Source organism: Paenibacillus prosopidis, from assembly GCF_003337375.1.
Taxonomy (GTDB): domain Bacteria; phylum Bacillota; class Bacilli; order Paenibacillales; family Paenibacillaceae; genus Pristimantibacillus; species Pristimantibacillus prosopidis.
Genome location: NZ_QPJD01000003.1, coordinates 1 through 115,343 on the forward strand (window position 1 = coordinate 1; position 115,343 = coordinate 115,343).

The following is a 115,343-nucleotide window of genomic DNA, read 5'->3' on the forward strand; positions in this document are numbered from 1 at the left end:
GCCCTATCGTCACCATTTTTTGATTTGAAACATGATTTTCACTACAAGAGTGCTATCTAAGTAATAAGCTTACCTACTTTTGAGACAACCCCTTTTATTTTGACAAAAACGAAGCAAACGCTTAACATCGTTATAGATCACTAATGGACAGGAGGTGCAGGATGATTTTCATGGGAAGCCTGCAGCAGCTCGGTAGGGCTTTCATGCTGCCGATGATTGTATTGCCCGGGGCGGCTATCTTTTTGAGCTTAAGCAAGCTGCCGTGGAATTACATTGGACTGCCTGGTATGGAAGGCTATTTAGTAGCAGCTAGTCAAACAATTTTTGCTTTTTTACCTTACATATTTGCGCTTGGCATTTCGCTTGGCTTGACAGGAAATGCGCTTGCGGCAGGTATGGCGGCGCTTGTTGGAATGACCATATATAGCGGGATTATTGGCACATCTGCAATACAGATTGAGCCGACCGTTCTTATCGGTACCGTAATTGGAATTTTAGCAGGTGTGAGCCATGAGCGTTTCAAAAACCTCCGGCTGCCTGAATATATACAGTTTTTTGGCGGGCCAAGGTTTGTTCCTTTGTTCGTCAGCTTTGTCACCTTGTTACTTTCGATCGGGATGATAAAGATCGCTCCTTATTTGCAGCATTTGCTCGTTGAATTAGGAGAAATAGTTGCTTCGGGCGGCGGCTTTGGCGTATTTTTATACGGGTTCGTTCACCGGATTTTGGTTGTCTTTGGTTTGCATCACTTAGTCAGTCATGTATTCTGGTTTCAAATTGGCGGCTTTGAGACAGCAACGGGTGATATGGTTTACGGAGACCTGCCGCGCTTCTTCGCAGGCGATCCGACGGCAGGAGTCTTTATGGCCGGTCTCTATCCGACGATGATGTTTGCTTTGCCGGCAATTGCGTTCGCCATTATTCATGAGGCGCGCGAGGATTTAAAGCCGAAAATTCACAAAACGTTTCTTTATGCGGCGCTTGCGTCTTTCCTAACCGGTGTAACGGAGCCGGTGGAATTTGCATTTTTGTTTGTGGCGCCCTATCTATATGTTGTGCATGCTATTTTGTCAGGCATTATTATGTGGGTTACATACGAGCTTGACATCAAACACGGATTTTCATTTTCTGCAGGAGCGATCGACTTCATTATTAATGAGCATTTAGCGACTCGCGGGTGGCTCCTTATTCCAATCGGTATTGTAGTCGGGCTTATTTATTACTTTTTGTTCCGGTTTGCCATTCGCCGGTTTCGGATTCCGACGCCAGGACGCGAGGAAGGCTCGCAGCTCGACGAATGGGCAGGCGATATTCCTTACCGCGCTCCGCTTATTTTGCAAGCCATCGGCGGCAAACAAAATATTGAACGAATGGAATCGTGTATTACTAGACTTCGGCTTAAGGTTTCGAATGAAAAGCTTCTCGATATAAATGCGCTTCGCAATCTGGGTGCTGCGGGAGTTATCAAGCTGGGCGGAGGTCATGTTCAGGTTGTGTTCGGTACCTACTCGGAGTTAATACGTGAAGAAATGATCAAAACGATTCATAGGGATCAAGCTCAGGTGCTGTTTCATTCACCGATGCAGGGACGCATGATTCCGCTTAATGAAGTGCCGGATCCGATTTTTGCCGGAAAGCTTGTTGGACAAGGTGTCGCATTCATTCCCGACAAAGGGGAGCTTGTCTCGCCGGTCAAAGGTAAAATCATACATATTTACCCGACGATGCATGCGATCGGTATCCTCACACCTGAAGGGCTTGAAGTGCTGCTTCATATCGGCATCGATACCTCGCGTCTCGCAGGCAAGTCTTATTTTAAAGCAGTGGTCAAAGAGGGCGACGAGGTTACGCCAGGCATGCTGCTCATTCGGTTTGACTTGCAGCGGGTACGCAAAGAGAGCAAGTCTCTAGCTACGCCAATGGTCATCACAAATTCCGATCTCGTTCATTCTTGGCGGTTCGCCCCGTTCAAAGCTGTGAAAAAAGGACAGTCTTCGGTAATGTCGGTTGTACTTAAAGAGAGAAATGGTGGAGGGGAAAGACAATGATTCAAGGAATAGGAGCGTCAGCAGGCATAGCGATCGGGAGAGCGTTCGTCCTGCCGAATTGGGAGTGGGAGTTACCGGAGCAAAAAATTGATGTAGCCGATTTTGCCCGCGAGTTCGAACGTGTATACGAAGGCATTCGTACCTCTAAATCTGAAATCGAACAGATCAAGGATGAGCTGCGTGAGGTTGTAGGTTCGGAGGAAACACATATTTTCGACGCGCATCTCGCGATTTTGGACGATCCTGTCTTCATGAACGAAATACAAGGCATTATACAACGGCAGTACAAAGCAGCAGAAGTAGCGGTTAAGGAAGCGATTGACCATTTCGTTACGATGTTCGACCTGCTCGATGACGAATACATGAAAGAGCGGGCGCTTGATATTAAAGATGTTGGTAACCGCCTGTTGAAGCACTTGCTCGGTGCGCCTGAAATTACACTGCCCTCAGATACGCAACCGTTCATATTGATCGCCAAAGAGCTTTCTCCGTCCCAGCTTGCACATATAAATCCGCAGCATGTACTCGGAATTGTGACGCTTGCAGGCAGCACGACTTCGCATTCCGCAATAATGGCGCGTGCGCTGGGCGTTCCGCTTGTCGTCGGCGTCGAGTCTAATTTGGAGGAACCCATTCAGACGGGGCAGACGCTTATTATTGATGGAGGCGACGGCAGCGTTTACCTTAATCCAAATCAGCAAATAATCGATACTTATACGGAGCTGCACCGTCGTCAAGCGGAAGCTAAGAAGAAGCTGCATGGCATTGCCGGCTACCGTCCTGTAACGCCTGACGGAAAGACACTGGAGCTTGCGGCGAATATTAGCTCTTTCAAGGAGCTTGAAATTGCATTGTCGAGCGGGGCGCATGGTGTAGGCTTGTTCCGTACCGAATTTTTATATATGGATCGAAACCGGTTTCCGAAGGAAGAGGAGCAATTCGAAGTATACCGCAGCGTAGCTGAGAAGCTTGAAGGCGAGCCGCTCGTTATTCGTACGCTGGATGTCGGCGGCGATAAGCAGCTTGATTATTTTGAGCTGCCGGAGGAGGATAATCCGTTCCTCGGCTACAGAGCGATCCGCATTTCACTAGATCGTCAGGACTTGTTCAAGACGCAGCTTCGCGCGATACTGCGTGCGAGCCACTATGGGCAGGTAAAGCTGATGTATCCGCTTATTTCGTCGGTTGACGAGGTGCGCGCGGCTAATGCCATATTGAATGAAGCGAAGCGCGAGCTAGAGCAAGAAGGCCACCCATTCGATAAACGGATGAAAATAGGCATCATGATCGAAGTGCCCGCGGCTGTAATGATTGCCGATCTGCTCGCGGAGGAGGTTGATTTCTTTAGCATCGGCACTAATGATTTGGTACAGTTTACTTTAGCGGTAGACCGAATGAATGAAGAAATTTCACATCTGTATGAGCCTTATCATCCAGCCTTGCTGAGAATGCTGCGAATGACGGTCGAAGCTGCAAAACGAAGCGGCATATCCGTTGGTGTGTGCGGGGAGCTTGCGGGTGATTTAAGGGCGCTGCCGATCTGGCTTAGTCTGGATGTGGATGAGCTCAGCATGTCTTCGCACGCGATATTGCAGGTAAAGGAACGATTATTATGTACCTCGCAAGAAGAAAGCCGGATTGTCTTTCAACAATTGCATGAATGCCGCACGAGCAGCGAAATTTTGGAGCATCTAAGCGGGTTTATGCAGCGCATTGACGAAAAAACAGCGAATGGTTAACCCATTCGCTGTTCAAGTGCGTCTACGAACGCTTTTGCATATGGAGGAAGATCCGGCGGACGGCGCGCGGATATAAGATTTCCATCTGCAACTACCGCTTCATCAAACCATGTTGCACCTGCATTTTCCATATCATCGCGGATACCCGGCGTCGAAGTTACTTTACGGCCTTCTAATATTTTAGCTGATATGAGTACCCAACCTGCATGACAGATTTGCCCAATCGGCTTGTCAGCTGCATTAAGCTCTTGCACAAGCTGCAGTACTTTCGGGTAACGGCGCAGCTTGTCTGGCGCCCAACCGCCTGGTACAAGCAAGCCGATGATGTCTTCGCTGTTCACTTCATCAAACGACAAATCGGCAACAGCTGGTACACCGTATTTACCGATATGCGTTTTGCCTTTCACTGGACCTGCGTATAGGACCGTTGCTCCAGCTTCGCGTACCCGGTATACAGGATACCATAGCTCTAAATCTTCAAATTCATCGTCAAGCAAGCAGATGACGGTTTTGTTTTGCAACGACATGCTATTCCCCTCCATCTATTATTTGTCTCTATCATTGTAACGAAGGAGAAACGATGAAGCAAACGGAAACGACCTCAAATTCATTTCGATATCGTAGACTGCTCCGGTTTTTGCCGGCTGTTGCCTGGATGAGCGTTATTTTTGTGTTATCCTCAAGAACCGGCGATGAACTTAACACACTGCTTCCATGGTTTCAAAAGATGTTCCCTTTCATGGAGGACTTCAATTGGGGGCATTTCGTATCCTACTTTATTCTTGCACTTACTATTGATTATGGAATAGGCGCGAAGGCTGATCGCATCCGGATGAAGGCAGTTATTGTTCTTCTATGCGGATTGTATGGCATTACAGATGAATTTCATCAATCTTTTGTAGGAGGCAGGATGCTGGATCCGCTTGATTTGCGCAACGATCTTATCGGAGCAGCCTTGTGTACGGCATTGATTGCGGTACCTCCAATTCGCAGGTTATGGAGAAAAGCCGCACGATGAATGAACGTTTGGTTTAAACGATAATTATGGATTGTGTAGTAAAAATTACATAGCTTGTGTAAGCAGGAGTTTTTGCAAAAAAGGTCGAATCATTTATCACATGACTCTGCAATGGAATGTTTAGCGGCATTCATTGCTCTGAGAAGGAGTGAACCATTTTGCAAAAGCGGTGTCATTGCGGTGACATCATGAAGATGAAACTGCGCACAGTTATTTATTCCGGGAAGGTTGAGATCGATAACGTTCCCATATACTCCTGCTCAACCTGCAACAGGAGCGAAGTGTTTCCCGAGGTGAAGCCGGATTTAACCGGATTAATCGCTCAATTGGGAGCCCAGCCAAACAAACAAACATTCTTGTTTAATGAATGCAATGAATGGGCAGATTTGTTAGTAGAAGCGAAGGCCGACAAACAACAGACGGATCATACCGCTGTTGAAAGATTAATTGAAGACCGGATCAACAAGCTGCTTGACTTGTATTTGCTGGCTCAGACCCTTAACGACGAAGCTTGGATCACGGATTTGAATAAGCGGCTTGAGCAAATAAGCCGTCGCTCGCTTCATACATAGCTGATAGTGATTAGGATTTTACATGCACCGTGACAGAACCTAACAAGCGTGAACATTGCGAAAAGTAATATTTTGTCGTATGATTACGTTAATATACGGCGTACGTAATGTTAAAATCTGAGCTAATGGAGAGAAGCACTGTGACGGTAACCATTTATGATGTAGCAAGAGAAGCAGGAGTATCGATGGCTACGGTTTCACGGGTTGTTAATAATAATCCGAATGTGAAGCCTGCAACACGCAAGAAAGTATATGAAGCAATAGAACGGCTCGGATATCGTCCAAATGCTGTAGCACGCGGCTTGGCAAGTAAGAAAACGACTACGGTAGGCGTTGTCATTCCCGACATTTCAAACGCTATCTTTGCTGAGGTAGCCCGCGGAATTGAAGATATTGCGAATATGTATCATTATAATATTATCTTGTGTAATGCGGATAAGAAAAAAGATAAAGAAATCCGTGTTATTAACACCCTTCTTGAGAAGCAGGTGGACGGCTTGCTGTTCATGGGCGGCGCAGTAACGGAAGAGCATTTGCAAGCTTTCAAAACAGCAAATGTGCCAATCGTGCTCTGTGCGACATCCGATGAAAGCGGGCAAATCCCGTCGGTTGATATTAACCATGAGGATGCGGCTTTCGATGCCGTAAAGAGCTTGCTCGAGCAAGGACATACGCGTATTGCTATGATTAGCGGAACGCTGCAGGATCCTTCCAACGGCTACGCGAGATTCCAAGGATACAAGAGAGCACTCGAAGCTTCTGGAATTGCATATGACGAATCGCTTGTACGAATTGGCAACTACCGTTATGAGTCCGGCGCAGATGCGATGAAATATTTTATCGAGCTGGACAAGCGTCCTACCGCTGTATTTTCGGCAACGGACGAAATGGCGATTGGCGCTATTCATACTATTCAAGATTCCGGGTTGAAGGTTCCTGACGATATTTCGGTTATAAGCGTTGACAATAGCCGGATGGCATCGATGGTACGTCCGCAGCTCACTTCAGTAGCACAACCGATGTACGACATTGGCGCCGTTTCCATGCGTTTGTTGACGAAGCTGATGAAGAAAGAAAATGTTGATCAATCCAAAGTGGTGTTGCCGCATGAAATGGTCGTGCGTCAATCGGTTGGAGGAAGATAAAAGAAATGCCGTTTAACAAAATTGGAATTATAGGCGCTATGTCGGAAGAAATTGAATTGCTGCATAAGCATGTGGACGTAGCGTCACAAGTGACAAAAGCAGGCATTACCTATTTTGAAGGCACTCTTCACGATAAAGCCGTTATTTACTGCAAGTCAGGTGTCGGCAAAGTAAATGCTGCGGTATGCACTCAGCTATTGCTGGATTTAGGCGCAGATTGCGTGCTGTTTACCGGTGTAGCGGGAGCGGTTGATCCACAGCTGAATATTGGAGATATCGTTATTTCGACAAGCTGTATACAGCATGATATGGACTGCTCTCCGCTAGGTTTTGCCCGCGGAACGATACCTTTTCATGCAAGATCAGAGTTTCCTGCCGATGAACGTTTAGTTGAGCTTGCTGCAGCAGCAAGCGACCGGCTTTTCCCGGGACACAGCCTGAAAGGGAAGGTACTGTCAGGGGATCAATTTATCGCGAGCCGCGAGACAGTAAAGCTTCTGCACGAAACGATGCAAGGGGCATGCGCTGAGATGGAGGGGGCTTCTGTTGCCCAAGTATGCGACATGAATGAGATCCCTTTCGTCATTATTCGCTCGATGTCAGACAAAGCGGATGGATCGGCTCATGTGAACTTTTCGGAGTTTACCGTAACTGCTTCCAACAACTCCTACCAAATTATTGACGATATCGTCCAACATATTTGATCAGCTTGCTTGATTAAGAAGAAAAAAGCAACAGTTCTGGCGATGCCGGAATTGTTGCTTTTTTTACCACACTAGAATTTATATGTTTATCCTTGAGAGGCCTCGATAGAGGTTTTCTCATAAATCTTGAATAACGATGGCTTGAACAGCTCTGTTTTTATCGGTAATTTCTGAACGCCGGGGTATCGGTTCGATCCCGGTGACATCGTCCAGCCACTGCTGCGGAAGCTTAAATGGACTGGATGATGCCCATTTCTGCAGCCAATGTTCAGGAAGACTTTGTTGTTGGCCTGCAGCAACTGCTTCAGCAATCGGATGATCAATCATTGTAAGCCAGACGAGTGACCATGCCCTTGGTACAACGCGATAAATATCGTAGCCGCCGCCGCCAAGAGCAACCCAGCGTCCGTCTGTATACGCATGTGCCAGCTCATGAATAATGGCTGGTATTTCTGCGTAAATACGCATGCTGCAATGTATATGTGATAGCGGATCGTAAGCATGAGCATCACAGCCATGCTGGCTGATAATGACTTCCGGCTTGTACATAGCGATGACTTTACGCAAGGTGACATTAAAGCTTTCCAGCCAAGATTCATCCTCTGTGTAGGGCTCAAGCGGCACGTTATAGCAGGCGCCAAAGCCTTTGTCCACACCCTTCTCATGTACGAAGCCGCTCCCAGGGAACAAAAACTTGCCCGTTTCATGAATGGAATAGGTGCATACATCGGGATCATCGTAGAACACCCACTGAACTCCGTCGCCATGATGGACGTCGGTATCGATATATAATACTTTTGCGCCGTACGTTTGACGGATGTGCTTGATTGCGACAGCCGCATCATTATATACACAGAAGCCTGAGGCGCGATCAGGAAAGGCGTGATGAAGGCCGCCCGCGAGGTGATAAGCATGTAAGGCACTACCCGACATAACGGCATCTGCTGCAGCGACTGAGCCGCTGACGATGGCTGAAGCAGCCTTATGGATTCCGGGAAAAAACGTTGTATCCTCCGTGTCTAGTCCGTATTGCTGCGCGATACTGCTGCTTTCGTCATCCTCACTGATATTGCTTAATTGTTTGACCGCGTTTAAATAGTCTGTTCGATGAACGAGTGCAAGTAGATCGTCCACTGAATAAGCAGGAGGGGACTCTATTAGCTCATCCGGTAAAGCGCCGGCTGCTTTGAGCAAATCTATTGTTAACGTAAGTCGATGCGGATCGAAAGGATGATCCTCGCGAAATTTATATCCGTTTGAATCCGAATGATATATAAAAACAGCATTTGAAGCCATCCCTATCCTCCTAAAAGGTTTGCGCAGCAAACCTACTTCGTAAGCAATAGCTAAGGTTTGCGCAGCAAACCTACATCGTAAGCAATAGCTAAGGTTTGCGCAGCAAACCTACATCGTAAGCATCAGCTAAGGTTTGTTAATACATAAACCGTTGACGGAATCGCACGCGGTCGAAGTGCTCGACAGAGCTGAGAGGCACCTCTTTGCCAATCCGCACCATGAGACAATTCGCCGGATGCGAGCAAATTTCAGGGTCATCGGTAGCGAACCATATCATTCCCGCAGATTGCATCAATTTCTCCATCATTTTGCGATAATCCCATACGTTCAGCTTCGTGCCTTCAAGATCCCAGTGCCAATAATATTCAGTCGTAAATACGATCATATTCTCAAGCTGCTCATCAGCGAAAGCGAGCTGTATCATTCGTTTACCCAAGCCGTATCCGCGATAGTCATCTGCCACTTCGATAGCACCCAGCTCAATGAGGTCCAGCATTCCGCCTTCAGACCACCGTTCCAGCTCATCCGCATAATGAAACGTTACGTAGCCGACGATCTCGTCACCTTCACGGGCCACAATAATACGGCCTTCCGGGAGAACGGCAATCTCTACTAATGCATCGTGCTGTTCCTGCGGTCTTCGGAATGCGTCCAACGTTTTATGCATAGACATGCCAATTAATCTATCTGGTGGAACAGGACCTTCAATGATAAGTTCAAGGCTGCCCTGTATTGCGAGCTGCTCCCGCTGCAACCGCTTTCGATGCTCCAAGGCTGTACCCCCTTTGCTGTGTTAATGCAAGCTGATTTGTATCTTCTATTACTCTTTATAACAAACATTCGAGTAAATGAAAAGCGTAGTCGATTAGAAAAAGGATATGCTATAATAGGTGTGGCGGTTTAAAGCCAGTGGAAGCGCCTATGGCAGTCAGCTTGTTTGCCTCAAGTACTGTTCAAGTTTTGAAAGCGTATTCCTACGGTGATGAGAGACAGAATTGATGGGAGAGTGATAGCATGATCAACTTACATCAAGAACGAATTCCAGCAACTGCAGCAAATCCGAATTTAAAAGATTACGATGCAGCGGCAGCGACATTTGACTGGAATCAAATCGAAAGCCAGTTTAGCTGGCACAGCACAGGAAAAGTCAATATGGCATACGAAGCAATCGATCGTCACGTAGAGCTCGGAAAAGGAGGCAAGGTTGCACTTTACTACAGCGACAATGGACGGGAAGAATCCTATACATTCGAACAGCTGAGCAAGCAATCGAACCGATTCGCAAACGTCTTGCGCAAGTTAGGAATCACCAAAGGCGAGCGAGTATTTATTTTTATGCCAAGAACGCCGGAGCTTTATTTTAGCGCGCTTGGCGCATGGAAAATCGGGGCGGTTGTAGGACCATTGTTCGAAGCGTTCATGGAAACAGCAGTCAAGGACAGACTTCAGGATAGTGAAGCGATTGCTATCGTAACGACTCCGGCTTTATACAAACGAATTAAACGTGACGAGCTTCCCAATCTCAAGCATTTTATTATTTTTGGCAATGATGTGCCGAAGGAAGAGGGTATCATCGATTTCGCAGCAGAGATGTCAAACGCTTCGGAAGAGGCGGAGGTCGAATGGCTTGACCGCGAGGATGGTCTCATTTTGCATTATACATCAGGTTCAACCGGCAAACCGAAAGGCGTCTATCATGTTCAAAACGCGATGGTTCAGCATTTGTACACGGGACAAATCGTACTGGATTTGAAAGAAGACGATATATTTTGGTGTACCGCTGATCCAGGCTGGGTTACGGGAACATCATACGGTGTTTTCGCTCCGTGGTTAAACGGTGCTACAAACGTCATAAGAGGCGGCCGATTCAGTCCGAGCGATTGGTATAGCGTTATCCAAAAATACGGCGTAACGGTTTGGTACAGCGCGCCAACGGCTTTCCGCATGCTCATGGGAGCGGGGGACGACGTATCGCAGCAGTTCGACCTATCAAGCTTACGTCATGTGCTTAGTGTCGGAGAACCTCTTAATCCAGAGGTTGTCCGTTGGGGCATGAAGGTATATGGCCAAAGGATTCACGATACATGGTGGATGACGGAAACAGGCGGTCAGCTTATTTGCAACTATCCGAGTATGGATATTAAGCCTGGCTCTATGGGTAAGCCGCTTCCGGGCGTAAAGGCTGCCATCATTGATGACAATGGCATCGAGGTTCCGCCTTACCGTATGGGCAACTTGGCTGTTCAAACGCCTTGGCCTTCGATGATGAGGAAGATTTGGAACAATCCTTCCAAATACGAGGAATATTTCCGGCTTGAAGGCTGGTATGTATCTGGTGATTCCGCCTATATGGATGAGGATGGCTATTTCTGGTTCCAAGGGCGTATTGACGATGTCATTAACACAGCCGGAGAGCGGGTAGGTCCGTTCGAGGTGGAGAGTAAGCTGGTCGAGCATCCTGCGGTAGCAGAGGCGGGGGTAATCGGGAAACCTGATCCGATGCGCGGTGAGATCATTAAAGCGTTTATCGCTTTACGTGAAGGCTACACGCCAACCGATGAACTGAAGCAGGAGATTTCACAATTCGTCAAAATTGGCTTGTCTGCACATGCTGCGCCAAGAGAAATTGAGTTTAAGGATAAGCTTCCCAAAACACGCAGCGGCAAAATTATGCGCCGAGTGTTAAAAGCATGGGAGCTAAACCTGCCGACTGGCGATTTATCTACCATTGAGGATTAAAGTGGTTACAGTACAACAGTTTATAAGCAAATAAAGAGAGGGTGCCCCTGTTCAGGGGCACCCTCTCTTTATTTGCTTATTGTTCATTTGTTTACCGCTGAAACAGCTCGATCCATTCGCCATCCGGACCGCTTACAAAGAAATACCTGTAGCCATTCGGAAGCGTCGTAATTTCTTGGTCAATAAAAGATACGTTCAATTGCTTCAACCGGTCAAACTCGGCTTGTACATCCGGTACGGTAACAGCAAAATGATGGACCTTTCCTTCAATAGGAAGGCTATCATTATAGCCTTGAATTAATTCAACTTCCGTTTCATCAGAATTTCCGAAGCCGAGAAAAGCAAGTTGTATTACACCATTCGTATGTGTAATGCGTCCGTTTAGCTCAAATCCGATAATTTCAGTATAAAACTTTATCGATGCATCAATATCTTTGACCATAACGCCAACGTGATCGACTCGTTTCTTTGTCATAAGAATCGTTCCTCTCTTGGGTACAGCGCCCTCTGAAGAGGGCGCTGCTTTTTCTTTGGATCAGTTAACCGTTATTGTTGAGGAAGGCGCTGACTCGCCATTTCCGTTTTCGGATGTCACATAAAATGATCCGGAAACGAAAGGGGCGACATATTCAAAGCTCGTTTCCGATGTTGATCCGATCTTCGAATATTTCCCGTCCCTTTTAGGGCTATAGTAAACATTATATTGCGTCACTTGCTCAGATATGGTGTTAGCCGCCCAGCTTAGCTTTACGCTAAGCTCTGACTTGTCAGCTTGGAGACCGGTTGGCGAGGCAGGTACCGCGTTTCCATTCTCGTCGCCGTTTGGTCCACCGCTTCCGTCAGGCAGGATAGGTGTAGTGGAAACATTTCCATACTGTTGCAGCTGGCTTGGCGCAGATTCTTTGCCAACCACGTCTACGGATGTAACGTAATACGTCATGCTCTGAGAGTTCGAAGCGTAAAATTTCATTTTGTTATCGCCGCCTGCTATCAACGACTCTCCGAATTTCTCATAAGGACCTTGATTTACCGATTTATACACTCGGTAGCCAACAACATCCTTTGCCGAACTGTCATTAAACGTTAAGATGACAACTCCGCCATCAGCTGATGTCAGCTTAACGTTTGCCGGCGGCGGCGGCGCTGCTCCGTCATCGACACGTGGGTCAGGCTTCGACGGTGCGTCATTTTCCGCATCAGCAGGTAAATAAACTTGAAGCGACCGCCGGCTCTTAGCAGGTAATTTCGCTTGAGCTGCTTTTATTTCATCCATTAGCGCATCGAGTGGTTTTTTCCGCTTAACAACGATTTTCTCTTTAATCATATCGCTAGGAGTTGCTGGATTCGGAACGTAATTAACACCCTCGTACGTAATATAAGACATCTTCACCAAGGCATCATCGGTCTTCTTCGGAATATCCTTCTTATTAAACCAGTCTGTTACAAGCATGCCTGCTTCCTTTGTTAATTGGCTTGGGAGCATGCCGCTTGCGCTGGATACAGTCGCTTTGATGATGCCGGAAGGACGCTCGAATTTATCCGTAACAAACATTTCCGGCTTCGTTTCCGTTAATTCATTCATAATTAAGGCCCAGATCGAACGTGCTCTTGCTTTACCGTTTTCAGTTAAGGAGTTAACTTGCTCCTCGTAACCTGCCCATACACCAAGTGTTACATCAGGCGAGAAGCCCATGAACCATACGTCGCCATAGCTTTGGGTAGATCCTGTTTTACCGGCAATAGGGATTTCACCGTATTTATCGAATTGTGAGGTTAGCTTGTGACCGGATCCGCTTTTGCTGGATATAACGGTTGAGAGCATATCCGTCATCAAAAACGCGCTTTGCTCTGAGAATACCCGTTTTGGCTCCGACTTGTGCTCATATACGATTTTTCCGTTTGCATCGGTAATACGCTCGATCATGTACGCATCGTTGAAAACACCTTTGTTCGGAATAGACCCGTATGCATTCGTCAGCTCCTCCACCGATACACCAATGCTAAGTCCGCCGATTACGCCGGTTTGCGCGTAAGAATCTTCCGGCTGAAGCGTCGTAATGCCTAGTTTTTTCACGAATTCCCAAGCATTTTCGATTTTGACTTCCTCGTTGAAAATTTTCAGTGCCGGCAAGTTTAACGAGCGGTTTAATGCATCGCGGGCTGTCACGAGTCCGGCAAACTTTTTGTTGACGTTCATCGGAATATGGAAACCCTTTTCTCCGTCCTTCATGACGATCGGAGCATCGTCTATAATGCTGGCCGGCTGAATGATGCCTTGCTCGATTGCAGGTAAGTATGCGGCAATCGTCTTCATGGTAGAGCCCGGCTGACGAGTCATTTGAGTAGCGTAGTTGAGCTGCTCCTCATAGAAATCCCGGCCTTCAAGCATCCCGATAATTGCGCCTGTTTTGTGATCCAACATAACAGCTGCTATTTGCTCTAATCCTTTTTTTTCGCTGTATGGCGTGAAATTTTCTTCATTGGACCCAATCTCGCGCATCAGCTTATAAATTTCTTTGTCGATCGTCGTATAGACGTGATAACCGCCGCGAAGCAGATGCTCACGGGCCTCTTCAATCAGAGGTGCATTTTCCTTTTTCTGCAGATCGGCTTTCGTTAAATTAGCATCCTGCTGCATGAGCATGATTTCAGCTGCTTGCCGCTCAGCCTCAAGCATGAGGTAAGGATAAGTCGTATATGCTTTTTCACTCGGCGGCGCCAGCGTCTTGCGAATGTCGAAGCTGCTAGCCTCGTCGTATTGCTCTTGCGTTATCCGTCCCGTTTGAAGCATGCGCATCAATACGGTCTTCTGGCGTTGAAGGGCCAATTGAAAGCCTTCTTCGTTGAATTGACCTTTGCCGGTAAAGGCCGTATACGCCGATGGACGCTGCGGCAAGCCTGCAAGATAAGCAGATTGAGCAATATTTAGTTGATTGATATCCGTAATGTTAAATATTCCTTTGGCCGCAGCTTTGATGCCGAACACCTGATACCCGCTTGATCCGTTACCGAAAGGCATTTTATTTAAGTATGCTGTTAATATTTCTTCTTTCGTTAAGTACCTTTCCATGCGAAGGGACAAAAAGATTTCTTTGATTTTGCGGCTGTCGGTTTTGTCCAGGCTAAGAAACACGCGGCGGGCCAGCTGCTGAGTGAGCGTACTTCCACCCGTTTGCGTATCCTCGTTAAGCAGCTTTTGCTTCACAGCCCGTCCAATACCGTTAATGTCGACACCATAATGCTCGAAGAAATTGTTGTCTTCAATAGCGAGCAGGGAATCGATTACTTGTTTAGGCAAATCATCATAAGTAATGATAAGCCGGTCTTCATCCGTACGGAGCTGTCCGACTAAGGAATCATCATTAAAGTAAACATAACCTGTTAATGCGTTTTCGCCGACTTTCTCTTCAATAATCGTGCGTGGTCTTACCTCTTCATTTTTCACGAGCGCTGCAACGTAGCCGGTTACGGCACCTCCGGCAAGCAACCCTATGAATATTCCGAAATAAACCATCCATTTGATTGTTATAAAAGTTACAATTCCGAATGTTCGCCATTTGCTTTTTTTACCTGGCGCTGCTTGACGTTCTTCTTGCATCTTCCGACTCCTCCTCCAAATAGCAGACCTATTATAACATAAAACACCAAAGTAAGCAGGCATTAACCACACGTAGATAGCGAGCCGAAGTTGCATAGAGCCTGTCCCTTGGGGCTGGAATGATTTTTTATGTCTATATAGACGCATACGAGGCAGGAAAAGTTTTATAGTGAAATGTGAGCATTTAACAAAGGTGAAGCTGGGAAGATTTTCTTCAGGTAGACAATCATAAATTTGTAAAATAAAATTAGATGATTGCCTTAAAAACAGCTTGCTGAAATGGTAAATTTCAGTAAGCTTCATTTTTTCAGCAACAAATAACAAACTTCAACGTAATAAATAACGGAAGTATTAGGAGGTTCTGGATACATAGAAAGGAGGAGGAAGTTGGAGACGCTATTTATGGCATGTCTCATTGGCGGAATACTGTACGCGATCGTTAGTGTCGTATTCGGGGATTGGCTGAGTCAAGCACTTGACGGAATGCTCGATTTTTTATCGTTAGAAGGTCATCCTTGGCTGCAGCCTACTTCGATCGTGGGCGGGATTACCATGTTTGGCGGAGCTGGTCTCCTGCTCGAACGTTATACCGCGTTCGGTGCAGCAGCTGTCACATTCGTCGCATTGTTTATCGCTATTATAGCGGGGGCGGGAGTTTTCTTCCTGTATATTAGGCCGATGGAGGAAAGTGAAAACTCAATCGCCTTTTCACTTCAAGCATTGTCCGGTATGCTGGGTGAAGTGCTCGTTCCTATTCCGGCTTCCGGATACGGTGAAGTAATGGTTAAGGTTGGAGCAGGCTTTACGAATCAAATTGCTGCGAGCTTCGAGGGCGTAGATATTGCAGGTGGAAAGCGGGTCGTCATCGTCGAGGTGAAGGACAGTACGCTTTATGTTTCGGAAGTGAATTTAGATTAAATGAGCAGTTGAAAGGGGAAAGGTTATGCAGGATTATATTGTAATTCCTTTAATTGTTGTAGGTGTCATTGTTTTGCTTGGTCTGGCATTTTGGGCCCGTTATAAGACCGTCAGTCCGGATGAAGCGATGCTCGTAACCGGTTCATTTCTAGGAAGCCGACATGCAAGCACTGATGAATCAGGCCGTAAAGTAAAAATAATAAGAGGCGGCGGCGCGTTTATCCTCCCGATTTTCCAGAAAGCTGAGTTTCTTTCTTTACTGTCTCATAAGCTTGATGTATCTACTCCCGAGGTTTACACCGAACAAGGCGTTCCCGTCATGGCTGATGGGGTTGCGATAATAAAAATCGGCGGCGCGGTAGAAGACGTAGCAACGGCAGCAGAGCAATTTTTGGGAAAACCGACTGAGGCTTTAAAGGGCGAGGCACAAGAAGTGCTGGAAGGACATTTGCGGGCGATTCTCGGCTCGATGACGGTCGAAGAGGTGTATCGCAACCGCGATAAATTCGCTCAAGAGGTACAGGGCGTAGCAGCCAAGGACTTGAAGAAAATGGGCCTTCAAATCGTATCCTTCACCATTAAAGATTTGCGGGATAAGCATGGATATTTGGATGCGCTCGGTAAGCCGCGAATTGCAGCGGTGAAGAGGGATGCCGAGATCGCCGAAGCCGAGGCGGTTCGGGATGCAAGAATCCAGAAGGCGCATGCGGCGGAAGCCGGACAAAAGGCAGAGCTGTTGCGCGATACGAACATAGCTGAAGCTGAGAAGGATAAAGAAATGAAGGTCGCGTCGTTCAAACGCGATCAAGATACTGCGAAAGCTGAAGCGGATCAGGCTTATTCGATTCAAGAAGCCCGCGCGAAGCAAAGCGTCGTAGAGGAGCAAATGAAGGTTGAGCTTGTGCGTAAAGAACGTGAAATCGACCTCGAGGCCAAAGAGATTTTGCGGCGAGAGAAGCAGTATGATGCGGAAGTGAAGAAAAAAGCCGATGCAGACCGTTACGCCGTGGAGCAAGCGGCAGAAGCAAATAAAGCGAAGCAGCTTCGAGAAGCGGATGCCTTGCAGTATCGTATAGAAGCGGAAGCGAAGGCGCATGCCGCACAGAAACGTTTGGACGGCTTGGCCGTTGCCGAAGCGGAGAAAGCGAAAGGTACGGCGGAAGCGGAAGTTATTAGACTTCGCGGTTTAGCAGAAGCGGAAGCGAAAGAGAAGCTTGCTGAAGCATTCGAAAAATTCGGAGAGGCCGCGATACTCGATATTATCGTGAAAATGCTGCCAGAGCTTGCAGGAAAAATAGCAGAGCCAATCAGCAGTATTGATAAGTTGACTGTCGTAGATACTGGAAATGGCGAAGGGGCGGCACGTCTAAGCAATTATGTCACATCACTCATGGCGACAGCTCCGGAAATGCTCAAAAGCGTATCCGGTATTGATGTAAATGCACTTATCAAAGGGCTGACGTCCAAAACGATCGCGGCTCCGCCAGCTGTTAATAAACCGGTAGAAATTGCTGCAGCTTCAACATCTTCAACATCTTCAATATCTAAGCTGCCTGACTTATCCTAGTGACATTATAAGCAAAAAAAACCTTGAACCATATGGTTCAAGGTTTTTTTCATTATTAACGGCTGTAGAACTCGACGATTTGTTTCTCGTCGATATCTTGGGAAAGCTCTCCGCGGTCAGGCAGACGAAGGAATTTTCCTTCCATTGCTTGCTCGTTGAATTCCAAGTAGTTCGGAAGGTGGTGACGGCCTTCCATAGCTTCTTTGATTGTTCTCAAGCTGCGGCTGCGCTCACGCAAGCCGATTACATCGCCAAGAGAAACGCTGTACGAAGCAATGTCCACTTTCTTGCCGTTTACAGTTACGTGGCCATGGGATACCAACTGGCGTGCTCCTGCACGGGAGTTGGAAAGACCAAGACGGTAAACGAGGTTGTCAAGACGGCTTTCAAGGAGGCCCATGAAGTTTTCACCGGCTTTACCTTTCATTTTTGCCGCTTTGTCAAACAAGTTGCGGAATTGTTTTTCGTTCAAGCCGTACATGTGACGAAGCTTTTGTTTTTCTTGCAATTGAACGCCGTAACCACTCATTTTTTTGCGTTGGTTAGGGCCGTGTTGACCTGGAGGGAACGGACGTTTCAATTCTTTGCCAGTACCGCTCAAAGAAATTCCAAGGCGGCGGCTTAATTTAAATTTAGGACCTGTATAACGTGACATGCGTAATGTTAACTCCTTCATCAAATAAATTTGTGAATGGGGTTGTGTTTCGCCGAATACGTTCAATGTCCGAGCATGCTCGTCCCTGTAAGGCTAGTCAGCCGCTGGCCTACAGCGATCGTATTTCAATGAGGGTGACACAAAACCGTACGCCCATCTATTCATCAATAAATATTATATGAAATAGATAGCATTTGTCAAGGTTCGTGAGTGAAAATATAACATTGAAGAAGGCATCTAAAGACCTAGATTATATTAGACATAGTAGTGCATAATTCATAAATATGGAGTATGATATTCGTATTATTACGAGAATAACGGAAGCTCATCTCCTTGGTTGACGGATGGAAGGGTTGGGTGCTGCATGGTTGATCGAATGAATAGCGATAACGCACATCGTAAAACATCAACGAATGCTGATAATTCAGCAGGAACACAACCGATTTGGTTTACGATTGAAGATATCAGCGATGCGGACGAGCCAATGCTGCCGCCTTTGCTGGGTGACAGCTTTCGTCAGTGGGAAGCAGAGGCTGCTGGATTAGAGCTGTTTCTAAATGGGGAATTTGTGTTACTCAACAAAGAGTTGATTGAAGTTGCAACTGCAGGACATGTTAATGCGGAGCATCGCGGGGAACGCGATGCTGTACTTGCTGCTGCAGCCCGCAAAGTCCTAAATAGCGAGTGTACAAGTTCATTCGAAGCTCAACATTTATATGCATCGGCAGTGCCTATTCAAAGGCGCAAAGATGGAGTCGTCTTCGGCATTATCGTATATGTGTCTGCATACGGATCCGATGATTATTTATCTGAGCTCCAGGTATGCGCTCTTCATTTCCGCAGCTGCTTTTACCGGAGGTTCGAGCAGCTTTACGTCCAAGATCTGCTCCTGCAGCAGGAGCGGGCGGATAAGGAAGCTAAGAGAAGAGATGCTTTGTTTGCTGCTGCCAAGCGGCTGTACGATCAAATAGACGTTTCGTCGGTCTTATCGGAATTGCTCCATAGTTTAGAACTGCTTTATCCCAGCTCGGAGGTCCATCTTTATTTGTCGCAGGATCATTTGAACGGCGATCCTCGAGTGAAGCCGCTTGTCTTCAAAAATGCAGAGCATGATCTCGTTGCCAAAGCGTTCCTGAATGGAAAAGCGGTTACAGAGCATGGTCATGACGGTACGATTCGTCTTGCGGTTCCGATGAACGGCAAGCAGGCTGCCTATGGCGTACTCTGCATGTCCAATGGTCCAGGCAAATGGGACGAAGCGGATTTACCTGCCTTTTTGCAGCTCATTGACACATCAGGCTCAGCCTTTGAGAATGCTAAACTGTATGAGCAGTCCAATTTGCTTATCAATGAGCTTAGACTCATCAACGAGCTAACGAAACGGTTAAATCAGTCGCTGCGGCTGAAAGAAATTTTCCATTTCGCCACAAGCGAGCTGTTAACCATTTTTGATGCTGATTATTGCTGCGTGCTGCAGCTGAATAAAGAAAATAATCATTTTGTCGTCATGTCCAGCAACTATCCGGCTTTAACGAGCGAGCAGTTTTCACCTGAATATGGCTTCTGCGGCATGGTTTACCGGACGAGGGAGCCGCTAATCATCTCGGATTATTGGCATGCGCGTGTCGTTACTTCCAAGCTAATGGACAATACGGGCTCAAGATCGTTAATTGCCGCGCCAATTATGGTTGACGGAGAAGTTGTTGGCGTTATTTTAGTTACGCACAAAGCGCCGAATTTTTTTTCCTACGAAAATTATAAGCTCCTCCAAGTTATGAGCACACATATTGGACTAGCGGTCACGAATGCTTCCCTTCATGCTGAAGTGCGCCGTATGGTAATAACTGACAACCTAACCGGGCTGCACGCCCGACATTACTTGAATGAACAAATTCAAAACCGGCAACGCAAAGACCCGTTTGGCTCGCTTATACTCGTTGACATCGATCATTTCAAGCGAATAAACGATACATTTGGGCATCAGGTCGGCGACCGGATACTGATTCAAGTCAGCAGCATTATTAACGCATCGATCCGGCAAGGCGATATCGCGGCCCGTTGGGGCGGCGAGGAGCTTGCCGTTTACTTGCCGGGAATTCGTGTTGAGCAAGCGTATCGTATCGCCGAAAGAATTCGGATGCACGTTGAAGAGGAGACGAATCCGGTAGTTACCGTGTCCTGCGGAGTGTCCGAATGGACCTTCGAGAATGAGAAAATAAGTGTTGAATCATTGTTTTACCGAGCGGATATGGCACTTTATGAAGCAAAAAACAACGGTAGAAACTGCATTTTCATTGGTCAAAATTAAGTGCAGCCCTATAATTTTCAGCATATATGCAATGATGAGGACACCATATAAGGTGTCCTTTTTATTTTGGCCGACAATTTGGAATAAGGAACCGGGAAGATAGGGGACGATACAATAGGAGTAGCAAGCACGGGAGGAATCTATGTGAAACGAAAACAAGCAATAGCTTTTTGTCTTATTGTTGCCTCCATTGTATCCTTGTACGGCTGCAGCAGCGTTGTAAATCGGCGTTCGCCGGAGGAATGGTTGTCCTTGTCTTATTCAGGACTCGCAGCGATGGATCAATATGCGTTCACTGGGTCGATGAGCATGAAAACAGCTGACGGGATGGAATTTAAGCCGCAGACATTTGAGGGCAAAGTTGTTGATCACCAGCAACTAACGCTGCAGACTAGCAGCGAGGACCCGCTTCACTGGAATCCGGTGCAGGTGCTTGAAGCATTAAACAATACGAACAAACAGATTAGCATAATGAACGATACGAATGATCCCGAAACGGTAACGCTGCACATCATTGAGGATGAGGCTGTATCCAAGAAGAGATGGGAGCAGCGGCTGCGGGAGCAGCTCGACCAGCTGGCGGCTAAAGCGCCTTTAGAGGATAGTCCTTACAAGGAGGAGTGGCTGAATGAGCTTGCGCGATCACGTAAGCAGTTAGATGCTATGCTGGCTTCATTAAAAACGGTATCAGAATATGAGCTGGTTATTGATCGAAACCGGCTGCTGCCGCTCAAAATGGACGAGAAGACGGTTTTTAGCTATACACATACGGGAAAGCCCTATTCGGAGGCAAGGTATACGACGGTTCGCTTTCAATCGTTTGACGGTGCCTCAAGCGATACTGTTCAACAGTCACTCAGTCGTGTTACGATGGATTTGTTAACCAGTGATAGTAGGAGGAGATGATTTTACACATGCGTGATCCGCGATTGCAAAAGCTTGCGCAAAATTTAGTTGGATATTCCATCGATGTTCAGCCTGGAGAAAATGTGTTAATCGATATGATTGGCTCTGAACGCGAGCTGGCTAAATGTTTAATAGAAGAGGTTGCAAAGCGCGGCGGCAGGCCATTTGTAGAAACGAGCGACCGTTCCGTTCTGCGTACGCTTCTGCAGCATGCATCAAAGGAACAGTTGGAGCTTTGGTCGGCGCTCGATCTGGAGCGGATGAAGAACATGCAAGGCTATATTGCGGTTCGCTCAGGTGAAAATGTAAATGAACTAGCTGACGTTCCTGATGCAAAAATGCGCCTATACGAGCAAATTTACAGAAATCCCGTACATATGGAGCAGCGCGTCAAAAAAACGAAGTGGGTCGTTTTAAGGTATCCAAATGCGTCTATGGCACAGCTTGCTAATATGAGTACAGAGTCATTCGAAAATTTTTATTTTGACGTATGTAATTTGGATTATGCGAAAATGGACAAAGCGATGGATCCGCTTCAGGCGTTAATGGACAAAACGGACCGTGTTCGAATCGTATCTCCGGGCACGGATTTATCCTTTTCAATCAAAGGAATCGGTTCAAAAAAATGTTCCGGCCACCGTAATATTCCAGACGGTGAAGTCTTCACCGCACCGGTTCGCGATTCGGTTCAAGGTACAATTACGTACAATGCGCCTAGCGTATATTCCGGCGTAACGTTCCAAAATATTTCATTCACATTCGAGAACGGTAAAATCGTCCATGCCGAGAGCAATGATACGGCTCGTTTAAATGAAATTTTGGATATGGACGAAGGCGCGCGTTATATCGGTGAATTTGCGATTGGCTTTAATCCGCATATTTTACATCCGATGAATGATATTTTGTTTGATGAAAAAATTGCCGGAAGCTTGCATTTCACGCCGGGTCAAGCTTATGCAGGAGTGACGGATAACGGCAACCGCTCGTCTGTCCATTGGGATTTAGTGCTAATTCAGCGTCCGGAATATGGCGGCGGAGAAATTTATTTCGATGACGTGCTTATTCGGAAAGATGGCCAGTTTGTCCTTCAGGAGTTGGAAGGGTTAAATTCCGAAAATTTGAAATAAATGAAATTGAAGCGTTTTTCATTTTTCCTCTTGCTGGATGGTGCGATTCGGGTTATCATGGTTTCAAAGGTATGCTTTACTAAATTAACTGGAGGGATCTCCCATGTCCAACAATGCAGCTATTGTAGAAATTTCCCAAACGGCTAGCCAATTCACTTCTTCGATCGTTCTGCAAGCCGAGAGCAAATATATCGATGTTAAAAGCATTCTCGGACTTTTCACTACACTAGTGGGAGGACATGCGTACGAGTTGCATGTACACGGCCCGGATGCGGAAGCGGCGAAAACAGCAATGGCTGACGTATTCGCCAAACATAACTTGAATGTTACTGTAATTACGGATTAGTAGTCTTATAATTTAGAAGAAAAGCGCTCCTTCTTTTTAGAAGGAGCGCTTTTCTGTTTTGTCCTTGTGTAATCGCTCTTTTTCGTCTAATATAAAGGATATAGAAGACGGCGGATACGCGCACAGGGGGGAAAACGATGTCTTCACCGGAAATTACGGTACAATTGCATGAAAAAGCGCTTCGTCTCCTTCAGGAAGATGCGAGTAAAATAGAAAAACTAATCGAAGTGCAGATGGAAAATTTGACAACTCGTCAATGTCCACTGTACGAGGAAGTATTAGATACGCAAATGTATGGGTTCTCGCGGGAGGTTGACTTTGCTGTTCGCGCCGGTTTAATCGCCGAGATGGCAGGCAAAGAGATCGTGAGCAGATTAGAGCGGAATTTGGCTCTGCTATACGAAGCATTGGATAAAAAAGAGTAGTCTCCAATTGGAGGCTACTCTTTTTTATGCAAGTATGGATTAGATGCCTCGAGACATGGGCATGAAGAAGGTTTCCTTCTTAAACGAGGTAGAATGCAATGCCTAGTATAATGTAAACCATAAGAAGCAGCACACCCTCATACCAGTTCGTCTCACCGTCGCGCGACACGGATTTGGCGATAAATACCGAAACGCCTATTGCTGTTAATTCGATCGGTGTAAATACGATGTCCATCGTATTGCCGAACAGCGCACTGATGAGAATGAGCACCGGGGCGACGAACAATGCGATTTGCAAACTGCTGCCGATCGCGATTTCGACGGCTGCGCCGATTTTATTCTTCATCGCCAATAACACAGCTGCGCTATGCTCTGCGGCGTTACCGACGATCGCGATTACGAATGCTCCTATAAACAGCTCAGACAGGCCGAATTTTGCGCTAAAGGCATCAAGGGTATGTACGAGCCATTCGCTGACGAAAGCGACCATAACGGTAGCCAGCAGGAGATAAAGGACCGACTTCCCTTTGGACCAAGCCGGCTCTTCTCCATGATCGGGATTCATGACTTCGTCAGAGAGCATATCTTTGTGGGTAAACATTGAGAATATAAGCCACAAAATGTATGAAACGATGAGTATACCCGCAACCGCGAGACTTAGAAACTCATCCTTATCCCAAGTGAATTTCTCGGAAACAATAAATACGGCAGGGACAAAAAGCCCGATTACCGCCATGATCATCAGCGTTGAGTTATGCTCGGCCAAACGATTATTAAAGCGCTGTTGCTTGTATTTAAGCCCTCCTAACAAAATGCTGAGTCCTAGCACGAGCAATAGATTGCCAATGATAGCACCGGTCAAACTTGCTTTCACCATTTCGAATTGTTGTTCTCTAATCAAGAAGATAGCGATAATGAGCTCTGCCGCATTACCGAAGGTCGCATTTAGAAAGCCGCCAAGTCGTTGACCCGCATAGTGAGCTACGCTCTCCGTCGCTTTCCCGAGAAAGCCTGCCACAAAAATAATGGCGATCGCTGAAATGACGAATTGCAACGTAGTGTCCCAATGGGCGTAATGACCAATCCCGCTGAGCGCAAACATGGCAATTAATCCGGAAAAAAACAATTTTTGATTCAATCTTGCCACCTCTTTATCATTTGCTGAAAACCTGATAATACTATAACGAAAATAAAAGGACATGTAAACTTTACCAATAAAAAACAGACAGTTGCGACTTATTAAATTGGGTGTTCTTGCTTCAAGTCTAACCATCTATTACAATAAAGATATATGGCAAAATGAGGAGTGAGTCACATGACCGAAGAGCTTCAAACAGGTCTTATCCGAATTTCAGATGATGTAGTCGCAACGATAGCTGGACTCGCTGCACTTGAAACACCTGGCATAGCAGCTATGTCAGGCGGTATTTCCGAAGGGCTTGCCAAACGTCTGAGCGGTAAAAATGTGCAGAAGGGCGTATCTGTAGAGGTGGGGCAGTTGGAAGCAGCGATCGATCTTCGGATCATCGTCCACTACGGTATCCCCATTCAAGAGGTTTGCCGTCAGCTGCAGCTGAATGTGCGCGAATCCGTTGAGAATATGACAGGTCTTCACGTTGTAGAAGTAAACGTTAAGGTCGAGGGCGTTGCTTTTAAAGAGGAAGAAATAGAAGAGCAGCACCGATTGAAGTAATGAGACAAGCAAATCATTTATAAAAAAGGTACCTCTCACAATGTGGAGGTACCTTTTTTATGAGCAGGTTCAACGGTTAACGCTTTGGCTTCTCTAGTTTTTGCGATTCTCTAGAAATGCTCAGCAGCACACCCATACACATAAGACAAACGAGTAAGGACGAGCCGCCATAGCTGATAAACGGGAGTGTGACGCCTGTAATGGGTATTGTGCCGGTTACGCCGCCGATATTAATAAAGGCTTGAACGGCGATCAAGCCGACAATGCCGACTCCGACAACGGTCCCGTATTGATCGGGGCATCGGAGAGCGACGATAAGACCCCGCCACAAAAATAACAAATAAAATAGCAGAAAGATGGTGCTCCCGATAAAGCCGAACTCCTCGGCAATAACAGAAAAAATAAAATCGTTATAAGGATAACGCAAATAATGGAGCTTCTGCACGCTTTCTCCGAATCCGGCTCCAGTAATTCCGCCATGTCCGAGGGCCTGGAGCGAAGAGACCAGGTGAAAACCGGTGTCTTGCTGATCGGCAAGCGGATCGGTATATGAGGTCAACCGATCGATTCGGTATGCCCATTTCTCAGGCGCGGCTGCCATCCAAATGCCGAATACGACTGATACGAGTAGTATTACTGCCGTTCCTGCAAGAAACACATGCTTTAAGTTAGCGCCTCCCGCCAAAATCATAATGGAAGCACAAGCGGCAAGCACCATGCATGAGCCTAGATCGGGCTGCAGCATGATGAGAAAGCAGATGAATCCAACAATAATGATTACGGGAAGAAGTCCTTTTTTGAACTCGCGGAATTTTTCGTCCTTCTTAGAAATTAGCGCTCCGAGATATAAGATAATCGCTAGCTTCGCGGGTTCCGTCGGCTGGATGCCCATTGATCCGATACCGAACCAGCTGCGGGCGCCGTTAACGGATTCGCTTACAAAAGGAACAAGCATAAGCATGATCATTACCGGTAAAAAGAAAAGCATAAAAACTTTCTTATATACCTGATAGCGCAGGTTCATCATAATAAGCATAATAAATACACCGAGGCCAGCCCATGCGAGCTGGCGCTTCGTAAAGTAAAGTGCATCGTTTTGAAACTTTTGCGATACAACCGCGATGCTCGAGCTTGCGCTAAATACCATCACAAGCCCAAATCCAACGAGCAAAAGCGTTAAGATGAGGAGCAGAAAGTCCGGTCTTCCACGGCTAACGTTCTGCGTGGCTTTCATAATTCCCCCGTTACGCCAGCAGTTGTTTCAATTGTTGAAGTCTTTGTGTTGCCGTATTCATAATCTGTTGAGGCACCGGGGATTCATATTCGAGACCGTGCGGGAAAGTGGAGCGCCCGATGTAGACGGATTCGATGACGAGCACGGCATGAGGCGATTCAAGCTTGCCTTCAACAGCACGTGTAGCAATTCTCAAGTAGTAGTCTGAACCGCTAGCCCGGTCCTCAAGCTTCAAATCGTATGTAGCGCGGTAGTATTCCCATTGCCAACGGACAAAACCAACCTTTTCGGCGGAATCGTCTAAATGTTCTAGTTCGCTTTTAACACCGTTCAATCCGGTATTTTCAATTATCATGGTAGTTCCCTCCAAAGGTTTTGTGAAGCAAAACTGACGAAAGCAAGAGTTACTTCCAGTTCAAAAGACATAGTTATACATTCTTTTCTCATGATAGTATGTTTCCCCAGTCTGCGCAACCCTTACTCAGCCCTTTGGAAGCAATCAAAAGTGACATTTTGACGAATTGTTCCCGTTTAACTATAACATATCGTATAAGCTTCCTTAATACGGCTTCGATCTGGTAAACTATATGAAATGAACCAAGTTTAATCGGAAGAAGCTATTTTTGATGCGAGTTTCAGGAACTTAACCTATAGGAGGTTTGCGATATGCAGACAGAAGATATCGTAGATCAAGCGCTGCAGCATCTTTATCCGGACATGATCCGCTGGCGCAGACATCTTCATCAGTATCCGGAGCTGTCCTTCCATGAAAGAGTAACGTCAAGCTGGATAGAGAATCAATTAATAGAATTGGGTTGTACGGTTCGGTCGGGGGTTGGCGGTCACGGCTTAATTGCAGTGATTAAAGGAGACAAGCCGGGACCAGTTGTGGCACTGAGAGCGGACATTGATGCTTTGCCTATCCAAGATGAGAAAACATGCGATTACGCTTCGAAGGTACCAAATGTAATGCATGCTTGCGGTCACGATGCCCATACTGCAACGCTCCTTGCTGTAGCAGCCTATTATTCAGCTAATCGTGCCAATATTTCCGGTGAACGCAGGCTGCTGTTTCAGCCAGCCGAAGAGGTTACGCCGGGAGGCGCTTTGCCAATGATTAAGGACGGGGCGCTGGATGGTGTAGATGCTATTTACGGTGTGCATTTGTGGACCCCGTTGGCGCATGGACTCGTATCGTCGAAGGCAGGACCGTTTATGGCTGCCGCGGACGAATTCGTGATAGATATTTTAGGACGCGGCGGACATGGCGGCTTGCCGCATCAAGCGGTCGATGCGATTATGATCGGATCATCACTTGTTCAGTCGGTTCAATCGATTGTTAGCCGTAATGTCAACCCGCTCCATCCCGCTGTCGTAACAATCGGCTCGTTTCAAGCTGGCTCTACGAACAATATCATTGCGGAGCGGTGCAAAATGAAGGGAACGGTAAGGACGTTTGACGAGAAGACGAGAATGATGATTCACGAACGTCTGGAGACATTAATTAAACATACCTGTAATATGCATGAAGCGCAATTCGATTATCAAATGCGGATGGGTTATCCCCCTGTCGTGAATGATGATCTTGAAGCTGAACGTTTCTTTAAGGTTGGCGCGTCGTTGTTCGGCGAAGAATCGGTTGTTCATTCAGAAGCAATAACGGTTGCTGAAGACTTTTCTTATTATTTGCAGCAGGTTCCCGGCTGCTTTATGTTTGTCGGAGCTGGTAACGAAGAATGCGGAGCAACCTATTCACACCATCATCCGAAGTTTGATATTGATGAAAGAGCTATGCTGAGCGCTGCAAGACTGCTTATTGCGATGGCTGACGATTATGCGGCCGGCATTATTTCGCCAGAAATCATAAAAGGATGAATGAGCGGTGCCGCATTCGGATATCCTAAACCTCGGATTCTAATTCGAGGAGGGTGCGGTTATGCGAACAGTAAATGAAATAATGACTACGGATTGTGTTACTGCTACACTGCAGGATAACATTTATGAGATTGCTGTTAAAATGAAGCAACATGATATTGGATTCATTCCTGTTGTCGAAGGGAAGAAGCTGATTGGAGTTGTAACTGACCGGGATTTGGTTATTCGCGGGTATGCGGCAAAGCATTCCGGATCTACGGCAGTGGAAGAGGTCATAACGAAGGATGTCGATACCATTACATCTAATACATCTACCGATGATGCGGCGAATTTAATGGCATCCAAGCAAATCCGCAGACTGCCTGTGGTCGATAACGGAGAGCTGGTCGGTGTACTGGCCATCGGTGATTTAGCTGTACGAGAAATTTTTGTTAATGAAGCTGGCGAAGCGCTAAGCGCTATTTCTGAGCATGAGCATAGAGCCGTTCATTAAAAGAATATAAACAAATAAGGCTGTCCAAAAGCGTTTGTTAACGCCCTGGACAGCCTTATTTGTTAGCTAAACCGATTGCCGTTACTCATCTTCCCAAACAGATACCAGCTCATTGTACGCATTATATAGTTCGGCAGGATCTGACTCCTTGTTATTCCAAATGTTCTGTTCGCCCCATTCAAGTACGGACGAGTCGGATGGAGGCTCATCAGCTGAGGAGATAACGATTTTTTGCTGCGGATTTAATACAAATGGATCGAAAGGATACGTCTGATTGCCGCGCACGCTTACGAGTTTCCATCCATCCAAAGTGACCGGTTCATTGCTTGTGTTCTTTATCGTGACAAGCTCTGCACTTTTGTCTACTTCTATGAGGATACCGCTGCGGGCAGCTTTTTTGACAGGGAAATCAGTATTGCTGATGTCGGAAGCGTTGCTCCACAAGCCTTTCATTGCTTGCTTTGCTTGCTGCTCGAGCTGTTTGTATACGTTTTCCATTTTGACATTAGGTTCAACGATTAATACTTTTGCCAAGCCTTGCTCAAGCAGCAGCTCATTCAATATACGTCCGTCTTTCAGCTCGACTATCGCTAATGTGCGATTGTATTTGTCAGTGATCTCCTCATCAAACGTGAGTCGGACCTCTTTGGACTCTGATAACAGCTTTTCTGTATAAGCGGATGCTTCCGGACCGAACGGTTCAACTGGTGAATTGGGTTTCTTAATCTCAGGCGTATCCACATAAAGAAGTCTAATGGTAGCCTCATCGTCGCCTGTTTTAATTTTGAAGGTATCTCCGTCCACGATGTCTGAGACCGAATACCATTGATTTGTTTGTATATGGTTTAAGGAAAGATCAGCGATGGCCGAACAGCCGGCTAAAGGCAGACATATGAGCATCAGGAGAATAATGATATTTCTTTTCATGGATGTAATCCCTCCAGCCCATTAAGCAGTCATTATAAGATGTTCTTATTACTATACCACATTTTTGTCTCAGAAATCTCACAATGTATAGAGCAGTGTAAGCATAAAATTGTGTAAAACCATTCATACTGACATAAGGAATATTCTGTGTAAAACCTTTTAGGGGGAGAACGATGTACGATCATCATGATGGGCCGCTCATTGTACAGTCTGATTTAACCGTGCTGCTCGATGAGAGCAGATCTTCTGCCGGGCTGGCAAGAGAAAAGCTGGCGCTTTTCACGGATGCGGTAAAAAGAGCGGGTTCGATACATACCTATCGCATTTCGGCATTGTCTTTATGGAATGCAGCTGCAGCCGGAATAAGCGCGAATGATATCATTGAATGGCTAACCGTATATGGTCGGTACGAGCTGCCGTTTCAAACGGAAGCTGCGGTGAGAAAGCTTATCGGCAGATACGGCAGATTGCAGCTAACTGCCCAATCAGGGAAGCTGCTGTTTCAAGGCGATGCTTCATTAATGGAGGAGTTGGCAAGCCTACCGTCTATCTCAGGTTGGATCAAAGACCGTCTGCAGCCAAATGAATGGGAGCTGGAAGCGGACTGCAGAGGCTCATTTAAGCAAGAGCTAACCCGTTTAGGTTACCCGATTATTGATTTGGCTGGCTATCACACGGGTGAAGCTTTATCCGTTCATGTCAGGGAAATTACGGTGAGTAACCGAAAGTTTACATTGAGGGATTATCAACAGGATGCAGTTGAAATGTTTTATAAAGAAGGAACGGTGCAAGGGGGAAGCGGCGTCGTCGTACTGCCCTGCGGAGCGGGGAAAACGATTGTCGGAATCGCCGCGTTAGCCCGGCTCAGCAGGGCGACTCTCATACTGACCTCGAATGCCACTTCGGTGAACCAGTGGAGAGAGGAGCTGCTTGATAAAACGTCGTTAAAAGATTCGGAGGTCGGGATGTACTGCGGTACATTGAAACAGGTTCGCCCTGTTACGATTGCTACGTATAATATTTTGACGCACCGGAAATCGAATACGGCTCCATTCTCGCATATGAAGCTGTTTTCTGAGCGGGACTGGGGTCTTATTATATATGATGAGGTCCATTTGCTTCCGGCACCGGTGTTTCGAATGACAGCGGATATACAGGCAACCAGAAGGCTGGGCTTAACCGCAACGCTCGTTCGCGAGGATGGCTGTGCTGAGGATGTTTATTCGTTAATCGGACCGAAGCAATACGATATGCAATGGAAGACAGCTGAAGCCGGTTCACATATTGCTGCTGTATCATGTACGGAAATTAGAGTTCCGCTTCATAAAGAGAAAGAGGGGCTGTACCGGGATGCGGGCGCACGCTCCAAGCTAAGATTAGCGGCGGAAAATCCCGGTAAAATTCCCGTCGTACAGCAGCTCCTGCAAGAGCACAGGGGCAAGCCTACACTCATCATCGGACAATATTTGAATCAGCTGCATGAGGTTGCTGAAACCCTTAAGGTTCCTCTACTAACAGGCGAGGTTCCACAGCAGGAGCGCCAGCAGTTGTATGAGCGCTTTAAATCGGGTGCGATATCTGTGTTAATTGTTTCCAAGGTCGCTAATTTTGCAGTTGATTTACCTGATGCTTCTGTTGCTATCCAGCTTTCGGGAAGCTTTGGTTCAAGGCAGGAGGAAGCGCAGCGGATCGGCAGGCTGCTGCGGCCAAAGGAAGGAAACAATGAGGCTTGGTTTTACACAATAGTAACCGACCAAACGAAGGAAACGGAGTTTGCTCTGAAGCGGCAGCTTTTTATGCTTGAACAAGGATATCATTATGAGCGCTTGAATGTGCCCGTGATTGACTTTTCCGAAAAGGAGGCTCTAGCGCAATGAATGTTCAACAATTGGTCAATAAGTTGTCTGACAAACGAATGGAGCAATTGCTGAATGCCTCCGTATGGAGATCTGCCAAGCTGCGCGGAATGGCTTGGTCTGAAGCTGCTGTAGACAGCCGCTCCATTCATGAAGCAGCCGAGTTGTTATCGCCATATGCGTCTTGTTTCATAAAAGCAATGCTTCGGTTGTTTGCAGCTATGCCGGTTGATGGAGAACGGCTGCTAAGGGAAGTGCGGATGGATACGACACTTTCAGGCGCAGAATGTCTAATGGGTCTAACTGAACTGGAGGAAGCAGGTATTTTGTTCTCGGTCCGTAAAGTCTGGGGGGAGAGCCTCTACTTTATTCCGACCGACAGCTTTGCGATTTGGCAGCAAACATTATTTGCATGTAGTGCAGAGCCGCTGTCGCCTAGTGATAGACAAGGCTTGCTGGACGGTAAATTGAGAAAGGTATACAGGCCTCTCGGAAGGCAATTACTTTCCGCTTTCGCTATGTTGGCCAAAAACGGGATGGAGCTAACGGTCAAAGGGGCGCTACACAAGAAGACAGTTGCTAAGCTGCTGCAAGCTGTCGATTTTGATGAGCAGTGGCTGAGCCGGTTTGAATTGAAGTGGACGCTCCGTGAGCATTATCCATTGAAGGCTGCGTTTATTTTAGAAGCGGGCTTTGCATTCGGACTTCTTTATGCGGAAGAAGGTACATTAAAATGGAATGAGGCCGTACTGGGTAATTGGCTTAACCTAAAGGAGGAGAAAAGAGAAAGACAATTGCTGGAATGGTGTTTAAAATTGCTTCTCCCTGCCGCTGATGTCAGCGCGCATATAGCCGCAGCTTTAATCGGGATGCAGGCTGGGCAATGGTATTCCGTACAGCACATGGAGCAGTGGCTGATAAATTCTCAAATAAGAGCTCCGATCGCGGCAGATTTGAATAGCGGAGCTAAAATGCCGGATTGGTACAGCTTATTTCACAGTTTCGGCTGGCTTGAGCTTGTAGATTACGAAATTTCAGGCGGGACGGGCACGCTGTTTCGCTGGAAGCCGTCTTCGCCCTTGGGAGCATTAAGCCATAATACGATGCTTGAAGTGAGGCGCTTTATTATTGTACAACCTAATGGAGAAGTGATAGCCCAGCCGGATAGCCCGTTTTCCATACGCTGGGAGCTCGAGTTGATGGCAGAGCAAGTATCGGATGAGCAGGTATCCATTTATCGGATCGACGCTGCAACGCTTGCCCGTTCCTTGGAGTTTGGAAGAACACGGGCAGCCATTCAGTCCTTCCTTGAGCAGGCAGCTGGAGGAGATCCTTTACCGGCTGCATTTGCAGCTCTACTGGAAGTGTGGACAAGCAGAGCTTGCCGGACAGAGTTCGCTGAGGTTGTATTGCTTCGTTGCGATAATGAACAAATGGCAGCATTCGTAAAAAATGATTTATCCATTGCACCATTATTAATGCAGCAGCTTGGTCAAACCGACTTCATCGTGGCTAAGTCTCAAATCAATGAGATTAGAAGCTGCCTACAGAAGGCCGGTTATCCGCCGCGCAAAGGAGTTCAAACGGCTGATTCGGCGGCAGAACGCCGCTTTCCATTTGTAGCTTGGGACGAAAGGAAAGACGTTAGATCTGCGATATTATCAGAATGGGAAAGCTGTCAACAAACAGCCCCGTTCATCTATGAGGCTTTCCCGCTGCATCATTTCGAATTGAATGACCGTGCTTCTAAAGAGACGTATCAGGCTTTCCCTCAGTGGGACAGCGTTCCTGCGATGTGGACGAAGCAATTAAGAACGTACCATCCTTCAACGAGAAGAGAGCTAATTGAACAGGCCTTGGAATGGCAGACGCCTGTACAGCTTCGAATAGAGAGCGAGCTTCGCTCCTTTGTGCCTGAGAAGCTGGAGCAGCAGGAGGGCGGCTGGGCTGTTGTCGGATTGCTGCGGGACGAGCGGGAACGTCAGCCAGTCCGGCTTACTCCCGATATGTGGGAGGAAATGCGGCTTGTCATTCCAGGCCAGACAGAGCCAATATAATCTCTATCTATTGGCTAAGCTAATATGATATGATAATGTAGGAATTAGCGAATTGAAATGAGGTGGATAAATGCCCACTGCTGGAGAGTTGACGGCTGTTCAGTTGGACCAGACAAATGGCGTCGTTTCTTCGCTTGATATGGCGTCGCTGCTGCTTTGTGCCTATGAATTAGGAGATTGGATTAATCAATCGGCGGAAGTTGCCGAATATCTATATTGGAAGTCGGCCGTGAATGAGGACGAGAAAGTGAAGCAAATGACTAAACAGTTCGCGAAGGCGAAGGAGTTGTTTGTCGAGTGCGAGCGCTTTGGTCGATTCCATCCCGATTACAACGCCGCGAAAGATAAAGTGAAGCAAATTGAACGAGAGCTGAGCGAGATTGAAAGCGTTCGCCACTTTAAATTTGCCGAGCAAGTCGTCGATGAGATGCTTTATGAGGTATCTCGTACGATAGCGGAGTCGGTTTCCGACAATATAAAAGTGCCCGGGAACGAAAAAGCCGGCGGAGGCTGCGGAAGCGGCGGCTCATGCGGTTGCGGAAGCGGCGGCTGCGGTTAAATCGAAGCAGGCTACGAAGCAGGTTTGCTTGCAAACCTTATGTATTAGCTTACGAAGCAGGTTTGCAGCGCAAATCTAGGTATTGGCTTACGATGTAGGTTTGCTGCACAAACCTTAAGTTTGGCTTACGAAGTAGGTTTGCTGCGCAAACCTTTCAGGAGGGAAGAAATGTTACCGGATCGAACGGGGTATATCGTATGGGTTAGTGATTTGAAAGCGGCAAGATCACTGGAAAGGTTCGGGACGGTTCATTATATGTCGCGCAAAATGCATTACGTCGTTCTGTACATGAACGCGGAGCGGGCTGAAGAATCTGTGCGTCAGATGGGAAAGCTTCCTTATGTTCGCAAGATTGAGCGTTCCTATCGTAATGAGATCAAAACCGAGTACAGTAAAGACAGTGAGGATAAGACACGGTTTTATAGTTTATAAAAACCGAAGACGGCAAATGCCGTTCATTGAAGGTTTAGCTTGCGTTATGCGGTGAAAAATAAATGTGTTCTCATCATATGAAATAAATACGCTTCTCGGCTCATGAATGACGCTGAGAAGCGTATTTTTTGTGCAATTATCCAAAAAGTTACATATATGGTCTGACTTTAATTTAATGTTGTAATCTCGGACAATCGTGGTAAAATGGAATTAAAATTCATAGTATAAAAGCCCTGGTTCCTTGGGAGGAGTAGGTTGCGGAATGAAAGATAAAATGACGAGAAGATGGAATACTTATGAGTCGTTTTTTATCGATCTAGGTGATAAAAAAGTAGCCGACATCGTTATTACGAACCATGCCAAAAGTCGTTGGCTTGACCGGATCGAAAGTAAGAAAACCGGGTTTGAAGATATCGCCGAATTTTTATGGGAATGCTTGAAGCAAGGGCGAATCGAGCCTTATTACCGCAACGAACAGGATGTTTATTTAATTGATGACGATCTCGTATTTGTCGCGGAATTTTCTGAGTCAGTTACTGAAACGGATATTGTTGGAAATCCTTTACATAAAATGATTATTGTAACCTTTCTGGGGCGGATGTCGGAAACGATTGAGCTAAGGGATCTAAAGTCCTATTATTCATGGCTTCGCCACTCGCGGCGAATGACGCTGGTTAAGAGCAGCAGGAAACGAAAATAAGGAAATACAATTGTATAAGTAATGCGACAAGCGTGAAATCTGAAAAGATTGAACGCTTTTTTTGTGTCCTTTCTACGACTCCGTACAAGGTTTGTTGTATAATAATAGCAGAAGAAAGGGTGGTTGGACGATGGCACTTAATTTTCATCAGTTGCACATTTTTTATACGGTTGCGGAACGGGGCAGCTTTTCAGCTGCAGCGCAATCTTTGCATATGACCCAGCCTGCTGTTACGATGCAGGTGCAGTCGCTTGAAGATTATTTTGGAACCAAGCTGTTGCAGCGGTCTACCAAACGCATTGAGCTGACAGAAGCGGGACGGACACTGATGCCGTTTGCCCAGCGCAGCATCGATTTGATCCGCGATACGGATCAGGCGATGTCCACGTTTACAAAACAGCTTAAAGGGAGGCTGCAGCTGGGTTCGAGTTTGACAATAGGAGAATACATTTTGCCGCGCTTGCTCGGTCCATTCGGTCAAGAATATCCGCATATCACGATAAGCATGAAGGTAATGAACACATCTCAAATTATGGAAGATATTTTGAATCATCAGCTGAATTTCGGCTTGATTGAAGCTCCGGTCAATCATCCTGACATGCATATGGAGGCGGTCATGAGCGACGAGCTTAGACTTATCGTCTCCAAGGATCATCCGCTTGCGAATCGTTCGTCGGTAACGCTTGAGGAAGTTATGGAATACCCGTTCGTCCTGCGCGAGCAAGGCTCAGGCACGCGGCTTGTCATGGAAGAGCAGCTGAGGAAGAAAAAGATCGATCCCGCATCGATGAAAATTGTAATGGAGCTTGGCAGCACTGGAGCTGTGAAATCGGCAGTTGAAGCCGGCCTCGGCATTTCCTTTGTATCGTCGTCCTCGGTGAAGCATGAGGTTGCGCTTGGATTAATACGAATGATTAAAATATCGGATGTAAAATTTCAACGTCAGTTTTATTCGATTTATTTAAAGTCAGCGCTGCTGCCTATTTCAGCCGTTACCTTTTTAACCTTTTTGAGAGAGAGGGATTTACAACAATGGCTCTAATGCGCGGACTTGCTGATTTGCATACGCACACGACCGCTTCGGATGGCATGCAATCGCCGGCCGAGAACGTTCGGTTTGCGAAAGAAGCTGGTCTTGCGGCAGTTGCCATAACGGATCACGATACGATAGCGGGCGTAGCGGAGGCATTGCTCGAAGGGGAACGAATCGGCATTAAAGTCGTTCCCGGCGTTGAATTAAGCACGGTGGCAAACGGTACAGACATTCATATTCTTGGCTATTACACGAATAATCAGGATGAAAAGTGGCTGGCGCGGCTGGCGGGCTTACGCGGTATACGAGACCGGCGGAACGAAATGATTGTGGATAAGCTTTGTGAACTGGGTATCCCGTTGACAATGGATGAGGTTCTTACAGCGGCTCATAGCGACTACACGGCGGAATCACTGCAGGCGGCTGCTGTCAGCATCGGTCGGCCGCATATTGCGGAGGCGCTCATTCGCAAAGGGATCGTGTCCAGCATGAAGGAAGCCTTTGATCGTTATTTGGCCGCCGGAGCGGCAGCCTATGTCAATCCACCGCGGCTGCATCCGTATGAAGCTGTCGAATGGATAAGAGAAGCGGGAGGGACGAGCGTCATTGCCCATCCAGGCTTATATGGCAACGATCCTCTTGTTGAAGATATCATTCGTCACGGCGCGCAAGGGATAGAAGCGTATCATTCTGACCATGGAATCGAGGAAGAGCAACGGTATGCCCGGCTCGCTGACAAATATCATTTAATTGTTACGGGCGGTTCGGATTTTCATGGATTCCGTCACGGCCAAGTCTTTCACGGCGCGGTCGGAAACCGTACTGTAGACGCGAGGGTAATACAGCAGCTTGACCCGTCATGGGGTAAACCGGTATGACTCGGCCATTCAAAGCCCGATTGAAAAAAATCACCTGCTTCTTATTCAATAGATAAGAAGCAGGTGATTTTTGTTGCTCAACCGATTATTTAATTTCCGAGGCTAATGCTTTGATGCGCTTTTCATCTGGTGTGATGAAAAGCGTTTTTTGATTGTCATAAATGACGAAGCCCGGTTTTGCTCCGTTAGGCTTCCGGACATGCCTGATTGACGTATAGTCAACCGGTATGGAGCTGGAGTCGCGTGCTTGGCTGTAATGCGCAGCAAGCATTGCCGCCTCCTCGAGTGTGACATTGCCGAAATCAGCGCCCCGGATGACCACATGGGATCCCGGTATATCTTTTGTGTGGAGCCATGTATCGGAAGGCGCTGCCAGCCGGTTCGTTAAATATTCGTTCTGCGTGTTGTTTTTGCCGACAAACATCACTGCGCCTTCAGATGAAGTGTAGCAAAGAAGCGCAGGACGGAGCGCTTTTTTCCTCTTCGGTCCGCGGCGGCCCCGTTCTTTCATATAGCCTTGCTCGACTAGCTCGTCGCGAATCTCTCCAATATCGGCTAGCGAAGCGTTATCGAGCTGCTGCAGCAGCGCTTCAAAATAAACGATTTCCGTTCGGGCGATTTCCATCTGCTCTTCTACGATAGACAGGCTGTTTTTGTGTTTCGTGTAGCGCCGGAAATAGCGCTGCGCGTTGTCAGACGGAGTGAGCTGCGGATCAAGGTCAATCTTTACCGTAGTTTGCTCCTCGTCATAAAAATTAACAAGCTCGATGGATTTGTCGCCACGTTTGATTTGGTGCATATAAGCGGTTAACAGCTCTCCGAGCACCCGGTATTTTTCCGCATCCTTGGCCTCTTCGAGCGTTTCCTCCAGCTTTTTAATTTTCGATATATTTTTTGCTTTTTCATTTTGGACGAAACGGATCAGGTCTGCTGCCCGCTGCTTTACCGTGTCCCGTTCTGCTTTATTCCCATAAAAGCCTTCCAGACATGCGCTTATATCCGGAAAAACGGTCGTGTCGCCGTTAATATGGGTGAGCTCGGTGATCGAAAAAAACGACTTTCCGTTGTCCTGATCGATTTTGATGGTTGGCGTAAAGCGGTTCTTTTTCACATTCTCCATTAAGCTGGAGAAGCTGTGCCACAATGCCGTTAATCCATACGCTTCGGCATCTGTGTTTGCATTTGGTTCTGCGCCGGCTTGCGTACGGTATACGAGCTCTCTGGCCAGCAGCGGACTGAATCCGCTGAGGGTATCGACGAGCCGCTTATGGAGCGGCGCTATTTCGTCAGCAGCATGAAGCGCTTCAATGAATTGCTGTTCGTTTTCAATTGCTAGCGGATCGGTTTTCCCTTGATCCGGCGGCGATGTGTAGCTGCTGCCTGGAAGAACGATACGGTAGCTGCTAATGGCAGGCGTAACGTGGTGAATGCCGTCATGAATGATACCCGTTGCAGGATCCATCAATATAATATTGCTGTGGCGGCCCATAATTTCGATAACGATCGTTTTGTTCGATAAATCACCCAGCTCGTCGCGATGCTTCACCTCGATATGAATGATGCGCTCACGTCCGATTTGACGCACCGATTCGATAACGCCTCCTTCGCAATGCTTACGGAGAAGCATGCAAAACATCGGCGCTTCCATCGGATTAACGTAACTTCCATTAGTCCAGTGTACACGAGGATACGTCGGATTTGCTGACAGCAGCAGCTTGCCCTGCATGCCCGCTCCGCGTATGCTGAGCACGAGTTCATGATCGGTCGGTTGATGAATTTTATATATACGAGCGCCGACGCAGCGCTGCAGGTCATGCGTGATTGCATGGGTAACGATTCCGTCTAATGCCATGGTGCATCGTTCCTCTCTTCCATTTATGTCTTTTTCTATCATGCCATAGTTCAGACAAAAACTTAAGTCCCTGTTGGGATATTTTACGGGCTGTCCGAATACATTTACCCTAGAAAGGCTGTCCGAAGGTATTATGGGAGGGAGTTATACCATGGAACAAATGAAATGGCACCAGATGGGGACAAGCGAGTTGGTAAACGCCTTAGTCAGCTCCCCTGAACAAGGGCTGACGACGTCGGAGGCGGCGGAGAGGCTGGAGAAGCATGGACGGAACGAGCTGTCGGAAGGCAAGCGTGTATCGCCGGTCATGTTGTTTTTGAATCAATTTAAAGATTTTATGGTTCTCGTATTAATGGGCGCGACTTTAATTTCAGGCTTACTCGGCGAATATTTGGACGCTATTACAATTGTGGCCATTATTGTGCTGAATGCTGTACTAGGGTTTGTTCAGGAGTTCCGGGCGGAACGTTCTTTGCGTGCTCTAAAAGAATTGTCAGCTCCTTCGGCTAAGGTCATCCGCGGCGGTGAATTGATGACAATTCCGGCGAAGGAGCTTGTTGCGGGAGATATCGTATGTCTCGAGAGCGGGGACCGGATACCAGCCGATGTTCGCTTGCTCGAGGCAAATAGCTGCTACGTAGAGGAATCGGCGCTAACAGGAGAATCGGTGCCGGTAGGGAAGCATTCTGCAGCCATCTCTGAGGCGGAATTGCCATTGGGTGATCAAAAGAACATTGGTTTCATGGGCACGATGGTCACTAGGGGGACTGCAAGAGGGGTAGTCATCCGGACTGGTATGGATACGGAAATGGGTAAAATAGCCGGTCTTATCGAGCAGACGGAATCTATGGAAACGCCGCTCCAGCATCGGTTGGAGCAGCTCGGCAAAATCCTGATCGTCGTTGCGGTAGGTTTGACGATCATGGTTGTGATTGCCGGGATACTGCATGGCCAGCCAGCGTACGGAATGTTCCTCGCCGGTGTCAGCTTGGCGGTCGCAGCTATTCCAGAGGGACTGCCGGCTATCGTGACGATCGCACTCGCTCTCGGCGTACAGCGGATGATTAAACGGAAGGCAATCGTACGAAAGCTGCCTTCCGTTGAAACGCTTGGCTGTGCTTCGGTTATATGCTCGGACAAAACCGGTACGCTCACGCAAAATAAGATGACGGTTACGCATGTTTGGATCGGGGGCAGGCAGCTGGAAGTAAGCGGTGAAGGCTATGAGCCGTCCGGGTCTATTTTCGAAGATGGCAAGGCGCTTGATGTGAAGCACGATTTATCCGTTAAGAGGCTGCTGCAAATTAGTGCTTTGTGCAACAACGCCCAGCTGATGAAGGTAGAGGTAGAGGAGCCTAAGAAGCGGAAGAGTAAGGAGTCTCATGAGGAATGGCTTCTCAAAGGCGATCCGACAGAGGGTGCGCTTGCGGTGCTGTCAGCAAAGCTCGGCTCCTCGTCGAAATCGCTGGAACAGCTTTATAAGCGAGAAAAGGAGTTTCCCTTCGATTCCGAACGGAAGCGAATGTCCGTAGTTGTTGCGCATCAAGGCGGCCGTCTTATTTGTACGAAAGGTGCGCCGGACATGCTTATGGACCACTGCTCCTATGTGCTGTGGGATGGCAAGGTTGTGCCGTTCACCCCGACACTTAAGCGAAAGTGTGCCGAAGCCGGAGAGATAATGGCACAGTCCGCGCTGCGCGTGCTTGGGCTTGCATACCGTGATTTACGTGCCGGTGATGTCTGCGAAACGGAGAGAGACGCGGAGTGCCAGCTCGTATTTGTAGGCTTAACGGGTATGATTGATCCGCCCCGCCGCGAAGCGAAGGAAGCGATCGCGACGTGCCGGCGTGCAGGCATTAAGACGGTTATGATTACCGGAGATCATCAATTGACTGCGGAAGCCATTGCCGGTCAGCTTGGCATCATGCCGCGAGGCGGAATTGCATTGAGCGGCAAACAGTTGGAAGCTATGAGCGACGAGCAGCTCGACCGGCTTGTCGATAACATTTATGTCTACGCACGTGTCTCGCCGGAACATAAGCTGCGTATCGTCAAGGCGCTTCAGCGGCAAGGCCATGTCGTTGCAATGACAGGTGACGGCGTAAATGACGCGCCGGCCATTAAAGCGGCCGATATCGGTATCGCGATGGGCATTACCGGAACGGACGTATCGAAGGAAGCATCCGCATTAGTGCTCAGCGACGACAACTTCTCGACGATTGTAGCTGCAATTGAAGAAGGACGTGGCATTTATGAAAATATTCGCAAGTTTATCCGTTATTTATTGGCGTCGAATGTCGGCGAAATATTAGTTATGTTTTTGGCGATGATGGCAGGACTGCCATTGCCGCTGGTGCCGATTCAAATCTTGTGGGTAAATCTAGTGACTGACGGATTGCCTGCAATGGCGCTTGGCATCGATCAGGCAGAGAAGGATCTGATGCAGCAGAAGCCGCGCTCGGCCAAAGAAAGTATTTTCTCGCGCAGGCTCGGTTGGAAAATTATAAGCCGAGGCATACTGATCGGGGTATGTACCCTGGGGGCATTCTGGATCACGTTAAATGAAGCGCCAGGCAGCGCGTCGCAGCTTATGAAAGCACAGACCGTAGCCTTCGCCACACTCGTAATGGCGCAGCTGATTCATGTTTTCGACTGCCGCAGCTCACGCTCGATTTTTCACCGGAATCCGCTGCAAAACAAATATTTAGTATTGGCCGTCCTATCTTCTCTTCTACTAATGATCGGCGTGCTATATATTGAAGCTTTGCAGCCTATTTTCAAAACGGTGCCGATCGGCTTCCGCGAATGGTGTCTGGTGTTCGTCGCTTCGGGAATCCCAACCTTTGTCATGGGAATTGGCAGCGTGATGGGCACTTCAAAGAAAAAGAAAACAAAAACAAAACTTCCGTTCGGCCCGAAAACAGTGGCAAGATAACACAATAATGCAAATGATGATGCAAATTATGAATAGCGTTTCTCCTAGCTTTGCGGTATGCTAATAGGAATGATAATAGCATTATTATTTCTAGAGATACGGTAAGGAGAGGGCATTTTGATGAATTTTACGAAAATGAACGGTTTAGGAAATGACTTTGTCGTGATCGCGGGCGAGCAGCAGCTACCTGATAACGCCGCTGAGCTGGCGATCGATCTTTGCAACCGGTTCTTCGGAATCGGCGCAGATGGACTCGTCTATATTTTGCCTTCGGAAATTGCTGATTTTCGTATGCGGATTATTAATTCTGACGGTTCCGAAGCCGAGCAGTGCGGAAATGCCATTCGCTGCGTAGCGAAATATGTATATGATAACGGATTGACCGATAAAGAAGAAATAACGATCGAAACGCTCGGCGCAGGCGCTCAGAAAGTCCAATTGACCGTTCAAGACGGCAAGGTTGCGACTGTGCGCGTCGATATGGGACAGCCGATTTTGAATGGCCTGCAAATACCGACTACCGTCGATGCCGAGCGTGTCATCGAGCACCCGATTGAGGTGGACGGTCGTGAATTCCGTTTTACCGCTGTATCGATGGGCAATCCGCATTGTGTCATTTACGTTGACGATGCTGTCAACTTTGATCTTGGCACATGGGGTCCGAAGCTCGAAACTCATCCGCTGTTCCCGCGTAAAGTAAATGTTGAATTTGTAACGGTTAATTCCCGTACGCATACAGATATGCGGGTATGGGAACGGGGCGCGGGCCCTACGCTGGCTTGCGGGACAGGGGCATGCGCAACGGTCGTGGCTTCCGTACTGACTGGAGCGACAGACCGCACAGCGACTGTGTCACTCAAAGGCGGCGACCTGCTTATTGAATGGAACGAATCGGACAATCACGTATATATGACCGGGCCGGCTGCGGAATCGTTCCGCGGCACGCTGTAAGAGCAACGTCAGATGGGTGGAATGAATAAAATGAAACCGGATTTGCGGGAAGCGCTGCAGAAGCGTATCTTGACCGGGGACGGCGCGATGGGAACCTATCTGTATCAGATGGGGTTCCCTGTCGGCGTTTCTTATGAAGAATTTAATACGCTTCGTCCTGATGTTATCGAAAACGTCCACCGCCGTTACTACGAAGCGGGTGCGCGAGTCATTGAGACAAATACGTTTTCTGCTAATTTGGAGAAGCTTTCGAAATATGGCTTAGAGAATGATATGGATGCTATCAACCGTGCCGGGGTGCGAGTCGCCCGTGCTGCTGTTGGAGTTGACGCATATGTCGTTGGAGCTGTCGGCTCTATTCGTGACGGAAAGCTCAAAAACCTGCGCACGGCTAAAGTGAGCGAGGCCTACGAGCGGCAAATGCACGCGCTGCTCGATGAAGGGGCGGACGGATTGCTCCTGGAGACTTTTTACGATCTGGATGAAATGCTGCTCGCTCTGCGGATTGCCCGCTCAGCTTCAAACTTGCCGGTCATTTGCCAATTCGCGGTCGAGGATGTCGGCCGCACGCAGGACGGTATCGGCCTGAAGGAAGCATTCGATCAGCTGCAGGCAGCCGGCGCAGACGTTGTCGGATTCAACTGCCGCAGCGGTCCTAACGGAATCATGCGGGCGATCGATTCGATTACAGGTCCTGTGGGCTTGCCGCTGTCCGTCTATCCAAATGCCGGTATCCCTGATTATGTAGACGGTAAGTATACGTATTCAGCGGGTCCGCAATATTTCGCGGAAACGGCCCTTCGATTTGCTGATCGCGGCGCCCGTATCATCGGCGGATGCTGCGGAACTACGCCAGAACATGTAGCTGCTATGGCTGCGGCACTTGACGGCTATGTTCCGCAAAGCGGTCAAGCTGCGGTTGCTGTGAAGTCTGCGGAAACGATTGAGGTTCAGCCGACTTTGAAGCAAGCTGAGCCAGCTGTTGCGGTCGCTAATTTGGAGCCGCCAGCTAATCGTGAGCCTTCGATTGTCGAGCTCGTTCAGAAGCGGCACACCGTTATCGTAGAGCTTGATCCGCCGCGTGATCTCGATATCCGCAAGTTTATGGATGGCGCCGCAGCTTTGAAAGCAGCGAAGGCGGATGCGGTTACGATGGCTGACAACTCGCTTGCGGTTACACGAATGAGCAACTTGGCGCTTGCGGCTCTTGTACAGGAGCGAATCGGACTGCGTCCACTCGTTCATATCGCATGCCGCGACCGTAACTTAATCGGTACACAGTCTCATATGATGGGACTAGATGCGCTTGATATCGACCATGTTCTGGCTGTGACAGGAGACCCTGCGCGTTTTGGCGACTTGCCGGATTCCAGCTCGGTATACGATCTGACCTCATTCGAAATGATCCGTATGATCAAGCAGTTGAATGAAGGCACCGCCTTCTCCGGCAAGCCTTTAAAGCAAAAGGCGAAATTTGTCGTAGGAGCTGCGTTTAATCCGAACGTCAAGCATTTGGACAAGGCGATTCAACGTCTTGAACGCAAAATAACTTCAGGCGCGGACTATATTATGACGCAGCCTGTCTATGATCCCAGCTTGATTGAACGGATTGCAGAATCGACCAAGCATTTGTCTGTACCGGTTTTTATCGGCATTATGCCGCTGGCAAGCGGTCGGAATGCTGAATACTTGCATAATGAAGTGCCCGGTATTCAGCTGTCGGATGAGGTGCGGCAGCGGATGGCTGGCCTTGAAGGCGAAGCGGGTCGTGCTGTAGGCGTACAAATTGCCAAGGAGCTGCTCGATGCGGCATTGCCGCATTTTAAAGGGATCTATTTAATAACGCCTTTTATGTTCTATGATATGGGTGTTCAGCTTACGAAATACGTTTGGGAAAATACGAAGCGTAAATAGTTGGTTACTGCGCAATGGCGGCGAAAAGCTTGTCCTTTTTACCCGATTTTGTATTTTCGCTTGTTGGATTGTAAAAAATCAATTAAAATATAAGGCATGGGTACAGTTGCCATGCCGAATAAATAATCAGCAGGCAAGGACAGGCTGGCCAACAGTTCGAACGCGGCTAATGCTGGAGCATGTCTCATGACGTATGCCCAGGGCTTTTTTCGTCAACAATAGTGCAGTAGTTCTGTCGGTATTTGACAGGAATGCTAACTTGTCGTATTCACCTTTTTTAAATATAAGAATGTATAGGTTTTACATTTATACTAGGCTTATATTTCGGCACGGAACGTAACCTGCACCGCCTGAGAACGGCGATAGCCGTTTACGCTTGCAGAAATTGATTATTCACAGGCAAATGCACAAGGAAACACCGTAGGCGGAGGAGGAACCTGGCTTGGCAATCAAACTTATTAATATCGGATTCGGTAATATTGTATCGGCAAACCGCATTATTTCTATTGTAAGCCCGGAATCAGCTCCGATTAAGCGAATCATCCAAGAAGCACGCGACCGACATATGCTCATTGATGCGACATATGGTCGGCGCACACGCGCTGTTATTATTACCGACAGCGATCATGTCATCTTATCGGCTGTTCAGCCGGAGACAGTTGCACACCGGTTGTCCACTAAGGATGACGATAACGACGAATAGTACGGGGAGTATTATGGATAAGGGATTGTTAATTGTGTTGTCCGGTCCTTCAGGGGTTGGCAAAGGAACGGTTTGCTCCGTTCTTCGTAATAAGATGCCGGAATTAATTTACTCCGTGTCGGCAACGACAAGACTGCCTCGGCAAGGTGAGGTAGAAGGCGTAAACTATTTTTTCAAGAGCAAAGAGCAGTTCCAGGATATGATCGCGCGAGACGCGCTCTTGGAGCATGCCGAATATGTTGGTAATTACTACGGTACTCCGCGTGATTTTGTCGAGCGTACTTTAGCGAGCGGCAAGGACGTTATTTTGGAGATCGAAGTACAGGGAGCTCTAAAGGTGAAGCAAAAGTTTCCTGACGGCATATTTGTGTTTTTGCTGCCTCCTTCATTGGATGAGCTAAAGCAGCGAATAACGGGCCGGGGCACGGAATCATTAGACACGATCAATAATCGTATGTCCGTCGCTGTAGAGGAAATGAACCTGCTCCGTCATTATGACTACGCGGTTTTGAATGATGAGATAGACGCTGCATGCGATCGTATTCGCAGCATCATCATTGCCGAGCATTGCCGCAGAGAAAGATTTCTGCCTTACGTAACGGGCATGAAGGCCGCAATTGAGAAAGCTTGAGTGAGGAGAATGAACGATGTTATATCCGTCCATTGATGAAATGGTGAAAAAAGTTGATAGTAAGTATACACTTGTCGTAGCTGCTTCCAGACGTGCCCGTATGCTTCGCAACGGTGACAAATCGGAGCTGCGCAACCCGCGCTCCCGTAAGTTTGTCGGTGTAGCTCTCGAAGAAATATATGGCGACATCATTCAAGTTGAAAACCTTGCTACAAAAGAAGACTAATTATTTATAATAACGAATAGAAGAAGGATTGCAAGCTGGCGACAGCTTTGCACTCCTTTTTTTGTTATAAATAAAGTGGTGTCGCAGTTTAGCATTTGTTGCTCTCTATTTGCATACTGCTGATGCATTTTCTGCAACAGAAACCTCCTATGAAGCTGAAAGGAAGAATGGCATTGCAGAAATGCAGCTGAATTAGTTTTTATTTATACGTTAGTAGATATAAGGGGATTCTATTGTAGAAACTAAAATGGATGCTAGAAGAAACTCGAAAAGCATTGATTCCATTGTATAGACTACAGTTGAATATCGTCTTGCCCAATCAATCACGCTTTTACAACATGGTCAAAAAGGATACAAAAGATTTGTTTAGTTTGGTAAACTATTGGAAACACAGAATCTTTCGCATGTGAAGGAATTATCTATTCAACATATATAGGAGGAACCGCTCTAATGGAAATCATTATTATTATAATTATGTTTGTAGTCTCTACGTTAGTTATTTCGGTCGTTATCCGGGGTGCCATCGACTCATCCAAATTGCCGAAGCAGTTGGATATGCTGACCGATGAGATTAGAATGCTTCGAAAAGAGATCAAAGAAAATAAACATATCGTTGATAAGAAGGTTTAAATTGTTTTATTTCATACATAGACTGATTTTTATATTGAGGTTTAAACGCTAAGAAAGCTAATAAATGAAGAGGATGTTAGTACGAATGAATAGTAGTCTTAACCATTTTCCAACTTTATCAAAAGGGATCGTAATGGGATATGTAGAAAACTGTTTTTCGCTGGAATATGAAGTGGATGAATCATTAGTCAGCAATATTAGTATCATTCCTACGGTCGGTGATCAATATGTCGTAATGCAACTGGATAACGGCAAATGGGAGCTTGCGGGCGGAACGCTCGAGCCTAACGAGCATTATATGCATGCCTTGGTAAGAGAGGTAAAGGAAGAGCTTGGCGCAGAGCTCGTTTCATACACGCTCTTCGGTTGTTTTAAATGCCATTCAGCTGCTGACGAGCCTTACCGCCCTCATATCCCGCATCCCGATTTCGTCAGACTTGTCGGATACGGAGAGGTTAAGCTTGTAGGTTCGCCTTTAAATCCCCCTGATGGTGAGCAGGTTATTGCAGTGGATGTAGTAGGTATTGATGAGGCTGTTAGAAGGTTTGAGGAAATCGGCAGGCCTGACATCGCGGAGTTATATAAAATGGCGCATGATTTAAAAAATCATATTGGCTATTTGTAGTGACTTCAATAAGCTATGCAATGACTCGAGAAAAACAATTGATCTGATGATTTATTATGTTGAACTAGGCGTACAATTTACGAATGACTATGGTGACATTGACGAACCTTTCTACTATAGTATAGAGCTGATGTACCAGAACGCACTAAAGAAAATTCAAGATGAAGATGAGAGTGCTTTTTTTGAATATCAAAAGCGGCTGAAAGTAATTATGGATGACACTCAACATATAGGGTGGGGCTTCCATGATCAGCTTACGGGAATATATTTGGAAGCAGCCGCTGGATATGAATATGAAGATAATGACGAAGAGGATTAAGAAAGCAACGCTTTTCTCATTGAGGACTGATGATCGTAATTGTCACAGGCTTGCTGCTCTCCAACATGCTTGCCAAGCCGACGCTGCGGATGAGTTGATTTCGAATTTGAAAAAAAGATACACAGGAAAGCGGTGAAGGCAGCTCGAAATAAATAAGGTCTAATTAGTTTTTGAGACTGCGTATGGTATGATAGGAGAAGGATTAAAGTCGTTTGGACAAGGAACAGGAGGGAACGGAATGGACAAATTGCGTTATCCGATTGGAAGATACTCGTTCGAAGGAATGACTGTTAAGCATCGCGAGCAGTGGATTAAAGATGTGGAAAAGCTGCCCGCTCAGCTGAAGGCCGCACTTGCAGATTTGGATGACACACAGCTGGATACGCCTTATCGCAGCGGAGGATGGACAGTCCGTCAGGTCGCGCATCATCTCGCAGACGCTTCCATGAATTGCTTCACTCGCTTTAAGCTTGCGCTCACGGAATCGAATCCAACGATTAAGCCGTTTAATGAAGAACGCTGGGCAGATACGGCTGACAGCCTGCAAGCGTCGCCGGATGTCAGCTTAGCTATAGTGGAAGGCATATATGCACGATGGGTATTGCTGCTTCGTTCGATGGAAGCGTCTGATTTTGATAAAATGTTTTATCATCCGGAGAAGGGCAGTCAAATGGGATTGGCCTATTTTCTCGGATTCGTCGCCTGGCATGGAAAACATCATGTTGCGCATATAACGAGCTTAAGAGAACGGAAGGATTGGTAGCTTAATCCATACATCAGCAAGGAACGGAAGCAGCATTATGGGACGGGAGATACACCATGTTAAAAGGGAAATCTATTATACTCGGTATTACAGGCGGAATTGCTGCCTACAAAGGAGCGGCGCTTTGCAGCAAGCTCGTACAGGCGGGCGCGAATGTCCGCGTGATTATGACGGAATCGGCGACGAAGTTCATTACCCCGCTAACCTTGCAAACGTTATCGCGCAACCCGGTCTATATCGATACGTTTGATGAGAGAGATCCGGCGGTTGTATCACATATTGATTTGGCAGATCATGCAGATTTGATCGTAATCGCGCCGGCTACCGCCAATGCGATAGCAAAGCTGGCCGGCGGTCATGCGGACGATATGCTGAGCACAACGCTGCTTGCGGCTACTTGTCCGGTCTTGATCGCTCCGGCTATGAATGTACATATGTATGAGCACCCGGCAGTCGTAAGCAACTTGGAACTGCTCGCATCGCGCGGCGCTATGTTCGTGGAGCCTGGTACAGGTCAGTTAGCCTGCGGTTACGTTGCGAAGGGCCGGTTAGCAGAACCGGAGGATATTGCAGCTGCGATTGTATCTTGGTTTTCCAGAAACGGCAAACTAGCGGGCAAGCGGGTGCTTGTAACCGCAGGCGGCACGATGGAGCGGCTCGATCCGGTACGCTACTTGACGAATGACTCTTCCGGCAAAATGGGCTTTGCTATCGCGGAGGCCGCCCGACTGATGGGAGCCGACGTAACTGTAGTCGCCGGTCGTACTGCGGTGTCGCCGCCCGCGGGCGTTCGCGTCGTTCGGGTTGAGTCGGCGCAGCAAATGCTGGAGGCTGTAACGGGCGTGTATGAAGAAACGGACATCGTTGTGAAATCGGCTGCCGTAGCGGATTACCGGGCAGTGAACGTAAGCGATCGGAAGCTTAAGAAGAGCGGCGAGAAGCTTGTGCTCGAGCTCGAGCGGACAACGGATATTTTAGAAACATTAGGCGAGCGGAAAACACATCAGTTTCTTGTTGGCTTTGCCGCGGAAACGGAGCAGGTGGAGCATTATGCGATGGACAAGCTGCGCCGTAAGCATTGCGATCTAATAGTCGCTAACGATGTCAGCAAAGATGGTGCCGGCTTTAACGGGGATACGAACATCGTACAGGTTTTTGGTACAGAGGGGCTCGTAGAGTCGTTGCCGCTGTTGTCTAAGCGTGAGGTTGCCATTCGTTTAATGGAGCTGATTGCAGGTCGACTTACGCCCCGCGGAGGGGAAGGAGCATGATTGCTAAAGTAATTGTAGACGTGCCGAGCCGCCAGACGGATCGGCCGTTTGATTATGAGGTGCCTGCTTCCATGGAGGACTGGATAGAGGTCGGCAGCCGCGTCGGCGTTCCATTCGGAGGCCGTGTGCTGCAAGGCTTTGTTACGCAGCTTGCGGCAACAGCGGACATCGATCCAAAACGGCTGAAGCCGATTTCCGAGCTTCTCGATCCCGTTCCGCCGCTCCTGCCGGATCTGATTCATCTTGCGAAGTGGATGAGTGATAAATATTGCTGCTCTTGGACGACGGCCCTGCAGGCAATGATACCGGCTGCCTTGAAGGGCAAGGCGGAGCGGCTTGTCGGTATTCAGGACGAAGAGGCTGCAGCAGTGGACCTTCCGCTCGAAATGACGGAATGGATTGGCGCCAGCGGACAGTTGGTCAAGCTGGAAGCTCTGCTGGAACGATTCCCGGAGCATGCCAGAGCCGTAAAAGCTGGACTCCGCGAGGGCGTGCTTGCCCAGCAAACCTCAATACGCGACCGGCTCGCGATCCGGAAGGTATTGACCGTATTTGTGCCTCATGATACAGAAGCCATTCGCAGCGCAATGGACGCTATCCCGGCAAGGGCGGCAAAGCAGCGGGAGGTGCTCGCGTATATGCTCGAGCATGGCGGGCCGCTGCCGCTGCAGATGCTGCTTGCGGAGGCGGGCGGGTCAGCGGCGACTGTTCGTTCGCTGGCGGAGAAGGGGTTGCTTGAACTGCGTGAGGTGGAGCAGCAGCGCGATCCTTACGCCGGTCGCGAGTTTGAGCGAACAACTCCGCTTCCGCTTACGGACGGCCAAGAAGCCGTGTATGGCCGCATCGCTAGAGCTGTAGATGCTGGCGAACCACAGACCATGCTGCTGCACGGCGTAACCGGCAGCGGTAAAACCGAGGTATACTTGCAGTCCATCCAATTTTGTCTGGAGCAGGAGAAGCAGGCCATCGTGCTTGTCCCGGAAATTTCGTTGACACCGCAAATGGTTGAACGCTTTAAAGGCCGCTTCGGAGATGCGGTTGCGGTGCTGCACAGCAGACTATCGAATGGTGAGCGTTACGATGAATGGCGCAAAATTCGCAGCCGTCAGGTGCAGGTAGCTATCGGGGCACGCTCGGCTATTTTCGCCCCGTTTGAGAGAATTGGTCTAATCATTATTGATGAAGAGCATGAGTCGTCCTATAAGCAAGAGGAAAGCCCCAAATACCATGCGCGCGACGTGGCAGTTCGAAGAGCGAAGCAGCATGGAGCGGCGGTCGTACTCGGCTCGGCAACGCCATCATTGGAATCGTTCGCAGCGGCAAGCCGCCCTATGACAGCACGCGACCAGGGTCGTGAGCCGGCGCTGCTGCCGATGCCGGACCGGGTGGGCGGCAGGCCGCTTCCGCCAGTAACCGTAATCGATATGCGCGAGGAGCTGAAGGAGGGCAATCGGTCGATGTTCAGCCGGCTGCTTCACAGCTCACTGGCCGAGAGGCTCGAGCGGGGTGAACAATCGGTGCTGCTGCTTAACAGGCGCGGCTATTCGACTTTCGTCATGTGCCGCTCCTGCGGTTACACGGCTGCTTGTCCGCACTGCGATATATCCCTCACATTTCATCAGAAATCGCGTGTGATGCGCTGTCATTATTGCGGCCATGCGGAGCAGGCGCCAGCGACATGTCCTTCGTGTCAAAGCGAGCATATCCGTTATTTCGGAACAGGCACGCAGCGCGTTGAGGAAGAGCTCTCGAAGCTGTTTCCGGGCATTCGGGTCATTCGGATGGATGTCGATACGACAACGGAGAAAAATTCGCACGAAAAGCTGCTCAAGCAGTTTGGCGAACGGAAAGCGGATGTACTGCTTGGCACGCAGATGGTAGCGAAAGGACTTGATTTTCCATATGTTACATTAGTAGGTGTCATCGCAGCCGATACGTCGCTTAATTTGCCTGATTTTCGCGCGGCAGAGCGGACCTTTCAATTGCTGACGCAGGTTGCGGGACGCGCCGGACGGCATCATTTACCGGGAGAGGTCGTCGTGCAGACTTATGCGCCTGAGCATTATGCGGTTGTAACCGCACAGCAGCATGATTATACCGCTTTCGTCAGCGAGGAGCTTCGTCATCGCGGTGCAATGGGTTACCCGCCTTATTGCAGGCTTATTCTCGTTACGATGTCGCATGAGCAGCTGCCTTTGCTGGCATCGGTCAGCGAACAGTATGCTTCCGGACTTCGCGAGCTGGCCGAGCACGAAGGCGTGCTGCTGCCGCTGAACAGCGGTTTCGGCAGAGCTTTAGAGGTGCTTGGTCCGGTCGCATCGCCTATTTCAAGAATGAAAGATCGCTACCGTTTTCAATGTGTGATAAAATATCGTGGGAACATTGATGCATCCGCCCTTGTTCGCAAGGCGCTCGGCCCGTTCTTGGACGGTCCGCCGCAGCGGCAGGTGCAGTTCAGCATTGACGTCGATCCTCAAGTTATATTATAAATTGCTATTACTATTTTAATGATCGTAAAGGAAGGGAATACAATGAGTATCCGTATAATTGTGAAGGACCCCGATCCCGTATTGCGGGAAGTGGCGAAGGAAGTAACGAAGTTTAATCCAAATTTGAAAAAGCTGCTGAAGGATATGGCAGAAACGATGTATGATGCGGAGGGCGTCGGCCTTGCTGCGCCGCAGATCGGTATTTCGAAGCGGGTCATCGTCGTTGACGTCGGCGATGAGAACGGCCTGGTTGAAATGGTTAACCCGGTCATCGTGGAGCAGGATGGCGAACAGGTTGGTCCTGAGGGCTGTCTCAGCATTCCGAACCTGAACGGGGATGTCCGGCGCGCTGACCGCATCGTCGTTACGGGTCAAGACAGCAGCGGCCAGTCGTTTACATTGGAAGCAAAGGGTTACTTCGCGCGTGCTTTCCAGCATGAGATCGACCATTTGAACGGGATCCTTTTTACCGATTTGGCGGAGAATGTGTACGATATTTCGGAACGAGCGAGAAAAGGCGGCGAATAGCTTCATGCGTATTGTATTTATGGGAACGCCGGAATTTGCCGTTCCCTCTTTAAGGCTTCTTTTGGATCAGAACTACAATGTTGTCGCCGTTGTAACACAGCCGGATCGGCCGAAGGGCCGCAAAAAAACGTTGACGCCGCCGCCTGTAAAGGAAGCGGCGTTGTCGTTCGGGCTGCCTGTGCTGCAGCCAGAGCGGATGCGGAGCGCAGAAGCGGTTGCTGCAGTTGCGGAGCTGCATCCGGATTTGATCGTTACAGCTGCCTATGGTCAGATATTGCCGAAAGCGTTGCTTGAAATTCCGCGTCTGGGATGTATTAATGTGCATGGCTCATTGCTCCCGAAATACCGCGGCGGCGCGCCTATCCAACGTTCGATCATCAACGGTGAGCGGTCGACGGGCGTTACCATTATGTATATGGCGGAAGGGCTGGACACGGGCGATATGATCAGCGTCGTCGAGCTTCCGATTACCGACGAGGATACGTCAGGAACAATGTTCGAGAAGTTGAGCATAGCGGGGGCAGAGCTGCTTGGAAAGACGCTGCCGTCGATAATCGCAGGCGAAGCTAAGGCCGTGCCGCAGCAGGATGATCTGGCTACCTATGCCCCTAATTTGACTCGTGACGATGAGCGGATCGATTGGAGCAAGTCCGCCCGGGCGATTTTCAATCAGGTACGAGGTCTTTCGCCAATGGCTGGCGCGTTCACCTACCTGAACGGTGAAGTGTTCAAGATATGGGCCTGCGCCGTTCCTTCAGAAACAGCTTCAAATAAGGCAAACGCTGATTTCGGAACGGTTGTCTCGGCCGATAGCAGCGGAATTAAGGTGCAGACTGGCGATGGCTTGCTCGTGTTGAAGGAAATTCAGCCAGCAGGTAAGCGGACAATGACAGCAGCGGAATGGCTTAAGGGCGCACGGCTTGAAGCGGGCACGTTGTTAGGCGATGGAGGTGCCGAATGACGGAGAGCGGAACCCGAAAGCCGAATCGTTCAAACGTAAGCCCTGGTTCTAAGTCTAAGCAGCCGCCGAAGCGCTCGTCTAACGGGGGCAAAGCGGCTCACGTCGGGCAAGCGCCCCGCAAGGTGAAATCGCCGCGCGAGCTTGCGGTGGATACATTAGTCAAGGTTGCACAGACCGGTGCCTACAGCAACTTGCAGCTGAATCGTACGCTGCAGGAAGCGCAATTGCAGCGAGCGGATGCCGGATTAGTGACAGAGCTTGTCTACGGTACGATTCAGCGTCAAGCGACGCTTGATTATTGGCTTAGCCGGTTTGTTTCTAAAGGGTTACATAAGCTGGAGCCATGGGTTCATCAATTGCTGCGCATGAGTGCATACCAGCTGTTATACTTGGACCGCATACCTGCGCATGCTGCGGTTAACGAAGCCGTTACGATCGCTAAGAAACGCGGCCATTCCGGTATTTCCGGCATGGTGAACGGCGTGCTCCGCAGCATCGACCGGAGCCGCGCGGAGCTTCAGGCATCGGGAATAACGAATGCTGATCCGATCGTTCAAATTGCTTTGCGCCATTCTTATCCGGAGTGGCTGGTGAGCAAATGGGTCAATGTCTACGGTGAGGAGATGGCAGAGGCTATATGCGCAGCTGGCAATGAGCAACCACACGCAAGCATTCGCGCCAATACATTGCGCGGGAGCCGCGAAGCATTGATCGAGCTGCTGAATAGTACAGGCTACGAAGCAGAACCATCTGATGTGGCGCCGGCAGGAATTACGGTAAGCCGTGGAGGAAACCTTGCTGATACGGATGGCTTCCGGGAAGGGTTATGGACGGTGCAGGACGAGAGCTCGATGCTCGTAGCGGAGGTCGTCGCCCCAAAGGCTGGCATGCAGGTGCTGGATTGCTGCGCAGCGCCCGGCGGCAAAAGTACGCATTTGGCAGAACTGATGGGCGGCAAAGGTAAAGTGTGGGCGAACGATTTGCACGCTCATAAACGTGACCTTATCGTTACGCAGACGGAGCGTTTGAAGCTTCGGAATGTCGAGGCAATTACAGAGGATGCTCTGAAGCTATCGGAACGGTTTAAGCCTCAATCCATGGATGCGGTACTGCTCGATGCGCCATGTTCCGGATTTGGAGTCATTCGGCGGAAGCCGGAAATCAAATGGACAAAAACGGCCGGTGATGTATCGGAGATCGCTGGTTTACAGCATCGGCTCTTGAATGCCGTATGCGATTTGGTGCGGCCGGGCGGCACGCTTGTTTATAGCACCTGCACGATTGAGCAGGACGAGAATGAACAGCAGGTGGCTCGCTTTCTGCAAGAGCATCCTGAATTTGAACTGGATTCCAACTGGCCGCAGGTCATTGTGGATCAGCTGAAGAAAGTAGGCGCAATTGGTGAGCACTTCAATGGCCAAGCGCAGCTGCTGCCTCAGCATTTTGACAGTGACGGCTTCTTTATTGCACGTATGGTGAGGCGCTCATAACGTAACCTTATGGTTGAACATGGGCGTTTGTGGTAAAATAAATCGATGGCGGCGCCTAAAAAGCATAAGCCGCCCTACTTTAAGGTACAGGTGTGATGACATGAAACCATGCATATATGACTACACGCTCGAGCAGCTTCAAGAATGGATGAAAGAAAACGACGAGCCTGCTTTTCGCGGCGGACAGTTGTTTGACTGGCTATATGTGAAGCGGGTAAAGAGCTTTGAAGATATGTCCAACTTACCAAAATCGCTGCGTGAAAAGCTGGATGAGCATTTTTCAATTTTGACGCTAAACGAAATTACGAAATTCGAATCCAAGGACGGCACGGTAAAGTTTCTGTTCGGCCTGCATGATGCCCATGCGATCGAAACGGTTATTATGCGCCATAGTTACGGCAACAGCATTTGCGTAACGACGCAGGTCGGCTGCCGTATAGGCTGCACGTTTTGCGCCTCGACCCTTGGCGGCTTAAAGCGGAATCTGACTGCAGGCGAAATTGTTGCCCAAGTCGTAACCGCGCAGCAAATGCTTGATGCGACAGGCGAGCGCGTCTCCAGTATCGTTATTATGGGATCGGGTGAGCCATTCGAGAATTATGATGCGACAATGACTTTTCTCCGCATAATGATTCACGAGAAAGGTCTAAATATCGGACAACGGCATATTACAGTATCGACTAGCGGAATCGTGCCGAGCATGTATAAATTCGCAGACGAAAATACGCAAATCAATCTGGCGTTATCGATTCACGCGCCAAACGATGCGCTTCGCTCGAAGCTGATGCCGGTCAACCGCCGCTTTCCGTTTGCTGATGTAATGGCTGCCTGCCATCATTACATCGCGAAGACTGGACGCAGAATTACTTTTGAATATGCTTTGATCGGCGGAGTGAACGACCGTCCTGAGCATGCGCAAGAGCTGGCCGATGTGCTCAAGGGTATGCTGTGTCATGTCAATTTGATCCCGGTCAATCACGTTCCTGAGCGCAATTATGTCCGGACGCCGCGCGAGGATATTTTTGAATTCCAGCGCGTGCTGGAACGCAATAAAGTGAGTGTGACCATTCGCAGAGAGCAAGGTCATGATATTGCGGCTGCATGCGGGCAATTAAGAGCGAAGCATATGGAGTCCACGACGAGGTGATGACGGATTGTTAACGGCAAACCGCAGTGATATCGGACGGGTTCGTCAAGTAAATGAAGATCAATCATGGGTAGGTCAGTTGAATAATGGGGTAACGGTTGCTATCGTCGCCGACGGGATGGGCGGTCATCAAGCCGGCGACGTTGCAAGCCAGAAGGCTGTAGATGCGTTCCGGAGCATGCTGGAGCAAAGCGCAGCCAAAGCTGACTTGTCCTTGCAAGAAGGAAAAATGCTTATTCGCCAAGCGATTTCGCAAGCGAACGAAGCCGTATTTGAAATGGCATCGCGTAACGAACGCTATTACAACATGGGCACTACAATTGTGGCTGCGCTAGTGAAGCAGGATAATGCCATAATTGGGCATGTAGGTGATAGCAGAGCATACAAAATTACAGAAGGCGTCATTACGCAATTAACGAATGATCATACGCTCGTGAACGAATTGGTCAAATCAGGCCAGCTTAGTGTGGACGAGGCTGCTCACCATCCGCGCCGTAACGTACTGACTCGTGCAATCGGTACCGATTCCCATGTTGACATCGACATCCAGGCGGTGGAGTTGTCACCGCAGGATGTGCTGCTGCTTTGCAGCGACGGGCTGTCGAACATGGTAAGCGAGCAGCAAATGCTGCAAACGGTCTCGGCTGAGCAGCTGGATCTGGAAGCTAGGGCTGATCATCTCATTCAGCTGGCGCTGCATGCTGGCGGGGACGACAATATAACGGTCGTTTTGCTGCAAGAAGCGGATGGCACTACTGGAGAGGGGTGACAAGATGATTGGACACGATTTAGGCGGACGTTATGAAATTTTGACTCGAATCGGCGGCGGCGGGATGGCGCTTGTATATAAAGCGCATGACGTGCTGCTGAACCGAAAAGTAGCGGTCAAGGTGCTGCGGCAGCAATTCGTGCACGACGAGGAGTTTATTCGCCGTTTTCGCCGTGAGGCCCAGTCGGCAGCCGCACTTTCTCATCCGAATGTCGTCAGCATCTACGATGTGGGACAAGAAGATGAAACGCACTATATTGTTATGGAGTATGTGGAAGGCAATAATCTGAATGAAATTATACAAGAGCGTGCGCCGCTGCAGGCTGATGAAGCGGTGCGTATTGCTGTGCAAATAGCCGATGCGCTTGATCATGCTCATCAAAATCATATTATACACCGTGACATTAAACCTCATAATATTTTGATCGGCAAAAATGGGCGGGTGAAGGTAACCGACTTCGGTATAGCGCGTGCTGTTACTTCATCAACAATTACACAAACCGGCTCGGTAATCGGTTCGGTTCATTATTTTTCCCCCGAGCATGCGAAAGGAATCAATACGGGGGAAAAATCGGATTTATACTCACTGGGCATTGTGCTGTATCAAATGTTGACGGCGAAGCTTCCGTTTCTTGGAGAAAGTCCCATCAGCGTAGCATTGAAGCATTTGCAGGAAACGTTCGAGGAACCGCGGATCGCTAATACCCATATTCCGCAAAGCCTGGAAAACGTAATCCTTAAAGCGATGCGCAAAAACCAGAGTGAACGCTACAGCTCAGCGCATGAGATGCTGCTCGATCTGGACAGCTGTTTGCGTCCTGAGCGGCTGAACGAGCCGAAAATAACGTTTACGAACGTCAACGATATGGAAGAGACTCGGGTTATGCCTGCTATTCGCGATGACATTCGGCCTGCTGCAACGAAGGATCGGGGGGAGCAACCTGTTACCTCAAATACCGATGCGGAATGGAACGAGGACGGTCTTCAAAAGAAAGGAAAGGGTTGGAAAAAGCCGCTAACCGTTGTGGGTGTTACACTTTCTGTGTTAGCGCTCATCATCTGGGGCTTTATAAGTCTGCTTGCCTTCCTGGACGTAGCGGAGGTGGACGTGCCGTATGTCGTAGGAAAGCAGGAAACGGAAGCGCGTCAATTGATTGAGGCGGCCGGGCTTAAGGTTGAAGACCCTGTCATTCGGGAGCATAACAAAGAGATACCGAAGGATCAGGTGATTAATCAGACGAAGATGAATATGCGGGTCAAGGAAGGCTCCTTAATACAAATAACTGTCAGCGACGGACCGGAGCTGGAAGAACTGAATGACTACGTCGGCAAGCCGCTGCAAACAGCGATTGACGAGTTGAGCGCTTTAGGCATCAACACGAAGGATCAAATCATTATTAAAGAGATGTTCAGCGAGGAAGCGCCCGATACGATTATTAAGCAAACCCCTGAAGCAGGCGAGCAATTTAATCCTGAGTCCGAAGAATTCACATTTATGGTCAGCAAAGGCCGCCAAACGGTTGAAATGCCGAATTTGATCGGCAAACGGATCGATGAAGCAAAGGATTTAATTAAAGCAAACGAGCTCGTTTTGGCAGACGAGGACATTTTGTATGAACCAAGCTATCTTCATCAGAAGGATTTTGTCATTAGTCAGGATCCGTACAAACCGAAGGACATGGTGACCATAGGAGCTAAAGTATCGATTCGAGTAAGCTCAGGACCGCCAGCCGATGCGAAGGAGCATCAGTTCAACATCGTTATATCCCCGGAAGAAGCGGGGAAAACGAGTGAAATCCGTATTGTGTATTCGGATGCCCGCGGCGAGAATATCGAGTGGGATAAACGGCAAATTACAAGTACGCAAACATTCCCGGTTACCGTTATTGTGGCGCCGGATACGGAAGCCAGAGTGACCGTTTACCGCAATAACCAGTTCATCGATACGAAATCCATTACGTACGAGGAGCTTGTGCAGGGCAGCAATTCATCCACCTTGACCATACCTGGTGAAGAAGCGCCTCCTTCTGAAGAGCCGGCGCAAGCGGAGGTTAATGAAAGTAATGGCGAATCAAACGAAGAACAACAGCAATAAAAACAGCAGCGGCGATAGCAGCAATAATTTGCTCAAAGGAACAATAGTAAAGGCTCTCAGCGGCTATTATTATGTTCGGGCAAAGGACGATTTGCCGAATTCAGCAACCGTGCAGTGCCGCGCGCGGGGCGTATTTAAGTTAAAAGGTCTTTCTCCGCTGGTAGGAGATAACGTCCTGTACAGCTTGACCGAGAATGGGGAAGGCACCGTTGAGGAGCTGCTTCCCCGTTCGTCTGAGCTTATACGTCCGCCTGTGGCTAACATTGATTTGGCGATTCTCGTATTCTCCGTAACGGAGCCGGCGCTGAACTTGCAGCTGCTGGATAAATTTCTCGTTCATATTGAGCATGCAGGCATACCTGCGGTACTCTGTCTAAGTAAACGGGATTTAGAAAATGACGGTTTGGAGACGGAGGAGGCACAAGCTGCGGCCGCCTCCGTTAATCGCATCTATCGACCCTTAGGCTATGAGGTGTATGGGACCAGCTCCCGGCTCGGCGAAGGAATCGAACCTTTGCAAGAACGGCTGAAAGGTCATCTGGCTGTATTCGCCGGACAATCCGGTGTAGGCAAATCATCGCTGCTCAATGCGATAGTACCAGGACTGCAGCTTGAAACAAATGAAATCAGCAACAGACTAGGTCGAGGAAAGCATACGACCAGACATGTCGAGCTTATAGAAATTGGCGGCGGCTTAGTGGCCGATACGCCGGGGTTTAGCCAGCTTGATTTTACAGAGCTTGGTATTGAGGATCTAGGCTATTGCTTTGTCGAGATGCGGAAGCTTTCACCAAATTGTAAATTTCGGGGCTGTACCCACGTACACGAGCCAGGCTGCGCTGTACTTGAAGCGATTGCCAAAGGTGAGATCGAGCAAAGCAGGCATGATCACTACGTTCTGTTTTTGGCTGAAATGAAAGAGAAAAAACGGAGGTACTAACAACTATGACGATTATCGCACCTTCTATATTATCGGCTAATTTCGCACGGCTTGGCGAGGAGATTGGAGCAGCAGAAGCGGCAGGAGCGGATTGGATCCACGTCGATGTCATGGACGGACATTTTGTGCCGAATCTGACGTTTGGTCCACCGGTCATTGCTGCGGTGCGGCCGGCAACCTCGCTGCCCTTCGACGTTCATTTGATGATCGAGCGTCCGGAGCTGTCGATTGATGATTATATCGCAGCGGGAGCGGACCGTATTACGGTTCATGCAGAAGCGTGTGTGCATTTGCACAGAACCGTACATTATATTAAAGAAAAAGGGCTTCCGGCCGGTGTAGCGATTAATCCGGCAACTCCTGTAGCTGTACTTGAGCCTATACTGCATGACTTGGATCTGGTGCTCATTATGACGGTTAATCCAGGCTTTGGCGGACAAGCGTTCATCCCCTATTCGCTCGTCAAATTGCGCCAGCTGACTGCAATGCTGGACGAACGCGGACTGCACTCGGTTCATATCCAGGTGGATGGCGGCGTCAATCAGGAAACAGCGCCTCTCATCCGTGAAGCCGGAGCAAACGTGCTGGTAGCGGGGAACGCCGTATTTGGCGAGAAAGACCGTGCCGCGGCAATCGCGCGGCTGCGATAGGGCCGATAGCGATGAACGAACGGTTAAAAACGACGTTTTGGCTGCTTGGCTACGCATTTCTAGCCGGTTTAATGCTTGCTATTTTCTCGATGATAACTGGGCTAACCAGGTATTTATTTTCCTTGCTGGCGCTATACATAGGCATACGGTTTTTTCGGAGATTTGAGACGACTGGGCTGAGGATCACGTTCATCGTCCTGGCGATCGTGTTTTATTTATTGCTGGCCATTATTATTGCCGCCGTTAATTATATACGGGATAATCCCCAGGCAATAATGGGCGCTTAATTGGGCTTTCGCCTAAGTCGCACGCTGGAATAGGACGGACTGACGATGCATAGGATGGTTACATGAGCGTAGGTTCTTGTCACGGATCAATTCGATGAGCGTGTCTGAGGAGGGATGAGGCATGAAATTTTATACAATTAAACTGCCGAAATTTTTGGGCGGGTTCGTAAAAGCAATATTGAATACATTCCAAAAAAATTAGGTCCGATACTGCCGCCACCCTACGGCCGTGTTCGCGAAAAAAAAAGCACCTGAGCGCTCAGGTGCTTTTGTCTATGGCCTTAGCCATCATTATACGCGGGTAACTTTACCGGACTTCAGTGCGCGAGTGCTGACATAAACACGTTTCGGTTTACCGTCAACCAGGATGCGAACCTTCTGCACGTTTACGCCCCAAGAACGACGTGTTTTGTTGTTAGCGTGGGAAACGTTGTTACCTTTACCAGGTGCTTTACCTGTTAGAAAACATTTGCGGGACATGACTACACCTCCTTCAAGTTTTGCGCATGCAAAACTATCTTCGTAAACATTGATTTAGTTATGCGTATGCAAAACTAACTTCTTGAGCATGCGCTTAGTTTTGCGTATGCAAAACTTCATTCGTAACGAAATTACATTTAAACACACTTGAATATCGTAACATAAACCTTTGTACTGTTCAACCTAAATATACATGATTACCTGATCCTGACTGCAAGTGAAGTGCGTAAACATACATAACTACTGGATTTAATGAACGGACTTCTATAAAGGAGCCGTTTATAGTACAATGGTACTTAGTCCATAATATATACAGTAAGGGAGTGTATTCCCATGCCTCTGCAGCTAAGCACAGAACTCGGTTCCATACATATCACGGACAATTGCATAGCCGTCATTGCAGGCTCTGCAGCCATGGATTGTTATGGACTTGTCGGAATGGCTTCACGTAAACAGCTTAAGGACGGAATTGCCGAGTTGCTCGGACGAGATAATTTGACCCGCGGCGTAGAAGTACGGCGGGAAAGTGAGAAGCTGCATATTGACCTTCACATCATTGTAAGCTATGGGACGAAAATTTCCGAGGTAGCGCATAACATTCAATCCAAGGTGAAATATGTGCTGAATGACGTAATCGGTCTACAAGTGGAGCAAGTCCATATATTTGTTCAAGACGTAAGGGTATCCAAGTAGCAGGAAGGGGAATTTTCGTTGAGTAAGCGCTCTATAAACGGATCTGATTTTGCCGCAATGGCACTGCTCGGGGCGGATTATTTGCAGCGTAACGCAGAGCACGTTAACGCATTAAATGTGTTTCCAGTGCCGGATGGCGATACGGGGACAAATATGAATTTAACGATGACCTCCGGCGTTCGTGAGCTGCGCAGCAAACCGTCCGCAAGCATTGGCAAAGCGACAGAAGCCCTGTCGAAAGGGCTGCTGATGGGGGCGCGGGGCAACTCAGGCGTCATTTTGTCGCAGCTGTTCCGCGGCTTCTCCAGGTCGCTGGCCGGCTTAGAGGAAGCGGGGACAGCACAGCTGGCAGCTGCGCTTCAGCATGGCGTCGATATGGCCTATAAAGCAGTCGTGAAGCCTGTGGAAGGTACGATTTTGACTGTAGCCAAAGAGGCAGCCAAGCACGCAGTGCAATATGCCCGCCGAACGAGCGACGTGTCTGAGCTTATGCGAGAGGTGCATAAGAAGGCATACGAAGCGCTGCAACGGACGCCGGATTTACTGCCGGTTCTGAAGCAGGTTGGCGTAGTCGATTCGGGCGGACAAGGTCTCGTTTTCATCTATGAAGGCTTTGTACGCAGCTTGTCAGAAACCGATGGTAACGGATATCAAGATCATTATTCGATGCCGTCTGAAGCTGCTCCGCCTGAAGAGGTGGCTGTACCTGCCGCAAAACCGGTTATCCGCAAGCAGGAGCCGTTATCGGCGCAAGCGCGCTTAACGACAGAAGCGATCGAGTTTTTGTATGATATGGAATTTTTTATCAATCGCACGCTAAGCGGACATACAGGAGCATTTTTTGATGAATCCGCTTACAAACGTGCGTTGGGAAAAGACGGAGACTCGATTCTGGTTATAACGGAAGAAGATATTATTAAGGTACATGTTCACTCGCGCAAGCCTGGTGATGTGCTTAATCTATCGCTTCCTTACGGCGAGTTGACCGATATTCATATTTTGAACATGCGGGAGCAGCATCGTGATTTGCTGGAGAATGAGCATGTTGATGTCAGCACTGCAGACTTCGCAGCGGCTGAGCTGCTGGCAGGGCAAGCTGTTCAAGGCGTTCCGCCCGGTCAAGTGTTTGAATGGGCTCCATTCGGCATTATCGCGGTCGCCATCGGAGAAGGAATTGAGGATATTTTTCTTGAAAATGACGTGGATACCGTCCTGTCTGGCGGACAGACGATGAATCCTAGCACGGAAGATTTCGTAAAGGCAATCGAGGCGTTGTCTGCGGAGCACATTTTCATTCTGCCTAATAACGGAAATATTATTTTGGCGGCCGAGCAGGCTGCTGAGCTTAGCGAGCGCAATGTTACGGTTATTCCGACTCGAACGATTCCTCAAGGCTTGGCTGCCGTTCTTGCTTTCAAAGAAGAGGAAACGGCTGACCGCAACGCTGCATGGATGAAAAATGCAGCCGAGCAGGTGCTCTCAGGCCAAGTAACGAAAGCGGTCAGGGATACAAGCATTGAAGGCGTGGACATTCGTGAGGGCGATTATATCGGCATCAAAGAGAAGACGATCGTCGTTTCAAATGCAAGCTTACAGGAAGCCTGCCAATCGCTAATCGTCAGCATGCTGGAATCCGGCGGAGACCTGCTTACGATCCTGACCGGCGAGGGTGCTGAAGCAGCAGGTACGGCAACTCTGTGCGAATGGATTGCCGAGCAATACCCTGAGCTGGAGCTCGAAGTGCAAAATGGCGGACAACCGCTGTATCCTTATGTGTTTGCAGTGGAATAAATTGCAATCGTTTTAAAGTTTGGGAGGGATTGATTGTGGGGAAGGTCCGAATAGTAACGGATAGTACGGCTGATATTCCGGCTGAGGTCAGAGAGCGACTAGGCATTGAGATGGTACCGCTCAAGGTGATCTTTGGACAAGAGACGTACTTGGATGCTGTAACGATTAATTCCGAGCAGTTCTATGAGAAGCTTGCACAGTCAACTGCGCTCCCTACGACATCGCAGCCATCGCCGCTGGAGTTCGCGGAGGTATACCAGCGATTGCTCGCTGAGGATGCTGAATCGCCGATTATATCGATACATTTGTCCGCAGCGCTAAGCGGTACGTATCAGTCGGCGGTTATTGCGGAGTCTATGCTTGAGGAACAATCGGATATTACGATTATTGACTCGAAATCAGCGTCCTTCGGCTTTGGCATGCGTGTCTTAAAAGCGGCTGAAATGGCGCAGGCAGGCGAATCAAAGGAACGGATTCTTGATGAGATCAAGCGTCTTGATGGAGAGCTGAAGCTGTATTTTCTCGTCGATACGCTCGAATATTTGCAAAAGGGCGGCCGGATCGGCAAAGCTTCAGCATTGATCGGTTCGATCTTGAACATTAAGCCGATTTTGTCGCTGGATCCAGACGGCGTCGTGCTTGCCGTTGATAAAGTACGCGGTTCAAAAAAAGCGATGGCGCGCATCGTTGAGCTGTTGAAGCATTCATTCGGCGATGAGCCGGTAGCCATTACGATTGCCTGGACACATGGCGATGATACGGCCATGGAGCTTTGTGAGCTTGTCAAAAATAATTTTAATGTGCAAGAGATCAGCTACACGACGATCGGAGCCGTTATCGGAACGCATACGGGCCCTGGCACCTCGGCTGTGTTCATGTACAGGCTGTGAGGGATAATATGATGACGCTGGATCAATTTTCCGTACGGCAAATCAAAGGCGTGAGCGCTCCTAAGGAACAAGAGCTTCACGCCTTTGGCGTGCAAACGGTAGCAGATTTGCTTGATTATTTTCCGTTTCGTTACGAGGATTACCGGATTCGCGAGCTCACGGACGTGAAGGAAGGCGAGAAGGTGACCGTGCTGGGACATGTCAGGGGCGTACCTGTCTTGCAGCGTTACGGCAAGAGCAAGTCGAGATTGACATGCAAGGTTGAAGTCGGGCATTGGCTAGTGACCGCGGTATGGTTCAACCGTCATTTTCTGCAGGACCAACTGGTGCCGGGCCGTGAAATTATGCTGACCGGTAAATGGGAGCAGCAGCGGCTGCAGATTACCGTATCGGACTCGGAGTTCCCGGGCAGCGGCAATGCGGCTAAGTCCGGAACGCTCCAACCGGTTTATTCGGTTGGCGGAAGCATTACGCAGCCGTGGATGCGGAAGACGGTGCGCCAAGCCTTAACGCAATATGGGGCGATGATTGAAGAGGTGCTGCCGCATGAGCTTGTCCAGCAGCATGAGCTGATGGCTAGACGCGATGCGGTGCATCGCATTCATTTGCCGGATGATACGAAAGAGGGACAAGCGGCCCGCAAGCGTCTGGTGTACGAAGAGCTCTTTTTGTTTCAGCTTAAGCTTCAGGCTTATCGCGCACTTAACCGTAAACGCAACGACGGGATCGCGCATCGTATCGAAAGTGAAACGATTCGCCAATTCGCCGCAAAGCTGCCATTCGAGCTGACGGATGCACAGAAGAAGGTTGTCAATGAAATTTTGACCGATATGCGCAGGCCCTCCTGCATGAACCGGCTGCTGCAGGGTGACGTTGGTTCCGGCAAAACGGTTGTTGCGGCCATTGCGTTGTATGCGGCAGTCAAATCCGGCCATCAAGGAGCGCTTATGGTGCCGACCGAAATACTGGCCGATCAGCATATGCGGTCGCTGCAAAGGCTGTATGCTGACATGGGCATCGAGGTTGGTTTGTTGACCGGGAGCTTGACTGAGCGCAAGCGGCGCGATGTGCTTGCCGGTCTTCAAATGGGAATGATCGATATCGTGGTTGGTACGCATGCGCTCATTCAGGACGATGTTTTTTTCCGCAGCCTTGGGCTCGTCGTCGTCGATGAACAGCATCGTTTCGGCGTCAATCAACGAAGCGTGCTCCGCCGCAAGGGGATGAATCCCGATGTCCTTACGATGACTGCCACACCAATTCCAAGGACGATGGCGATTACCGCTTTCGGCGATATGGACGTATCGACAATCCGGGAGCGGCCGCACGGGCGTAAGCCAATTAAGACGTATTGGGTAAAGCATAGCATGATGGAGCGCGTACTTGCGTTTATTCGTAAAGAGGTTAGCAAAGGCCGTCAAGCATACATTATCTGCCCTCTAATCGAGGAGTCCGAGAAGCTCGATGTGCAAAATGCGATTGATCTCTACGTGCAAACGCAGCAATCCTTTCCCGATCTTCAGATCGGCTTGCTGCATGGCCGGCTGTCCGCCTCCGAGAAGGAAAGCGTAATGGCTGCCTTCGGGGCAAATGATACTCAGGTGCTTGTCGCCACTACCGTCGTAGAGGTTGGTGTGGACGTTCCGAATGCGACGCTCATGATTATTATGGATGCGGAACGATTCGGCTTATCGCAGCTGCATCAGCTTCGCGGCCGGGTCGGTCGGGGCGAGCATCAATCGCATTGTATTTTGGTAGCAGATCCGAAGTCGGAAACCGGGCGAGAACGGATGAAGGTTATGACGGATACGGACGATGGCTTTGAGGTAGCGCGGCGCGACCTGGAGCTGCGCGGACCGGGTGATTTTTTTGGCACAAAGCAAAGCGGTCTGCCTGAGTTTCGGCTTGCGGATATGGTCGCCGACTATGAGGTGCTGGAGCTTGCCCGCGACGATGCAGCTGCATTAACGGAGCGGGACGATTTCTGGTCGAATGAGTCCTATGTAAGAGTACGCAATGTGCTGCAGAAGGATCAAATTTTTCAAGGAGAGCAGCTGGACTAGGCAATTATTACCTCCGGGCGGCATATAGTTTAAAGATGGGACTGCCGGATGGAGGTGTCTGGACCATGAGTTACCAAAAGTACGGCATTCGGCCGCAGCTGGTCGAACGTGTCAAATTTAAATTAAAAAACCCTGTCATGAAGGACCGGATGCGGGAGCTGCTCGGTAATGTGACAAAGTATGATTTGCAGGACCGCCCTAAGGTGAGGAAGCTTGTTAAAGCGGCAGCCGTGATTTTGCAGGAGCAGCTTACGGATACGCAGGAGGAACAGATCGTGGCCTTCGTTATGGGGCAAAAAATTGATCCCAACAACACGTTTCACTTGCTGAAGCTGTGGGGAATGTTTCGCTGACCGTTTTAGGTCGGCGATTTTTTTTGCCCACGTACTTACCATAGCCCCAATTGCTCATCTGCTGTAAACGGCTCAATTAACGAGGAGTCGTCGTTGCGTACATTGCCTACTGCTGAGGAAACCGGATAAGCTTCGAGCTCATCCGGGTTATATGGGCGAAGGAGTGGAGCGAGCGCGTCTGATTCGCTGATCATGCGATTCAGCCAGAGCGACTCGTCCTCCGGCCGTAAAATGACCGGCATCCGGTCATGAATCTGCGCGACCAGGTCATTCGGTGTCGTTGTTAGTATGGTACAGCTGTTTATTTTGGTTCCATCCGGGGAAACCCATGTTTCGTACAGACCAGCCATACTAAATAAAGCGCGGCTCTTAAGCACAACCCGCATCGGCTGCTTGCCGCGCGCCGTCGTTTTCCATTCATAAAAGCCGTCTGCAGGAATAAGGCAGCGCTTGCGGCGAAGCGGCTGTTGAAAAGCGGGCTTGGACGCTGCCGTCTCCGCGCGCGCGTTGAGCATCATGAAGCCGATCTTCGGATCGTCGGCCCATGGCGGAATAAGTCCCCACTTCAGTTCCCCAAGCCGGTTGCTATGCCCGTCATTAATAATCGCGAACACTTGCTGACTTGGTGCTACGTTATATTTGGGACGGTGGAACGGCACCATTGTCTCTCCGATCATATATCTGACCATCAGCTCCTCCAGCGTTACGGTGAGCGTATATCTTCCGCACATTGCATCTGCCTCCAATGCTTGTTTTGCTCTATTATACAACGCGGATGCATGTAGTGCATACGCTGCATGTCCGGTATGAGAGGCCTCAATATGGAGGATACTGGTTCATATAGGTTGAGAATGGCATTTTATCTTGCGCAAGGGGCACGATGTCGAATAAGGAGCGCTGACGATGGAGGAAAAGAATGGATTACGCATACAGCGCCGTTCATTGGGCTATTGGCTGCGACAGCTGATCGCGCTGCCTGGCGCAGCGCTAGCTTATGCGTTAGGGAAGTGGGGAGCCATGAGCGCATCACATGCGATGATTGCGGAGGCGATGCCGCTGCAGCTGTCATCCTCCGCTGTAGGAAAGCTTATGTCAGCATGGTCGAAGCCGTCCGCTTCTTCTGATGCAGGCGGCGCCGGAGGCTGGAGCGGGGTGGAGTTGATGATCATCGAGCGGATTCGCACGGAGACAACTGCATGCAACCGCAACAATGTGACGCGTACGGAAGCATATCGGTCTGTATATTTCCGCATGCCGGAGCTGCATTGGGCGCTGCTTGCGCATATGGTATCGCGCAATGGCGGATGGAATATGACGGATTTGCAGGGGGAGTGGCTTCCTTGGCTGCTTCGAAAGGAGCAGCAGGAAGGGGTGTTCCGCTTTTTGGAGCAGGCGAACGCGCTAATTTTTCAAGATGCTTATCCGCAGCTGCTGCTGTACGAATGGAGCCGCCGCGAGGGAAGAAGCTTGTTTCATTTGCTGCCGGCATTTGGCGTTTCGTCGTTTATGACGCCGGTCTGGAAGTTATTTTGGCGCGATCGTGATCCGGTACCGCTGACGGTTGCGTTAATTGTGAACGAGCAGCATTATATTGAGCAGCGCGTCGTGCAGCATCCGTATTACCGAGAGAAAGTGCTCGATACGCTGTTTTTTGGGCTGCAGTCGCTGCTGCAGCTGAACGGCGTTATTTTTCCATATGGGAGAGGGCAGGGAAAAGGCGAAAGTTTAGAGACGCTGAGGCTTTCTGGACTTATTATGGAGCGGTTCGAGCAATTGAAGGAACGAATTGAATTTGGTAAGCGGCTGTACGCGATGCTGTTCGGCATTCCGCGCGTATTTGATGGAGCCAGAAGCTTTGCCGGCGCCGTTAAGCATACGGGATCACGGGCGGATTACGCTCCGCACTTGTTCGCACGCGTACGCCGGCAGCCGCCGCAGACCGTCTATGTGGAACGGCTGCTAGGCGGACGTTTGAAGCCCGGGGCGGAGCCGCTTTACAGTCCGGAGCTCAGCGCTGCTTGGGGTGACCAGTCCTTGGAGCCGCCGGAGCCCGGCGATTGGTTTCGTTCTGCAGCCGATGTGGCGCCGTACTTTCAAAAGCTGCCGCTGCCGCATGCTTTTGAAATTACGAATGAATACGGGCTTATGCTGAACAAGATTGAACTGGCGGTGCTTGCTGTTCAGCGGAACAAATAAGAAAATGACTTAATTGGGGCGTATAGGCCCTTCGCCCGGACAAGATGAACAGGTAGAGCTCCCTCTATTATTCCTGTTATTCGAGTCTGGTTTAAAGGTAGCAGGAGGTATTCCAGTTCGCATTATCAAATACTTGCGCCGATGAGGGCAGTTAATCCAGCAGTGCCCCTTCAATGTCCCTAATGGAGAACCATTCGCCGTCCACCATGAAGCGGCCTTTCATCTGGTCGACCCGATCCACGATCCCGATGACGGTCAGCTCCTCGACCGGATGGAACAGCCGGAGCGTGATTTGATGGCGCTGCTGCAGCGACTCTGCGACGGACCGCGCTACATGTTCCCACTCCTGCTCATCAAGCTCAACGCGCTGCCGCTGCCGCAAAGCGTTCTCGTGTTCATTAATAGCGGCCTTGTGCTCGGGCAGCATCATGCGGCTCGATTCCCAAAGCCCGTTTCCTTCAAGCTTCTTTCTCATTTGTAATGTCCTCCGATCTTCTCAGAGCGGTGCCGGGCCTGCCCGGCGTCAGTTATCGAAACCGCTCTTAAAATAATGGCATCTCCGTACTTCTGCTTGATGGCATCCGTCGCCCGTTCAAGCGCCATCGTTTTCTCGCGATTCGGGTCAAACAAAGAAAGCTGATATTCATCATCAGCCGAAAATTGCGAAAGGCTGACGCCAACCTTTCGAACGGGATGGCCGTCCCAGTGCCGCTTCAAAAGCTCGACGGCAGCGCGGTAAACCTGATTGGTGACATTGGTCGGATCGTCCATTTTCATTTGGCGGCTAAAGCCGGTAGGGCGGTCATAGTCGGCTCCCATACAGCCCACCGAAACGACATGCCCCATATATCCTTTGCCGCGGCAGCGCTGGCAAACAAGCTCCGTGAGCTCGAGAAGAACAACCTTGATCTCATCGAGCTTTCCATAATCGCGCGGCAGCGTCATCATATGTCCTACAGCCTTGGGGGCAATCTGATGCGTCCCCGGCGTGACGGGGCTATCATCGATTCCGTTCGCAATACGCCAGTACAGCTCGGCGTTGATATCGGAGTTTTTGCCGAATTTGCGGCGCATCATCATCTTAAGCTTCTCCAGCGGCGTCTCTGCGAGCTGGCCGATCGTCTCCATCCCCATCGCATTAAAATGACGCGTCATGCGGCTGCCGACCATAAACATTTTGCTGATAGGCAATGTCCAGAGCGTCTCGTGAAGCTTATCCTTGGATAGGATATAAATGCCTGAACCGTTTTTCTTCGCGTAGTTGTCGCAGGCCGTCTTCGCCAAAATTTTATTTTCGGCAATGCCGAAGCGGGTATACACCCCGAGCTCTTCCTGGATGCGCGTCTGAATCATTCTTGCAAGCTCCTCCGGCGAACCATATAAATGCAGCGAACCGGTCACATCGAGAAATTGCTCGTCGATCGAATAGGGCTCAACCAAATCGGTATACGATTGATAAATGCGGGTAATTATCATAGAGATGTCGATATACAGCTGCATCCGCGGCTTAATGATCACTAAATTCGGACATTTCGCGAGCGAATCGCCAATTCTCTCCGCTGTCGTTACACCGAAGGATTTGGCGATCGGACAGGCGGCAAGAATAATGCCGGACCTGCGTTCGGGGTCGCCCGCAACAACAACCGGCAGATTCCGATACTCGGGATGCTCCGCCTTTTCCACGGATGCGTAAAACGATTGGCAATCGGCGAGCAGAATTACTTTGTTAAGAGACATTGCTTCTCACCAGCTCTGCTGCGAGCATATTTTCAATCAAGAAGACGCGTTGTGCGCCCGAGTTTATACAGAACGCTCTTACGTAACCGTTTCTAACGGAGATGACCCGAATTCTTCGTTTAGTGAACTTGCCTTTCCTGCTCATATAAATCATATCAACGACACAACCGATTGATTTGAACCATTTTTCCAATGTCATGATGCTTCCCTCCGAAATAAGAACTTTTGTTCTTATTATATACAGAAATAAGAACTGTTGTTCTTATTATATACAGAACGCGCGTTCTTATTCTAGAGGTTTTTTGTGGTTATTATTTACATGGGCTGGTGGAATGCTCCGGCTGGATAACGGTAAAAAAGGGCGCTAGTGGTGGTATAATCGGTGGGTTAGGTAGAAATAACGGTAAAATATGGTCTTATCATATGGCTGAGCGAGCCGCTCTCTGCCTTGTCCATACATAAAAAGGAAATAAGTGGTTGCTTTGAGAATATAGGTACGCAGGAGGCTGGAGCGGAGTCAATTGAGCTAAGGGAGACGAATCCATTTGACAAACATAAGTTATAAAGAGAGATTCAATCGAGGCTAAAAGATCAAAGTTCAAGGAATAAAGCTCACACATTGTATTTATTTACCATCAATGATAAGGTGATCATATAAAACCAACTAAAAAGATTGGAATTTGAATTAGCGGAGGAGAAAGCAGTGTCAAAAATTGCAAAGAACCTTACAGAGCTCATCGGAAATACACCATTATTAGAGCTTTCCAGCTTTATGAAAAAAAATGAGGTTGAATCAACGCTTATAGCCAAGTTGGAGTATTTTAACCCGGCAGGAAGCGTAAAAGATAGAATTGGTTTTGCGATGATCAAAGATGCTGAAGAACGGGGCCTTATTAATCAAGATTCCGTTATCATCGAGCCTACAAGTGGAAATACGGGCGTTGGTCTAGCCTTCGCTGCAGCTGCTCTAGGATATCGTTTGATCATTACTCTTCCGGAGAGCTTTAGCGTAGAGCGCCGGAAGCTGCTCATTGCTTTGGGGGCAGAACTGGTTCTTACCCCAGCTAACGAAGGGATGGCCGGTGCGATCAAAAAGGCGGAGGAAATAGCGGCAGCAACTCCGAACTCTTTTGTGCCCCAGCAATTTAACAATCCGGCGAATCCAGAGGTCCATAAGAGAACCACTGCTGAAGAGATTTGGAGAGATACGGACGGCGAAGTGGATTTTTTTGTTGGCGGCGTCGGTACAGGGGGCACGATTTCCGGAGTCGGTCAATTGCTCAAAGAAAGAAAACCGGCGGTGAAAATCGTTGCAGTCGAGCCGTTTGATTCTCCCGTGCTTTCCGGCGGCAGCAAAGGGGTTCATAAAATTCAAGGAATCGGTGCCGGGTTTGTTCCGGGCAACTTTGATAGATCAGTTGTCGATGAGATTATTCAAGTAAAGAATGAAGATGCATTCGAAACAGCAAGGCAGTTAGCCAGAAGCGAAGGCTTGCTGGTCGGGATTTCATCAGGCGCTGCGGTTTACGCTGCACTCCAAATCGCCCGGAGATCCGAAAATAAGGATAAACGAATTGTTGTGCTGCTCCCTGATACGGGGGAGCGCTACTTATCTACGGCGCTTTATCCGGAAGCCTAGAGCTATACATTAAAGCAGCTGCCGATTAAGTGTGGCGAAGTCTCTGGGAGGAAGGGTTTTGTCGGCCATTGAAACTTAACAAACAATTCGGCATCTCGAAATAAGCGCGTTCAATAAACTTTCTTAGTGGTTAAAAATTGTAAGAGGCTATCCCAAGGGACAGCCTCTTCATTTTACCCCGGAAACTGAATTTCAGAACCAAGCATAGAGCAGCTCTATTGCAGTGACCTATGCGGTTATTGGCGGATTGCTCGACACTTCGGCTTTAGGATGCTTTTCGAAAGCGAGAATCGCCCCAAACCATGCCCAAACCAGAAACTGGATAGGGTAAATAAACATCATCACGGATTCAACGGGTACAAACATCAATACGGTAAGTACAAGGTATCCGATGGACGGCCATTTGGAAATTATCTTAGCGCGAAGGAATCCGATACACATTAGGATCGTGCCCAACATTGCCATAGGCATCATAGCCATAAAAATATACTGTCCTGGTCCGTTGCTCATTTGAATGCTCATGACCAAATCGGATGCTTCCTTCATTTGCGCTTCGGTCGTGATATCCTTAAAAAATACCGGGTAATCGAAAATTTGCAATGCAGCGTGCATAAGGTCAAACACGAACACCGAGAAAAAGAGACCGTATCCGATCCATCCCCACCATTTCAGCTTGCTTGCATGGCGAAGAAAGAGTCCGGCAAACCCCATTAGGAGCACGGTAACTGCGAGAAGTAAGGCGACATGGGTCCAGACGGCGACATCCACGAAGTATTTCATTTCCTCCATATCGTGGGGTACATCCTCCAAATGTACGAACTGGATGATTGTAATGACGATCCCCGCCAATAACATGGCCCATCCGCTAAAACGAAAAAACTTTTGTGGTACAGTAATCATTTTCAAACACTCCTTTTTTAAGAATCATTATTGATTGCCTCGCTTGATCCTCATCATAATCGTCCCGGCGTCCCGGCCACAGCGTCTTTTGTTCCCGACTTGCCGGGAACTTCCGCGGGATCGAGTCTACTGAAAGATTCCCGACCCATCGGGAATACGGTCATGTTATACTGATGGAAAAACTTCTAAGGCAGTTCAAAGGCGGGTATTAGATGAAAGGTACATATAAGGGAGCGCTTCGTCTTCCTCTCTTTATTGGTGCGCATGCGTTATGGTGGATCGGACTGGCGATGTCGCTCGTTGTATCTTTTTTTAGCCACTGGTTTGGAGTCTTTGCATATTCGGATCCATGTGTCGGAGAAGGATGTACGAGTTATTTTAATATGGATGCTTCACAATTCGAGGGGATGGCCCGATATGGAATCTCATCGGACTTATACGCGGCGTTTACGGTCATATTGCTCGCCATACAAAATTTATCTTCATGGGCCGTAGGGTTTCTGCTCTACCGATACGGATGGCGGGACCTTTACTGCGTAACCGCTTCTTTGCTGCTTATCGTGACAGGTACCATATTCAGCTCGGATGATGCCCTTTTCGCAAATTATCCGGCCCTGACCCAAATGTTTTTCGTTCTGAACTCATTTGGCTCAATGTATATCTTTTTTCTTTTTCTTTTTCCTGAAGGGCGATCATACCAAGATGGACGGCGATTCCGGCCGTTATCTGGGTAGTCATGATGATCACCAGTTATGTTTGGCCGCTGCCGTACTTCAATCTCCAAGATTATCCCGCCGTCAAAGGAATCTATATGTTCCTCATGCACGGGTTGGTTATGGGCGTTCAGATCTGGCGTTACCGATATGCCAAAGAAGAACAAAAGAGGCATATACGCTGGTTCATTTGGGGAATGGGCTGTTATTTCATCGCCGGATTGACTGCCGGATTTCCGATTTTCGTTTCAAACGGGATTCTTCGCATGCTTACGCAAATCTTTTTATACACCGGCCTATTGTTCATTCCTTTCTCTATCGGCATGATGGCACTGGACCGGCTGCAAAAAAGATCGGTGGTTTTCAACCGGACCTTGGTTTATATCGTGCTAAGCACGATGAGCATCATGGCATATGCGCTTCTTGTAGGCGTTCTCGGTACGCTCATGCAAGGAAAAATGAATGCGATCGTGACGTTGATGGCCACTGGATTGATCGCTGTCCTGTTCCATCCCCTCCGAGAACGAGTACAAAGAGCGGTCAATCATCTCGTATACGGTGAACGGGACGACCCCTATCGGATGTTATCGGGACTTACGGAGCGTCTCGAAGGTGCGCTAACCCATCGATCTCTGCTTCCGGCCATTGTTGAAACAACCGCAAACGCTTTGCGCATCCCATACGCGGCAATCGAATCTGTGGATAAAACGGGAGAGATTCGACGTTTGGCGGAGTACGGCATCCGCGACGGCGAGACCGTAAGCGAAGTGCCGCTGGCCGTGCAAGGCGAAACGGTTGGCCGTCTCGTTCTCGGCATTCATCGCGTAAGCGAAGCGCTGCCGCCGAACAAGAGACGGATGCTTGACGACTTAATCCGCCAGGTGAGTATTGCCGTGCAAGCGGTACGGTTGACCGACGAGCTCCGGCGTTCGCGTGAGCGGCTTGTGAGCGCCCGTGAAGAAGAGCGGCGGAGACTGCGCCGCGACTTGCACGACGGGCTCGGGTCGGGGCTTGCCAGCATGATGCTTCGATTGGACGAGGTAATGACGATATGCGAAAGGGAGCCTGAGCGAACAAAGCAAACGCTGCTGACCGTTCAATCACAGATGCGGGAAGCGGTCGCCGATATCAGGCGGTTGGTTTATGCGCTCCGGCCTCCCGCACTGGATGAATTCGGTCTGGCTTTCGCCGTTAAGGAACTTGCTCATCAAATGGAAGAGGGAAGCATGCGTGTAGTTCACGAAGGTTTCGATCGCAGATTGAAGCTGAATGCGGCGGCGGAGGTGGCGATTTATCGTATCGTGCAAGAAGCATTGACGAATGCGGTCAAGCATTCCGGGGCAAGTTTATGCAAGATTTCGCTGCTGCCGGGGGAAGGCGGTTTACATTTGGAGGTTGCCGATAACGGGCGCGGATTGCCGGGCGCCAAGAGAAACGGAATCGGCATTGGATCTATGCATGAACGCGCCGAGGAGCTGGGCGGAAGCTGCTCGTTATCATCCGTTCCCGGAAAAGGCGTGCGGTTGAACGTATTCATTCCAATTGATCAGGAGGATATAAACGATGTATCAAAACCAATCAGAGAAGGAATCGATTCGCATCTTGCTCGTTGACGATCATCCCATGTTCCGGGAAGGACTGCTCTCGACGCTCCAATCGGTTCCGGAATTTACCGTCGTCGACGAGGCGCAGGACGGAGAAGAAGCGGTACGTCTAGCCGAGGAGCTTCAGCCGGATATCATCTTAATGGACGTTAGCATGCCCGGATTAAACGGAATCGAGGCGACGCGTGCCATCGTTCGAACCAGCCCGCATATTCACATCCTGGTCCTGACGATGTTCGATGACGATACGTCCGTCTTTTCCGCTATGCGTGCCGGCGCCCGCGGGTATATGCTCAAAGGGGCGCAGAAGCAAGAAATCGTGCGCGCCATTCAAGTCGTCGTCGGAGGAGAAGCTATCTTCAGCGCCTCAATCGCCAGGAAGATGATGTATTATTTCGAAATGATGCAAGGTCAAAAAGCACTGAACAACGCGTTCCCCGGATTGACCGAGCGGGAGCGCGAAGTTCTCGAATGGATCGCCCGGGGATCGGGGAACGGGGAAATTGCCCAGAAGCTCGGCCTCACGCTAAAGACGGTTCGCAATCATGTGTCGAACATTTTGAATAAACTTCAAGTGACGGATCGCGCTCAGGCCATCTTGCTTGCACGTGAGGCCGGATTCGGTTTGGAATAGCCATTAACCGGCAGCACCACAAATTCAGCCGGAGACAGGATTTCAGATACCCATTTACCTTTTTTGCCTGTTACTTTAATAGAAAAGAGGAGCTGCAGCGTAGCAAGCTCCTTCACTATCGTTTCCGTTTAGTTTAGTTTCGCCAGTCCTCTGATCACAAAACCTTTCTAGGACCCTCCAGAAGCTTCCCTATATTCAACCCCATTCTTGGTAGTCACGTTAGCGCCGTATACATATTTACACCCATAATGCGCCAAAATAGATGCAACATGGAAACGAAAGGTGCCGTTATGAACAAAAAAAACGCAGGGCCGCTAACGCCGCTCAGTCCATCACTGCATGCGAACGCCGAAGCGATTCGTAATCGCTTCGGCGGCAGCTGCGATATAGTCGTCCGGTTTTTTCGCAGCGATGCGGCTCCGGATCGTGAGCTGGCGATTATTTACGTGAGCGGAATAGTGGATGCAGAGACGATTAATGAAAGCGTCATGGAGCCGTTAATGTCGCTGAAGCTGCCGCAGCATGCGTATGTCAAGGGCGGAAAACTGCTCGAGGCGCTGCGCAATTGCGTCGTTTCAATCGGTTCGATAAAGGATGTCAGTACGTTAGAAGAGGCACTTCAATGTTTGACGGACGGGCTATGCGTCATTATGGCGGATGGCAGTCCGGCGGCATTAATAGCTGAAGTCTGCGGAGGGGAGCAGCGAGGTGTCACTATTCCGCAAACGCAGACCGTTATTCGGGGACCGCAGCACGGCTTCGTCGAAAATATTCGAGTCAATATCAGCTTGATTCGCCGAATTATCCGATCGTCCGACCTTCATATACAGATGCACAAGATCGGCCGGCAAACGCATTCGAACGTGGCTGTATTGTATTTGCACGGGACTGCGGACGAAAGCATTGTAAAAGAAGTATATCGAAGACTGGCAGCAATCGACATAGACGGCGTTCTCGAAACAGGCTACATCGAAGAATTTATTCAAGATGAGACGTTTACGCTGTTCCCTACGCTATTGAATTCAGAACGGCCGGATACGGTTGCGGCCGCCCTGCTGGAGGGCAGGGTCGCGATCATGGTTGACGGGACTCCGCTGGTGCTGATGGCGCCGACTACTTTTTTCACTTTTTTTCAATCACCCGAGGATTATTACCAAAGGTTTGATATTGCGTCATTCGTTCGAATCATACGGTACGCAGCGTATGTCGTTGCCATGCTTTTGCCCGCTTTATATATTGCAGTAACAACGTATCACCAGGAGATGCTGCCGACTACATTGCTCATTAGTCTGGCGGCGCAGCGCGAAGGTATACCGTTTCCGGGTCTCATTGAGGCGCTTCTTATGGAAATGACGTTTGAAGTATTGCGCGAGGCAGGACTGCGCATGCCGCGGGCTATCGGACCTGCGATTTCTATTGTTGGCGCACTCGTGTTAGGACAGTCTGCCGTGCAAGCCGGCATCGTCTCGGCTGGTATGGTCATTATCGTTTCCTTCACCGCTATTTCAAATTTCGTTATGCCGGAATTTAATATGGCGGCTACTTCCCGTATTATCCGGTTCGTCTACATGCTGATGGCGGGTGTCTTCGGTTTTTTCGGTATTTTCATTTCGGTGTTGTTTACGCTGATCCATCTGACGTCGCTGCGCTCCTTCGGAGTACCGTACATGTCGCCGCTGGCGCCCGGGCCGACGAAGCAGGGAATTTGGCGGGATGTATTCATCCGGCTGCCATGGTGGGCAATCGTGCTTCGGCCGCTCGATTTGAGCTTGCGTAATCCAAAACGGCGGCCGAATGGAAGAAAACCGCCGGCACAGCGTCATTCTGATAAGCCGTAACTAAAGGGAGGAACGGCAATGAATAAATGGAAGCTGTTGCTGCCGCTGTTCGTCTGTATGCTGGCTGTCGGCTGCTGGAACCGTGTGGAGCTTAATGAGATCGGGATTGTTTCGGCAACCGGCGTGGATTGGAAGGACGGAAATTGGGTATTGTCCTATCAGGTTGTTATTCCGCAAGCGATCTCTGGAATGAGTGGTGTAGGGGGCGGTTCGGCGGCGTCGGTCAATGTGTTCTCGACGAAAGCTGAAGGCTTTAGGGCCGCAATTAGCAAAGCGAGCCAAGAGACGTCGCGGCGGCTCTATTTCTCGCACAATCAAATCGTTATTGTTGGGCAGGAGGCTGCCCGTAAAGGGATGGCGCCTCTGTTCGAAACTTATTTGCGCAATCATGATGCGCGCGAAACGGTAAGCGTATTTCTGTCCAAAGGAAGTGCGCGCCACATGCTGGAGCAGCTTATCCCGCTTGAGAAAATACCTGGCGCAGCCATTCAGCGCATGATTACCAATGAAGAAATAAACAGCTCTACGTATCGGCAAATGACCATCCATCAAGTGCTGCTGGATTTGATGGGTGCAACAAAGGCCACCGGCATACCGGGCTTAGTGGTCTCAGGCTCAAGAGAAAGCATGAATCGGGCAGATAAGCTGAGCCAAACGAATACACCTTCTAAAGTAAGGCTGTTCGATTTGGGACTGATTTCCGAGGATAAATTGGTCGGATGGATTTCCGGCGAAGAAAGCCAAGGCGTCATGTGGCTTAAGAATCATGTGAAGAGAGCCGTGATACCGTTCGCTTGCACGGAAGAAGCCAAAGGACAGAAGAGCTCTTCCATTCGCATCATTCATGCCGAGACGAAGCTGCGGCCGGAGCCATCGGGCGGCAAATGGATTATGCATGTGGATGCTAAGGCGGTTGGGACGTTGATGGAGTACAATTGCGGAGGCGATCTATCGAAACCTGCACAGGTGGAGAAGGCAGAGAAATTCATAGAAGCCGAAATCACTTCCATCATGCAGAAAGGCTGGAAGGCCGTTCGCAAGTACCGGACGGATGTTGTAGGCTTCGGCAATGTCATACACAAAAAATACCCGAAGCAATGGGCTGAAGCGAAGGATAACTGGACAGAGCTGTTTCCGCAAACAACGTTGAAAATAACGGTAAGGGTGAAGCTGAATTCGGCAGGTATGAGCGGCAGCGGCTTCAAGAGTGAGCAGGAAAAAAGGCGTTCATAAAGGGGAGGGAGACAGTATGCAGCAGATCGGAAAAAATCAATTGTCCATCTTGATCATCGTTTTTTTGATCGGCAGTACGCCTTTGTTTGAGCTCGGCATTAAAGCGAAGCACGATGCCTGGCTAGCGATGATACTTGCTGCGGCAGCCGGTCTGCTGCTTACTGTCATGTATGTACACTTACAACGCCGTGCCCCCGAAGCGGAATTAGCCGAACTTTATAAGATGCATTTCGGACGCTGGATCGGCGGTGGGATCGGGCTGCTATATGCCGTTTGGTTCGCTTATGAATCGATGCGAAATGTTCGCGATGTCGGCGAGCTTACGATGATGGCATTGCTGACCTTAACGCCGAAATGGATTGTGATGCTGCTCATTATTAGCGCTGCGGCTTACACCGTCAGCAAAGGACTTGAAGTGTTTGTCCGCGTCGTACAGCTGCTGTTTCCGATTGTTGCGGCCAGCTACTTCTTTATTATATTGCTGCTGTTTATTGCCCGGTTACCAGATCCCCAGCATTTGCTGCCCATATTAGAAAATGGGCTTGCACCTGTAGTGAAGGCGGCGTTTCCGGACTTACTGTCGTTTCCTTTTGGGCAAATGGTCATTTTCCTCGTGTTTTGGAAGCATGTAAGCGAAAAGAAAATAATAGGACGCGCCTCCTATTGGTCGATGATTGGGGTATCCGCTTTTCTTGTATTCATGAATATGCTTGTCATGTGCGTGCTGGGACCTGAGCTATCTGCCATCACGGCGCTTCCGCTGCTTGAAGTGGTACAGCTGATACGGCTGGCAAATTTTCTCGAGCGGCTCGATGTTGTCGTTACGCTTCTGCTCTTTATCGGGCTTTATGTGAAAATGACTGCGTTATACATGGCGTCGGTATTTACGTTAAATTCCGTAACCGGAATCGCCTATCGTTACTGCGTCATGCCGATTGGGGCCGTCATCTATGCATCGTCATTCCTTGAACCCAATAATACGTATCATATTTGGATCGGACTAGACATTACGTTGAAAATCGTCCCGCTCTTTCAAGTGGTGCTGCCGTTTCTCATGCTTGTTGTTGGCGTGCGCAAACGGTACAAAACGAATTGACCAAACGATAGCAGCAGCGCATTGCTCACCGAATAGTCCGTGCCGACATATTTTATGGTACAGCTTATTAGAGGAGGATACGCGTGAGCGACGCCAATAGTTGTATAACAAGCATTATTCTTGTTAACTACAATAAGCTTGAAGATACGAAGAAGTGCGTAGAGAGCATTAGGCGGCACACGGAACGAGGCGACTACGAGCTGATTGTAGCCAATAACGGTTCGACTGACGATATGGCTGAGTGGGCACACAGCCAGAGTGACATTTTAGTGATAAAAAACAATGGGTACGATTCAGCATTTCCTAAAATCTGCAATCTAGGGATTGCGGCGGCTTCGGGCGGGCTTATTATGCTGCTTGACAACGATACGGTCGTGACGCCGGGCTGGCTGGACGGATTGAAGCGCTGTATAGTAAGCGATAGCCGGATTGGAGCGGTTGGACCCGTATCGAACGGTTCACCATATTGGTCGTCCATTCCTGTCGGTTACAAAACGATAGAGGAGATGGAGCTTTTTGCTGCGGCGATGAATGCCACTCCCGACAAAACGAAATGGGAAGAGAGAGTGAAGCTGCTTGGCCACTGCTTGCTCATGCGACGCGAAGCGTGCGAGAAGGCAGGCCCGCTCGACGAAAGCGCTGGCATGGAAGGCTTTATATTTGATGATTATGGTTTGCGGCTGCGGTTAGCAGGTTATAAGCTGATGCTTTGCGGAGACACGTTTATTCATCGTATCAGCTGCGGCTCAGACGGCTCTCATCTACCAATAAATAAGCATACGTTTAAAGAAAATGCAGATAGCTTTGTAAGGAAATGGGGCTTCCATCCCTCTGAAGCGACGGATATAAGAATGGATTTAATCGCATTTATCGAGCGGGAATCACATGGGTACAAGCGCGAAGCATGCAGGGTTATGGAGATCGGGTGCGGCTGCGGAGCGACTTTGCTGCATGTAAAAAAGATATTTCCGAAAGCGACATGGCTCGGCGTGGAGCGAAATAATCTGGCGGCGAGCATTGCAGCGGCATCGGGCATACAAATGCTTGTGCCTAATGAACAGGGTGATTGGGAGCTGCCGCAAGAAGAGCTTGACGGCATTATCATCGGAGATACGAATGCCCGAGTTACGACACCTTTGGTAAACCGGCTTGTAAGTCTGCTGAAGCCAAATGGCTGGTTAATCGGCTGCTATGCCAATCGGTTTTATTACGAGAATATTCGGCAATACTTAGATCCGGCAAATGCTGAGGCGAAGTACCAAGCGGCAAGTCTATATACGATGCGGGAGTTAAATTATTTGTACGTACAGGCTGGTTTGCCATACGTGAAAATTACGATGGCCGGGAACAAGCCGAAAGAACAGCTTGCGTACATCCGTCAGCTTGATCGGTTAACGGGCGAAACGATTACAGATGAGCTAACAGCTGCCTATCTACTCGCGTATGGAAGAAAGGCTGCTGAGAACGCCAATAAACTAGGGGGAAGCAAATTAACGTCCGACGATAATCGTTTTCAAAATAATACTGGCATTTAGGTCGGGTTTTGCTATACAATTAAAAGTATTGACGAAACCGAATATGTTCCGGGGAGCTGGTAAGGCCGGCTGAGAGGGAATTTTCTATACAATTCCGACCCGTTAAACCTGATCTGGATAATGCCAGCGTAGGGACAGAAGCTCTGTTTATTCAGAACAGCTCGATCACAATTGATCAAGCTTGTGCGGATATAAACAGCTGCACAGCCGAATTAATGGCGTCCTCCGGATTAGGAGGACGTTTTTTTTATAGGTTGCGGCCATTACCCGGACACTGCCGAGACTCGTCATTTTATACAAACAGAATGCTTTGGAGAGGGGAACAAACACATCATGAGTCAGAAGAAAGCTGGACATTTGTCGTGGAAAATCGTTACTGCTATGCTGGTGTTCGTAATAGCGCTGGCAGGATGCGGAGCGAATAACGCGCCATCTGAGAATGAGAAGGGGCAAGAACAAGAGCAAGAGGGGGCGGACAAGCCGCTCGAGAAGGTACAGGTCGTGCTCGACTGGACACCAAATACGAATCATACCGGACTTTATGTCGCTAGAGATAAAGGCTTTTTCAAAGAGCAGGGCTTGGATGTCGAAATTATTCAACCTGGACAAAGCGGCGCCGATCAAATGGTTGCATCGGGCAGCGTGCAGTTCGGCGTAAGCTATCAAGAATCGATTACGATGGCTCGCATCTCAGATGTTCCGCTCGTTTCGATTGCGGCGGTTATTCAGCATAATACATCGGGCTTCGCTTCCCCGCTCGCTGAGGGCATCGATTCTCCCGAGAAATTCGAAGGCAAAACGTACGGCGGATGGGGTGCTCCTGTCGAGGAAGCCGTTATTCAATCGCTTATGCAGGAGAAGAAAGCTGACGTCAGCAAAGTGAATATGGTCAGCATCGGCGATAGCGATTTCTTTACGGCGGTTAAGCGCGATATTGATTTTGCTTGGATTTATTATGCTTGGACGGGCGTCGAGGCAGAGCTTCGCGGCGAAAAAATCAATATGGTTTATTTGACTGACTATAGCGACAAACTGGATTACTACACGCCTGTGCTTGTTACGAACGAGACGATGATTGCAGAAAAGCCGGAAGTGGTCAAAGCGTTCACTGCTGCAGCGGCGCAAGGCTACCAATACGCCATTGACAATCCGGAGGATGCAGCTGAGATTTTGATCAAAGCGGAGCCGGATTTGAATGCTGAGCTTGTACGTGCGAGCCAGAAGTGGCTGAGCCCGAAATATCAGGATGATGCGGCGCGTTGGGGCGAGCAGAAGCTGAGCGTATGGGAAAACTACTCCGATTGGATGTTCGAGCATAAGCTGCTCGAAAAGGAGCTTGAAGCGGAAAAGGCGTTTACGAACGAGTTTTTGCCTGAATAGCGGAAGTGCGTTTAAGAACAAGGTGAAAGAAGGAATTCATATGGCGAACGCATTAGTGAGCATTCAAATACTTCCTGCCACGCCTGGCGGCGAAAGCGTTATTCCATACGTCGACCGGGCAATCGAAATCATTAAAGCGTCAGGCGTGCCTTACCGGGTAGCTCCGCTTGAGACGACGATGGAGGGAGAGCTTAGCCATCTGCTTGGCGTCGTGCAATCGATGAGCGAAGCGATGACCGAGATGGGTTGTCCGTCCGTTATTTCGCAAATTAAAATTTACTATAATCCGGCAAACGGCGCTTCGATGGGCAGGCTCCTGGAGAAATATCCAGATGGGCAATAAGAGGATCGTATGGTCAAAAATTTGGCCTCCGATTGCGGTGCTGGCAGGACTGCTCGCTTGCTGGCAGGCGGCGGTTACAGGGGGCGTATTCGATCAATGGATTGTTCCTTCACCCGTCTCAATCGTGCAAGAGGCCGTTAAGATTTGGCCGCGGCTAATGGAGCATACAGCAGCGACGGTGCAGCTTACGCTGCTCGGCTTTGTTGGAGGATCGGCGGTGGGCTTCGTGCTCGCCGCTTTGCTGCATCTAATTCCTGGTGTGCGAACAGGCGTGTATCCGCTGCTTGTATTATCGCAAAATATTCCGATCATCGTTATCGGTCCCATATTGACGATGCTGCTCGGTTACGGGCTTCTGCCAAAGGTGCTGCTCGTAATGATGGTTTGTTTCTTCCCGATATCGGTAGCCATGTTTAGCGGCCTTGCGAATCCGGATGCGCAGCTTCGCAATTATTTTCAGATGATTGGCATAAGCAAATGGCAGCTGTTCTGGAGGCTTGAGCTGCCGCACGCAACCGTTCATTTATTTTCAGGGTTAAAAATTGCGGCATCGTACAGCGTGTTAAGCGCAGTTGTCGCGGAATGGCTCGGCACAAAAAAGGGGCTCGGTTCGTTCATGCTTATTTCGTCCAAAGGCTTTATGCCGGAGCGTGTGTTTGCAGCTGTAATTATTATTATCGCGCTTAGCTTGACGCTGTTCGGACTGGTGAACTTGGCGGAGCGTTTATTTATTCGCTGGCGTCCGGTGAAGGAGGCGGAGTAGCATGATGAGCGATAGAACGGAAAATCATCCAAACACACTGCAGGTACAGATGATTCGGAAGCAGTTTGGAAAAGGGCTGGCGAGCAAAGAAGTTCTTGGAGGATTGTCGCTTTCTGTGGCCGATGGGGAGTTCGTTTCGATAATCGGGCCTTCCGGAAGCGGAAAGTCAACATTGTTTCAAGTCATTGGCGGACTGGAGAAGCCTTCTTCGGGCGAGATTTGGCTGGATGGGAAAGAGACAACTGGCGAACGCGGCCATATTTCATACATGCCGCAGCAGCCGGCGTTACTGCCTTGGCAGACGGTCGCAGGCAATATTGAGTTTTCGCTTACCGTATCCGGTGTAGACCGCAAGGCGACAAAGCTGAAAACGAAGGAATGGCTGGAGAGAATTGGTCTGGATGAGTACGCGGATGCCTATCCTCACGTGCTGTCCGGCGGTATGCTGCAGCGAGTTTCATTCCTGAGAGCCTTGCTTGCTCCGCAGCACCTGATGCTGCTTGATGAGCCGTTTGGTGCATTAGATGCTTTGACCAGACTGCAAATGCAGCAATGGCTCATGTCGATTTGGGAGGAAAACCGCAGATCCGTACTTCTTATCACTCACAGCATTGAAGAAGCACTGTTTCTTTCCGATCGGATTGTTGTTTTATCCGCTTCGCCGGCTGTCGTGCTCAAGGAGTTCATTGTTCCTTTCGTGCGCCCTCGCAGTGAAGCGCTGTGGACGGATCCCCGGTTCAACGAAATGAAGCAGCAGATTTATGAGCTGCTTAAGGTCGGCGTGAGGGAGGGCGTGTGCTCGCATGGCGGGATTAATTGACGATGAGAAGACAAGCGAGTCTATCGCTTCTGCTTCATACATTGACGCGCATCTTCATGTTGATTTATATGCTGCCGGGGAGCGGGACGAGCTTCTGAAAAAAGCGTTTGAAGAAGGCGTGGTTTCCGTTGTAGCCGTATCCATGCATTTGCAATCGTCGAAGGTGAATCGGGAGCTTGCGCTTCGTTATCCTGGGCAACTACACCCGGCATACGGCTTTCATCCGGAGCAGCCGATCCCGTCCGAGGCGGAGCTGGAGGAGCTGTTCGCGTGGATTAGCTTGCGTCACGAAGCGGGAGAGCCGTTCGCAATAGGCGAGGTCGGGCTTCCGTATTACATACGGACGGACGCCGAGGCTGCAGGCGCATTTTTTGATGAGAAGCCGTATTTGGCACTGCTTGAGCAATTCGCTGTACTAGCCGCAAGCTTGGATCGTCCGATCGTGCTGCACGCGGTCTACGAGGATGCGGATAAAACATGTGATATCCTTGCGGAACATGGCGTGCAGAAGGCACACTTCCATTGGTTTAAAGGCAATGAAGAGACTGTGCAGCGCATGATCGCGTGCGGATATATGGTCTCGGTAACGCCTGACGTTGCGTACGAGGAAGAGATTCGGCGGATCGTTGAGCAATATCCGTTAGAGCTGTTAATGGTAGAAACGGACGGTCCATGGCCGTTTGAAGGCCCCTTTGCAGGCGAGCCGACCCGGCCGGCCATGGCTGCAGACGCGGCGGCGCATATTGCCCAAATAAAACAGCTGACTGCTGAACAAACAGCGAATATTCTGCTTGCCAATACACGGCGGTTTTACGGACTATAGTATTTAGGGGGTGCCCTATAAGATTATTGATCTTATGAGAGGCCCTTTTTCTTTTTACGGCACGAGTCCCTATGAAAAAACTTCACCTTCCTTTTTGTCCGTTGCGAATTGTACTGCTGCCGCATACAAAGATAGGGACAGCTTACGATTACAAGGAGAAAACAACTGCAGAAAGGAGTCTGAAAAATGGCTGCGTTGACAAGAGATCAATTTTTTACGATATTGGCGCCTACTGTTATTCGAGTCAAGCGAGAAGGATCCACGATGTTTCCTTCTGTTCGACTAGCGCAAAATTTGCTCGAAACCGGAGGCGTCATTCATTCGTGGTACAATTTGGGCGGCATTAAGGTCGGCAGCGGGCAGACCAACGCTTATTGGCACGGAGAGGCGGTCGTCAAGGGCACGTGGGAATATGTCGACGGCCGCAGTGCCAATACGAGAGCTGCTTTCCGGGCCTATAAAAGCGTATATCATTTTTATAAAGACTTGGATTTACTGCTTGCCGCACCGCGCTACGCACGAGTTCGAACGGCGCAAACCCCTGAACAGCAGGCTGAAATGCTGCAAGCATGCGGCTATGCGACGGACCCTGCCTATGCAACCAAATTAAAATCAATCATTAGACAATACGGGCTAAAAAGATATGATGCATTAGGCAGCAGACAAGTCCCGAAGCCGGAAAAGTTTAAAGATGCAGAGCAAATAGCGGTTTTGTATGAAGGAGAAGTCGTATCGGACGGATATTTGCTGAACGGAGTGACATGGGTGCCAGCGAGGCTGCTCGGGGAGTCATTGGGTGCAGTGATCGATTGGACAGGAAGCAAAGTAACCGTTAATGGGACAGAGCTCGAATCGATGCTTTCCGAAGCGACCGGCTATGTTCAAATACGCGATCTGGCTGCGGAGCTAGGGCTAACCGCCAGCTGGGACGCTGCTGCAAGAGTCGTTTTGTTGAATAGAGAGTAGAACTCATTATAAGTTTGACGTCTTGCTGTAACAAAAAAGTCTGCTGATTTCAGATTTCAGCAGGCTTTTTTGGTGTTATTTGGACTGTTTGCCGAATAGGAAAAAATTTAATTTTGCTCCAGGTCTGTTTCCAGTTCTTTCTTATCACGCGTTCTTCATAAATCCTCGCCAGTTCCTTCGTTTCTTTAAAAAAAGGCGTGGGCTTTACCTCCATATTGATTACATCCTCAATTCCGCACGGGGCAGCTAAGACGATATTGTTTTGCTCATCCAAAGAAAGCCCCAATGCTGTCGCCGTTTCGGGAAACTTGGAGATCGCGTCTACAGATGAGGAATAGGGCGGAATCTTACCCGCTAAGTGCATTCTTGCTTCATTTTTGACAGACCAAGGAATGTGAGGATTCATACTTCTTAGCTTCTCTTCCCATTTCTTTTCTTCTGCTTCATCGAGGTTGCTTTCATCAAAGTAGATTACATCTACATCTGGAAGAGGTGTCCTATCACCAAAGCCGTGCAGGACATCCCAAATTTTTGAGCGTACAAATCCGGCACAAACCCACCAATTAGGTAATTGAATAGATTTTGCTGTCTTTAATACATCCATCATCCATTCGTCTTCGCTGACAAGTTGAATAATGTCTTCTTTATTTTTAATTTTCAAAGTAAATCCTCCATGCGTTTGTTCGCTCATTTGCCTTTTTTGGATGCGGCCCAAAAGGCTAGAATAATAAGGGGGATGAGAATGAACCAAGGAATAGTAATTGTGCCTCCTACAATAAAGGCCAGCGCCATTACGGCTATGATACCGAGAATAATGTACAGACAGCCTCTGCCGAATGTTTCCATCATCGATCGCCTCCTAAGTTTAACGGCAGCACAACCAACTTCGTGAGCTCCACTTCTTGATTTATATTCGTTAATAACGTATTTATGGTTTACATGGTTTCAAAAATTTGGGAGGGACTTGACATTCAAGCTTGCATGTTGTGAAGTGTAATCAAAAAAAATGGCCCACATCGCTGTGGGCCGGTGTCCTAGATCTATAAATCAACTGTGGGGTTGATGTCTCTAATTATAAGAAGCGAACCTTAACTTCACCTTAAAAATCTATGTCGGTTTTTTGAAGGCATGGTCATTTAAAAAGCCACCTCGCAATATAAGCAAGCAATGACAACACGACGCTAATGACAATACATGTGACTATCGGGAAGTAAAATTTAACGTTCCCTTTTTCAACAGCTATATCGCCAGGTAGACGGCCAAGGTTGATAAATCTGCCTAAAACTGCCCAAATCAAGCCTATAACGATTAAACCGACGCCAGCTGCAATGAGTAATTTGGGAATGTTATTCACAGTATGCCAGGTCCCCTTTATATACAACTATATTTTGCGTACATATTACAAGAAATCCCCGATATGATATGGCTATTCTGTCCGATATCTGCAACTATATCCGCATTTAACTTTAATATAGACTTTTACTTCGATAGGAGCACTCAATAAAATAAAGCAACAAAAACAGTGAAGGATTCAACCCTCATTTTACGTGTTAACTAGCTATAAGTTTAAAAACCTGAGTGGCATTGTCGCAACTTATTAAATTCTCTTGGAGGTTAATGGCATATTTTCCATTCAAATTCACTATCCTGACGAATCGTTTCTCTATAAAATACTCTCGTAATCTATGAAAGTACGGGAGGAAGCTGTCAATTGAAAATAGCATTTTGGCGAATGTTTGTCGTTCTGTTGTTTGCAGTTTTTATTTGGCAAGATGCTCCGGGAACGGCAGGAGCATTCGGTTCCATAAATCTAAACGGGAAACCGTTGCAAACCGCTGATTATGTAACCGTGGCGAAAGTAACGAATGTATCCGCTCCGGTGTATGTAAAAGCACTTTCCAGTTCCGCGAAAGTCGCTACTTTAAAACGCGGGGATGAATATCCGGTGTTATTAGTGTCGAAATACTATTACAAAGTTCAACTTCTTGGAGGGAAGAAAGGTTGGATTCGCAAGTCGAATGTATCTGTTCGCAAGGCTAATCGTTATGTAAGCGGTTGGAACTACCTTGGAGGAACGGACAAATTTATTGAGGTTAGCGGTACAGCTGCTCTCGATGTAGTAATGCCTCGTTGGTATAGACTGAGATTGGATGGGCTTGTATCTACTTCCCCTGACAAACGATATGTAGATTGGGCGCACTCCAAAGGCAAGAAGGTTTGGGCGATGCTCGGCAACGGGTTCGACATGGAACTCACGGATCATGTTCTGTCTTCTCCCGCCAATCGGGCGACAGTAATCAGCAAAGTCAAGGATTCAATGTTAGCAAACGGGATTGATGGAATTAATGTCGATTTCGAGAACATGAAGATGGAAAATCGTGAGGAGTTCGTCATCTTTATACGCGATTTGAAAACATCCTTGTCCGCTAGCCGCAAGCTCGTATCCGTCGATGTTACGCGGGAAAATCCGGACCCGAATTGGTCCGGGAGCTACGATCGCGCCGGTTTGGGTAAAGCTGCGGACTATGTGATCATGATGGGCTATGACGAATATTATGAAGGGCGCGGCGAAGCCGGCTCTGTCTCCTCCTTGCCATGGGTAGAAGAAGGATTGCGGTTATTGCTTAAAGATGTGCCTGCTCATAAGGTGATCCTCGGCGTACCGTTCTATACCAGAGAGTGGACGGTTCCCGTCGGCGGCGGCAAGGCAGTGTCTAAAGACGTATTTATGAAAGACACCGATCTTTGGATTTCTGAGCGTGGGCTAACCAAGCAGTGGGATACGGTTGCCCGGCAAAATTACGTCGAATACACCGATTCGGCTGGTCATCACCGTTTGTGGGTGGAGGATCAGACATCGATGGCTGCGCGTTGGAGCCTTGTGAAAAAAAATTCACTCGCCGGTATAGCCGGATGGGCCATCGGGCAAGAGTCGGCGGATATTTGGAGCGTATTTAAGTAATTATATAAATCTCTTAAACGAATCAATACCAGACTGTCGGGTACTTCTCGGCGATCTGGTTTTTTAATACCCGTTTTGTCCCCATTAATTGTTATCAAAGGATTTTTTTAACTGAACGAGAATATTAGGTAGAAGTATATTATTAATATTAGGACGGTGGCAGGGATGCTTCTCATTCGCTATGTTTTGCTTATTGTTGCTAGCATTGGAATAGGATTTTTAACAGGTTTCTATGGTCTCGAATTATCAATTGTTCATTTTATACTGATTGTGTTCGGGCTCTTAGTATTAATGTTTTTGGATCATATTATTTCATTCTTCGTTCTTTTTTTCTCCCGCGATATGGCTCGTGTTGAAAGAATTCTTTATAAACAAAAACAACCCTACTTTACAGCCATACTTGATATAACAAAAGGTAAATATGACGAAGCCAATAAAAAAGTAGAACTTCTAAAAAATTGGGGAAGACAAAAACAAATGCGGGCTTCTTTAAAAGCTGGATTAAATATAGAAATGAATAATTTATCCGCAGCGAAAAGGGAAACCGAAATAATTAAAAATCCTGAGTTGCGCTCTTATAACTACGCCTTGATCGCTCTGATGGAGAATCAATAGGAGTCATTATGCTTCAAAGGGACTTCAGAAATATTTGATGATTACATCTTTGGCGAGGCAGAGAACAACACCTAACCGCAAGTCGTTTTTTTAATATACTGCTTCTATTGAAGATCTTTTAGACCAGTGAACAAAGAGGGGAAATTCTTTATAAGGGTTTATAACAAAAAAATCGGGCGTCCCTTTCGGGACGCCCTTTTCATGGGAGAGGAGAAACCGGACGAAGAGCTTATGGGGAAACGTAAGTCTTCTCCGCGGTTGTCTACGGCATCTCGCGACGCCGATGATTTTATCTTGTCCGCTTTGCGGGCGAATATACATTTTAAGGATGAAAAATATTTTTATCACATCATGGTTATGTCTGAGACATCAACTCGTTTGTTACGCTTCTGCTTTATTAACAAAGGAATAGTATGGTACGATAAGCGGGAATGAGATAGAAGGGGGCAATTGCAGTGAGAGTCATTGCGGGCGTGGCCAAAGGCCGCACGCTGAAAGCCGTGCCCGGTACGAACACGAGGCCGACAACGGATAAGGTGAAGGAAGCTATATTCAGCATGATCGGACCTTACTTCGATGGGGGAACGGCGCTTGACCTGTTCGCAGGTACCGGAGGTTTGGGCATTGAAGCTTGGAGCAGAGGGATTGAACGGACTGTTTTTATTGATCGCGAGAAAATAAGCATTGACATTATCCGCCAAAATGTTCAAACAGCGAATATGGGAAGCGCTGCGGAAATTTATCGCAATGATGCCGAGCGTGCTTTGAGAGCGCTAGCAAAGCGGGAGCAGAAGTTCCGGCTTGTTTTTCTTGATCCGCCATACAAAATGACGACGATGGATAGTCTGATGGCGCAATTAGTGGAATATGAAATGCTGGAGCCGGAAGCGATCATTGTCGTAGAGCATGACGCGGCCAATCGGTATCCGGAGCAGATGGAACATTTTGAACAGTTGAAGGCTGCAAAATACGGTGATACGGCCGTGTCCATATACAAATATTATATCCAAGATAGTCACGACGGGAGGGAGACCGATGTCAACGAATAAACGGGAGCGAGTTGCCGTATACCCTGGCACCTTTGATCCGGTTACATATGGTCATTTGGACATTATTCGCAGATCCGCAAAGCAATTTGATCGGTTGATTGTCGCCGTTTTGAATAATACGAGCAAAAATCCGTTGTTTTCGGTGGAGGAACGTAAGGAGCTGCTCGCTGAAGTGACGCGGGACATTCCTAATGTTGAAATTGACAGCTTTCGCGACCTGCTTGTCCGATTTATGAAATCGAAGCAGGCGAACGTGATTATAAGAGGTATTCGCTCGGTAACCGACTTCGAATACGAGCTTCAGCTGGCTTCAACCAATCATTTGCTTGATAATGAAATCGATACGATGTTTATGATGACTAACCCTAAATATTCGTATTTGAGCTCGAGCATTGTGAAGGAGATCGCGCAGTTTAACGGAGCCGTACATGAGCTTGTTCCGCCAGTCGTAGAGCAGCGTTTAAGAGAGAAATACAAAGAAAAAGCATAACCTTATACAAAAAGCTCCTTACAAAATATAAGAATTTATAAGTTTCACACTTAGAAATTAACTTATATTTCACCGCGAATCGAAAGCTGCGCCTCCAAAGGACGGTGACAGCCGTTTACGCTGGTATCATTAAATCAATGTGATCTTCCAGCTCGGTGGTACGGATATAAAACAAGGAATAAAGCTAGTGCGAATAATGCTATCAGCAAACAGCCCGTCATTGAAAAATGCCATAATAGCGGCAAATCGCCGGCTTTTATAGTAATCGCATTTGCAGTTCTTTCATAGGATTCTGCCGGAGCAACAGCGGGCAAGTCGCTTGGCATGAGCAGCAGCCGAAGTAACGAAATCATAGGCTTCCAAAGCAGCAACATAAACACAAAGGCGTGCACCGCATGGGCAGCACGCATCGCGATAAATGGAAATAGCTTTAAGTCCGTTCCTGTAACCGCGTAGCCTGCTTGTAAAATACCGCTTAATCCGCTCCAAGCAAGAACGGCTGCAATTGCAGCCGCGTTAGCTAAAGTCCCGGCGCCGGGTGAATCCCATACTGCGGCGGCATAGGCGCCTAAGTGGCCTTCAAAGAAGGCTGGGCCGATAAAGCTTAGCCCAATCTCTGATAACAATGGAGTAAGAAGCGGCTCTGAAAGCTTCGCGAGAACAGCGGCAAAAATCATAAAGCCGCCGATCATAAACAGCTTTTGAACGCTGGAAGAGACGGCGTCGCCAAGCGCTTTGCCGAAGCTGCGTCCATCCTGCTCTCTTCCGAGGCGAAGCGCTTCGGCAGCATTTTGGAGCAAGCTTTGATGAGGGATCGCCGGTGTTAACGGTGAAAGACTGTTCTGTTTTGTGTCCTCAGTACGGCTGAGCAACGATAGTAGGAGTATTAACCAAAGCGACGAAAGCCACACGGCAGCGGCGATCATGCTGCCGATAATCGGCTTTTGCATGAAGCCTGCACCAATTACGACGAGCATAAACAAAGGATTCGGCATATGGGCGAGGGCTAGCAGCCGCTGGCCCTGTTGTTTTGTTACGAGACTGCGCTTTCGCAGAGAGGCAACTGCTTCCGCTCCCGCTGGATAACCGCCCATCCACCCGAGGACGATCGCAAGCCCCGCATCGCCGGGCAGCTTGAATAATCGTCCCATGAACGGCTGAAGGAGTGCGCCAACAGCATGGGCGAGGCCAAAAGCAGCTATTAATTCAAATAATACAAGAAACGGCAGCAGGCCTGGAAATACGATATTCCACCATACCGTGAGCCCTTGCAGCGAGGATTGAAAAGCAGCATCCGGCGAACTGATGATTGCGGCGACAAGCATTATGGAGAGGAATGCAAGCAGTATCGTTTTGGCCAATGCCATTCAACTCCTTGTTCCGCTGGGCGGATAATTGTACGGCAGGCCAATAGAAAGAAATGACATCATGAAATGGACAACCGTATACGTTAAATAGTACGCGTGCATGAAGGAGGATAGACCACTTGCTTCCTCATCCTGTATTAGGATAGGTTTTGACGGTTTATCCGGAATGGGGAGTGGAGGGGCAAATGAAGCAGTCTGACTTTCGTCGTACAGTCATTATTATCGTATTAACTGCAGCGGCAATGTGGGTGTTACTGTACGCTCCCACACCGTATGTTGTGTTTGAACCGGGCGTTGCCGTACCCGTCAAGCCGATGGTGACGATTGAGGAAGGCGATAGCCTAGGCAAAGGTGATTTTTTGCTTACTGCGGTTAAACTGACGAAGCCGAATTTTCTGCGAGCCATTCAATCGGTGTGGATTACGAACATGGACGTTCATCTCAAGAAGGATGTGCTTAGGGGATATTCCGAGGAGCAGTACGCGGAGAGGTTGAATGTTATTATGCACGGCTCGCAAAATAATGCGGTTGAAGCTGCGTACCGCTACGCTGGTTTGCCTTATGTGAAAGAAGCGCAGTCGATTATGGTATCGGATGTACGCACAGACGGGGCAACCCCGTTTAAGCCTGGTGATACGCTGCTTGGCCTTAGTGGGGGTAAGCGGTTTAATAGTATTGCAGCAGTAGTTGAGACGCTTAAAGCGGTGGTGCAGAATAAGGATATCGCATTCGATATCGAACGTAATGGTGAAGGTCAAAGTGTAACCGTCCCCGGTGAAACGTTCGGTTCTTCATTAACAGCAGCGCAATTGCCGGAGGCGCTAGGCGTAATCGGTTTAACTGAGCTTCGCAGCTTAGAGCCTGGTGACAGCCGCAATCGTTTGAAGATCGAAGCCGGGGATATTGGGGGCCCTTCCGCAGGTCTTGTCTTTGCGCTGCATGCGCTGGACTTGTTAACTCCGGGAGATTTATCCGGGGGTCACCGGATTGCTGCAACTGGGACGATAACTGTGGATGGCAAGGTTGGAGCAATAGGCGGCATTAAGCAGAAAATAGTCATTGCAAGCGAAGAAGGTGCGCAGCTGTTCCTGGTGCCCGCTGCTAATTTCGAGGAAGCACAAGCGAAAGTGAACGCGCTTGGCTCCTCGATGAGGGTCGTTCGTGTAGACACACTGCAGGAAGCGATGGATGCCATAGCGAAATTCAATAAAAATGATGCCAAGTAACTGAATTAGCGCATCAACAGCTTTTATTGAACGGTAACCGGCTTATCCGTAAAGTCACGGAATAAGCTTTCTGTAGATGCATCGTTAGGTAATCCTAACATGTATACGCCGCTAGCTTGCACATCCAGCTCTAAGAAGCGATACGGCATCGGCGGTCTCGCAGCGCTGAGCAGCACGGGCAGCTTGGCCGAATCGCGCATCCGGCGCAATAATTGCTTGCCTTTGTCCGTGAATCCGAGTACTCTTATATATTCAACCCCGGAAGCGAGCTTATCGGCAGTAAAATCGGCTTTCGTATGACCGAGCAGTACAGCCAGCAGCGATCGCTGCAGCTTCGTGCGCGTATACCGTTTTGTTTTTAACGTATCAAGTAAATCGTCAAATCGCGGAGAAGCGAGCTTTGGAAGCGAATTGCGGATGCGGTGTTCCAGGCCTTCCGTTATTTCGTGCAGGCTCGAAAGCTCGACCGCAGAACGCGTGAGAATCGAGTGGAACAATGGATAGGTGAATCGTTCCCAGCTCATTGGGCAGCGGCCTGCCGACCATTCCCTTTGGAGTGTGCGATAGGTGGATTCCGGCACATATGAACGTGCCTCATCAAGTGATCCCCGCTCAAGCAGCAGCTTGCGGATGGCGGTTGCGCTTGCGATTCGGCTGTCTGTTATGGAGTCCTGGTTATACTGCGACTTCTCGCGTGCAATGGTGAAAGGCTCCATTTTACCACCGATCCGTTTCAGAGCAAGCAAATAATGAAGCGCTAATGTATGGTTAGGCAGCGCAAATGGGAAATTAGCGGCAGACGCATGTCCCTGTTCCGATAAGTAGATGGATATTGCGCCGCTGTAAGCGCTCGGGTAGCTGATGCCTGTTTGGAGAAGCTGCTTCAAGAGCGTTTTGAAGGCTTGAGGTTCGTGGGCGACAATCTCAGCGGCTTGCAGAAGCGGATTTAACTCGCCGCTTTCTGTGCCGAAGCAGAAGCTGTCCACGACACCGGTTGCTTCCAGCAGCGAGACGGCGCCGTATGCGAACCACTCGGCTGCTTGGGTCGCATAAGCGACCGGCAGCTCGATAACGAGATCGCAGCCGCCTTCGAGCGCTATTTTCGTTCTTGACCATTTGTCTAGCAGCGCAGGCTCGCCCCGTTGCAGGAAATGACCGCTCATGACGGCAACAACTGTGTCAGCGCCCGTTATTTTTCGCGATTGTTGCAAATGATACAAATGTCCGTTATGAAACGGGTTGTATTCGACAATGAGTCCGACTGTGCGCATTTGCCATATCCTCTCTTTGTTAAATGTTGGCTGTTTCACTATAGCACAGACAAGCCGTTCATTCACGGGCCGCTTAACGGAATGTGGAAAAACAGCGTGAAAATGTTGACAAAACGGTAGTCTGATAGATATAATAATCTTTGTTTGTTTGGGGTGATCTGATGCAGTTTCATATTCAAGAAACGATGTCCAAAAGGTTAAAAGCGACAATTAACGAACAGTTAGATGTTAGTGACCTATTCAAAGGACGCCAAGATGTCTACCGTACAGGACCGCTCCTTGTATCGCTTGAGGTGACAGGGCATGAAGGATTCATCGAAGTCGACGGCGAGCTTGCCATTGACTTAGAGCTTGCGTGCTCGCGCTGCCTCGACCCGGTTAAGGATCATACGGTCATTCCTTTCTCTGAAAAATTCAAGCCTGCTTCGTCTGAAGTGGACAGTGATGAGTATACAGAAGAAGAGGTAAGTGACTTTGTTGAAGTGAATGCGGAGAGATTGGACTTGAAGCCTTATGTGGAAGAAGCGCTTCTTCTGTTCATGCCTTTTGCCCCGCTTTGCAGCGATGACTGTAAAGGTCTTTGTCAAAAATGTGGACAAAACTTAAATGAGCACAAATGCAGCTGTGATACGGAAAAGGTTGATGTTCGTTTTGCAGTGCTAAAGGATCTATTTAAGGAATAGCCGTTGTACCGATTGATTTTGTGAAGGAGGTGGGAAATATGGCAGTACCTCAGCGTAGAACATCCAAAACTCGCCGCGACAAACGTCGTACGCACTTCAAACTTGCAGTACCTGGCATGGTGAAATGCGAGCAGTGCGGAGAGCTGAAATTGGCTCACCACGTATGTAAAGTGTGTGGATATTACAAAACAAAAGAGATCATTTCCCAATAGTGGAATGGTTTCAGCAATAGCACTTCATCATGCGGTGAGGTGCTATTTTTTTTGCTTCGTTGCGCGCGGGCGCTTTTTTTTATATACTTAATTAGTACCAGGTGATAATATCAACCAACATACATATACTATCCGTAATGGTGGTTATGACGCCGCAGCGCGGTTAAAATAGTTTAACTGTCACTATACTGTAAAAGGTGGTGCCGATCATCGAAAGAATGCCCAAACGGCAGCGGCATCAGCAGCTTGCCCGATTAATTGATGAAAATCCTTTTATAACGGATCGGGAGCTCACGCGGCTGCTTAAGGTAAGCATCCAGACGATCCGGCTTGACCGGATGGAGCTTGGCATCCCGGAGCTTAGGGAACGACTGAAGCTCATGGCCGAGCGTTCCTACGATTCGGTCCGGTCACTGCCGCTGCATGAGGTGATAGGCGATATCGTTGATCTGGAATTAGATAAAAGCGGCATATCCGTGTTTGAAATTCGTGAAGAGCATGTTTTCTCAAGGACAGGCATCGCTCGCGGCCATCATGTGTTTGCTCAAGCGAATTCACTCGCTGTCGCTATTATAGACGATGAAATTGCGCTTACCGTAACAGCTGACATAAGGTTTATCCGCCCGGTTAAACTGGGGGAGAAATGTATTGCCAAAGCTTATGTCCGCTCGATTTCTGGAGAACGAAGTAAGGCGAAGGTTGAGCTGTTTACCTATGTAGGCGATGAAATGGTGTTTCAGGGCAATTTTGTAATTTTCAGGTCCGCAGGAGACACAGAAAGTGGAGGGGGAGACGAACGTGCGGATCGCTATTGATGCTATGGGCGGAGATCATGCTCCAGGCTTAATTGTACAAGGAGCACTGGAAGCGGCGGCGCAATGGCCGGATACGGAGCTGCTGCTTGTCGGCGACACGTCTGTTATTGAACCGCTCATGAACGGGAAGAAGCCTGCTAATGTGGTGATTTGTCATGCCGATGAGGTCATCGGTCCGGATGATGAGCCGGTGAAAGCGGTGCGCCGCAAAAAAGGGGCATCCATGGTCGTTGCGGGTCAGCTCGTCCGCGAGAAGCAAGCGGATGCCATGCTTTCTGCAGGCAACACAGGAGCGCTCATGGCGACGGGACTGCTCATTGTAGGTCGAATGGACGGAATTGAACGGCCGGCGCTTGCGCCTATGATGCCCACGATGGACGATATTGGCGTGCTTGCGCTTGATTTAGGCGCTAACATGGATGCTAGACCCGAGCATTTGCTCCAGTATGCCATCATGGGCAGCATTTATCGTGCAAAGGTGCATGGATTGGAGAAGCCTCGGGTCGGGCTGCTGAATGTTGGCACCGAGGCGAAAAAAGGAAACGAAATATCGAAGGCCGCTTATGAATTGCTGGAGCAAGCTCCGGTTCATTTCATTGGTAACGTGGAAGCAAGGGATGTGCTGTCGCGTAATTGCGATGTACTCGTTTGCGACGGCTTTGCCGGGAATATTATGCTGAAAGCGATGGAAGGTGCTGCGGGGACGATTTTCTCTTCTCTCAAGGAAGCATTCGGCCATTCGATTATGACGAAGCTGGCTGCGGCAATTATGCTGCCGAAGCTGCGCACGCTAAAGAATAAGATGGATTATAAGGAGCACGGCGGTGCGCCGTTGCTTGGTCTAAACGGCCTAGTCGTGAAATGTCACGGCTCGTCCGACGTTATCGCCGTGAAAAACGCCGTGCGGCAAGCACGTATTGCGATTCAAGGTCAATTAATTGAGTCAATCGCAGCTGAAATCAACGGGAAGTGAGTGTGCGAAGATGAGTTTACATCCTGTGGGCATTATCGGAACAGGTAAATATGTTCCGGAGCGTATTTTATCGAACAAAGAGCTTGAAGAAATGGTTGAAACAAACGATGAGTGGATTGTAACCCGGACAGGCATTAAGGAACGCCGCTTAGCATCGCCGGAGGAAGCTACATCCGATCTTGCACTAATTGCGTCTAAGCAAGCCATAGCGGCCGCAGGTCTGACAGCGGAAGATATTGATTTAATAATTGTTGCTACAATCACGCCGGATATGTTTTTCCCATCGACCGCATGCTTGCTGCAGGATAAGCTTGGCGCGAAGAAGGCGGCAGCATTTGATTTGTCCGCGGCGTGCTCTGGTTTTATTTATGGGATGGCGACGGGCTCAAGCATGATTGCTTCCGGTATGTACAAGCATGTGCTTGTTGTGGGCGCTGAAACGCTCTCGCGTATTACTGACTATACTGACCGTAACACATGCATCTTGTTCGGAGACGGTGCTGGTGCTGTTGTTCTTGGACAAGTGGAGGAGGGCCGGGGCTTCCGTTCGTTTGAGCTTGGCGCGGATGGCAGCGGCGGAGATTTGCTTAAAGTTTGCGGAGGAGGGTCCCGTGTTCCCGCAACGGAAGAAAGTATCACTAATAAGAAGCACTTTATTCATATGGCTGGCAATGACGTATTTAAATTCGCGGTTCGCATTATGGGCAGCGCGGCTGAGGATGCATTGAAAAAAGCGGGTATATCAAAGGACGATATCGACCTTCTGGTACCGCATCAGGCTAATATCCGGATTATTCAATCCGCTTTGAGCCGGCTTAACCTGTCGGATGATAAAGCGATGATCAATTTAGACAAGTATGGCAACATGTCGGCGGCATCTATTCCGGTTGCGCTTGCCGAAGCCGTTGAAGAGGGACGTGTAAACGAGGGAGATTGTCTCGTGCTCGTAGGCTTTGGCGGCGGTCTGACGTGGGGCGCATCGGTACTCATTTGGTAAGGAGGGAGAAGACACGATGAGTAAAACAGCATTTGTTTTTCCTGGTCAGGGCGCTCAGGTGGTCGGTATGGGCAAGGATGTATACGAGGCTTTTGACCGTTCGCGGTCGATTTTTGACCAGGCGGATAGAGCGCTCGGATTTTCTTTAAGCAGCATTATATTTGAAGGTCCGGATGAGGCGCTGAAGCAAACAGCGAACACGCAGCCTGCATTATTGACTGTAAGTATCGCGCTGCTTGAGGCGCTCGAGGGACGGGGGCTGAAGCCTGATTACGTTGCGGGACACAGTCTGGGCGAATACAGTGCGCTTGTTGCTGCCGGCGTGCTATCATTCGAAGATGCCGTCCGCACCGTTCGAGCTCGCGGCCAGTTTATGGAGCAGGCAGTTCCAAGCGGACAAGGCGCGATGGCGGCTGTTCTTGGATCGGAGCGTGAGACGCTCTCAGCGCTTTGCGCAGCTGTGACGGCGGATGGTTTTGCAGTTGAGCTCGCGAATGTGAATTGTCCTGGACAAATAGTTGTCTCAGGCACGGCAGCAGGTGTTCAAGCGGTTGTTGAGCGCGGCAAAGAGGCTGGAGCAAAGCGTGTTATTCCGCTCGAGGTCAGCGGTCCTTTTCATTCCTCGCTCATGAAGCCTGCAGCGGATAATCTTCAATCAACGCTCGCAGGCATTGAGATGCGGGATGCGTCAATTCCAGTCGTTGCAAACGTGACAGCACGCTTTGCGACAGCGGCGGACGATATTCGCGGCTTGCTGGTAGAGCAGGTGTCTTCGCCGGTTTTGTGGGAAGACAGCGTTCGCTATTTGATCGAGCAAGGTGTCGATACGTTCGTGGAAATTGGTTCTGGTACGGTGCTTGCCGGCTTGATTAAAAAGATTGACAAAAATGTACGCATTATTTCGGTCAATAGCATCTCTGCACTTGATGCGCTGCAGGTGAATTAAGGCCAAATGGAGGGGATATGATGTTTGCCAGCTTGGAAGGGAAGAAAGCGCTCGTAACCGGAGCGTCGCGCGGAATTGGAAGAGCCATCGCGATTGCGTTGGCTGAGGCAGGCGCAGACGTAGCGATTAATTACTCCGGAAGCGAAGCGGCAGCCGCAGAAACGGCGCAAGCCGTAGAAGCGCTTGGAAGAAGCGCTATCGTTATTAAAGCGAATGTCGGCAAAGCCGGTGAATTCGAAGCAATGGTGAAGGAAGTCATCGAACAATTCGGAGTAATTGATATTTTGGTGAATAACGCCGGCATTACTAGAGATAATTTAATTATGCGTATGAAGGAAGACGAGTTCGACCAAGTCATTGAAACAAACCTTAAAGGTGTTTTCAACGGCATTAAAGCGGTCACCCGTTCGATGATGAAGCAGCGTTCAGGCCGAATCATCAACATTTCATCGGTCGTTGGCGTGCTCGGAAATCCGGGACAGGCTAACTATGTGGCGGCGAAAGCAGGCGTTATCGGTTTGACGAAAGCCAGCGCGCGTGAGCTTGCGTCCCGCGGGATTACAGTTAACTGCGTTGCGCCTGGATTTATTCAAACCGAAATGACGGATAAGCTTCCGGAAGAGATGCGCCAGACGTTGTCAGGCCAAATTCCGCTTGCCCGTCTCGGCGATCCGAGCGACATAGCGAATGCGGTTCGTTTCCTTGCGTCCGATGCTTCTGCCTACATGACTGGACAGACGATTCATGTGGACGGCGGCATGTATATGTAGCACCTATAAATTCCGCTGTTAGGAATTAAAACGGTTACGTATGGCATTTTATCTTTAATTCTCGTATAATACCATGGAGGAGGTGAACCGGATGTCCGAAGTAGTAGATCGCGTAAAACGTATCGTCATCGACCGACTTGGTGTAGACGAAGCGGAAGTTACACTTGAAGCTTCATTTAAAGATGACCTCGGCGCTGACTCTCTTGATGTCGTTGAATTGGTCATGGAGCTCGAAGACGAGTTTGATATGGAGATCTCTGATGAAGATGCAGAGACAATCACCACGGTGGGAGAAGTAGTTAAATACATACAATCTCATACGTAAGAAGGACAAGTCCCGTTATAACAAACGGGACTTCTCTCCATCTAGGCCGTTTTCATTATTTAGATTATGCAAAGCGCTTTAGCTTTTATATAAACAAGCGTAAACGGTGGCCGCCATATGGCGGAAATGACTCGTTTACCATTTCTTATATTTTAAAAAGATGATGAAGTACGGTCATCTATATTGCTGTCCATAGAGGTGAATCCAATGAAACAAAGAGTTGTTGTTACCGGTATGGGGGTTATTACCTCGCTCGGCTCCGATTTGGAGCAATTCTGGGGTAATTTGTTGGAGGGAAAGTCAGGAGTCTCCGTTGTTGAGGCCTTCGACTTTTCCGAATATCCGACGCGCATCGCCGCAGAAATCAAAAATTTCAACCCTGAAGATTACGGCTTAGATAAAAAAGAAGCCCGCAGAATGGATCGCTTCGTGCAATTTGCGGCAGTAGCAAGCCAATTGGCGATTAAAGATGCAGACTTGCAAATCGGTCAAAATGCAGACGCGGAGCGCGTTGGCGTAATGGTCGGCTCCGGAATTGGCGGTCTTGGCACGTGGGAAGATCAGCATAACATTTTGCTTGAGAAGGGTCCGAAACGCGTAAGCCCGTTCTTTATCCCAATGATGATCGCGAATATGGCTTCCGGCCAAGTATCCATGTTAACCGGTGCGAAGGGCCCGAACAGCACAGCAGTTACCGCTTGTGCAACAGGAACACACTCGATCGGCGATTCATTCAAAATGATCCAGCGCGGCGATGCCGACGTGATGATCGCCGGCGGGGCTGAGGCGACGATCAGACCGACTGGAATGGCCGGCTTCTGCTCGATGCGCGCCATGTCTGTCCGCAATGACGAGCCTGAAAAAGCAAGCCGTCCATTCGATATAGACCGCGATGGGTTCGTTATGGGTGAAGGCGCTGGTGTGCTTATTTTGGAATCCCTTGAGCACGCACAGGCTCGCGGCGCCAAAATTTATGCTGAAGTCATTGGCTACGGGATGAGCGGCGATGCTCATCACATGACAGAGCCGGATCCTGACGGCGCTGCTCGTTGTATGACAAAAGCGTTGAAGGATGCAGGTATTGAGCCATCCGAGATCGACTATATTAATGCGCATGGTACGTCAACTCCGGTTGGCGACCGTTCGGAAACGAAAGCCATTAAGAAAGCGTTCGGAGACTATGCTTACAAAGTAGCGGTCAGCTCGACAAAATCAATGACCGGTCATTTGCTTGGCGCTGCCGGCGGCGTAGAAGCTGTTATTCTAGGCTTGACGCTCAAAAACGGCATTATCGCACCGACGATAAATTTGGATAATCAAGATCCGGAATGCGATCTGGATTATGTACCTAATAAGCCGCGTGAAGCGAACGTGCAAACGGCGCTTTCCAACTCTTTTGGCTTCGGCGGTCATAATGCGACGATCGTGATGAAAGTTTATGAAGCGTGATTCCTTCCTTGAGCTGCAGCAACGGCTGCAGCTTAGCTTTAAGCGGACCAAGCTGTTGAAGCAGGCTTTCACCCATACTTCCTATGTCAATGAGCATAAACGCGGCACTGCGCAAGACAATGAGCGTTTGGAGTTTCTGGGAGATGCGGTGCTGCAACTGCTGGTTTCCGAATATTTGTTCACGGCTTATCCGCAGCGTCCTGAGGGTGAGCTTACACGCATGCGTGCTTCCATCGTCTGCGAGCCGTCACTGGCTCAGTTCGCCGAACGATTGGAGCTCGGCGAACATGTCCTGCTTGGGCGCGGTGAAGAACAGCTTGGCGGGCGGCAAAGGCAGGCCTTGCTAGCTGACTTGTTTGAATCATTTGTCGGCGCCATCTTCTTGGATGCTGGCATCGAGCGAACAAGAAGCTTTCTGAATGAGCATATGTTTCCGTTCGTCGATTCGAACGACTACGGCCTGCTTATGAAGGATTCAAAGTCTAAGCTGCAGGAGCGCTCGCAGCATCACGGCCTTGGATCGGTCGAGTATCGGATTATCGAGGAACGTGGTCCTGCGCACGACCGTGAGTTCGTCGTTGAGGTTTTTCTCGGGGAAGAGCGCTTCGGCATTGGAAGCGGGAGAACGAAGAAGGAAGCGGAGCAGCGTGCTGCCGCAGAAGCATGGCGTACGCTGTCACAGGAGCAGGTGTAGACAAGAAGAGAGTGTCCCGAATGGTCCGGGTGACCTGAGGGATGCTCTCTTTTTTGCAGCAGGATAAGCGTTCGGCATGGTTATCAAGGCCTATGAGTTGTGGTAGAATGTAGGGTGAGGTGAAAACCAAGTTATGTTTCTGAAACGTATTGAATTATTTGGATTTAAATCATTCGCTGACAAAACCGAAATGGAATTTGTAACCGGGATTACCGCAGTCGTAGGCCCTAACGGCAGCGGTAAAAGTAACATTTCCGACGGTATACGCTGGGTGCTTGGCGAACAAAGCGCGAAGAGCTTGCGCGGCGGCAAGATGGAGGACATTATTTTTGCCGGTAGCGACGCCAGGAAAGCGGTCAATTACAGCGAGGTTTCGCTTACGCTCGATAACGCTGACGGTGCATTGCCGCTTGAGTATAACGAGGTGACGGTAACCCGCCGGGTACACCGGAGCGGTGACAGCGAGTATTTAATAAACAAGCAGCCCTGCAGGCTGAAAGATATTACCGAGCTGTTCATGGATACGGGTATTGGTAAAGAGGCGTATTCGATTATTGGACAAGGCCGGATTGAAGAAATATTAAGTACGCGCTCGGAGGACCGGCGCGGTATTTTTGAGGAAGCTTCAGGCATTGTGAAATATAAGTCGCGTAAACGCGAGGCACAGAAGAAGCTCGATGAAACAGAGCAAAATCTGCTGCGTATTCACGATCTTGTGACGGAGCTCGAGGACCAGGTCGTGCCGCTGCGCAAGCAGTCGGAGAAGGCGATTCACTTTAAGGCGCTTAAGGAACAGCTGAAAACAAAAGAAATCTCCATGTATGTACATAACATTGAACAGATTCACGGTTCATGGACGGAGGCAAACGGCAAGCTTGAACGACTGCAGCAAGAACAGCTTGCGCTGTCAACGGTTGTGAGCAAGCATGATGCCCATTTGGAGAAGGATCGTCAGCAATTGCGTGAGCTGGAGCTTGAACTTGACCGGCTGCATGAATCGATGCTGCAAATTAGCGAGGATTTTGAAAAGTGCGAAGGCTATGGCGAGGTTCTTAAGGAGCGCAAGCGCAATTTAGAGCAAAATAAACGGCAGCTGGAAGAATCGATTGCCGTTCAGGACGCCCGCATTGGTACGCTGACGCAGGAGGAAGCGGAGTTTCGCAGCCGTGCAGCGGCATTGGAGCTTCAATTAGCCGACCTGCGCGCATTGATTGCCAAAGAGGAAGCCAATTTGTTAGGCGTGGCGGGCGGCGCTGTAGCCGATGCTGAAGAGACGCTTAAGGGCGAATTGCTTGAGGTGTTGAGCTCGATGGCGCAGCATCGCAATGAGATTCGTTATGCGGCACAGCAGCAAGAAACGCTGCAGCGTCGCATGGAGCGCATTAGCGAGGACGAGACGAAATGGCTGGAGCAGCAAGCCCGTTTGGATGATAGACGGTCGGAGCTGGCACAGGCACTAGAGGCAACACTAGTTCGTCTCGAGCAGGCAAGAAACCGGTCACTTGCGGAATCCGAGCAGACGAAAACCATTTCGCAGAGCTTGGAAGAAGTAACGATGGCCATTCGGAAATGGGAGCAGAAGCTCGACAGCCACGTTTCCAGGCGCGATACGATGAAGGAAATGCAGGATGCGCTTGACGGCTTTATGCAGGGTGTTAAAGAAGTACTCAAGGCATCCCGGCGAGGAAACAGCGGCATAAGCGGCGTTCATGGCGCGGTAGCAGAGCTTATGCGGGTGCCTGAGCGGATTGAAATGGCGGTTGAAACAGCGCTCGGCGGTGCATTGCAGCACATTGTAATGGAAGACGAGAAATCTGCCCGTACTGCAATCGGTTTTCTGAAGCAGCGTCAGCTGGGAAGAGCGACGTTCCTGCCGCTTGACGTCATACGCGGCAGACAAGTGCCGGAACACGACAAGCGTACCGCGGAAACGGTTGATGGCTTTGTTGGCGTGGCGGCTGATCTAGTTAGCTCAGATACCCGCTATGAAGCCATTGTGAACAATTTGCTAGGTAATGTCTTGCTTGCGGAAACGCTTGAACAAGCGAACCGGATAGCATCTAAATGTCAGTATCGGTATCGCGTTGTAACGCTGGAAGGGGATATCGTTAACGCCGGCGGTTCGATGACGGGCGGCAGCTTGCAGAAAAAGGGAGCGAGCTTACTCGGCCGGCAACGTCAGATCGATACGCTTGATCAAGAAATTGCCGATGCCCGCAAAATGGTGGAGCAGCTGCGCGACAAGCTCAGCGATCTTCGCAAGGAGCATTCGATTCGCACGCATAATATGGAGGAGCTGCGCGCTCAAGGCGAGCAGAGCCGAATCGAGGAGCAGCAGATCAGGGCGGAGCTGCAACAGCTTCATAATGAAGCGAAGCATTTGGATGAGCAGCGCCAGCTTTACTCGGCTGACCGCAATACGCATTTGACCGAGCAGAAGGATATTCAAGCAGCGGCGGCTGCGGCAGAGCTGCGGCTGGAGCAGCTTATTATAGATGAAGCAAGACTGCAAGAAGCGATCCGCATGGCAGAGGAACGGCGCAAAGCGAGCGAATCTGCGAAGGAAGAGCTGCAGGGGCAGCTGACAGATATAAAGATTGCAGCAGCGAAGACCGATCAGGAGAGGCTGTCATTCGAGGATCAATCGGCGCGCGTTCGTGCCGATATTGAGCGAGCTAAGCAGGAGCTGGTTGGGCTTCGGTCATTGTCAGCGCAGCAGGAGGAAGAGCTAACCCGTCATTCTGCGGAAACGGTTCAGCAAATTGAACAGCTTAATCACCTCAGGCTGAAGAAGCAAGAATGCGCGGAACAGACCGATTTGAAGCGTTCAGCACGTGCGCAGCGTATTGTGGAGCTTGATCAGGGCGAGAGTGAGACGAAGGAGCAAAGGGCACAGCTGAGACAGGTCGAAGAGCAAATGCGGCAGACGGAGATTGCCGCTAACCGGCTCGATGTCGAGCTGGATAACCTGCTTCGCAAGCTGAGCGAGGAATATGAGCTAAGCTATGAGCTGGCCAAGGAGCAATATCCTGTGCCGGAGGACGTTGCCGGTACCCAGAACGAAGTTCGTGATATCAAACGTCAAATTACAGCTCTCGGCGAAGTCAATTTAGGCGCTATCGAAGAGTATGAACGGGTTAAGGAACGTTATGAATTTTTGTCGGCGCAGAAAGATGATTTGATTGAAGCGAAAACTACGCTTTATCAGGTCATCCGGGAAATGGATGACGAAATGTCTAAACGGTTTAAAGTTACGTTCGAAGCGATTCGCGGTCACTTCGTCGTCGTATTTGCTAAGCTGTTCGGCGGCGGCCGGGCCGATCTCGTATTGGTCGAGCCGGATCGCGTGCTCGATACGGGCATTGATATTGTAGCGCAGCCGCCAGGCAAGAAGCTGCAGAATCTGCAGCTGCTGTCCGGGGGAGAACGGGCATTAACGGCAATAGCGCTGTTATTTGCGATTTTGCAGGTTAAGCCGGTGCCGTTCTGTGTGCTTGACGAGGTCGAGGCTGCGCTTGACGAAGCTAACGTATCCCGTTTTGCCCAGTATTTGCGCGAGTTCTCGGGACTTACGCAATTTATCGTTGTTACGCACCGTAAAGGAACAATGGAGGAAGCCGATGTGCTTTACGGCGTTACGATGGAGGAAGGCGGCGTATCGAAGCTGGTATCTGTCCGCTTGGAGGAAGATGAGTCGGTATCTGCATAATTAAAGAAGAGCGGTAATGTGAGGATGGAGGAGTAAGAACGATGAGTTTTTTTAAGAAACTGAAGGAAAGCATCGCTACAAAGACAGAAGCGGTAACAAATATCTTCAAGGACGGGTTGTCGAAGACACGGACTGCGTTCGTTGAGAAAGTCGAAGAGCTTATTACGCGCCGCAAAAAAATTGATGAGCAGTTTTACGAGGAGCTAGAAGAAATTTTAATCGGTGCAGACGTTGGCGTTAATACGGTCATGCAATTAATCGATGAGCTTCGGGTGGAAGTGAAGAAACGTAAAATCGAGGATGCGGCCGATTTGCAGCCGGTCCTTTCGGAGAAGCTTATTGAGCTTATGAAGGGCGACGATCACGCGGGTTTGCGGATGGCGCCAAGCGGCATTACCGTTATTTTGTTTGTAGGCGTCAACGGCGTCGGCAAGACGACGACAATCGGAAAGCTGGCGCATAAATTTAAGAGCGAAGGTAAGAGCGTGCTGCTTGCAGCTGGCGATACGTTCCGTGCGGGAGCAATAGAGCAGCTTGAGGTATGGGGTCAGCGAGTCGGGGTAGACGTGATTAAGCAGCAGTCCGGTTCCGACCCTGCGGCCGTTATGTTCGATGCGGTTCAAGCGGCGAAGCAGCGCGGTGTAGATGTGCTGCTTTGCGATACGGCAGGAAGACTGCAAAATAAGACAAATTTGATGGAAGAGCTGAACAAAATTTTTCGCGTCATCCAGCGCGAGCTTCCGGATGCGCCGCATGAGGTACTGCTGGTGCTAGATGCGACGACTGGACAAAATGCTCTTAGCCAAGCGAAGCTATTCGGCGAGAAGAGCGGGGTTACAGGTCTTGTATTGACGAAGCTGGACGGTACAGCTAAGGGCGGTATCGTAATCGCTATTCGCAATGAACTGAGCTTACCGGTAAAGCTTGTCGGCCTTGGAGAGAAAATGGGCGATTTGCAGCCATTCGATTCGGAGCAATTCATACATGCGCTGTTTGCAGGATTAATTCAGCGCGAAGCTGCAGATGAATCCGGAATAAAAGCAGAATAAGCGGGTTGCATTCGGATGCTAATAGCGCTAAGATGAAGCCTTTAAGGTGACAAGGACAAATGCTTGACAGCAGCCTATGATGTCATGTATTATAAGAGTCATTGACAGCTGTAAAGGCTTTTTCCTTGACGGGTGCAAATGGTTAACATGGTTAACGAGCAGGAGGGGCTGATGGGATGAAAGCAAACGAACCGGATGCCTTATCCAAAACAACCCGAATTAATTTATTGTTCGATTTTTACGAGCCGTTGCTGACAGAGAAGCAGCGGACGTTCCTCAAATATTATTTTCATGACGATTTCTCGTTAGGAGAGATTGCTGCGGAGTTCGGCATTAGCCGGCAAGCGGTTTATGAGCATGTCAAGCGCGCTGAGCAGGTGCTTGAAGGCTACGAGAGCAAGCTTAACTTACTCTCAAAGCATGAGTCGCTTTTGCAATTAACGGCACAGCTGGTAAACAGCCTTGATGAGCTATCCATTGATGAACAGGAAAAACAAGCGCTGATGAATGTTATCGCACAGTTCAGAGCAACGGAATAAACGACAAGAATGGAGGTGACGGTACATGGCAGCATTTGAGAGCTTATCAAACCGGCTTCAAAATGTGTTCAGCAAGCTGAGGGGCAAAGGCAAGGTGTCTGAAGAGGATGTTAACGAAGCGATGCGGGAGGTGCGGTTGGCGCTTCTTGAAGCAGACGTTAACTTCAAAGTCGTCAAAGACTTTATCGCCAAGGTGAAAGAACGGGCAATTGGCTTGGATGTATCAAAGAGCTTTACGCCCGGCATGGTCGTCATCGATATCGTAAACAAAGAGCTTACCGAACTGATGGGCGGTACGCAAAGTAAGCTGGTTAAGGCAAATAAGCCGCCAACGGTAATTATGATGGCCGGTTTGCAAGGTGCGGGTAAAACGACGACGACAGGCAAGCTGGCAAAGCTGCTGCAGAAGGGTAATCACAAGCCGCTCCTCATTGCATGTGATATTTACCGTCCGGCTGCAATCAAGCAGCTGCAGGTTCTCGGCGAGCAAATCAAAGCGCCGGTATTCTCGATGGGCGATCAAACATCACCCGTTGAAATTGCACGGGCTGGACTTCAGCACGCGAAGGAGAACGGCAACGATTACGTCATTATCGATACAGCAGGCCGACTGCATATCGACGAAGAGCTGATGGAAGAGCTGAAGCAAATCCATCAGACAACTAAGCCTGATGAAGTGCTACTAGTCGTCGATTCGATGACGGGACAAGACGCGGTTAACGTAGCGCAGAGCTTCCACGAGCAACTCGAACTAACTGGTGTCGTGTTAACGAAGCTAGACGGCGATACGCGAGGCGGTGCGGCACTATCGGTTAAAGCCGTAACGGGCTGCCCGATTAAATTCGCAGCGATGGGTGAGAAGATCGACTCCTTGGAGCCGTTCCATCCAGAGCGGATGGCTTCCCGGATTCTCGGCATGGGCGATATGCTGTCGTTGATTGAAAAGGCTCAATCGAATATCGATGCAGAGAAAGCCGCTGAGATGGAACGTAAGATGCGGACAGCGGAATTTACGTTCGATGATTTCCTTGAGCAAATGGAGCAGGTTAAAAAACTCGGTCCACTCGATCAAATTATGGATATGCTGCCCGGCATGAACAAGATGAAGGGCTTAAAGGACATGAAGGTCGACGAGAAGCAAATCGGCCGGGTCGAGGCTATCGTCCGTTCCATGACGAAGGAAGAGAAGATTAAGCCGGAGCTGCTTAACCACAGCAGACGTAAGCGCGTTGCCGCCGGCAGCGGCACAACGATTGTAGAAGTCAACCGCCTCATCAAGCAGTTCGACGATATGAAGAAGATGATGAAGCAGTTTTCATCAATGATGGGACCGAAAGGACCGAAGGGCGGCAAGAAAGGTCTTAAAGGTCTGCTCGGCAAAAATATGAAGTTTCCGTTTTAATGCCTATTTATTTTTCGAAGGAGGTGAATTTTCATGGCAGTACGTATTCGTTTGAAAAGAATCGGTGCTCACAAAGCTCCTTTCTACCGCGTAGTCGTATCGGATTCCCGTTCGCCGCGTGACGGACGTTTTATCGAAGAGATCGGCACTTATAACCCGGTTGCACAACCGGCTCAAGTTAAGATCGATGAAGAAAAAGCGTTGAAATGGCTGCAAACAGGAGCGCAAGCTTCTGATACCGTTCGTGACCTGCTTTCCAAAGCTGGTGTTCTTAAAAAGTTCCATGAGCTTAGGCAACAGAAATAACTGTTGAACAGCGGAGGGCTTTGAGATGAAAGAATTGATTCTTGTCATAGCGAAGGCTTTGGTCGATCATCCGGAGCAAGTGCAAGTCGATGTGAAGGATGATGACCGCGGCACGATATACGAGCTTTCGGTTCACCCCGAGGATATCGGTAAAATCATCGGTAAACAGGGACGCATCGCAAAAGCGATACGTACGGTAGTGACTTCTGCTTCCGTCAAATCGCAAAAGCGAGTCATTGTCGACATTATGTCGTAATGCACGAACTCGAAGAAGGGTTAGGACGAATGTTCTAACCCTTTTTTAAATTCTAAGCAGATATAAGTTTCACACTTATATCTGCTTAGAATTCTCCGCGAAACGAAGCTTCGCCTCCAGAGGACGGCGAAGCGTTTACGCTTGATTGCAGGGCTTACGGACGGCGGCAGCCGTTTGCATTTGATGAAACGGCTTCGTCCACTAACTTGGAACGAAGCCGTTTTTGCATGTATAATACGTTTATACACATATGAAGGGCTGGTTGAAATGAGCGAAAAGTGGTTTACGGTCGGAAAGGTTGTTAATACGCACGGACTTCGGGGAGAAGTTAAGGTATTATCGCAAACAGATTTCGCAGATGTTCGGTTTGCAGCGGGTAGTAAGCTTTTAATGCTAAACGAGGAGAGCGGGGCGTCGCTTGAAGTGAAAATCGTCGCATCCCGCGCTCACAAAAACGTGTACATACTAAAACTTGAAGGCTTTGATGATATTAATCTCGTTGAAAAATATAAAGGCTGGGTGCTCAAAGTTTCGGAAGCAAATTTGGTGGAGCTTGACGAAGGCGAATATTATTATCATGAAATTATCGGATGCCGTGTCGAAACAGAGGATGGCGAAGAGCTCGGTACGATATCAGAGATATTAAGTCCAGGGGCAAACGATGTATGGGTAGTCGCCCCCCCGAAGGGTCAAGGTAAGAAGCAGCAGCTGCTGCTGCCTGTAATTGACGATGTGTTAATTAGCGTTAACACCCAGGAAAAGCTTGTGACGGTCCGGTTGATGGAAGGATTGATTTAAACGATGAAAATTGATGTGCTAACGCTGTTTCCGGAAATGTTCGATGGTGTTTTTGGCGCGAGTATTCTAGGAAAAGCGAAGGAAAAAGGGATCGTCTCGCTCGAGGCGATTAATTTCCGGGCGTATTCGGGCAACAAACATAATACGGTCGACGATTACCCTTATGGCGGAGGCGGCGGAATGGTGCTGAAGCCTGAGCCGGTCTTTGCAGCGGTTGAGGATCTTAAGATAGACGAAAATGTGCGCCCCCGGGTTATTCTGATGTGTCCGCAGGGATCTCAGTTCACACAGCAGAAAGCGGAGGAGCTTGCGAAAGAGCAGCATCTCGTTCTTATTTGTGGGCACTATGAAGGCTACGACGAGCGGATTCGTGAGCATCTCGTAACGGACGAGCTATCAATCGGCGATTATGTACTGACCGGCGGTGAGGTGCCTGCAATGGTCGTTATCGATAGTGTTGTAAGACTTCTTCAGGGTGTTCTTGGCAACGAAACGTCAGCTGTTACTGACTCTTACAGCACCGGCTTGCTGGAGCACCCGCATTATACGCGTCCCGCCGAGTTCCGCGGCTGGGGAGTACCGGACGTGCTCATTTCGGGGCATCACGCGAATATTGAGGTGTGGAGACGCGAGCAATCGCTTCTAAGGACGCTGCAGCGCCGTCCAGATCTGCTGAAACAGGCGGAGCTGACGGACAAGGAGCGGAAGTGGCTGGCTGCAAAGAAGAGGCAGGAAACACATAATCAAGGGGAATAAAGAATAGATGATTGCAAAAACCGCAACGGAAATGTCCGTTGCGGCTTTTCGTAATGAAGTGATTAGGATCAAATTATGGCGTATAGAAATTTTGGGTATAATATACGTTATAGCTTCCCCCAAAGGCAATGCCGGTACCAAGTCGCGTTAGCCTCCCGTCTAACAGCGTCTCCCGGTGTCCAGTGTCGGAGTTCATCCAGCCGTAATGTGCATAGATGCTGTTGATATAGCCTGCTGCGATATTTTCTGCGGCCGATTTATATTTGATGCCTTCGTTCTTCATTCGATCGAATGGGGATAAGCCGTCTGGATTCATGTGTGCGAAATAGCTTCTAATTTGCATATCGTTGCTATGAGTTCGAGCTGCAGCTGCTGCGAGCATGTCCCATTGCAGTTCAGCAATTCCCCTACCGGCGCGCTCTGCATTTGCCAGATCGAACACCTGCTGCTCGTAGGCAGTTTGAAGCTTGTTGGAATAGGCTGGTGTCCCGGATTTGGAGCCAGTTTGTGTCATTTTAAGAATACCGATTATTTTATTGCCGTCATGCCTGTCAATAAATAATGTGTTACGTTCGTTCCCGGATGTAAATGCATAATAATCATCGTTTGCTTCTGCGCTGCTTACCGTACCTGTGAGCTGCTTGGCAGCCGCGATCGTTTGACCTATTTTAATGCCGGTGGAGCTTCTCCAGCTGCTGCTCGCATTGGAGAAAAGCGCGGTCACTTTCGCATCTGCAACACCAAACATCATGAAATTGGTATAGCTGCTGTTATAGATATACCAAGTGAAGCCATTTTCGCTGGCGTCGATCCGTGATGGCTTTCCAAGCGTAAGCTGAAGCTTCTGAGCAGAATCGTTAAGAGCAATTCCGCCTAGCGTTGTTCCTGGTTGTGATGATATTTTGGCTGCGGATAATGCTTTCGTATGCTCTTTAAGCTTATAAAAAAACGTTAGCGCTTCGGCGCGCGTCAATTTGCCGGTTGGGATAAAGCCATTTACGGTAGCTGACGTTCGGCCGTTCGAGATATGTTCATCAAGCAGCCACTGTATTGCGCTCTGCTCAGTGAATGCTTTGCCGTTGGCAGCTGAGGCAAGGAGCAATGCCGCTTGGCCGCGGCGGAATGTGCCGCTGTCGTTAATAAATGTTAATGGCCATCCAAGGTTGTTGGCATAATCGTAATAAGGCTTGTACCAAACACCGCTATCAGCAGACGATACTGGTACTAAGCCGTAAGCCCGCAGCAGCATTGCCAAAAATTCCGCTTCATTAATCAGCCGGTTAGGCTGGAAGGAGCCATCGTCGTATCCTTGCGCTAAATGCTCTTCAATGGCCCAAGATATGTAGGTTTGAGCCCAATGTCCATTTGTATCCTTGAATGGTAATGGCTCTGCGGAGATTTGAGCCGGTGCTGTTATTACAGAGAATAATAAAGCTGCAGCAATACATAATTTCTTTATAACAAAAACGGACTTCTGTAATTTTAACAACAGTTTGCACCTCACTTTGTCGTAGTTTGTCAATTTAAGTATACATGAAACGTTGATTTCAAAATACGTGTTGTATTGCTCCGCACATTGTGGTAAAATTTCTAATGTTGTTCGTTAAGTCGGACGGTCCGCTATCAGCGATGAACCGGTTCAGTGGAATTCGGTGAGCTCATAAGAACGTCTATGGTGGAAGGAGTGAATTCAAATGAATCTTTTGCAAACAATTGCGCAAGAAAACCTGCGCCAAGATCTACCGAACTTTCGTCCTGGTGACACGCTGAAAGTTCACGTAAAAGTTATCGAGGGAACTCGTGAGCGTATCCAGTTGTTCGAAGGCGTTGTTATTAAACGTCGCGGCGGTGGAATCAGCGAAACTTTTACTGTGCGTAAAATTTCCTACGGTGTTGGTGTGGAAAGAACTTTCCCGCTTAACTCGCCTAAAATCGAAAAAATCGAAGTGGCTCGCCGTGGTAAAGTACGTCGTGCGAAACTGTACTACCTTCGCAGTCTTCGCGGTAAAGCTGCTAGAATTAAAGAAATTCGTTAAGATCAAACGACTAGAGGGGCTTGCGCAAACAAGCTCCTTTTCGTTTTTCAAAAATGAGATATACATATTACAGCATTTGGGAAGAAGGCGAACAGATTGGACTCACATCAGCGTAATGACGGGCTGGACTCAGG

The 115,343-nt window shown here is 48.9% G+C and carries 114 protein-coding genes and 1 riboswitch; of the genes, 91 read left to right on the forward strand and 23 right to left on the reverse strand.

The genetic code is table 11. The features are described 5' to 3' along the window. The first annotated feature begins 161 nt into the window (after positions 1–161). Positions 162–2,048: a glucose PTS transporter subunit IIA gene (locus tag DFP97_RS04780; RefSeq protein ID WP_114378863.1), complete on the forward strand. Its 1,887-nt coding sequence runs from the start codon at positions 162–164 to the stop codon at positions 2,046–2,048. Beyond that, positions 2,045–3,787: a phosphoenolpyruvate--protein phosphotransferase gene (gene ptsP / locus DFP97_RS04785; RefSeq protein ID WP_114378864.1), complete on the forward strand. Its 1,743-nt coding sequence runs from the start codon at positions 2,045–2,047 to the stop codon at positions 3,785–3,787. The genes DFP97_RS04780 and ptsP overlap by 4 nt, the downstream gene beginning before the upstream one ends. Here the strand turns inward: ptsP and DFP97_RS04790 are convergent. Continuing rightward, positions 3,784–4,314, reverse strand: a complete 531-nt coding sequence (locus tag DFP97_RS04790) for a type 1 glutamine amidotransferase domain-containing protein (protein WP_114378865.1) — start codon at positions 4,312–4,314, stop codon at positions 3,784–3,786. The two genes, ptsP and DFP97_RS04790, sit on opposite strands and share 4 nt — an antisense overlap. 53 nt (positions 4,315–4,367) lie before the next feature. Between DFP97_RS04790 and DFP97_RS04795 the strand changes: the two genes are divergently transcribed. The 4 genes from DFP97_RS04795 (at position 4,368) to DFP97_RS04810 (ending at position 7,226) form a co-directional block, all read left to right on the forward strand. Next, the gene (locus DFP97_RS04795; RefSeq protein ID WP_114378866.1) at positions 4,368–4,805 is read left to right on the forward strand and encodes a VanZ family protein; all 438 of its coding nucleotides are present in this window, start codon (positions 4,368–4,370) and stop codon (positions 4,803–4,805) included. A 158-nt stretch (positions 4,806–4,963) separates the two neighbouring features. Next, positions 4,964–5,377 carry a hypothetical protein gene (locus DFP97_RS04800; protein WP_114378867.1) on the forward strand — a complete coding sequence of 138 codons (414 nt, stop codon included), beginning with the start codon at positions 4,964–4,966 and terminating at the stop codon, positions 5,375–5,377. Positions 5,378–5,517: 140 nt separating this feature from the next. Next, positions 5,518–6,522 carry a catabolite control protein A gene (gene ccpA / locus DFP97_RS04805; RefSeq protein WP_114378868.1) on the forward strand — a complete coding sequence of 335 codons (1,005 nt, stop codon included), beginning with the start codon at positions 5,518–5,520 and terminating at the stop codon, positions 6,520–6,522. 5 nt (positions 6,523–6,527) lie between these two features. Then, positions 6,528–7,226 (forward strand): 5'-methylthioadenosine/adenosylhomocysteine nucleosidase, encoded by a 699-nt coding sequence (locus tag DFP97_RS04810; RefSeq protein ID WP_114378869.1) that lies wholly within the window; start codon positions 6,528–6,530, stop codon positions 7,224–7,226. 117 nt (positions 7,227–7,343) lie between these two features. Here DFP97_RS04810 and DFP97_RS04815 read toward each other — a convergent pair whose 3' ends face one another. Next, the gene (locus tag DFP97_RS04815) at positions 7,344–8,522 is read right to left on the reverse strand and encodes an acetoin utilization protein AcuC (protein ID WP_114378870.1); all 1,179 of its coding nucleotides are present in this window, start codon (positions 8,520–8,522) and stop codon (positions 7,344–7,346) included. A gap of 136 nt (positions 8,523–8,658) precedes the next feature. Beyond that, positions 8,659–9,294: a GNAT family N-acetyltransferase gene (locus DFP97_RS04820; protein WP_281270939.1), complete on the reverse strand. Its 636-nt coding sequence runs from the start codon at positions 9,292–9,294 to the stop codon at positions 8,659–8,661. A gap of 242 nt (positions 9,295–9,536) precedes the next feature. Here DFP97_RS04820 and acsA point away from each other — a divergent pair, with 242 nt between their 5' ends. Next, complete coding sequence (gene acsA / locus DFP97_RS04825) at positions 9,537–11,261, forward strand: acetate--CoA ligase (RefSeq protein WP_114378871.1); 1,725 nt, start codon at positions 9,537–9,539, stop codon at positions 11,259–11,261. A 91-nt stretch (positions 11,262–11,352) separates the two neighbouring features. Here the strand turns inward: acsA and DFP97_RS04830 are convergent, their stop codons facing one another. Next, positions 11,353–11,736, reverse strand: a complete 384-nt coding sequence (locus DFP97_RS04830) for a VOC family protein (RefSeq protein WP_114378872.1) — start codon at positions 11,734–11,736, stop codon at positions 11,353–11,355. A gap of 60 nt (positions 11,737–11,796) precedes the next feature. Next, positions 11,797–14,859 carry a transglycosylase domain-containing protein gene (locus DFP97_RS04835; protein ID WP_114378873.1) on the reverse strand — a complete coding sequence of 1,021 codons (3,063 nt, stop codon included), beginning with the start codon at positions 14,857–14,859 and terminating at the stop codon, positions 11,797–11,799. Between the two features lie 387 nt (positions 14,860–15,246). On the opposite strand from DFP97_RS04835, the gene DFP97_RS04840 reads away from it, so the two are divergent. Continuing rightward, positions 15,247–15,777, forward strand: a complete 531-nt coding sequence (locus DFP97_RS04840) for an NfeD family membrane protein (protein ID WP_181873362.1) — start codon at positions 15,247–15,249, stop codon at positions 15,775–15,777. Positions 15,778–15,802: 25 nt separating this feature from the next. Then, the gene (locus DFP97_RS04845; RefSeq protein WP_281270940.1) at positions 15,803–17,344 is read left to right on the forward strand and encodes a flotillin lipid rafts scaffold protein FloT; all 1,542 of its coding nucleotides are present in this window, start codon (positions 15,803–15,805) and stop codon (positions 17,342–17,344) included. 55 nt (positions 17,345–17,399) lie between these two features. On the opposite strand, the gene rpsD is transcribed toward DFP97_RS04845, so the two are convergent. Further along, positions 17,400–17,999, reverse strand: coding sequence for a 30S ribosomal protein S4 (gene rpsD / locus DFP97_RS04850; RefSeq protein ID WP_114378874.1), 600 nt, complete (start codon positions 17,997–17,999; stop codon positions 17,400–17,402). A 364-nt stretch (positions 18,000–18,363) separates the two neighbouring features. Here rpsD and DFP97_RS04855 point away from each other — a divergent pair, with 364 nt between their 5' ends. From DFP97_RS04855 to DFP97_RS04875, 5 genes are all read left to right on the forward strand, one after another. Next, positions 18,364–20,307 (forward strand): sensor domain-containing diguanylate cyclase, encoded by a 1,944-nt coding sequence (locus DFP97_RS04855; protein WP_245975916.1) that lies wholly within the window; start codon positions 18,364–18,366, stop codon positions 20,305–20,307. A 144-nt stretch (positions 20,308–20,451) separates the two neighbouring features. Beyond that, positions 20,452–21,213, forward strand: a complete 762-nt coding sequence (locus tag DFP97_RS04860; protein WP_114378875.1) for a hypothetical protein — start codon at positions 20,452–20,454, stop codon at positions 21,211–21,213. A gap of 8 nt (positions 21,214–21,221) precedes the next feature. Continuing rightward, positions 21,222–22,340 carry an aminopeptidase gene (locus DFP97_RS04865; protein WP_114378876.1) on the forward strand — a complete coding sequence of 373 codons (1,119 nt, stop codon included), beginning with the start codon at positions 21,222–21,224 and terminating at the stop codon, positions 22,338–22,340. Positions 22,341–22,443: 103 nt separating this feature from the next. Then, the gene (locus DFP97_RS04870; protein WP_114378877.1) at positions 22,444–22,686 is read left to right on the forward strand and encodes an HPr family phosphocarrier protein; all 243 of its coding nucleotides are present in this window, start codon (positions 22,444–22,446) and stop codon (positions 22,684–22,686) included. Between the two features lie 137 nt (positions 22,687–22,823). Continuing rightward, positions 22,824–23,111, forward strand: a complete 288-nt coding sequence (locus DFP97_RS04875) for an Fpa/YlaN family protein (RefSeq protein ID WP_114378878.1) — start codon at positions 22,824–22,826, stop codon at positions 23,109–23,111. Between the two features lie 79 nt (positions 23,112–23,190). On the opposite strand, the gene cax is transcribed toward DFP97_RS04875, so the two are convergent. Beyond that, positions 23,191–24,249 carry a calcium/proton exchanger gene (cax, locus tag DFP97_RS04880; protein ID WP_114378879.1) on the reverse strand — a complete coding sequence of 353 codons (1,059 nt, stop codon included), beginning with the start codon at positions 24,247–24,249 and terminating at the stop codon, positions 23,191–23,193. Positions 24,250–24,426: 177 nt separating this feature from the next. Between cax and DFP97_RS04885 the strand changes: the two genes are divergently transcribed. Beyond that, complete coding sequence (locus DFP97_RS04885) at positions 24,427–24,804, forward strand: Asp23/Gls24 family envelope stress response protein (RefSeq protein ID WP_114378880.1); 378 nt, start codon at positions 24,427–24,429, stop codon at positions 24,802–24,804. 76 nt (positions 24,805–24,880) lie between these two features. Here the strand turns inward: DFP97_RS04885 and ftsW are convergent, their stop codons facing one another. Both ftsW and DFP97_RS04895 read right to left on the reverse strand, forming a co-directional pair. After that, a complete protein-coding gene (ftsW, locus tag DFP97_RS04890; protein WP_114378881.1) occupies positions 24,881–26,038 on the reverse strand; it encodes a putative lipid II flippase FtsW in 1,158 nt (385 codons plus the stop codon). A gap of 10 nt (positions 26,039–26,048) precedes the next feature. Continuing rightward, on the reverse strand, positions 26,049–26,393 hold the full coding sequence (locus DFP97_RS04895; protein ID WP_114378882.1) for a YugN family protein: 345 nt from the start codon (positions 26,391–26,393) through the stop codon (positions 26,049–26,051). Positions 26,394–26,704: 311 nt separating this feature from the next. On the opposite strand from DFP97_RS04895, the gene DFP97_RS04900 reads away from it, so the two are divergent. Both DFP97_RS04900 and DFP97_RS04905 read left to right on the forward strand, forming a co-directional pair. Beyond that, positions 26,705–27,913, forward strand: a complete 1,209-nt coding sequence (locus DFP97_RS04900; protein WP_114378883.1) for an amidohydrolase — start codon at positions 26,705–26,707, stop codon at positions 27,911–27,913. Positions 27,914–27,974: 61 nt separating this feature from the next. Then, positions 27,975–28,406, forward strand: coding sequence for a CBS domain-containing protein (locus DFP97_RS04905; RefSeq protein WP_114378884.1), 432 nt, complete (start codon positions 27,975–27,977; stop codon positions 28,404–28,406). A gap of 81 nt (positions 28,407–28,487) precedes the next feature. On the opposite strand, the gene DFP97_RS04910 is transcribed toward DFP97_RS04905, so the two are convergent. Continuing rightward, positions 28,488–29,333, reverse strand: a complete 846-nt coding sequence (locus DFP97_RS04910; protein WP_114378885.1) for a thermonuclease family protein — start codon at positions 29,331–29,333, stop codon at positions 28,488–28,490. Positions 29,334–29,506: 173 nt separating this feature from the next. On the opposite strand from DFP97_RS04910, the gene DFP97_RS04915 reads away from it, so the two are divergent. From DFP97_RS04915 to DFP97_RS04945, 7 genes are all read left to right on the forward strand, one after another. Next, the gene (locus DFP97_RS04915; RefSeq protein ID WP_114378886.1) at positions 29,507–31,210 is read left to right on the forward strand and encodes a DNA repair helicase XPB; all 1,704 of its coding nucleotides are present in this window, start codon (positions 29,507–29,509) and stop codon (positions 31,208–31,210) included. Further along, entirely contained in the window at positions 31,207–33,246 is a 2,040-nt protein-coding gene (locus DFP97_RS04920; protein ID WP_114378887.1) for a helicase-associated domain-containing protein, read from the forward strand. Before DFP97_RS04915 ends, DFP97_RS04920 begins: the two co-directional genes overlap by 4 nt. A 70-nt stretch (positions 33,247–33,316) precedes the next feature. Further along, positions 33,317–33,805: a YlbF/YmcA family competence regulator gene (locus tag DFP97_RS04925; protein WP_114378888.1), complete on the forward strand. Its 489-nt coding sequence runs from the start codon at positions 33,317–33,319 to the stop codon at positions 33,803–33,805. 168 nt (positions 33,806–33,973) lie between these two features. Continuing rightward, positions 33,974–34,237: a YlbG family protein gene (locus DFP97_RS04930; RefSeq protein WP_114378889.1), complete on the forward strand. Its 264-nt coding sequence runs from the start codon at positions 33,974–33,976 to the stop codon at positions 34,235–34,237. A 262-nt stretch (positions 34,238–34,499) separates the two neighbouring features. Beyond that, positions 34,500–34,937 (forward strand): hypothetical protein, encoded by a 438-nt coding sequence (locus DFP97_RS04935; protein ID WP_114378890.1) that lies wholly within the window; start codon positions 34,500–34,502, stop codon positions 34,935–34,937. 130 nt (positions 34,938–35,067) lie between these two features. Further along, positions 35,068–35,979, forward strand: coding sequence for a selenium metabolism-associated LysR family transcriptional regulator (locus DFP97_RS04940; protein ID WP_114378891.1), 912 nt, complete (start codon positions 35,068–35,070; stop codon positions 35,977–35,979). Then, positions 35,970–36,848, forward strand: coding sequence for a PHP domain-containing protein (locus DFP97_RS04945; RefSeq protein ID WP_114378892.1), 879 nt, complete (start codon positions 35,970–35,972; stop codon positions 36,846–36,848). Before DFP97_RS04940 ends, DFP97_RS04945 begins: the two co-directional genes overlap by 10 nt. Positions 36,849–36,933: 85 nt before the next feature. Here DFP97_RS04945 and DFP97_RS04950 read toward each other — a convergent pair whose 3' ends face one another. Beyond that, positions 36,934–38,700, reverse strand: a complete 1,767-nt coding sequence (locus DFP97_RS04950; protein ID WP_114378893.1) for an Rqc2 family fibronectin-binding protein — start codon at positions 38,698–38,700, stop codon at positions 36,934–36,936. A gap of 151 nt (positions 38,701–38,851) precedes the next feature. Between DFP97_RS04950 and DFP97_RS04955 the strand changes: the two genes are divergently transcribed. The 22 genes from DFP97_RS04955 (at position 38,852) to spoVM (ending at position 61,226) form a co-directional block, all read left to right on the forward strand. Continuing rightward, the gene (locus DFP97_RS04955; protein ID WP_114378894.1) at positions 38,852–41,635 is read left to right on the forward strand and encodes a calcium-translocating P-type ATPase, SERCA-type; all 2,784 of its coding nucleotides are present in this window, start codon (positions 38,852–38,854) and stop codon (positions 41,633–41,635) included. 120 nt (positions 41,636–41,755) lie between these two features. Then, complete coding sequence (dapF, locus tag DFP97_RS04960; protein ID WP_114378895.1) at positions 41,756–42,586, forward strand: diaminopimelate epimerase; 831 nt, start codon at positions 41,756–41,758, stop codon at positions 42,584–42,586. 30 nt (positions 42,587–42,616) lie between these two features. Then, positions 42,617–44,500, forward strand: coding sequence for a bifunctional homocysteine S-methyltransferase/methylenetetrahydrofolate reductase (locus tag DFP97_RS04965; RefSeq protein ID WP_114379234.1), 1,884 nt, complete (start codon positions 42,617–42,619; stop codon positions 44,498–44,500). A 442-nt stretch (positions 44,501–44,942) separates the two neighbouring features. After that, positions 44,943–45,203 (forward strand): extracellular matrix/biofilm regulator RemA, encoded by a 261-nt coding sequence (gene remA / locus DFP97_RS04970; RefSeq protein WP_005548256.1) that lies wholly within the window; start codon positions 44,943–44,945, stop codon positions 45,201–45,203. Between the two features lie 13 nt (positions 45,204–45,216). Beyond that, positions 45,217–45,834, forward strand: a complete 618-nt coding sequence (gene gmk / locus DFP97_RS04975) for a guanylate kinase (protein WP_114378896.1) — start codon at positions 45,217–45,219, stop codon at positions 45,832–45,834. A gap of 16 nt (positions 45,835–45,850) precedes the next feature. Next, positions 45,851–46,060, forward strand: a complete 210-nt coding sequence (rpoZ, locus tag DFP97_RS04980) for a DNA-directed RNA polymerase subunit omega (protein ID WP_114378897.1) — start codon at positions 45,851–45,853, stop codon at positions 46,058–46,060. A gap of 450 nt (positions 46,061–46,510) precedes the next feature. Next, the gene (locus DFP97_RS04985) at positions 46,511–46,690 is read left to right on the forward strand and encodes a hypothetical protein (protein ID WP_114378898.1); all 180 of its coding nucleotides are present in this window, start codon (positions 46,511–46,513) and stop codon (positions 46,688–46,690) included. Between the two features lie 85 nt (positions 46,691–46,775). Beyond that, positions 46,776–47,315, forward strand: coding sequence for an NUDIX hydrolase (locus DFP97_RS04990; protein ID WP_114378899.1), 540 nt, complete (start codon positions 46,776–46,778; stop codon positions 47,313–47,315). Between the two features lie 46 nt (positions 47,316–47,361). After that, positions 47,362–47,634: a hypothetical protein gene (locus DFP97_RS04995; protein WP_147275017.1), complete on the forward strand. Its 273-nt coding sequence runs from the start codon at positions 47,362–47,364 to the stop codon at positions 47,632–47,634. A 238-nt stretch (positions 47,635–47,872) separates the two neighbouring features. Next, the gene (locus DFP97_RS05000) at positions 47,873–48,397 is read left to right on the forward strand and encodes a YfiT family bacillithiol transferase (RefSeq protein ID WP_114378901.1); all 525 of its coding nucleotides are present in this window, start codon (positions 47,873–47,875) and stop codon (positions 48,395–48,397) included. 56 nt (positions 48,398–48,453) lie between these two features. Next, positions 48,454–49,668 (forward strand): bifunctional phosphopantothenoylcysteine decarboxylase/phosphopantothenate--cysteine ligase CoaBC, encoded by a 1,215-nt coding sequence (gene coaBC / locus DFP97_RS05005; protein WP_114378902.1) that lies wholly within the window; start codon positions 48,454–48,456, stop codon positions 49,666–49,668. Beyond that, complete coding sequence (gene priA / locus DFP97_RS05010) at positions 49,665–52,157, forward strand: primosomal protein N' (protein ID WP_114378903.1); 2,493 nt, start codon at positions 49,665–49,667, stop codon at positions 52,155–52,157. Before coaBC ends, priA begins: the two co-directional genes overlap by 4 nt. Before the next feature lie 42 nt (positions 52,158–52,199). Beyond that, a complete protein-coding gene (gene def / locus DFP97_RS05015; protein ID WP_220271128.1) occupies positions 52,200–52,685 on the forward strand; it encodes a peptide deformylase in 486 nt (161 codons plus the stop codon). 4 nt (positions 52,686–52,689) lie between these two features. Further along, on the forward strand, positions 52,690–53,646 hold the full coding sequence (fmt, locus tag DFP97_RS05020; RefSeq protein WP_114378905.1) for a methionyl-tRNA formyltransferase: 957 nt from the start codon (positions 52,690–52,692) through the stop codon (positions 53,644–53,646). Further along, entirely contained in the window at positions 53,643–55,136 is a 1,494-nt protein-coding gene (rsmB, locus tag DFP97_RS05025) for a 16S rRNA (cytosine(967)-C(5))-methyltransferase RsmB (RefSeq protein WP_114378906.1), read from the forward strand. The genes fmt and rsmB overlap by 4 nt, the downstream gene beginning before the upstream one ends. A 100-nt stretch (positions 55,137–55,236) precedes the next feature. After that, on the forward strand, positions 55,237–56,283 hold the full coding sequence (gene rlmN / locus DFP97_RS05030) for a dual-specificity RNA methyltransferase RlmN (protein WP_114378907.1): 1,047 nt from the start codon (positions 55,237–55,239) through the stop codon (positions 56,281–56,283). 7 nt (positions 56,284–56,290) lie between these two features. Continuing rightward, positions 56,291–57,052: a Stp1/IreP family PP2C-type Ser/Thr phosphatase gene (locus DFP97_RS05035; RefSeq protein WP_114378908.1), complete on the forward strand. Its 762-nt coding sequence runs from the start codon at positions 56,291–56,293 to the stop codon at positions 57,050–57,052. 4 nt (positions 57,053–57,056) lie between these two features. Then, on the forward strand, positions 57,057–59,147 hold the full coding sequence (pknB, locus tag DFP97_RS05040; protein ID WP_114378909.1) for a Stk1 family PASTA domain-containing Ser/Thr kinase: 2,091 nt from the start codon (positions 57,057–57,059) through the stop codon (positions 59,145–59,147). Positions 59,148–59,175: 28 nt separating this feature from the next. After that, on the forward strand, positions 59,176–60,087 hold the full coding sequence (gene rsgA, locus DFP97_RS05045; RefSeq protein WP_114379235.1) for a ribosome small subunit-dependent GTPase A: 912 nt from the start codon (positions 59,176–59,178) through the stop codon (positions 60,085–60,087). A 5-nt stretch (positions 60,088–60,092) separates the two neighbouring features. Beyond that, positions 60,093–60,737: a ribulose-phosphate 3-epimerase gene (rpe, locus tag DFP97_RS05050; RefSeq protein ID WP_114378910.1), complete on the forward strand. Its 645-nt coding sequence runs from the start codon at positions 60,093–60,095 to the stop codon at positions 60,735–60,737. Between the two features lie 11 nt (positions 60,738–60,748). After that, positions 60,749–61,024 (forward strand): hypothetical protein, encoded by a 276-nt coding sequence (locus tag DFP97_RS05055; RefSeq protein WP_114378911.1) that lies wholly within the window; start codon positions 60,749–60,751, stop codon positions 61,022–61,024. A 121-nt stretch (positions 61,025–61,145) separates the two neighbouring features. Continuing rightward, positions 61,146–61,226 carry a stage V sporulation protein SpoVM gene (gene spoVM, locus DFP97_RS05060; protein WP_010345573.1) on the forward strand — a complete coding sequence of 27 codons (81 nt, stop codon included), beginning with the start codon at positions 61,146–61,148 and terminating at the stop codon, positions 61,224–61,226. An 89-nt stretch (positions 61,227–61,315) separates the two neighbouring features. Here spoVM and rpmB read toward each other — a convergent pair whose 3' ends face one another. Next, on the reverse strand, positions 61,316–61,504 hold the full coding sequence (gene rpmB, locus DFP97_RS05065; RefSeq protein WP_114378912.1) for a 50S ribosomal protein L28: 189 nt from the start codon (positions 61,502–61,504) through the stop codon (positions 61,316–61,318). Between the two features lie 333 nt (positions 61,505–61,837). Here rpmB and DFP97_RS05070 point away from each other — a divergent pair, with 333 nt between their 5' ends. The 5 genes from DFP97_RS05070 (at position 61,838) to DFP97_RS05090 (ending at position 67,294) form a co-directional block, all read left to right on the forward strand. Next, on the forward strand, positions 61,838–62,197 hold the full coding sequence (locus tag DFP97_RS05070; protein WP_114378913.1) for an Asp23/Gls24 family envelope stress response protein: 360 nt from the start codon (positions 61,838–61,840) through the stop codon (positions 62,195–62,197). 57 nt (positions 62,198–62,254) lie between these two features. Beyond that, the gene (locus DFP97_RS05075; RefSeq protein WP_114379236.1) at positions 62,255–63,988 is read left to right on the forward strand and encodes a DAK2 domain-containing protein; all 1,734 of its coding nucleotides are present in this window, start codon (positions 62,255–62,257) and stop codon (positions 63,986–63,988) included. 35 nt (positions 63,989–64,023) lie between these two features. Beyond that, on the forward strand, positions 64,024–64,878 hold the full coding sequence (locus DFP97_RS05080; protein ID WP_114378914.1) for a DegV family protein: 855 nt from the start codon (positions 64,024–64,026) through the stop codon (positions 64,876–64,878). An 11-nt stretch (positions 64,879–64,889) separates the two neighbouring features. Beyond that, complete coding sequence (gene recG / locus DFP97_RS05085) at positions 64,890–66,941, forward strand: ATP-dependent DNA helicase RecG (RefSeq protein WP_114379237.1); 2,052 nt, start codon at positions 64,890–64,892, stop codon at positions 66,939–66,941. Positions 66,942–67,006: 65 nt separating this feature from the next. Continuing rightward, entirely contained in the window at positions 67,007–67,294 is a 288-nt protein-coding gene (locus tag DFP97_RS05090) for a stage VI sporulation protein F (RefSeq protein WP_114378915.1), read from the forward strand. A gap of 35 nt (positions 67,295–67,329) precedes the next feature. Here the strand turns inward: DFP97_RS05090 and DFP97_RS05095 are convergent, their stop codons facing one another. Continuing rightward, positions 67,330–68,025: an SOS response-associated peptidase gene (locus DFP97_RS05095; RefSeq protein ID WP_114378916.1), complete on the reverse strand. Its 696-nt coding sequence runs from the start codon at positions 68,023–68,025 to the stop codon at positions 67,330–67,332. A 172-nt stretch (positions 68,026–68,197) separates the two neighbouring features. On the opposite strand from DFP97_RS05095, the gene DFP97_RS05100 reads away from it, so the two are divergent. After that, a complete protein-coding gene (locus tag DFP97_RS05100) occupies positions 68,198–69,490 on the forward strand; it encodes a DUF2515 domain-containing protein (RefSeq protein ID WP_114378917.1) in 1,293 nt (430 codons plus the stop codon). Positions 69,491–69,641: 151 nt separating this feature from the next. On the opposite strand, the gene DFP97_RS05105 is transcribed toward DFP97_RS05100, so the two are convergent. From DFP97_RS05105 to DFP97_RS05115, 3 genes are read right to left on the reverse strand one after another with little or no spacing between them, the layout of a single operon-like run. Continuing rightward, positions 69,642–69,965, reverse strand: a complete 324-nt coding sequence (locus DFP97_RS05105; protein WP_114378918.1) for a YolD-like family protein — start codon at positions 69,963–69,965, stop codon at positions 69,642–69,644. Continuing rightward, positions 69,962–71,227, reverse strand: coding sequence for a DNA polymerase IV (locus DFP97_RS05110; RefSeq protein WP_114378919.1), 1,266 nt, complete (start codon positions 71,225–71,227; stop codon positions 69,962–69,964). The genes DFP97_RS05105 and DFP97_RS05110 overlap by 4 nt, the downstream gene beginning before the upstream one ends. Further along, complete coding sequence (locus DFP97_RS05115) at positions 71,217–71,426, reverse strand: hypothetical protein (protein ID WP_114378920.1); 210 nt, start codon at positions 71,424–71,426, stop codon at positions 71,217–71,219. Before DFP97_RS05115 ends, DFP97_RS05110 begins: the two co-directional genes overlap by 11 nt. Positions 71,427–71,930: 504 nt before the next feature. Here DFP97_RS05115 and cysK point away from each other — a divergent pair. After that, positions 71,931–72,866 carry a cysteine synthase A gene (cysK, locus tag DFP97_RS05120; RefSeq protein ID WP_114378921.1) on the forward strand — a complete coding sequence of 312 codons (936 nt, stop codon included), beginning with the start codon at positions 71,931–71,933 and terminating at the stop codon, positions 72,864–72,866. A 228-nt stretch (positions 72,867–73,094) separates the two neighbouring features. Here cysK and DFP97_RS05125 read toward each other — a convergent pair whose 3' ends face one another. Continuing rightward, positions 73,095–73,766, reverse strand: coding sequence for a hypothetical protein (locus DFP97_RS05125; protein WP_114378922.1), 672 nt, complete (start codon positions 73,764–73,766; stop codon positions 73,095–73,097). Between the two features lie 212 nt (positions 73,767–73,978). On the opposite strand from DFP97_RS05125, the gene DFP97_RS05130 reads away from it, so the two are divergent. From DFP97_RS05130 to DFP97_RS05190, 13 genes are all read left to right on the forward strand, one after another. Then, a complete protein-coding gene (locus DFP97_RS05130) occupies positions 73,979–74,500 on the forward strand; it encodes a hypothetical protein (RefSeq protein WP_114378923.1) in 522 nt (173 codons plus the stop codon). Between the two features lie 2 nt (positions 74,501–74,502). Beyond that, positions 74,503–76,092, forward strand: a complete 1,590-nt coding sequence (locus DFP97_RS05135; protein WP_114378924.1) for a sensor histidine kinase — start codon at positions 74,503–74,505, stop codon at positions 76,090–76,092. Beyond that, positions 76,043–76,717 (forward strand): response regulator, encoded by a 675-nt coding sequence (locus DFP97_RS05140; RefSeq protein WP_181873363.1) that lies wholly within the window; start codon positions 76,043–76,045, stop codon positions 76,715–76,717. Before DFP97_RS05135 ends, DFP97_RS05140 begins: the two co-directional genes overlap by 50 nt. A gap of 290 nt (positions 76,718–77,007) precedes the next feature. Then, positions 77,008–78,555: a spore germination protein gene (locus tag DFP97_RS05145; RefSeq protein WP_114379239.1), complete on the forward strand. Its 1,548-nt coding sequence runs from the start codon at positions 77,008–77,010 to the stop codon at positions 78,553–78,555. Between the two features lie 18 nt (positions 78,556–78,573). Next, positions 78,574–79,788: a Ger(x)C family spore germination protein gene (locus tag DFP97_RS05150; protein ID WP_114378925.1), complete on the forward strand. Its 1,215-nt coding sequence runs from the start codon at positions 78,574–78,576 to the stop codon at positions 79,786–79,788. 16 nt (positions 79,789–79,804) lie between these two features. Next, a complete protein-coding gene (locus DFP97_RS05155) occupies positions 79,805–80,884 on the forward strand; it encodes a GerAB/ArcD/ProY family transporter (protein ID WP_114378926.1) in 1,080 nt (359 codons plus the stop codon). An 83-nt stretch (positions 80,885–80,967) separates the two neighbouring features. Next, a complete protein-coding gene (locus DFP97_RS05160) occupies positions 80,968–82,419 on the forward strand; it encodes a glycosyltransferase (protein ID WP_114378927.1) in 1,452 nt (483 codons plus the stop codon). Positions 82,420–82,458: 39 nt separating this feature from the next. Then, positions 82,459–82,571: riboswitch (TPP riboswitch) on the forward strand. A 181-nt stretch (positions 82,572–82,752) separates the two neighbouring features. Then, positions 82,753–83,799, forward strand: a complete 1,047-nt coding sequence (locus DFP97_RS05165) for an ABC transporter substrate-binding protein (RefSeq protein ID WP_245975920.1) — start codon at positions 82,753–82,755, stop codon at positions 83,797–83,799. A 40-nt stretch (positions 83,800–83,839) separates the two neighbouring features. Further along, positions 83,840–84,142: a thiamine-binding protein gene (locus tag DFP97_RS05170; RefSeq protein WP_114378928.1), complete on the forward strand. Its 303-nt coding sequence runs from the start codon at positions 83,840–83,842 to the stop codon at positions 84,140–84,142. Further along, entirely contained in the window at positions 84,132–84,905 is a 774-nt protein-coding gene (locus tag DFP97_RS05175) for an ABC transporter permease (protein WP_114378929.1), read from the forward strand. The genes DFP97_RS05170 and DFP97_RS05175 overlap by 11 nt, the downstream gene beginning before the upstream one ends. Position 84,906: 1 nt before the next feature. Further along, entirely contained in the window at positions 84,907–85,725 is an 819-nt protein-coding gene (locus DFP97_RS05180; RefSeq protein ID WP_245975922.1) for an ABC transporter ATP-binding protein, read from the forward strand. Next, positions 85,709–86,548, forward strand: coding sequence for a TatD family hydrolase (locus tag DFP97_RS05185; RefSeq protein WP_181873364.1), 840 nt, complete (start codon positions 85,709–85,711; stop codon positions 86,546–86,548). Before DFP97_RS05180 ends, DFP97_RS05185 begins: the two co-directional genes overlap by 17 nt. A 186-nt stretch (positions 86,549–86,734) precedes the next feature. Further along, the gene (locus DFP97_RS05190) at positions 86,735–87,514 is read left to right on the forward strand and encodes a glucosaminidase domain-containing protein (RefSeq protein ID WP_114378930.1); all 780 of its coding nucleotides are present in this window, start codon (positions 86,735–86,737) and stop codon (positions 87,512–87,514) included. A 49-nt stretch (positions 87,515–87,563) separates the two neighbouring features. Here the strand turns inward: DFP97_RS05190 and DFP97_RS05195 are convergent, their stop codons facing one another. From DFP97_RS05195 to DFP97_RS05200, 3 genes are all read right to left on the reverse strand, one after another. Beyond that, a complete protein-coding gene (locus DFP97_RS05195; RefSeq protein ID WP_181873365.1) occupies positions 87,564–88,175 on the reverse strand; it encodes a nucleotidyltransferase family protein in 612 nt (203 codons plus the stop codon). A 26-nt stretch (positions 88,176–88,201) separates the two neighbouring features. After that, positions 88,202–88,363 carry a hypothetical protein gene (locus DFP97_RS30620; RefSeq protein ID WP_181873386.1) on the reverse strand — a complete coding sequence of 54 codons (162 nt, stop codon included), beginning with the start codon at positions 88,361–88,363 and terminating at the stop codon, positions 88,202–88,204. A 283-nt stretch (positions 88,364–88,646) separates the two neighbouring features. After that, positions 88,647–88,868: a DUF2905 domain-containing protein gene (locus tag DFP97_RS05200; RefSeq protein ID WP_114378932.1), complete on the reverse strand. Its 222-nt coding sequence runs from the start codon at positions 88,866–88,868 to the stop codon at positions 88,647–88,649. 357 nt (positions 88,869–89,225) lie between these two features. Here DFP97_RS05200 and DFP97_RS05205 point away from each other — a divergent pair, with 357 nt between their 5' ends. The 5 genes from DFP97_RS05205 (at position 89,226) to coaD (ending at position 92,630) form a co-directional block, all read left to right on the forward strand. Further along, a complete protein-coding gene (locus DFP97_RS05205; RefSeq protein ID WP_114378933.1) occupies positions 89,226–90,476 on the forward strand; it encodes a glycosyl hydrolase family 18 protein in 1,251 nt (416 codons plus the stop codon). A gap of 165 nt (positions 90,477–90,641) precedes the next feature. Then, entirely contained in the window at positions 90,642–91,091 is a 450-nt protein-coding gene (locus DFP97_RS05210; RefSeq protein WP_114378934.1) for a hypothetical protein, read from the forward strand. A 201-nt stretch (positions 91,092–91,292) separates the two neighbouring features. Next, positions 91,293–91,526 carry a hypothetical protein gene (locus tag DFP97_RS05215; protein ID WP_147275018.1) on the forward strand — a complete coding sequence of 78 codons (234 nt, stop codon included), beginning with the start codon at positions 91,293–91,295 and terminating at the stop codon, positions 91,524–91,526. Between the two features lie 20 nt (positions 91,527–91,546). Next, positions 91,547–92,140, forward strand: a complete 594-nt coding sequence (gene rsmD / locus DFP97_RS05220; RefSeq protein ID WP_114378936.1) for a 16S rRNA (guanine(966)-N(2))-methyltransferase RsmD — start codon at positions 91,547–91,549, stop codon at positions 92,138–92,140. Further along, the gene (coaD, locus tag DFP97_RS05225; protein ID WP_114378937.1) at positions 92,127–92,630 is read left to right on the forward strand and encodes a pantetheine-phosphate adenylyltransferase; all 504 of its coding nucleotides are present in this window, start codon (positions 92,127–92,129) and stop codon (positions 92,628–92,630) included. Before rsmD ends, coaD begins: the two co-directional genes overlap by 14 nt. A 134-nt stretch (positions 92,631–92,764) precedes the next feature. On the opposite strand, the gene DFP97_RS05230 is transcribed toward coaD, so the two are convergent. Then, positions 92,765–93,991 (reverse strand): nucleoside recognition domain-containing protein, encoded by a 1,227-nt coding sequence (locus tag DFP97_RS05230; protein WP_114378938.1) that lies wholly within the window; start codon positions 93,989–93,991, stop codon positions 92,765–92,767. Between the two features lie 191 nt (positions 93,992–94,182). Between DFP97_RS05230 and DFP97_RS05235 the strand changes: the two genes are divergently transcribed. After that, complete coding sequence (locus tag DFP97_RS05235) at positions 94,183–95,223, forward strand: S16 family serine protease (RefSeq protein ID WP_114378939.1); 1,041 nt, start codon at positions 94,183–94,185, stop codon at positions 95,221–95,223. A gap of 23 nt (positions 95,224–95,246) precedes the next feature. Here the strand turns inward: DFP97_RS05235 and DFP97_RS05240 are convergent, their stop codons facing one another. Next, entirely contained in the window at positions 95,247–96,494 is a 1,248-nt protein-coding gene (locus tag DFP97_RS05240; RefSeq protein ID WP_114378940.1) for a nucleotidyltransferase, read from the reverse strand. 161 nt (positions 96,495–96,655) lie between these two features. Here DFP97_RS05240 and DFP97_RS05245 point away from each other — a divergent pair, with 161 nt between their 5' ends. The 18 genes from DFP97_RS05245 to trmD all read left to right on the forward strand — a co-directional run bounded on the left by DFP97_RS05245 (position 96,656) and on the right by trmD (position 113,173). Continuing rightward, positions 96,656–97,177 carry a YceD family protein gene (locus DFP97_RS05245; RefSeq protein ID WP_114378941.1) on the forward strand — a complete coding sequence of 174 codons (522 nt, stop codon included), beginning with the start codon at positions 96,656–96,658 and terminating at the stop codon, positions 97,175–97,177. A gap of 38 nt (positions 97,178–97,215) precedes the next feature. Further along, positions 97,216–97,389: a 50S ribosomal protein L32 gene (rpmF, locus tag DFP97_RS05250; RefSeq protein ID WP_006036546.1), complete on the forward strand. Its 174-nt coding sequence runs from the start codon at positions 97,216–97,218 to the stop codon at positions 97,387–97,389. 218 nt (positions 97,390–97,607) lie between these two features. After that, entirely contained in the window at positions 97,608–98,204 is a 597-nt protein-coding gene (fapR, locus tag DFP97_RS05255) for a transcription factor FapR (RefSeq protein WP_181873366.1), read from the forward strand. Beyond that, positions 98,188–99,177, forward strand: a complete 990-nt coding sequence (gene plsX, locus DFP97_RS05260; protein WP_114378943.1) for a phosphate acyltransferase PlsX — start codon at positions 98,188–98,190, stop codon at positions 99,175–99,177. Before fapR ends, plsX begins: the two co-directional genes overlap by 17 nt. 10 nt (positions 99,178–99,187) lie before the next feature. After that, entirely contained in the window at positions 99,188–100,174 is a 987-nt protein-coding gene (locus DFP97_RS05265; RefSeq protein WP_114378944.1) for a beta-ketoacyl-ACP synthase III, read from the forward strand. Between the two features lie 16 nt (positions 100,175–100,190). Next, positions 100,191–101,120, forward strand: coding sequence for an ACP S-malonyltransferase (fabD, locus tag DFP97_RS05270; RefSeq protein ID WP_114378945.1), 930 nt, complete (start codon positions 100,191–100,193; stop codon positions 101,118–101,120). Between the two features lie 20 nt (positions 101,121–101,140). Then, positions 101,141–101,890 carry a 3-oxoacyl-[acyl-carrier-protein] reductase gene (fabG, locus tag DFP97_RS05275; RefSeq protein ID WP_114378946.1) on the forward strand — a complete coding sequence of 250 codons (750 nt, stop codon included), beginning with the start codon at positions 101,141–101,143 and terminating at the stop codon, positions 101,888–101,890. A gap of 91 nt (positions 101,891–101,981) precedes the next feature. After that, a complete protein-coding gene (locus DFP97_RS05280) occupies positions 101,982–102,215 on the forward strand; it encodes an acyl carrier protein (protein ID WP_053375686.1) in 234 nt (77 codons plus the stop codon). A 207-nt stretch (positions 102,216–102,422) separates the two neighbouring features. Beyond that, positions 102,423–103,664, forward strand: a complete 1,242-nt coding sequence (gene fabF, locus DFP97_RS05285; protein WP_114378947.1) for a beta-ketoacyl-ACP synthase II — start codon at positions 102,423–102,425, stop codon at positions 103,662–103,664. Continuing rightward, positions 103,654–104,358, forward strand: coding sequence for a ribonuclease III (rnc, locus tag DFP97_RS05290; RefSeq protein WP_114378948.1), 705 nt, complete (start codon positions 103,654–103,656; stop codon positions 104,356–104,358). Before fabF ends, rnc begins: the two co-directional genes overlap by 11 nt. 133 nt (positions 104,359–104,491) lie before the next feature. Next, entirely contained in the window at positions 104,492–108,067 is a 3,576-nt protein-coding gene (gene smc / locus DFP97_RS05295; protein WP_114378949.1) for a chromosome segregation protein SMC, read from the forward strand. A gap of 41 nt (positions 108,068–108,108) precedes the next feature. After that, complete coding sequence (ftsY, locus tag DFP97_RS05300; RefSeq protein ID WP_114378950.1) at positions 108,109–109,116, forward strand: signal recognition particle-docking protein FtsY; 1,008 nt, start codon at positions 108,109–108,111, stop codon at positions 109,114–109,116. 176 nt (positions 109,117–109,292) lie between these two features. Then, positions 109,293–109,655, forward strand: coding sequence for a YlxM family DNA-binding protein (ylxM, locus tag DFP97_RS05305; RefSeq protein WP_114378951.1), 363 nt, complete (start codon positions 109,293–109,295; stop codon positions 109,653–109,655). 25 nt (positions 109,656–109,680) lie between these two features. Continuing rightward, positions 109,681–111,057: a signal recognition particle protein gene (gene ffh / locus DFP97_RS05310; protein ID WP_114378952.1), complete on the forward strand. Its 1,377-nt coding sequence runs from the start codon at positions 109,681–109,683 to the stop codon at positions 111,055–111,057. 33 nt (positions 111,058–111,090) lie between these two features. Next, positions 111,091–111,363 carry a 30S ribosomal protein S16 gene (gene rpsP, locus DFP97_RS05315; RefSeq protein ID WP_056637034.1) on the forward strand — a complete coding sequence of 91 codons (273 nt, stop codon included), beginning with the start codon at positions 111,091–111,093 and terminating at the stop codon, positions 111,361–111,363. 25 nt (positions 111,364–111,388) lie between these two features. Continuing rightward, the gene (locus tag DFP97_RS05320) at positions 111,389–111,619 is read left to right on the forward strand and encodes a KH domain-containing protein (protein WP_114378953.1); all 231 of its coding nucleotides are present in this window, start codon (positions 111,389–111,391) and stop codon (positions 111,617–111,619) included. 267 nt (positions 111,620–111,886) lie between these two features. Then, positions 111,887–112,417, forward strand: a complete 531-nt coding sequence (rimM, locus tag DFP97_RS05325; protein ID WP_114379243.1) for a ribosome maturation factor RimM — start codon at positions 111,887–111,889, stop codon at positions 112,415–112,417. Between the two features lie 3 nt (positions 112,418–112,420). After that, positions 112,421–113,173 (forward strand): tRNA (guanosine(37)-N1)-methyltransferase TrmD, encoded by a 753-nt coding sequence (gene trmD / locus DFP97_RS05330; protein ID WP_114378954.1) that lies wholly within the window; start codon positions 112,421–112,423, stop codon positions 113,171–113,173. A gap of 73 nt (positions 113,174–113,246) precedes the next feature. On the opposite strand, the gene DFP97_RS05335 is transcribed toward trmD, so the two are convergent. Further along, positions 113,247–114,662 carry a CAP-associated domain-containing protein gene (locus DFP97_RS05335; protein WP_147275019.1) on the reverse strand — a complete coding sequence of 472 codons (1,416 nt, stop codon included), beginning with the start codon at positions 114,660–114,662 and terminating at the stop codon, positions 113,247–113,249. A 205-nt stretch (positions 114,663–114,867) separates the two neighbouring features. Between DFP97_RS05335 and rplS the strand changes: the two genes are divergently transcribed. Continuing rightward, the gene (gene rplS, locus DFP97_RS05340) at positions 114,868–115,209 is read left to right on the forward strand and encodes a 50S ribosomal protein L19 (protein ID WP_028611060.1); all 342 of its coding nucleotides are present in this window, start codon (positions 114,868–114,870) and stop codon (positions 115,207–115,209) included. The last annotated feature ends 134 nt before the right edge of the window (positions 115,210–115,343 follow it).

Coding starts and splice junctions, on each gene's coding strand:
- DFP97_RS04780 (WP_114378863.1), top strand. CDS start 162: ATGATTTTCATGGGAAGCCTGCAGCAGCTCGGTAGGGCTTTCATGCTG.
- ptsP (WP_114378864.1), top strand. CDS start 2,045: ATGATTCAAGGAATAGGAGCGTCAGCAGGCATAGCGATCGGGAGAGCG.
- DFP97_RS04790 (WP_114378865.1), bottom strand. CDS start 4,314: ATGTCGTTGCAAAACAAAACCGTCATCTGCTTGCTTGACGATGAATTT.
- DFP97_RS04795 (WP_114378866.1), top strand. CDS start 4,368: ATGAAGCAAACGGAAACGACCTCAAATTCATTTCGATATCGTAGACTG.
- DFP97_RS04810 (WP_114378869.1), top strand. CDS start 6,528: ATGCCGTTTAACAAAATTGGAATTATAGGCGCTATGTCGGAAGAAATT.
- DFP97_RS04815 (WP_114378870.1), bottom strand. CDS start 8,522: ATGGCTTCAAATGCTGTTTTTATATATCATTCGGATTCAAACGGATAT.
- acsA (WP_114378871.1), top strand. CDS start 9,537: ATGATCAACTTACATCAAGAACGAATTCCAGCAACTGCAGCAAATCCG.
- DFP97_RS04830 (WP_114378872.1), bottom strand. CDS start 11,736: ATGACAAAGAAACGAGTCGATCACGTTGGCGTTATGGTCAAAGATATT.
- DFP97_RS04835 (WP_114378873.1), bottom strand. CDS start 14,859: ATGCAAGAAGAACGTCAAGCAGCGCCAGGTAAAAAAAGCAAATGGCGA.
- DFP97_RS04845 (WP_281270940.1), top strand. CDS start 15,803: ATGCAGGATTATATTGTAATTCCTTTAATTGTTGTAGGTGTCATTGTT.
- rpsD (WP_114378874.1), bottom strand. CDS start 17,999: ATGTCACGTTATACAGGTCCTAAATTTAAATTAAGCCGCCGCCTTGGA.
- DFP97_RS04855 (WP_245975916.1), top strand. CDS start 18,364: ATGGTTGATCGAATGAATAGCGATAACGCACATCGTAAAACATCAACG.
- DFP97_RS04865 (WP_114378876.1), top strand. CDS start 21,222: ATGCGTGATCCGCGATTGCAAAAGCTTGCGCAAAATTTAGTTGGATAT.
- DFP97_RS04870 (WP_114378877.1), top strand. CDS start 22,444: ATGTCCAACAATGCAGCTATTGTAGAAATTTCCCAAACGGCTAGCCAA.
- DFP97_RS04875 (WP_114378878.1), top strand. CDS start 22,824: ATGTCTTCACCGGAAATTACGGTACAATTGCATGAAAAAGCGCTTCGT.
- DFP97_RS04885 (WP_114378880.1), top strand. CDS start 24,427: ATGACCGAAGAGCTTCAAACAGGTCTTATCCGAATTTCAGATGATGTA.
- ftsW (WP_114378881.1), bottom strand. CDS start 26,038: ATGAAAGCCACGCAGAACGTTAGCCGTGGAAGACCGGACTTTCTGCTC.
- DFP97_RS04895 (WP_114378882.1), bottom strand. CDS start 26,393: ATGATAATTGAAAATACCGGATTGAACGGTGTTAAAAGCGAACTAGAA.
- DFP97_RS04900 (WP_114378883.1), top strand. CDS start 26,705: ATGCAGACAGAAGATATCGTAGATCAAGCGCTGCAGCATCTTTATCCG.
- DFP97_RS04905 (WP_114378884.1), top strand. CDS start 27,975: ATGCGAACAGTAAATGAAATAATGACTACGGATTGTGTTACTGCTACA.
- DFP97_RS04910 (WP_114378885.1), bottom strand. CDS start 29,333: ATGAAAAGAAATATCATTATTCTCCTGATGCTCATATGTCTGCCTTTA.
- DFP97_RS04915 (WP_114378886.1), top strand. CDS start 29,507: ATGTACGATCATCATGATGGGCCGCTCATTGTACAGTCTGATTTAACC.
- DFP97_RS04920 (WP_114378887.1), top strand. CDS start 31,207: ATGAATGTTCAACAATTGGTCAATAAGTTGTCTGACAAACGAATGGAG.
- DFP97_RS04925 (WP_114378888.1), top strand. CDS start 33,317: ATGCCCACTGCTGGAGAGTTGACGGCTGTTCAGTTGGACCAGACAAAT.
- DFP97_RS04930 (WP_114378889.1), top strand. CDS start 33,974: ATGTTACCGGATCGAACGGGGTATATCGTATGGGTTAGTGATTTGAAA.
- DFP97_RS04935 (WP_114378890.1), top strand. CDS start 34,500: ATGAAAGATAAAATGACGAGAAGATGGAATACTTATGAGTCGTTTTTT.
- DFP97_RS04940 (WP_114378891.1), top strand. CDS start 35,068: ATGGCACTTAATTTTCATCAGTTGCACATTTTTTATACGGTTGCGGAA.
- DFP97_RS04945 (WP_114378892.1), top strand. CDS start 35,970: ATGGCTCTAATGCGCGGACTTGCTGATTTGCATACGCACACGACCGCT.
- DFP97_RS04950 (WP_114378893.1), bottom strand. CDS start 38,700: ATGGCATTAGACGGAATCGTTACCCATGCAATCACGCATGACCTGCAG.
- DFP97_RS04955 (WP_114378894.1), top strand. CDS start 38,852: ATGGAACAAATGAAATGGCACCAGATGGGGACAAGCGAGTTGGTAAAC.
- dapF (WP_114378895.1), top strand. CDS start 41,756: ATGAATTTTACGAAAATGAACGGTTTAGGAAATGACTTTGTCGTGATC.
- DFP97_RS04965 (WP_114379234.1), top strand. CDS start 42,617: ATGAAACCGGATTTGCGGGAAGCGCTGCAGAAGCGTATCTTGACCGGG.
- gmk (WP_114378896.1), top strand. CDS start 45,217: ATGGATAAGGGATTGTTAATTGTGTTGTCCGGTCCTTCAGGGGTTGGC.
- rpoZ (WP_114378897.1), top strand. CDS start 45,851: ATGTTATATCCGTCCATTGATGAAATGGTGAAAAAAGTTGATAGTAAG.
- DFP97_RS04985 (WP_114378898.1), top strand. CDS start 46,511: ATGGAAATCATTATTATTATAATTATGTTTGTAGTCTCTACGTTAGTT.
- DFP97_RS04990 (WP_114378899.1), top strand. CDS start 46,776: ATGAATAGTAGTCTTAACCATTTTCCAACTTTATCAAAAGGGATCGTA.
- DFP97_RS04995 (WP_147275017.1), top strand. CDS start 47,362: ATGATTTATTATGTTGAACTAGGCGTACAATTTACGAATGACTATGGT.
- DFP97_RS05000 (WP_114378901.1), top strand. CDS start 47,873: ATGGACAAATTGCGTTATCCGATTGGAAGATACTCGTTCGAAGGAATG.
- coaBC (WP_114378902.1), top strand. CDS start 48,454: ATGTTAAAAGGGAAATCTATTATACTCGGTATTACAGGCGGAATTGCT.
- priA (WP_114378903.1), top strand. CDS start 49,665: ATGATTGCTAAAGTAATTGTAGACGTGCCGAGCCGCCAGACGGATCGG.
- def (WP_220271128.1), top strand. CDS start 52,200: ATGAGTATCCGTATAATTGTGAAGGACCCCGATCCCGTATTGCGGGAA.
- fmt (WP_114378905.1), top strand. CDS start 52,690: ATGCGTATTGTATTTATGGGAACGCCGGAATTTGCCGTTCCCTCTTTA.
- rsmB (WP_114378906.1), top strand. CDS start 53,643: ATGACGGAGAGCGGAACCCGAAAGCCGAATCGTTCAAACGTAAGCCCT.
- rlmN (WP_114378907.1), top strand. CDS start 55,237: ATGAAACCATGCATATATGACTACACGCTCGAGCAGCTTCAAGAATGG.
- pknB (WP_114378909.1), top strand. CDS start 57,057: ATGATTGGACACGATTTAGGCGGACGTTATGAAATTTTGACTCGAATC.
- rpe (WP_114378910.1), top strand. CDS start 60,093: ATGACGATTATCGCACCTTCTATATTATCGGCTAATTTCGCACGGCTT.
- DFP97_RS05055 (WP_114378911.1), top strand. CDS start 60,749: ATGAACGAACGGTTAAAAACGACGTTTTGGCTGCTTGGCTACGCATTT.
- spoVM (WP_010345573.1), top strand. CDS start 61,146: ATGAAATTTTATACAATTAAACTGCCGAAATTTTTGGGCGGGTTCGTA.
- rpmB (WP_114378912.1), bottom strand. CDS start 61,504: ATGTCCCGCAAATGTTTTCTAACAGGTAAAGCACCTGGTAAAGGTAAC.
- DFP97_RS05070 (WP_114378913.1), top strand. CDS start 61,838: ATGCCTCTGCAGCTAAGCACAGAACTCGGTTCCATACATATCACGGAC.
- DFP97_RS05075 (WP_114379236.1), top strand. CDS start 62,255: ATGGCACTGCTCGGGGCGGATTATTTGCAGCGTAACGCAGAGCACGTT.
- recG (WP_114379237.1), top strand. CDS start 64,890: ATGACGCTGGATCAATTTTCCGTACGGCAAATCAAAGGCGTGAGCGCT.
- DFP97_RS05090 (WP_114378915.1), top strand. CDS start 67,007: ATGAGTTACCAAAAGTACGGCATTCGGCCGCAGCTGGTCGAACGTGTC.
- DFP97_RS05095 (WP_114378916.1), bottom strand. CDS start 68,025: ATGTGCGGAAGATATACGCTCACCGTAACGCTGGAGGAGCTGATGGTC.
- DFP97_RS05100 (WP_114378917.1), top strand. CDS start 68,198: ATGGAGGAAAAGAATGGATTACGCATACAGCGCCGTTCATTGGGCTAT.
- DFP97_RS05105 (WP_114378918.1), bottom strand. CDS start 69,965: ATGAGAAAGAAGCTTGAAGGAAACGGGCTTTGGGAATCGAGCCGCATG.
- DFP97_RS05110 (WP_114378919.1), bottom strand. CDS start 71,227: ATGTCTCTTAACAAAGTAATTCTGCTCGCCGATTGCCAATCGTTTTAC.
- DFP97_RS05115 (WP_114378920.1), bottom strand. CDS start 71,426: ATGACATTGGAAAAATGGTTCAAATCAATCGGTTGTGTCGTTGATATG.
- DFP97_RS05125 (WP_114378922.1), bottom strand. CDS start 73,766: ATGATTACTGTACCACAAAAGTTTTTTCGTTTTAGCGGATGGGCCATG.
- DFP97_RS05130 (WP_114378923.1), top strand. CDS start 73,979: ATGAAAGGTACATATAAGGGAGCGCTTCGTCTTCCTCTCTTTATTGGT.
- DFP97_RS05135 (WP_114378924.1), top strand. CDS start 74,503: ATGATGATCACCAGTTATGTTTGGCCGCTGCCGTACTTCAATCTCCAA.
- DFP97_RS05140 (WP_181873363.1), top strand. CDS start 76,043: ATGTATCAAAACCAATCAGAGAAGGAATCGATTCGCATCTTGCTCGTT.
- DFP97_RS05145 (WP_114379239.1), top strand. CDS start 77,008: ATGAACAAAAAAAACGCAGGGCCGCTAACGCCGCTCAGTCCATCACTG.
- DFP97_RS05150 (WP_114378925.1), top strand. CDS start 78,574: ATGAATAAATGGAAGCTGTTGCTGCCGCTGTTCGTCTGTATGCTGGCT.
- DFP97_RS05155 (WP_114378926.1), top strand. CDS start 79,805: ATGCAGCAGATCGGAAAAAATCAATTGTCCATCTTGATCATCGTTTTT.
- DFP97_RS05165 (WP_245975920.1), top strand. CDS start 82,753: ATGAGTCAGAAGAAAGCTGGACATTTGTCGTGGAAAATCGTTACTGCT.
- DFP97_RS05170 (WP_114378928.1), top strand. CDS start 83,840: ATGGCGAACGCATTAGTGAGCATTCAAATACTTCCTGCCACGCCTGGC.
- DFP97_RS05175 (WP_114378929.1), top strand. CDS start 84,132: ATGGGCAATAAGAGGATCGTATGGTCAAAAATTTGGCCTCCGATTGCG.
- DFP97_RS05180 (WP_245975922.1), top strand. CDS start 84,907: ATGATGAGCGATAGAACGGAAAATCATCCAAACACACTGCAGGTACAG.
- DFP97_RS05185 (WP_181873364.1), top strand. CDS start 85,709: ATGGCGGGATTAATTGACGATGAGAAGACAAGCGAGTCTATCGCTTCT.
- DFP97_RS05190 (WP_114378930.1), top strand. CDS start 86,735: ATGGCTGCGTTGACAAGAGATCAATTTTTTACGATATTGGCGCCTACT.
- DFP97_RS30620 (WP_181873386.1), bottom strand. CDS start 88,363: ATGATGGAAACATTCGGCAGAGGCTGTCTGTACATTATTCTCGGTATC.
- DFP97_RS05210 (WP_114378934.1), top strand. CDS start 90,642: ATGCTTCTCATTCGCTATGTTTTGCTTATTGTTGCTAGCATTGGAATA.
- DFP97_RS05215 (WP_147275018.1), top strand. CDS start 91,293: ATGGGAGAGGAGAAACCGGACGAAGAGCTTATGGGGAAACGTAAGTCT.
- coaD (WP_114378937.1), top strand. CDS start 92,127: ATGTCAACGAATAAACGGGAGCGAGTTGCCGTATACCCTGGCACCTTT.
- DFP97_RS05235 (WP_114378939.1), top strand. CDS start 94,183: ATGAAGCAGTCTGACTTTCGTCGTACAGTCATTATTATCGTATTAACT.
- DFP97_RS05240 (WP_114378940.1), bottom strand. CDS start 96,494: ATGCGCACAGTCGGACTCATTGTCGAATACAACCCGTTTCATAACGGA.
- DFP97_RS05245 (WP_114378941.1), top strand. CDS start 96,656: ATGCAGTTTCATATTCAAGAAACGATGTCCAAAAGGTTAAAAGCGACA.
- rpmF (WP_006036546.1), top strand. CDS start 97,216: ATGGCAGTACCTCAGCGTAGAACATCCAAAACTCGCCGCGACAAACGT.
- fapR (WP_181873366.1), top strand. CDS start 97,608: ATGCCCAAACGGCAGCGGCATCAGCAGCTTGCCCGATTAATTGATGAA.
- DFP97_RS05265 (WP_114378944.1), top strand. CDS start 99,188: ATGAGTTTACATCCTGTGGGCATTATCGGAACAGGTAAATATGTTCCG.
- fabD (WP_114378945.1), top strand. CDS start 100,191: ATGAGTAAAACAGCATTTGTTTTTCCTGGTCAGGGCGCTCAGGTGGTC.
- fabG (WP_114378946.1), top strand. CDS start 101,141: ATGTTTGCCAGCTTGGAAGGGAAGAAAGCGCTCGTAACCGGAGCGTCG.
- DFP97_RS05280 (WP_053375686.1), top strand. CDS start 101,982: ATGTCCGAAGTAGTAGATCGCGTAAAACGTATCGTCATCGACCGACTT.
- fabF (WP_114378947.1), top strand. CDS start 102,423: ATGAAACAAAGAGTTGTTGTTACCGGTATGGGGGTTATTACCTCGCTC.
- rnc (WP_114378948.1), top strand. CDS start 103,654: ATGAAGCGTGATTCCTTCCTTGAGCTGCAGCAACGGCTGCAGCTTAGC.
- smc (WP_114378949.1), top strand. CDS start 104,492: ATGTTTCTGAAACGTATTGAATTATTTGGATTTAAATCATTCGCTGAC.
- ftsY (WP_114378950.1), top strand. CDS start 108,109: ATGAGTTTTTTTAAGAAACTGAAGGAAAGCATCGCTACAAAGACAGAA.
- ylxM (WP_114378951.1), top strand. CDS start 109,293: ATGAAAGCAAACGAACCGGATGCCTTATCCAAAACAACCCGAATTAAT.
- ffh (WP_114378952.1), top strand. CDS start 109,681: ATGGCAGCATTTGAGAGCTTATCAAACCGGCTTCAAAATGTGTTCAGC.
- rpsP (WP_056637034.1), top strand. CDS start 111,091: ATGGCAGTACGTATTCGTTTGAAAAGAATCGGTGCTCACAAAGCTCCT.
- DFP97_RS05320 (WP_114378953.1), top strand. CDS start 111,389: ATGAAAGAATTGATTCTTGTCATAGCGAAGGCTTTGGTCGATCATCCG.
- rimM (WP_114379243.1), top strand. CDS start 111,887: ATGAGCGAAAAGTGGTTTACGGTCGGAAAGGTTGTTAATACGCACGGA.
- trmD (WP_114378954.1), top strand. CDS start 112,421: ATGAAAATTGATGTGCTAACGCTGTTTCCGGAAATGTTCGATGGTGTT.
- rplS (WP_028611060.1), top strand. CDS start 114,868: ATGAATCTTTTGCAAACAATTGCGCAAGAAAACCTGCGCCAAGATCTA.